This window comes from Anabaena sphaerica FACHB-251, from assembly GCF_014696825.1.
Taxonomy (GTDB): Bacteria; Cyanobacteriota; Cyanobacteriia; order Cyanobacteriales; family Nostocaceae; genus RDYJ01.
Genome location: NZ_JACJQU010000006.1, coordinates 1 through 115,343 on the forward strand (window position 1 = coordinate 1; position 115,343 = coordinate 115,343).

General features: G+C 38.8%; 116 protein-coding genes, 1 tRNA gene and 9 pseudogenes. 66 read left to right on the forward strand and 60 right to left on the reverse strand.

Annotated elements, in window-relative coordinates; all coding sequences use genetic code 11:
- Nucleotides 1–192: 192 nt before the first annotated feature.
- The 6 genes and pseudogenes from H6G06_RS12200 to H6G06_RS12220 all read right to left on the reverse strand — a co-directional run.
- Nucleotides 193–3,588: a phycobilisome rod-core linker polypeptide gene (locus H6G06_RS12200; RefSeq protein WP_190560446.1), complete on the reverse strand. Its 3,396-nt coding sequence runs from the start codon at nt 3,586–3,588 to the stop codon at nt 193–195.
- 670 nt (nt 3,589–4,258) lie between these two features.
- A complete protein-coding gene (locus H6G06_RS12205; protein ID WP_190560448.1) occupies nt 4,259–4,564 on the reverse strand; it encodes a barstar family protein in 306 nt (101 codons plus the stop codon).
- Between the two features lie 172 nt (nt 4,565–4,736).
- Nucleotides 4,737–5,018, reverse strand: coding sequence for a hypothetical protein (locus H6G06_RS12210; protein WP_190560450.1), 282 nt, complete (start codon nt 5,016–5,018; stop codon nt 4,737–4,739).
- A gap of 217 nt (nt 5,019–5,235) precedes the next feature.
- The gene (locus tag H6G06_RS27800) at nt 5,236–5,589 is read right to left on the reverse strand and encodes a protein phosphatase 2C domain-containing protein (protein WP_338422937.1); all 354 of its coding nucleotides are present in this window, start codon (nt 5,587–5,589) and stop codon (nt 5,236–5,238) included.
- 43 nt (nt 5,590–5,632) lie between these two features.
- Nucleotides 5,633–5,968, reverse strand: coding sequence for a protein phosphatase 2C domain-containing protein (locus H6G06_RS27805; protein ID WP_338422938.1), 336 nt, complete (start codon nt 5,966–5,968; stop codon nt 5,633–5,635).
- Nucleotides 5,969–6,080: 112 nt separating this feature from the next.
- A pseudogene (locus H6G06_RS12220) lies at nt 6,081–6,359 on the reverse strand (vWA domain-containing protein); the annotation flags it as partial.
- A 244-nt stretch (nt 6,360–6,603) separates the two neighbouring features.
- Between H6G06_RS12220 and H6G06_RS12225 the strand changes: the two are divergent.
- From H6G06_RS12225 to H6G06_RS12265, 9 genes are all read left to right on the forward strand, one after another.
- Nucleotides 6,604–7,791, forward strand: a complete 1,188-nt coding sequence (locus tag H6G06_RS12225) for a class I SAM-dependent methyltransferase (RefSeq protein ID WP_190560452.1) — start codon at nt 6,604–6,606, stop codon at nt 7,789–7,791.
- Nucleotides 7,792–7,954: 163 nt separating this feature from the next.
- A complete protein-coding gene (locus H6G06_RS12230) occupies nt 7,955–8,416 on the forward strand; it encodes an ATP synthase subunit I (RefSeq protein ID WP_190560455.1) in 462 nt (153 codons plus the stop codon).
- 51 nt (nt 8,417–8,467) lie between these two features.
- On the forward strand, nt 8,468–9,223 hold the full coding sequence (atpB, locus tag H6G06_RS12235; protein ID WP_190560457.1) for a F0F1 ATP synthase subunit A: 756 nt from the start codon (nt 8,468–8,470) through the stop codon (nt 9,221–9,223).
- A 186-nt stretch (nt 9,224–9,409) separates the two neighbouring features.
- A complete protein-coding gene (atpE, locus tag H6G06_RS12240) occupies nt 9,410–9,655 on the forward strand; it encodes an ATP synthase F0 subunit C (protein WP_010994186.1) in 246 nt (81 codons plus the stop codon).
- A 147-nt stretch (nt 9,656–9,802) separates the two neighbouring features.
- Nucleotides 9,803–10,294 (forward strand): F0F1 ATP synthase subunit B', encoded by a 492-nt coding sequence (locus H6G06_RS12245; protein ID WP_190560459.1) that lies wholly within the window; start codon nt 9,803–9,805, stop codon nt 10,292–10,294.
- Between the two features lie 152 nt (nt 10,295–10,446).
- A complete protein-coding gene (locus H6G06_RS12250; protein WP_190560464.1) occupies nt 10,447–11,004 on the forward strand; it encodes a F0F1 ATP synthase subunit B in 558 nt (185 codons plus the stop codon).
- A gap of 2 nt (nt 11,005–11,006) precedes the next feature.
- The gene (gene atpH, locus H6G06_RS12255; RefSeq protein ID WP_190560465.1) at nt 11,007–11,561 is read left to right on the forward strand and encodes an ATP synthase F1 subunit delta; all 555 of its coding nucleotides are present in this window, start codon (nt 11,007–11,009) and stop codon (nt 11,559–11,561) included.
- Nucleotides 11,562–11,699: 138 nt separating this feature from the next.
- Nucleotides 11,700–13,220 carry a F0F1 ATP synthase subunit alpha gene (atpA, locus tag H6G06_RS12260; RefSeq protein ID WP_190560466.1) on the forward strand — a complete coding sequence of 507 codons (1,521 nt, stop codon included), beginning with the start codon at nt 11,700–11,702 and terminating at the stop codon, nt 13,218–13,220.
- Nucleotides 13,221–13,385: 165 nt separating this feature from the next.
- Complete coding sequence (locus H6G06_RS12265; RefSeq protein ID WP_190560467.1) at nt 13,386–14,333, forward strand: F0F1 ATP synthase subunit gamma; 948 nt, start codon at nt 13,386–13,388, stop codon at nt 14,331–14,333.
- Nucleotides 14,334–14,739: 406 nt separating this feature from the next.
- Here H6G06_RS12265 and H6G06_RS27390 read toward each other — a convergent pair whose 3' ends face one another.
- On the reverse strand, nt 14,740–15,231 hold the full coding sequence (locus tag H6G06_RS27390; protein ID WP_242039677.1) for an HNH endonuclease: 492 nt from the start codon (nt 15,229–15,231) through the stop codon (nt 14,740–14,742).
- Between the two features lie 128 nt (nt 15,232–15,359).
- Nucleotides 15,360–15,611, reverse strand: a complete 252-nt coding sequence (locus tag H6G06_RS12280) for a hypothetical protein (RefSeq protein WP_190560468.1) — start codon at nt 15,609–15,611, stop codon at nt 15,360–15,362.
- Nucleotides 15,612–15,777: 166 nt separating this feature from the next.
- On the opposite strand from H6G06_RS12280, the gene H6G06_RS12285 reads away from it, so the two are divergent.
- From H6G06_RS12285 to H6G06_RS12295, 3 genes are all read left to right on the forward strand, one after another.
- A complete protein-coding gene (locus tag H6G06_RS12285) occupies nt 15,778–16,482 on the forward strand; it encodes an SDR family oxidoreductase (RefSeq protein WP_190560469.1) in 705 nt (234 codons plus the stop codon).
- Between the two features lie 92 nt (nt 16,483–16,574).
- On the forward strand, nt 16,575–17,636 hold the full coding sequence (gene hppD / locus H6G06_RS12290) for a 4-hydroxyphenylpyruvate dioxygenase (protein WP_190560470.1): 1,062 nt from the start codon (nt 16,575–16,577) through the stop codon (nt 17,634–17,636).
- Between the two features lie 88 nt (nt 17,637–17,724).
- On the forward strand, nt 17,725–18,414 hold the full coding sequence (locus H6G06_RS12295) for an HAD family hydrolase (protein ID WP_190560471.1): 690 nt from the start codon (nt 17,725–17,727) through the stop codon (nt 18,412–18,414).
- A 278-nt stretch (nt 18,415–18,692) separates the two neighbouring features.
- On the opposite strand, the gene H6G06_RS12300 is transcribed toward H6G06_RS12295, so the two are convergent.
- Entirely contained in the window at nt 18,693–19,028 is a 336-nt protein-coding gene (locus tag H6G06_RS12300; RefSeq protein ID WP_190560472.1) for a hypothetical protein, read from the reverse strand.
- A gap of 177 nt (nt 19,029–19,205) precedes the next feature.
- Complete coding sequence (locus tag H6G06_RS12305) at nt 19,206–19,610, reverse strand: fasciclin domain-containing protein (RefSeq protein ID WP_190560473.1); 405 nt, start codon at nt 19,608–19,610, stop codon at nt 19,206–19,208.
- A gap of 121 nt (nt 19,611–19,731) precedes the next feature.
- Between H6G06_RS12305 and H6G06_RS12310 the strand changes: the two genes are divergently transcribed.
- Nucleotides 19,732–20,742 carry a putative 2-dehydropantoate 2-reductase gene (locus H6G06_RS12310; protein ID WP_190560475.1) on the forward strand — a complete coding sequence of 337 codons (1,011 nt, stop codon included), beginning with the start codon at nt 19,732–19,734 and terminating at the stop codon, nt 20,740–20,742.
- A gap of 242 nt (nt 20,743–20,984) precedes the next feature.
- Here the strand turns inward: H6G06_RS12310 and H6G06_RS27395 are convergent.
- The 5 genes and pseudogenes from H6G06_RS27395 to nagA form a co-directional block, all read right to left on the reverse strand.
- A pseudogene (locus H6G06_RS27395) lies at nt 20,985–21,173 on the reverse strand (actin-binding WH2 domain-containing protein); the annotation flags it as partial.
- A gap of 13 nt (nt 21,174–21,186) precedes the next feature.
- A complete protein-coding gene (locus tag H6G06_RS12315) occupies nt 21,187–22,728 on the reverse strand; it encodes an NAD(P)/FAD-dependent oxidoreductase (protein ID WP_190560477.1) in 1,542 nt (513 codons plus the stop codon).
- A gap of 312 nt (nt 22,729–23,040) precedes the next feature.
- Nucleotides 23,041–24,207, reverse strand: coding sequence for a zinc-dependent alcohol dehydrogenase (locus H6G06_RS12320; RefSeq protein WP_190560478.1), 1,167 nt, complete (start codon nt 24,205–24,207; stop codon nt 23,041–23,043).
- Between the two features lie 86 nt (nt 24,208–24,293).
- A pseudogene (locus tag H6G06_RS12325) lies at nt 24,294–24,815 on the reverse strand (SRPBCC family protein); the annotation flags it as partial.
- A gap of 639 nt (nt 24,816–25,454) precedes the next feature.
- Complete coding sequence (gene nagA / locus H6G06_RS12330; protein ID WP_190560481.1) at nt 25,455–26,624, reverse strand: N-acetylglucosamine-6-phosphate deacetylase; 1,170 nt, start codon at nt 26,622–26,624, stop codon at nt 25,455–25,457.
- 70 nt (nt 26,625–26,694) lie between these two features.
- Between nagA and purE the strand changes: the two genes are divergently transcribed.
- From purE to H6G06_RS27810, 4 genes are all read left to right on the forward strand, one after another.
- Nucleotides 26,695–27,213: a 5-(carboxyamino)imidazole ribonucleotide mutase gene (gene purE / locus H6G06_RS12335; RefSeq protein ID WP_190560485.1), complete on the forward strand. Its 519-nt coding sequence runs from the start codon at nt 26,695–26,697 to the stop codon at nt 27,211–27,213.
- A 763-nt stretch (nt 27,214–27,976) separates the two neighbouring features.
- Nucleotides 27,977–29,443 (forward strand): ammonium transporter, encoded by a 1,467-nt coding sequence (locus H6G06_RS12340; RefSeq protein ID WP_190560488.1) that lies wholly within the window; start codon nt 27,977–27,979, stop codon nt 29,441–29,443.
- Nucleotides 29,444–29,631: 188 nt separating this feature from the next.
- Nucleotides 29,632–29,922, forward strand: coding sequence for a DUF2281 domain-containing protein (locus tag H6G06_RS12345; RefSeq protein ID WP_190560489.1), 291 nt, complete (start codon nt 29,632–29,634; stop codon nt 29,920–29,922).
- Between the two features lie 117 nt (nt 29,923–30,039).
- On the forward strand, nt 30,040–30,162 hold the full coding sequence (locus tag H6G06_RS27810) for a hypothetical protein (protein ID WP_277875198.1): 123 nt from the start codon (nt 30,040–30,042) through the stop codon (nt 30,160–30,162).
- A gap of 50 nt (nt 30,163–30,212) precedes the next feature.
- Here the strand turns inward: H6G06_RS27810 and H6G06_RS12355 are convergent, their stop codons facing one another.
- Nucleotides 30,213–30,581, reverse strand: coding sequence for an SET domain-containing protein (locus tag H6G06_RS12355; protein ID WP_190560491.1), 369 nt, complete (start codon nt 30,579–30,581; stop codon nt 30,213–30,215).
- A gap of 197 nt (nt 30,582–30,778) precedes the next feature.
- Between H6G06_RS12355 and H6G06_RS12360 the strand changes: the two genes are divergently transcribed.
- The gene (locus H6G06_RS12360; protein ID WP_190560493.1) at nt 30,779–31,252 is read left to right on the forward strand and encodes a hydrogenase maturation protease; all 474 of its coding nucleotides are present in this window, start codon (nt 30,779–30,781) and stop codon (nt 31,250–31,252) included.
- Nucleotides 31,253–31,299: 47 nt separating this feature from the next.
- Here H6G06_RS12360 and H6G06_RS12365 read toward each other — a convergent pair whose 3' ends face one another.
- The 4 genes from H6G06_RS12365 to H6G06_RS12380 form a co-directional block, all read right to left on the reverse strand.
- Nucleotides 31,300–31,674, reverse strand: coding sequence for a hypothetical protein (locus tag H6G06_RS12365; protein ID WP_190560495.1), 375 nt, complete (start codon nt 31,672–31,674; stop codon nt 31,300–31,302).
- A 19-nt stretch (nt 31,675–31,693) separates the two neighbouring features.
- The gene (locus H6G06_RS12370) at nt 31,694–32,980 is read right to left on the reverse strand and encodes a nitroreductase family protein (RefSeq protein WP_190560497.1); all 1,287 of its coding nucleotides are present in this window, start codon (nt 32,978–32,980) and stop codon (nt 31,694–31,696) included.
- Entirely contained in the window at nt 32,967–33,431 is a 465-nt protein-coding gene (locus H6G06_RS12375; protein WP_190560499.1) for an ankyrin repeat domain-containing protein, read from the reverse strand. Before H6G06_RS12375 ends, H6G06_RS12370 begins: the two co-directional genes overlap by 14 nt.
- 475 nt (nt 33,432–33,906) lie before the next feature.
- Nucleotides 33,907–34,503, reverse strand: a complete 597-nt coding sequence (locus H6G06_RS12380) for a CBS domain-containing protein (protein WP_190560501.1) — start codon at nt 34,501–34,503, stop codon at nt 33,907–33,909.
- Nucleotides 34,504–35,276: 773 nt separating this feature from the next.
- On the opposite strand from H6G06_RS12380, the gene H6G06_RS12385 reads away from it, so the two are divergent.
- From H6G06_RS12385 to H6G06_RS12395, 3 genes are all read left to right on the forward strand, one after another.
- On the forward strand, nt 35,277–35,741 hold the full coding sequence (locus H6G06_RS12385) for a DUF29 domain-containing protein (RefSeq protein ID WP_190560502.1): 465 nt from the start codon (nt 35,277–35,279) through the stop codon (nt 35,739–35,741).
- A 211-nt stretch (nt 35,742–35,952) separates the two neighbouring features.
- Entirely contained in the window at nt 35,953–37,791 is a 1,839-nt protein-coding gene (locus H6G06_RS12390) for a DNA methyltransferase (protein WP_190560503.1), read from the forward strand.
- Nucleotides 37,792–38,772 (forward strand): hypothetical protein, encoded by a 981-nt coding sequence (locus H6G06_RS12395; RefSeq protein ID WP_199306680.1) that lies wholly within the window; start codon nt 37,792–37,794, stop codon nt 38,770–38,772. It abuts the gene before it with no gap.
- A gap of 79 nt (nt 38,773–38,851) precedes the next feature.
- On the opposite strand, the gene H6G06_RS12400 is transcribed toward H6G06_RS12395, so the two are convergent.
- The 12 genes from H6G06_RS12400 to nifK all read right to left on the reverse strand — a co-directional run bounded on the left by H6G06_RS12400 (nt 38,852) and on the right by nifK (nt 47,842).
- The gene (locus H6G06_RS12400; RefSeq protein ID WP_190560504.1) at nt 38,852–39,103 is read right to left on the reverse strand and encodes a FeoA family protein; all 252 of its coding nucleotides are present in this window, start codon (nt 39,101–39,103) and stop codon (nt 38,852–38,854) included.
- A 108-nt stretch (nt 39,104–39,211) separates the two neighbouring features.
- Nucleotides 39,212–39,511: a 2Fe-2S iron-sulfur cluster-binding protein gene (locus tag H6G06_RS12405; RefSeq protein WP_190560506.1), complete on the reverse strand. Its 300-nt coding sequence runs from the start codon at nt 39,509–39,511 to the stop codon at nt 39,212–39,214.
- A 197-nt stretch (nt 39,512–39,708) separates the two neighbouring features.
- A complete protein-coding gene (locus H6G06_RS12410) occupies nt 39,709–40,083 on the reverse strand; it encodes a HesB/IscA family protein (protein WP_190560507.1) in 375 nt (124 codons plus the stop codon).
- A 71-nt stretch (nt 40,084–40,154) separates the two neighbouring features.
- Nucleotides 40,155–40,937, reverse strand: a complete 783-nt coding sequence (locus H6G06_RS12415; protein ID WP_190560509.1) for a HesA/MoeB/ThiF family protein — start codon at nt 40,935–40,937, stop codon at nt 40,155–40,157.
- Nucleotides 40,938–40,947: 10 nt separating this feature from the next.
- Entirely contained in the window at nt 40,948–41,265 is a 318-nt protein-coding gene (gene nifW / locus H6G06_RS12420) for a nitrogenase-stabilizing/protective protein NifW (protein WP_190560511.1), read from the reverse strand.
- On the reverse strand, nt 41,262–41,462 hold the full coding sequence (locus tag H6G06_RS12425) for a CCE_0567 family metalloprotein (protein ID WP_190560513.1): 201 nt from the start codon (nt 41,460–41,462) through the stop codon (nt 41,262–41,264). Before H6G06_RS12425 ends, nifW begins: the two co-directional genes overlap by 4 nt.
- 170 nt (nt 41,463–41,632) lie before the next feature.
- Nucleotides 41,633–42,109: a NifX-associated nitrogen fixation protein gene (locus tag H6G06_RS12430; protein WP_190560515.1), complete on the reverse strand. Its 477-nt coding sequence runs from the start codon at nt 42,107–42,109 to the stop codon at nt 41,633–41,635.
- Complete coding sequence (nifX, locus tag H6G06_RS12435) at nt 42,106–42,525, reverse strand: nitrogen fixation protein NifX (protein WP_190560517.1); 420 nt, start codon at nt 42,523–42,525, stop codon at nt 42,106–42,108. Before nifX ends, H6G06_RS12430 begins: the two co-directional genes overlap by 4 nt.
- 171 nt (nt 42,526–42,696) lie before the next feature.
- On the reverse strand, nt 42,697–44,028 hold the full coding sequence (gene nifN / locus H6G06_RS12440) for a nitrogenase iron-molybdenum cofactor biosynthesis protein NifN (RefSeq protein ID WP_190560520.1): 1,332 nt from the start codon (nt 44,026–44,028) through the stop codon (nt 42,697–42,699).
- Between the two features lie 170 nt (nt 44,029–44,198).
- The gene (nifE, locus tag H6G06_RS12445; RefSeq protein ID WP_190560522.1) at nt 44,199–45,566 is read right to left on the reverse strand and encodes a nitrogenase iron-molybdenum cofactor biosynthesis protein NifE; all 1,368 of its coding nucleotides are present in this window, start codon (nt 45,564–45,566) and stop codon (nt 44,199–44,201) included.
- A gap of 253 nt (nt 45,567–45,819) precedes the next feature.
- A complete protein-coding gene (locus H6G06_RS12450; RefSeq protein ID WP_190560524.1) occupies nt 45,820–46,146 on the reverse strand; it encodes a Mo-dependent nitrogenase C-terminal domain-containing protein in 327 nt (108 codons plus the stop codon).
- A 160-nt stretch (nt 46,147–46,306) separates the two neighbouring features.
- Entirely contained in the window at nt 46,307–47,842 is a 1,536-nt protein-coding gene (gene nifK / locus H6G06_RS12455) for a nitrogenase molybdenum-iron protein subunit beta (protein ID WP_190560526.1), read from the reverse strand.
- A 641-nt stretch (nt 47,843–48,483) separates the two neighbouring features.
- Between nifK and H6G06_RS12465 the strand changes: the two genes are divergently transcribed.
- Nucleotides 48,484–49,785 (forward strand): site-specific integrase, encoded by a 1,302-nt coding sequence (locus H6G06_RS12465; protein WP_190560528.1) that lies wholly within the window; start codon nt 48,484–48,486, stop codon nt 49,783–49,785.
- A gap of 16 nt (nt 49,786–49,801) precedes the next feature.
- Here H6G06_RS12465 and H6G06_RS12470 read toward each other — a convergent pair whose 3' ends face one another.
- Together H6G06_RS12470 and H6G06_RS12475 are read right to left on the reverse strand one after the other, a co-directional pair.
- Nucleotides 49,802–50,143 carry a DUF5615 family PIN-like protein gene (locus tag H6G06_RS12470; RefSeq protein WP_190560530.1) on the reverse strand — a complete coding sequence of 114 codons (342 nt, stop codon included), beginning with the start codon at nt 50,141–50,143 and terminating at the stop codon, nt 49,802–49,804.
- Complete coding sequence (locus H6G06_RS12475) at nt 50,140–50,364, reverse strand: DUF433 domain-containing protein (protein ID WP_168498131.1); 225 nt, start codon at nt 50,362–50,364, stop codon at nt 50,140–50,142. The genes H6G06_RS12470 and H6G06_RS12475 overlap by 4 nt, the downstream gene beginning before the upstream one ends.
- 318 nt (nt 50,365–50,682) lie before the next feature.
- Here H6G06_RS12475 and H6G06_RS27400 point away from each other — a divergent pair, with 318 nt between their 5' ends.
- From H6G06_RS27400 to H6G06_RS12495, 4 genes are all read left to right on the forward strand, one after another.
- Entirely contained in the window at nt 50,683–50,868 is a 186-nt protein-coding gene (locus H6G06_RS27400) for a DUF433 domain-containing protein (RefSeq protein WP_242039678.1), read from the forward strand.
- 207 nt (nt 50,869–51,075) lie between these two features.
- The gene (locus tag H6G06_RS12485; RefSeq protein WP_190560532.1) at nt 51,076–51,594 is read left to right on the forward strand and encodes a GNAT family N-acetyltransferase; all 519 of its coding nucleotides are present in this window, start codon (nt 51,076–51,078) and stop codon (nt 51,592–51,594) included.
- A gap of 104 nt (nt 51,595–51,698) precedes the next feature.
- Entirely contained in the window at nt 51,699–52,832 is a 1,134-nt protein-coding gene (locus H6G06_RS12490) for an AAA family ATPase (protein ID WP_190560534.1), read from the forward strand.
- Nucleotides 52,825–53,601: a hypothetical protein gene (locus H6G06_RS12495; RefSeq protein ID WP_190560536.1), complete on the forward strand. Its 777-nt coding sequence runs from the start codon at nt 52,825–52,827 to the stop codon at nt 53,599–53,601. Before H6G06_RS12490 ends, H6G06_RS12495 begins: the two co-directional genes overlap by 8 nt.
- 87 nt (nt 53,602–53,688) lie before the next feature.
- On the opposite strand, the gene H6G06_RS12500 is transcribed toward H6G06_RS12495, so the two are convergent.
- Complete coding sequence (locus H6G06_RS12500; protein ID WP_190560538.1) at nt 53,689–54,093, reverse strand: PIN domain-containing protein; 405 nt, start codon at nt 54,091–54,093, stop codon at nt 53,689–53,691.
- Nucleotides 54,090–54,335, reverse strand: a complete 246-nt coding sequence (locus H6G06_RS12505; RefSeq protein WP_190560540.1) for a type II toxin-antitoxin system prevent-host-death family antitoxin — start codon at nt 54,333–54,335, stop codon at nt 54,090–54,092. Before H6G06_RS12505 ends, H6G06_RS12500 begins: the two co-directional genes overlap by 4 nt.
- Nucleotides 54,336–54,638: 303 nt before the next feature.
- Between H6G06_RS12505 and H6G06_RS12510 the strand changes: the two genes are divergently transcribed.
- From H6G06_RS12510 to H6G06_RS12565, 12 genes and pseudogenes are all read left to right on the forward strand, one after another.
- Nucleotides 54,639–55,037 carry a tellurite resistance TerB family protein gene (locus H6G06_RS12510; RefSeq protein WP_190560542.1) on the forward strand — a complete coding sequence of 133 codons (399 nt, stop codon included), beginning with the start codon at nt 54,639–54,641 and terminating at the stop codon, nt 55,035–55,037.
- Between the two features lie 149 nt (nt 55,038–55,186).
- A pseudogene (locus H6G06_RS12515) lies at nt 55,187–55,266 on the forward strand.
- Nucleotides 55,266–55,341, forward strand: a tRNA-Asn gene (locus H6G06_RS12520). The pseudogene H6G06_RS12515 and the gene H6G06_RS12520 overlap by 1 nt, the downstream one beginning before the upstream one ends.
- Nucleotides 55,342–55,817: 476 nt before the next feature.
- Complete coding sequence (locus tag H6G06_RS12525; protein ID WP_190560932.1) at nt 55,818–57,344, forward strand: slipin family protein; 1,527 nt, start codon at nt 55,818–55,820, stop codon at nt 57,342–57,344.
- Between the two features lie 134 nt (nt 57,345–57,478).
- Complete coding sequence (locus H6G06_RS12530; protein WP_190560544.1) at nt 57,479–58,279, forward strand: hypothetical protein; 801 nt, start codon at nt 57,479–57,481, stop codon at nt 58,277–58,279.
- A gap of 8 nt (nt 58,280–58,287) precedes the next feature.
- Nucleotides 58,288–59,040 carry a hypothetical protein gene (locus H6G06_RS12535; RefSeq protein WP_190560546.1) on the forward strand — a complete coding sequence of 251 codons (753 nt, stop codon included), beginning with the start codon at nt 58,288–58,290 and terminating at the stop codon, nt 59,038–59,040.
- Nucleotides 59,041–59,138: 98 nt separating this feature from the next.
- Nucleotides 59,139–59,721 (forward strand): annotated as a pseudogene (locus H6G06_RS12540) (Uma2 family endonuclease).
- A gap of 68 nt (nt 59,722–59,789) precedes the next feature.
- The gene (locus H6G06_RS12545; protein WP_190560548.1) at nt 59,790–60,368 is read left to right on the forward strand and encodes a hypothetical protein; all 579 of its coding nucleotides are present in this window, start codon (nt 59,790–59,792) and stop codon (nt 60,366–60,368) included.
- A gap of 86 nt (nt 60,369–60,454) precedes the next feature.
- Nucleotides 60,455–61,039 (forward strand): peptidylprolyl isomerase, encoded by a 585-nt coding sequence (locus H6G06_RS12550; protein WP_242039679.1) that lies wholly within the window; start codon nt 60,455–60,457, stop codon nt 61,037–61,039.
- Nucleotides 61,040–61,208: 169 nt separating this feature from the next.
- Nucleotides 61,209–61,409 (forward strand): annotated as a pseudogene (locus H6G06_RS12555) (GrpB family protein); the annotation flags it as partial.
- Nucleotides 61,391–62,173, forward strand: coding sequence for an ADP-ribosylglycohydrolase family protein (locus tag H6G06_RS12560; RefSeq protein ID WP_338422939.1), 783 nt, complete (start codon nt 61,391–61,393; stop codon nt 62,171–62,173). The pseudogene H6G06_RS12555 and the gene H6G06_RS12560, both read left to right, overlap by 19 nt.
- 4 nt (nt 62,174–62,177) lie before the next feature.
- Nucleotides 62,178–62,543, forward strand: coding sequence for a hypothetical protein (locus H6G06_RS12565; RefSeq protein WP_190560550.1), 366 nt, complete (start codon nt 62,178–62,180; stop codon nt 62,541–62,543).
- A gap of 467 nt (nt 62,544–63,010) precedes the next feature.
- On the opposite strand, the gene nifD is transcribed toward H6G06_RS12565, so the two are convergent.
- Together nifD and nifH are read right to left on the reverse strand one after the other, a co-directional pair.
- Nucleotides 63,011–64,393 carry a nitrogenase molybdenum-iron protein alpha chain gene (gene nifD, locus H6G06_RS12570; protein ID WP_190560552.1) on the reverse strand — a complete coding sequence of 461 codons (1,383 nt, stop codon included), beginning with the start codon at nt 64,391–64,393 and terminating at the stop codon, nt 63,011–63,013.
- A 145-nt stretch (nt 64,394–64,538) separates the two neighbouring features.
- A pseudogene (gene nifH, locus H6G06_RS12575) lies at nt 64,539–65,006 on the reverse strand (nitrogenase reductase); the annotation flags it as partial.
- Between the two features lie 169 nt (nt 65,007–65,175).
- Between nifH and H6G06_RS12580 the strand changes: the two are divergent.
- Nucleotides 65,176–66,531, forward strand: a complete 1,356-nt coding sequence (locus H6G06_RS12580) for an integrase (protein WP_242039680.1) — start codon at nt 65,176–65,178, stop codon at nt 66,529–66,531.
- A 60-nt stretch (nt 66,532–66,591) separates the two neighbouring features.
- On the opposite strand, the gene H6G06_RS12585 is transcribed toward H6G06_RS12580, so the two are convergent.
- From H6G06_RS12585 to nifB, 10 genes and pseudogenes are all read right to left on the reverse strand, one after another.
- Entirely contained in the window at nt 66,592–68,319 is a 1,728-nt protein-coding gene (locus tag H6G06_RS12585; RefSeq protein WP_190560554.1) for a glycosyltransferase family 39 protein, read from the reverse strand.
- A 342-nt stretch (nt 68,320–68,661) separates the two neighbouring features.
- Complete coding sequence (locus H6G06_RS12590; protein ID WP_190560556.1) at nt 68,662–68,817, reverse strand: hypothetical protein; 156 nt, start codon at nt 68,815–68,817, stop codon at nt 68,662–68,664.
- Nucleotides 68,818–68,964: 147 nt separating this feature from the next.
- Nucleotides 68,965–69,393 (reverse strand): annotated as a pseudogene (locus H6G06_RS12595) (pepsin/retropepsin-like aspartic protease family protein).
- Nucleotides 69,386–69,646 (reverse strand): hypothetical protein, encoded by a 261-nt coding sequence (locus H6G06_RS12600; RefSeq protein WP_190560558.1) that lies wholly within the window; start codon nt 69,644–69,646, stop codon nt 69,386–69,388. Before H6G06_RS12600 ends, H6G06_RS12595 begins: the two are co-directional and overlap by 8 nt.
- Nucleotides 69,647–69,852: 206 nt before the next feature.
- Complete coding sequence (locus H6G06_RS12605; RefSeq protein ID WP_190560560.1) at nt 69,853–72,963, reverse strand: type ISP restriction/modification enzyme; 3,111 nt, start codon at nt 72,961–72,963, stop codon at nt 69,853–69,855.
- A 303-nt stretch (nt 72,964–73,266) separates the two neighbouring features.
- Nucleotides 73,267–73,704 (reverse strand): annotated as a pseudogene (locus H6G06_RS12610) (AAA family ATPase); the annotation flags it as partial.
- 232 nt (nt 73,705–73,936) lie between these two features.
- Nucleotides 73,937–74,851, reverse strand: a complete 915-nt coding sequence (gene nifU, locus H6G06_RS12615) for a Fe-S cluster assembly protein NifU (protein ID WP_190560564.1) — start codon at nt 74,849–74,851, stop codon at nt 73,937–73,939.
- A gap of 138 nt (nt 74,852–74,989) precedes the next feature.
- Nucleotides 74,990–76,198, reverse strand: coding sequence for a cysteine desulfurase NifS (gene nifS, locus H6G06_RS12620; RefSeq protein ID WP_190560938.1), 1,209 nt, complete (start codon nt 76,196–76,198; stop codon nt 74,990–74,992).
- A 124-nt stretch (nt 76,199–76,322) separates the two neighbouring features.
- Nucleotides 76,323–76,661, reverse strand: a complete 339-nt coding sequence (locus H6G06_RS12625; protein ID WP_190560566.1) for a 4Fe-4S binding protein — start codon at nt 76,659–76,661, stop codon at nt 76,323–76,325.
- Between the two features lie 117 nt (nt 76,662–76,778).
- Nucleotides 76,779–78,218 (reverse strand): nitrogenase cofactor biosynthesis protein NifB, encoded by a 1,440-nt coding sequence (gene nifB, locus H6G06_RS12630; RefSeq protein ID WP_190560568.1) that lies wholly within the window; start codon nt 78,216–78,218, stop codon nt 76,779–76,781.
- Nucleotides 78,219–79,372: 1,154 nt separating this feature from the next.
- Between nifB and H6G06_RS12635 the strand changes: the two genes are divergently transcribed.
- From H6G06_RS12635 to H6G06_RS12645, 3 genes are all read left to right on the forward strand, one after another.
- Nucleotides 79,373–80,317, forward strand: a complete 945-nt coding sequence (locus H6G06_RS12635; RefSeq protein ID WP_190560570.1) for an NAD(P)-dependent alcohol dehydrogenase — start codon at nt 79,373–79,375, stop codon at nt 80,315–80,317.
- A 600-nt stretch (nt 80,318–80,917) separates the two neighbouring features.
- Entirely contained in the window at nt 80,918–81,202 is a 285-nt protein-coding gene (locus H6G06_RS12640) for a hypothetical protein (protein ID WP_190560572.1), read from the forward strand.
- Entirely contained in the window at nt 81,202–81,552 is a 351-nt protein-coding gene (locus H6G06_RS12645) for a hypothetical protein (RefSeq protein WP_242039681.1), read from the forward strand. The genes H6G06_RS12640 and H6G06_RS12645 overlap by 1 nt, the downstream gene beginning before the upstream one ends.
- Nucleotides 81,553–81,728: 176 nt before the next feature.
- On the opposite strand, the gene H6G06_RS12650 is transcribed toward H6G06_RS12645, so the two are convergent.
- A complete protein-coding gene (locus H6G06_RS12650) occupies nt 81,729–82,265 on the reverse strand; it encodes a Uma2 family endonuclease (protein WP_190560574.1) in 537 nt (178 codons plus the stop codon).
- A 630-nt stretch (nt 82,266–82,895) separates the two neighbouring features.
- Between H6G06_RS12650 and cysE the strand changes: the two genes are divergently transcribed.
- From cysE to H6G06_RS12695, 9 genes are all read left to right on the forward strand, one after another.
- Entirely contained in the window at nt 82,896–83,627 is a 732-nt protein-coding gene (cysE, locus tag H6G06_RS12655) for a serine O-acetyltransferase (protein WP_190560577.1), read from the forward strand.
- Between the two features lie 3 nt (nt 83,628–83,630).
- On the forward strand, nt 83,631–83,867 hold the full coding sequence (locus H6G06_RS12660; RefSeq protein WP_190560579.1) for an Asr1405/Asl0597 family protein: 237 nt from the start codon (nt 83,631–83,633) through the stop codon (nt 83,865–83,867).
- A gap of 300 nt (nt 83,868–84,167) precedes the next feature.
- Nucleotides 84,168–84,365 carry a DUF2949 domain-containing protein gene (locus H6G06_RS12665; RefSeq protein WP_190560581.1) on the forward strand — a complete coding sequence of 66 codons (198 nt, stop codon included), beginning with the start codon at nt 84,168–84,170 and terminating at the stop codon, nt 84,363–84,365.
- 452 nt (nt 84,366–84,817) lie between these two features.
- Nucleotides 84,818–85,951, forward strand: a complete 1,134-nt coding sequence (nifV, locus tag H6G06_RS12670; protein ID WP_190560583.1) for a homocitrate synthase — start codon at nt 84,818–84,820, stop codon at nt 85,949–85,951.
- Complete coding sequence (locus H6G06_RS12675) at nt 85,938–86,225, forward strand: nitrogen fixation protein NifZ (RefSeq protein ID WP_190560585.1); 288 nt, start codon at nt 85,938–85,940, stop codon at nt 86,223–86,225. Before nifV ends, H6G06_RS12675 begins: the two co-directional genes overlap by 14 nt.
- Complete coding sequence (gene nifT, locus H6G06_RS12680) at nt 86,200–86,403, forward strand: putative nitrogen fixation protein NifT (protein WP_190560586.1); 204 nt, start codon at nt 86,200–86,202, stop codon at nt 86,401–86,403. Before H6G06_RS12675 ends, nifT begins: the two co-directional genes overlap by 26 nt.
- Nucleotides 86,404–86,624: 221 nt before the next feature.
- On the forward strand, nt 86,625–87,191 hold the full coding sequence (locus H6G06_RS12685; RefSeq protein WP_190560940.1) for a (2Fe-2S) ferredoxin domain-containing protein: 567 nt from the start codon (nt 86,625–86,627) through the stop codon (nt 87,189–87,191).
- A 283-nt stretch (nt 87,192–87,474) separates the two neighbouring features.
- Nucleotides 87,475–88,665: a cupin domain-containing protein gene (locus tag H6G06_RS12690; RefSeq protein WP_190560588.1), complete on the forward strand. Its 1,191-nt coding sequence runs from the start codon at nt 87,475–87,477 to the stop codon at nt 88,663–88,665.
- Between the two features lie 228 nt (nt 88,666–88,893).
- A complete protein-coding gene (locus tag H6G06_RS12695; RefSeq protein ID WP_190560590.1) occupies nt 88,894–89,922 on the forward strand; it encodes a hypothetical protein in 1,029 nt (342 codons plus the stop codon).
- Nucleotides 89,923–90,616: 694 nt separating this feature from the next.
- Here H6G06_RS12695 and H6G06_RS12700 read toward each other — a convergent pair.
- Nucleotides 90,617–91,993: a 1-acyl-sn-glycerol-3-phosphate acyltransferase gene (locus H6G06_RS12700; protein ID WP_190560592.1), complete on the reverse strand. Its 1,377-nt coding sequence runs from the start codon at nt 91,991–91,993 to the stop codon at nt 90,617–90,619.
- Between the two features lie 287 nt (nt 91,994–92,280).
- Here H6G06_RS12700 and H6G06_RS12705 point away from each other — a divergent pair, with 287 nt between their 5' ends.
- From H6G06_RS12705 to H6G06_RS12720, 4 genes are all read left to right on the forward strand, one after another.
- The gene (locus tag H6G06_RS12705) at nt 92,281–92,634 is read left to right on the forward strand and encodes a Rieske (2Fe-2S) protein (protein WP_190560594.1); all 354 of its coding nucleotides are present in this window, start codon (nt 92,281–92,283) and stop codon (nt 92,632–92,634) included.
- 87 nt (nt 92,635–92,721) lie between these two features.
- Nucleotides 92,722–93,138, forward strand: coding sequence for a thiol-disulfide oxidoreductase DCC family protein (locus tag H6G06_RS12710; protein WP_190560596.1), 417 nt, complete (start codon nt 92,722–92,724; stop codon nt 93,136–93,138).
- Between the two features lie 628 nt (nt 93,139–93,766).
- Nucleotides 93,767–94,114: a hypothetical protein gene (locus H6G06_RS12715; protein WP_190560598.1), complete on the forward strand. Its 348-nt coding sequence runs from the start codon at nt 93,767–93,769 to the stop codon at nt 94,112–94,114.
- Between the two features lie 150 nt (nt 94,115–94,264).
- The gene (locus tag H6G06_RS12720; protein ID WP_190560977.1) at nt 94,265–94,450 is read left to right on the forward strand and encodes a hypothetical protein; all 186 of its coding nucleotides are present in this window, start codon (nt 94,265–94,267) and stop codon (nt 94,448–94,450) included.
- A gap of 69 nt (nt 94,451–94,519) precedes the next feature.
- Here the strand turns inward: H6G06_RS12720 and H6G06_RS12725 are convergent, their stop codons facing one another.
- A complete protein-coding gene (locus tag H6G06_RS12725; protein WP_190560600.1) occupies nt 94,520–95,218 on the reverse strand; it encodes a rhomboid family intramembrane serine protease in 699 nt (232 codons plus the stop codon).
- A 438-nt stretch (nt 95,219–95,656) separates the two neighbouring features.
- Here H6G06_RS12725 and H6G06_RS12730 point away from each other — a divergent pair, with 438 nt between their 5' ends.
- The 5 genes from H6G06_RS12730 (at nt 95,657) to H6G06_RS12750 (ending at nt 101,229) form a co-directional block, all read left to right on the forward strand.
- The gene (locus H6G06_RS12730; protein WP_190560602.1) at nt 95,657–96,352 is read left to right on the forward strand and encodes a Uma2 family endonuclease; all 696 of its coding nucleotides are present in this window, start codon (nt 95,657–95,659) and stop codon (nt 96,350–96,352) included.
- 266 nt (nt 96,353–96,618) lie between these two features.
- On the forward strand, nt 96,619–97,209 hold the full coding sequence (locus H6G06_RS12735; RefSeq protein ID WP_190560605.1) for an acyl carrier protein phosphodiesterase: 591 nt from the start codon (nt 96,619–96,621) through the stop codon (nt 97,207–97,209).
- 41 nt (nt 97,210–97,250) lie between these two features.
- Nucleotides 97,251–99,446, forward strand: a complete 2,196-nt coding sequence (locus tag H6G06_RS12740; RefSeq protein WP_190560607.1) for a GTPase family protein — start codon at nt 97,251–97,253, stop codon at nt 99,444–99,446.
- 22 nt (nt 99,447–99,468) lie between these two features.
- Nucleotides 99,469–100,431 (forward strand): TRAFAC clade GTPase domain-containing protein, encoded by a 963-nt coding sequence (locus H6G06_RS12745; protein WP_190560609.1) that lies wholly within the window; start codon nt 99,469–99,471, stop codon nt 100,429–100,431.
- Between the two features lie 9 nt (nt 100,432–100,440).
- A complete protein-coding gene (locus H6G06_RS12750) occupies nt 100,441–101,229 on the forward strand; it encodes a hypothetical protein (RefSeq protein ID WP_190560611.1) in 789 nt (262 codons plus the stop codon).
- Here the strand turns inward: H6G06_RS12750 and H6G06_RS12755 are convergent.
- Nucleotides 101,222–101,695, reverse strand: coding sequence for an MEKHLA domain-containing protein (locus H6G06_RS12755; RefSeq protein ID WP_190560613.1), 474 nt, complete (start codon nt 101,693–101,695; stop codon nt 101,222–101,224). The two genes, H6G06_RS12750 and H6G06_RS12755, sit on opposite strands and share 8 nt — an antisense overlap.
- A gap of 158 nt (nt 101,696–101,853) precedes the next feature.
- Here H6G06_RS12755 and H6G06_RS12760 point away from each other — a divergent pair, with 158 nt between their 5' ends.
- Nucleotides 101,854–103,905: a bifunctional serine/threonine-protein kinase/formylglycine-generating enzyme family protein gene (locus H6G06_RS12760; RefSeq protein WP_190560621.1), complete on the forward strand. Its 2,052-nt coding sequence runs from the start codon at nt 101,854–101,856 to the stop codon at nt 103,903–103,905.
- A gap of 50 nt (nt 103,906–103,955) precedes the next feature.
- Nucleotides 103,956–104,576 carry a tetratricopeptide repeat protein gene (locus H6G06_RS12765; protein WP_190560624.1) on the forward strand — a complete coding sequence of 207 codons (621 nt, stop codon included), beginning with the start codon at nt 103,956–103,958 and terminating at the stop codon, nt 104,574–104,576.
- Between the two features lie 163 nt (nt 104,577–104,739).
- Here the strand turns inward: H6G06_RS12765 and H6G06_RS12770 are convergent, their stop codons facing one another.
- Nucleotides 104,740–104,997 (reverse strand): AAA family ATPase, encoded by a 258-nt coding sequence (locus tag H6G06_RS12770; RefSeq protein WP_190560626.1) that lies wholly within the window; start codon nt 104,995–104,997, stop codon nt 104,740–104,742.
- Nucleotides 104,998–105,097: 100 nt separating this feature from the next.
- Entirely contained in the window at nt 105,098–107,095 is a 1,998-nt protein-coding gene (uvrB, locus tag H6G06_RS12775) for an excinuclease ABC subunit UvrB (RefSeq protein WP_190560627.1), read from the reverse strand.
- Between the two features lie 274 nt (nt 107,096–107,369).
- Between uvrB and H6G06_RS12780 the strand changes: the two genes are divergently transcribed.
- From H6G06_RS12780 to H6G06_RS12795, 4 genes are all read left to right on the forward strand, one after another.
- A complete protein-coding gene (locus H6G06_RS12780) occupies nt 107,370–107,720 on the forward strand; it encodes a hypothetical protein (protein WP_190560629.1) in 351 nt (116 codons plus the stop codon).
- Between the two features lie 280 nt (nt 107,721–108,000).
- Nucleotides 108,001–108,183, forward strand: a complete 183-nt coding sequence (locus H6G06_RS12785) for a CsbD family protein (protein ID WP_190560942.1) — start codon at nt 108,001–108,003, stop codon at nt 108,181–108,183.
- Nucleotides 108,184–108,348: 165 nt separating this feature from the next.
- A complete protein-coding gene (locus H6G06_RS12790; protein WP_190560631.1) occupies nt 108,349–108,789 on the forward strand; it encodes a hypothetical protein in 441 nt (146 codons plus the stop codon).
- Between the two features lie 53 nt (nt 108,790–108,842).
- Entirely contained in the window at nt 108,843–109,364 is a 522-nt protein-coding gene (locus tag H6G06_RS12795; protein WP_190560633.1) for a hypothetical protein, read from the forward strand.
- Nucleotides 109,365–109,609: 245 nt separating this feature from the next.
- Here the strand turns inward: H6G06_RS12795 and H6G06_RS12800 are convergent, their stop codons facing one another.
- The 6 genes from H6G06_RS12800 to H6G06_RS12820 form a co-directional block, all read right to left on the reverse strand.
- Entirely contained in the window at nt 109,610–110,545 is a 936-nt protein-coding gene (locus tag H6G06_RS12800) for a response regulator (RefSeq protein ID WP_190560635.1), read from the reverse strand.
- A 224-nt stretch (nt 110,546–110,769) separates the two neighbouring features.
- Nucleotides 110,770–111,237: a response regulator gene (locus H6G06_RS12805; RefSeq protein WP_190560637.1), complete on the reverse strand. Its 468-nt coding sequence runs from the start codon at nt 111,235–111,237 to the stop codon at nt 110,770–110,772.
- 457 nt (nt 111,238–111,694) lie between these two features.
- On the reverse strand, nt 111,695–112,336 hold the full coding sequence (locus tag H6G06_RS27405) for an NACHT C-terminal helical domain 2-containing protein (RefSeq protein ID WP_242039682.1): 642 nt from the start codon (nt 112,334–112,336) through the stop codon (nt 111,695–111,697).
- Nucleotides 112,337–112,370: 34 nt separating this feature from the next.
- Nucleotides 112,371–113,300: an NACHT domain-containing protein gene (locus tag H6G06_RS27410; protein ID WP_242039683.1), complete on the reverse strand. Its 930-nt coding sequence runs from the start codon at nt 113,298–113,300 to the stop codon at nt 112,371–112,373.
- A 748-nt stretch (nt 113,301–114,048) separates the two neighbouring features.
- Entirely contained in the window at nt 114,049–114,297 is a 249-nt protein-coding gene (locus H6G06_RS12815; protein ID WP_190560639.1) for a DUF1816 domain-containing protein, read from the reverse strand.
- 84 nt (nt 114,298–114,381) lie between these two features.
- Nucleotides 114,382–114,573 (reverse strand): hypothetical protein, encoded by a 192-nt coding sequence (locus H6G06_RS12820; RefSeq protein ID WP_199306682.1) that lies wholly within the window; start codon nt 114,571–114,573, stop codon nt 114,382–114,384.
- Between the last annotated feature and the right edge of the window lie 770 nt (nt 114,574–115,343).

Consider the following 115,343-nt stretch of genomic DNA (forward strand, 5'->3'; position numbering starts at 1 on the left):
CAGGGAACAGGGAACAGGGAACAGGGAACAGGGAACAGGGAACAGGGAACAGGGAACAGGGAACAGGGAACAGGGAACAGGGAACAGGGAACAGGGAACAGAAAGCAAGAGGCAAAAGTTAATATTCTCCCCCTGCTTCCCCAACTTCCCCTGCCTCCCCTGCTTTCTTCACTGTCACCTGTCACCTGTCACCTACTTGTTACCACCGCGACCAGTGAGAACAGAAGGAGATAAGCTAGACCATGATTGTTTTACTAGGTCAGCATCAGCCTTGACGCTACCCAAGTAGTTACCCGCTGGTAAAGAGGGGAAGCGGTTGTAAGGAACAACATCTTCACCGAAGTAGCGAGCATATTCTGGACTATTTACCATCGCTTCTACAGCAGCCCTTAAACCGCTATCAGCCAATATTTTGTTATATTGACGGATTTCGCCTTGTGTAGCGGGTGCGCGTCCCAATAAGTGACGGAATAAGAACTCAATCACTTTGGTATTGGGATAAGGAGTGTAGAACCGCTTGCGATAGATTTCTGAACTAGCCAGTTCTAGAACAAACTCACGCACAGTAATTTCACCATTACGCAGTTTGCTATCTAAGTCACTGCGGCGGAAGTATTCAGGAACTTGACCGCTAAATACGTCCATTACCTGACAGTAGATAGCATTTATTACCTGATTAGTTTCTGGTGAATTTGTACCAGTAGTAGCGCGGTAAATACGGGCAGGTTTGCGGCGGCTTGTACCTACACCAACTTCCACAGACTGACCACGGCCATCGTTGAAAGAACGACCCAATTCAATAAACAAGGGTTTAGTCTTGTCCATTTGCTTGGATTTAGCCGCCAAATCTGCGATCGCATTCGCTAACATTGGCGTATTCTCAGTTTTAATCCGAGGCTTAACTGTTTCAAAGCTAGGTACAACCAAATCATCATTTTGCTTGGTTAGTTGGTTGTAAAGCTTCTCGGTATTGGGGAAGTTAGCAGCGGGTAAAGTGGGGAAGCGACGGTAAGGAACAGTATCTTCACCAAACACCTGACGATATTCCGCACTATCTACCATCTCGCTAATAAAGGCACGAATACCTTGAGTAGCTAGAATTTGGTTATACTTGCGGATTTCTGCTTGGTCAATAGGTGCGCGACCTAAGAAATGCTTAGTACCCAACTCAATGACTTTCGTGTTGGGATAAGGTGTATAGAATTCCTTCAGATACAGGCTAGAGTAACCCAAACCTTGAATAAATTCCTTAACGCTAATTTCACCGTTCACCAATTTGCTTTCTAAAGCCGTGAACTCGTTTTTAACAATGTAAGGTGCAATATCGCGCTCGAAAATCTGCCGATAAGCGCCGCTAATTAGAGTTTCAATTGCAACTTTGTCATTGCTACTTGCTGTCAGCTTGAAGACCTTGGTTTGCTCACGCTGCTTAGTAACACCTTGGTTAATGCGGAACTCAATATCTGGTTGGGTTCGCATTTCTGTAACTTCACCCAACTCCACAAAGCGGGGGGTGACTTCCTTCTCAACCTTGTTGACATCTTCACGGATAGTACCAACACGCAGTTGACGCAAGGACACACCAGCAGGAGTTAGATAGCGTTCGTAAGGAACTGTATCTTCATTGAATGCTTGGCTGTATTCTTCACTGTCAATGATGGCATCAACAACAGCATAGAAGCCCTTCTTAGAAGCAATGTCAAAATACTTATTGTTCTCTTGACGACCGTAAGTAGGACGACCCAACAAGCGACGGTGAATATACTCAATCGCTTTACAGACATACAGAGAAGTCCAGTACATCTTGCGGAATAAATCCGACTTCGCCAACATCCGCACAAACTCACGGACAGTGATTTCGCCGTTTTCCAGCTTAATTTCTGCAACCTTCAGGCGTTGACCTTCATAAACATCACGACCGAACACTTGCAGGTAAGTAGCCTTAATTACCGCTTGGGTAGAGCTTTCCGAGAATTTAACACTCGCACCCTTCGCCGCTTTTTTGCCGATAGTACCGGGTAATTGGTCTAATTTGAACACCTTAGCGCCCAAAGTACCAGGAGCTACACTCCGTGCGTTGGGGTTGCTGAGTTGGTTATTGATACCAGGCCCTTGGTGAATCAAAATCCGGCGGGTATCCTTACCAAAAGGTGCAGGGCTGCTGCTGGGGTTGCGGGTTTCTTTCGGGAAAATTGCGCCAAATTGAATTTCTAGGGGGTCATTACCAGAACCATAGGGATGTTGGTCGGGTAATGGCTGTTCGTAAGCAGCAAAGGTGGTAATAAACTGAGGTACTTTCCGGAAAGGCGCACTGTAGTTAAACAGGTCTTGCTGTGGTCCCCAGTTGCGACATTCTTGAGCTTCTTGACCCAGACCCCGGATGTAGGGAACTGTTTCTTCACCAAAGTAATCGCTGTATTCGTTAGAATCTACCAAAGCATCAACTAAAGCTGGTAGACCACCGTTGGAAACTATGGAGAAGTATTTTTGGACTTCTTCCCGGCTGCTTGGTCCACGTCCCAAAATGTGACGGAATGCTAATTCAATGACCCGACTGTTAATAAAAGGCTGGTAAAACTGTTTTTGGTAAAGGGGAGATTTAGCAAGACGACGAATAAACTCCTTCATGGAGATATCGCCATTTTTGACTTTGGATTCCAAGTCAGAGAGTGACAAACTATAAGCACGGGTAATGTCGCGCTCAAATACTTGCCGATAAGCAGCTTTGACAACTTCAGTTTTTTCAGAAGCAGACAACCCAGGTTTCATGACGAACTTGGGACGACGTTCTGCGGCGTTAGAGTAAATTTGCGGCAGTTGTAAACCTTGTTGGTCGCTGGAAGGACGTTGGCGAACTTTTGTAGATGGTGTGGGTGCTTTGAACTCAGTCAGCAACACATCCATATACTGAGTGACAATTTCTGTGGCTACAGGGTCTTTGCGGAAATATGACAAAGATGCTGATTTGATTTCTTGTAAAGCCACGATGGTAGCTTCACCAGAACAAGCATTTTCAATAATTTCCCGCAAACCTCTGGTATTCACAGAGATGATGTTGGGGTCGCCAGCGACAATGGCATAAGTAGCATAGCGCAAGAACCAAGATAAGTCCCGTAAGCTCTTGGCCATGTTGCTAGGACCGTAACGAGCAACGTTGATGGGTCTAAAACCTGGGGGTGTTGGTCCACCAGCGGAGGTGTTGAAGATAGAACGCAGGTTTTCAAAGAAGCCACCACGACTTTCAACGTAGGTGACTGTTCCTAGCATCATGCCTTCTTGAACACTAGCAGAACCTGCACCAACGGTTGCTAGTTCCCGTTCTCTGGGCTTTTCTAAGAAAGACATTGGTGAACCACCAACGAAAATCCGGTTAGCCGCACGAGAAACAATGATCTCAGAATTTTCTGTAAGAATCTGGGCGATTTCTAACCGTTTTGCACCAGATGCAAAATAGCTTCCCAGTTCACTTAGCTCACCTGTTCCCAAAAAGCGGTCTTGTTGTTCCGCTTGGGAAATGGTCGCTACGGGTAAGGTTTGATATAGTTGCGGACGCGCAACTGAGCTTCCACCACTTGCCTTAACACTCATTGGATTTCTAAAACTCCTATAAATAAGTTTATGTGTTAAGTCTGGGTTGCTTTGCGGCTTGACATATTGGTGTATTTATGTATAGTACGCCAGCAAAACTGCCAGTAAATTAACCCAGTTCAGTTTTTAGATTAGAACGTTTTGCGGTGACGCTGCTAATTTATTAAGAAGTATGTCGAATCTGTAATCTAAATCTGTCTGTCGGAATAAGTACATACTCTGGTTAGGCTGTGGGATGTTGATTTTTTGTATCTTTTCGTTACATTCTCTATCAACACATTTTGTAGCTAATTTATCTCTATTTTAGAATTTTTTAATATTTTATCAAGTTTAATCGTGTACATATATGATTATATGCTTTTAATTAAGAGAATATTTGTTTGCTGTTGTCAGGAAGCCAGGGAATTAATTCCCTGTCTAAAAGCTAAAGTCGGTTGAAACCGACTATTGGGAATGATGGGATATTCTCATAAGTTTGTTATTTTGTCTGAATCAGGATATCCAGGATTAAAGGATTTTCAGGATGTTTTTGATAACTTATGGTTTGCTTTGAATGATAGGAAATATATTTTTTATCTGAATCAGAATTTATAATTATTCAATCTTCACAGACAATCTATAAATAACAATCCTGTACATCCTAAAATCCTGGTTATCCTGATTCAGACAATCACAATAAACAATCTATAAACTTGAAAGAAATATTATTACTTTCCCAGTATTCCTTAGCTGAATTGAAAATATCTAATGCTATTTGGTATTCCGTCGGTTCAGCTTGAGCAAAGATATCAGCATGATTATATAATATGACATATCTTTGAGCCGGACACCATGTTAAATCGGTGATACATTCATCAATAGCATCCCAGTTATGGCCGAAGTATGCAGAAAATTCCATTGCTTCAGCAGCTTGGGTTAAAAATGTTTGTTTGTTATTGATTTTTTTACCGTTAAGATGGAAAACTTTTTGATTCATAGATTTATGGTGAGGAAATAGGTGAGTAAAATTGTCTGAATTAGGATGTCCAGGATGAAAGGATTAACAGGATGATAAAATAGATTATTTTGAATAACATCCTGTAAATGTTAAAATCATGTAAATCCTGATGCTGACTAATTTGCTTAGAAAATACTCCTGAATAAAAAAGTTATTTTTCTGGAAGTTGAAACTCTCTCCTATACAAATCTATATGTGGATTGTTATCAGTAAAAGATGCAGGAAGTTTATCCAGAATTGCATTAACCATTTCTGAAACTGTATTGCAAGCCCAGAAAGCAGCTTTAGCAGTGCTAACTTTCACTATTATTGATTCCGATGGTGTATCTAGATATATACCTTTGCTGCGCCAAACTTTAGCTTCTCCACTATCAGGTATTTCACTTAATAGAGTAATTCTTTCACTTGTACTACCACAAATTAAAAAAGTCATATAATTTTCAGTAAATTGGATGAAATAAATATCAAATAGTATTGTTGACTAGGACGGGCTAGAAGCCCATCCCACAATAAATAGATAACTCTTGTGGGGTGGGCATACTTCGACAAGCTCAGTACAAGTCCTGCCCGCCCATCATTTAATTATGTTTACTCAATCTCTTTTTCCCAGAGACACAAAAGCAAAGTTTTATCATCATCAGTCCGCGCATTTAATCTTTCTGAATTGAGAAAATCAATAATATACTGATCATTATTTGCTGGCTGTTTAGTTTCTCGTAAATATGCCTCCAAAGGTTTAAAAAATGGCGGGAAAGGTTGCCAGTCACTAAATCTAATTGTACTTTTTCTAATCCATCAGTAGAAGCACAAATAAACCCTTGTTTTCCTGGAAATACCTCTACCTGCATTTCTTCCAGCGCATTAACTGAAGTTACAAAAGTTGTTTCATTAAAAAATTCTCCCTTATCAGGTTTAAACAAAATTTGATATTCTGCATCTTGACAACGCATGACAATAAAACCGTCACCAATTTGCATAGCGGCAACCCATTCAGGAGTTGCCACAAAAACCAACAATTTACAAGCTAAATCATTAATAGAATAATCTTTATTTGCTGCTTGTTTTTTTTAACTCTGCGATTACATGATTAACGGTTTTAGTAAACAGTTTTTTCGCTTCTGGTTCTGAAAGTGGTTGAGAAAACCTTTCCCAAAATCGTTTTCTATTCTGGAGATATTCACTAATTTTAGACAGATATTTAATAGCAGTTCCTACCGCCACTGTAGAACCAATATGAGAATATTTAGCACTTCCAGCAACATCAGCAACCGCGCCAACAATTACATTATGAAAAATGCGATAATTTCCGCAGTCTTGACAAGGTATTTTTTGTTCTTGATGACTTGTTCCCACAGCAGAACGCGCTATAGCTTTCCAACCCACAATTAATAAATCCTCAAAATGTAATTTAATGGTTAAGATCCCCGACTTCTTCTTTAATCATGTCAATAAATTATCAACTTATGTTAGAAGTCGGGGATCTAGTTTCTACAAATTAAGTTGTAATTTGACTCCATCCCACCAGCGGTAATGCTACAGCTTCCCCTACTTTTCCACTAGAAACCCGCTTCATAGAAGTGGAAAACCAAACAAATAAAGCACGAAAATCTAAGCCATTTAACATCGCTGGAGGCCGTCCAGGTGGTGCAATTTGTTTAAGTTTATTCATATCCGCATTTTGAACAGCGACAGTAAAAAACAACATTCTTCGCTGTTCTTCTTCTTTCCTCACCCTTTGCGCTGCATTTTGCCAATAATCTGTAGGCGCACCGTCAATTTTGGAGAACTTTAAATTACCATAACATCATATTGATTTATTTATTTTTACAACAAATATTGAAATATCTATAAACCAAACTTACCCTAAATTAATCTTTATCTTTCTTTGCTCCTTTGCGTCTTTGCGCGAAACCAAACACTTAAATTATTCACCCCAAAACCTCCATCATCCCCTTTGCCCAAAATCCCCCCATCCGCTAAACTCAGAAATGCTGCGTTAATCCCCTTAATTTGCGATCATGTCCGACTCCCAAGTAAGTGCTGCTGTTGCGAAACTCTACGACACCTACCCCTTCCCCCCCGAACCCATCCTGGATGAACCACCACCAGGATATAATTGGCGTTGGAATTGGTTAGCTGCTTACAACTTCTGCACAGGTAGAAAACCACAAAAACAAGATATCCGCATCTTAGACGCTGGTTGTGGTTCAGGAGTCGGAACAGAATATTTAGTACATCTCAACCCCCACGCGCAGGTAGTAGGAATAGATTTAAGTGCTGGTACATTAGAAGTAGCAAAAAAACGCTGTCAAAGTTCTGGTGCTGACCGTGTAGAATTTCATCACCTGAGTATTTATGATGTGGAACAAATACCAGGACAATTCGATTTAATTAATTGCGTTGGTGTGCTTCACCATCTACCAGATCCCATTCGTGGTATTCAATCATTAGCGAAAAAACTCGCCCCTGGTGGATTAATGCACATTTTTGTGTATGGAGAATTGGGAAGATGGGAAATACAACTAATGCAAAAAGCGATCGCACTTCTTCAAGGTAACAAACGCGGTGACTATCGTGATGGTGTGCAAGTTGGTAGAAAAATATTTGCTTCTCTACCAGAAAATAACCGTCTTGTCAAGAGAGAAAAAGAACGTTGGGCAATGGAAAACCAGCGGGATGAATGTTTTGCGGATATGTACGTCCATCCCCAGGAATTTGATTACAATATTGATACATTGTTTGACTTAATAGATGCTTCTGAGTTAAATTTTATTGGATTTTCCAATCCTGGATTTTGGCAGTTAGAAAGACTTTTGGGCAAAGCACCGGAGCTAATTGAACGAGCAGAAGAATTGAGTCCCAAAGAACGTTACCGCCTGATAGAATTACTAAATCCAGAAGTAACTCATTACGAATTTTTCCTTGGTCGTCCCCCCATCACCAAAACCGACTGGTTAGACGATAACAGCTTATTAGCAGCAATACCCGAACTCAACCCCTGCATAGATGGGTTTCCCAGTCAATGTTTATTTAATTACGATTATCAAATTGTTAACTTATCAACAGCCGAATTTGAGTTTATGCAAAAATGTGATGGTTCTGCCACATTGTCCAGCATTTTAGCCCAAGTCGAGCTAGACTTAAACGGAGTAAAAAACCTCCTCAAACAACAACTACTCTTATTAACACCCAGCGAGAGAGTGTAGAAGATGGGGAGAATAAATAATTATCTGTTCCCTGTTAAGAGTTCCCTGTTCCCTAAAAAATAAAGTTAATTGTTTTTTCCTAAAGTATTGTTACCAGAACGTGATATGATTCAGCTGACTGAATGTGCAGTCACCATATTTAGCTGTACTGGTTTCAAGTCCCGTGAGCTTGTCAGACGAACAAATTGCACCCACTCCGACAACACTACAAGATGCTCAATCTGGTTCTGAAGATACAGAACCGGTAGACTCTTCTATGCAGGAGTTCTATCAACTCTATCAGGAGTTGTTAGTAATCACGCTTGCCTTGACAGGAGTTATTTTCATCTCTGTATGGATTGCTTACTCCCCAAACATTGCCCTAAATTATTTATTAGGGGCGTGTGCAGGTGTGCTTTACTTGAGGATGTTGGCAAAAGATGTAGAGCGTTTGGGCAGAGAGAAACAATCACTGAGCAAAACTCGGTTAGCCTTATTAGTAGGACTGATTTTACTCGCATCGCGGTTGAATCAACTACAAATACTGCCCATATTTTTGGGATTTCTCACCTACAAAGCCACGCTCATCATCTACGTAGTTAGAGTGGCGTTTATCTCTGATTCCACAAAGCTCCGGCAACCTTAAAAGACTCCTATTCTCCACTAAGATTGGAGAAGCGATTGATTTGGAAAGAAAATGCTCAATTTTCTGAACTTCTACTCCCTTCCACTTGCCGAATTGGAAGTGGGCAAACATCTGTACTGGCAAATAGGCAACTTAAAGCTACATGGACAGGTGTTTCTCACCTCCTGGTTTGTTATTGGCGTGTTGACATTAGCTTCCGTCTTGGCAAGCAGTAACATCAAGCGCATCCCTAGTGGCATTCAAAACCTGATGGAGTTTGCCCTAGAATTTATCCGGGATTTGGCAAAAAACCAGATCGGCGAGAAAGAATATCGCCCCTGGGTGCCTTTTATTGGCACTTTGTTTTTGTTCATTTTCGTGTCAAATTGGTCAGGTGCATTGGTTCCTTTCAAGCTAATTCATCTGCCAGAAGGTGAACTAACAGCACCCACAAGCGACATCAATACAACTGTTGCCTTAGCATTGTTGACATCGTTAGCATATTTTTATGCAGGATTCAGCAAAAAGGGTTTAGGGTACTTTGGCAACTACGTGCAACCAGTTTCATTCATGTTGCCATTCAAGATTATTGAAGATTTCACCAAACCCCTTTCCCTAAGCTTCCGTTTATTCGGTAACATCTTAGCTGATGAACTGGTCGTAGGCGTGCTAGTCTTACTAGTGCCTCTGTTCGTACCATTGCCAGTGATGGCATTAGGTTTATTTACCAGCGCCATTCAAGCTTTAATTTTTGCCACCCTTGCAGCAGCCTACATTGGCGAAGCGATGGAAGATCATCATGGCGAAGAGCATGAGGGACACCACTAAACCCCTCAGATGAAAAAAGTCAGGAATCAGGGAACAGGGAACAGGGAACAGGGAACAGAGTAGATATTAATTAAACATTAAACACTCTTGCCTTTTGCCTCTTACCTTTTGCCTTCTAGAACTGACTAAAAACAACTCTACAAGTTCAACAATCAACCGTATCTGTAAAAGTAAGGAAAGAATATCATGGATCCATTAGTTTCTGCTGCTTCCGTTTTAGCTGCTGCTCTCGCTGTTGGTTTGGCTGCAATTGGACCTGGTATTGGTCAAGGTAACGCAGCAGGACAAGCTGTAGAAGGTATTGCTCGTCAACCTGAAGCTGAAGGCAAAATTCGCGGTACATTGTTGCTCAGTTTGGCGTTCATGGAAGCGTTAACCATCTACGGTCTAGTAGTTGCTCTCGTACTGTTGTTTGCTAACCCCTTCGCATAATTTCAGTACAAAATCTGAGTGCTGAGTGACAAAACTTAGGAGTTAGGAGTTAAGAGTTAGGAGTTTAATTCATAACTCACTAACTCATAACTCATAACATAAGGAATCATAACTCAGAACTACAATCATAGATAGGAACAAGCAACCATGACACACTGGATCACCTTATTGGCAGTAGAAAAAGTTGCCAAAGAAGGGGGCTTGTTTGACTTAGATGCGACTTTGCCTTTGATGGCAATCCAGTTTCTAGTTTTAGCCCTGATATTGAATGCAACTCTCTATAAGCCACTGGGTAACGCCATTGATGGACGCAATGACTACGTCCGCAACAATCAATTGGAAGCCCAAGAACGCTTGTCAAAGGCTGAGAAATTAGCCCAGCAGTATGAGCAAGAACTAGCAGGCGCAAGAAGACAAGCTCAAACAATTATTGTCCAAGCTCAGGCAGAAGCGCAAAAAACGGCAGGACAGAAGATCGCCGCAGCGCAACAAGAAGCTCAGGCGAAAAGAGAGCAAGCCGCTGGTGAAATTGAGCAGCAAAAACAACAAGCTTTGGCTTCATTAGAAGCACAAGTAGATGCCCTCAGTCGCCAAATACTAGAGAAGCTGTTAGGTGCTGACTTAGTAGGCCAACGCTAACTCACAGAATTGTCATGAGGAATAGGGAACAGGGAACAGGGAACAGGGAACAGTGAAGGAAGTAATCACTGATAACTGATCACTGAATAACTGAAAACTGACCACTGACAGGAAATTTTTGAATTTGGCAGCGCAGTTGTGGATGGAAAATCATGGGGACTTTTTTACTGTTGATGGCGGAAGCCGCCGCCGTCGGAGGTGAACTGGCAGAGGGAGCAGAACATAGTGGTTTTGGTCTAAATACTAATATTTTAGAGACCAACCTAATTAACCTTGCCATTATTATTACTGTGCTGTTTGTTTTCGGGCGGAAAGTGCTGGGTACTACCCTCAAATCTCGTCGAGAAAATATTGAAACAGCAATTAAGAGTGCAGAGCAAAGAGCAGCGGCAGCTGCAAAGCAATTGCAAGAGGCTCAACAAAAGTTGACACAAGCTCAAGCTGAAGCAACCAGAATTAAAGCTGAAGCTGAAGAAAGTGCTAAGGCTGCTCAAAAAGTAATCTTAGACCAAGCAGCGGCTGATATTCAGCGAATGCAAGAAACTGGCGCGGCTGACTTGAATGCAGAACTCGATAAAGCGATCGCTCAACTCCGTCAAAGAGTGGTAAATCAAGCACTGCAAAAAGCTGAGGCGCAACTGAAAGCTGGCATTTCCGAGGATGCTCAAACAACTATTATTGACCGCAGCATCGCTCAATTGGGAGGTTAAGCATGAAAAGTAATGCAGCAACAGCTGAAATAGCCCAGCCTTATGCACAGGCTTTATTATCCATCGCCCAATCACACAACTTAACAGAAGAGATTGGGACAGATGCACGGACTTTGATTAACTTGCTCTCAGGCTCTGGGGAACTCCAAAACTTTCTGGACAATCCCTTTATTCAGCCTGACAACAAGAAAAATCTCCTCAAGCAATTATTAGGGGAAGGTGTTAGCCCCTACCTACGCAACTTCTTACTGTTTTTGGTTGATAGACGACGCATTGCCTTCTTGGAAGCAATTTTACAGCAGTATGTAGCTTTGTTACGGGAACTTAATCAAACCGTATTAGCAGAAGTTACTTCTGCTGTGCCTTTGACAGAAGCCCAATTGCAAGCAGTAAAAGAAAAGGCACTCGCTATCACCAAAGCGCGGGAAGTAGAAATAGCAACCAAGATAGACCGCGATTTAATTGGTGGTGTAATCATCAAAGTTGGTTCTCAAGTTATTGATGCAAGCTTACGAGGTCAACTACGTCGCCTTTCCTTACGCTTAACCAGTGGTTAAATCTTGGCAACTGGGGACTGGGGACTGGGTACTTGGGACTGGGTACTGGGTAGAGTTTGATCAGTTACCAATCACCAATCACCGATCACCAATCACCAATCACTTCTTCCGTCTCGAAAGAAAACTGAACATAGGCACATGAGTATTTCAATTAGACCAGACGAAATCAGCAGCATTATCCAACAACAAATCGAGCAATACGACCAAGAAGTCAAAGTTGCTAACGTTGGTACTGTATTACAAGTTGGTGACGGTATTGCCCGGATTTATGGCTTGGAAAAAGCTATGGCTGGGGAACTCCTAGAATTTGAAGATGGTACCATTGGGATCGCCCAAAACTTAGAAGAAGATAACGTCGGTGCGGTACTGATGGGTGAAGGCCGCAACATCCAAGAAGGCAGCACCGTTACCGCTACTGGCAGAATTGCCCAAGTAGCTGTAGGTGAAGCTCTAATTGGTCGGGTTGTCGATGCTTTGGGTCGCCCCATTGATGGTAAAGGTGAACCAAAAACCACCGAAAGCCGTTTGATTGAATCCCCAGCCCCCGGTATTATTGCTCGTCGTTCCGTACACGAACCAATGCAAACCGGTATCACCGCTATCGACTCCATGATTCCCGTTGGTCGGGGTCAGCGTGAGTTGATTATCGGCGACCGTCAAACTGGTAAAACAGCGATCGCTATTGACACCATCATCAACCAAAAAGGTGAAGATGTCGTTTGCGTTTACGTTGCGATCGGTCAAAAAGCTTCCACGGTTGCTAACGTAGTCCAAACCTTACAACAAAAAGGCGCTATGGACTACACCGTAGTTGTAGCCGCTAACGCCAGTGACCCTGCAACCTTACAATTCCTCGCTCCCTACACAGGCGCTAGTATTGCTGAGTATTTCATGTACAAAGGCAAAGCGACCTTAATAATTTACGATGACCTTTCTAAGCAAGCTCAGGCTTATCGCCAAATGTCCTTGCTGCTACGTCGTCCACCCGGACGGGAAGCTTATCCTGGTGATGTATTCTACATTCACTCCCGCTTGTTGGAACGTGCTGCTAAACTCAGCGATGAACTAGGTAAAGGTAGTATGACTGCCCTACCTATCATTGAAACCCAAGCTGGTGACGTATCCGCATACATTCCTACCAACGTAATTTCCATTACTGACGGTCAGATTTTCTTGTCTTCTGACTTGTTCAACTCTGGTATCCGTCCCGCTGTAAACCCCGGTATCTCCGTATCCCGTGTAGGTTCTGCGGCACAAACCAAGGCAATGAAAAAAGTTGCCGGTAAGATTAAACTGGAATTAGCACAGTTTGACGACTTACAAGCCTTCGCGCAATTTGCTTCTGACTTAGATAAAGCCACTCAAGACCAGTTAGCACGTGGTGTACGTCTACGGGAACTGTTGAAACAGCCCCAAAACGACCCTTTGTCCGTAGCTGAACAAGTAGCAGTTCTTTACGCAGGTATTAACGGTTATTTAGATGACATTGCTGTGAACCAAGTCACCAGCTTTGTTAAAGGCTTCCGTGATTACTTGAAGACCGGCAAGAACTCCTACTACCAAGCAGTACAAGGCAGCAAAGTCCTGGGAGATGCAGAAGAAGCAGCCCTCAAGGAAGCTTTAGCTGATTACAAGAAGAACTTTCTAGCTACAGCGTAATCAAGGAATCAGGAGTAGGGGCGAAGCATTCGGAAAATAGCCTTGGAAAAAAATTGATAATTGAAAGCCCGAATGCTTCGCCCGTACAGGAGTCAGGAGTAAAAATATTCCCGACTTCTGACTTCTGACTTATGTATTCTGAATTCTGAATTCTTGTGAAATATTATGGCTAATCTCAAATCAATACGCGATCGCATTCAGTCGGTCAAAAACACCAAAAAAATCACCGAAGCTATGCGGCTGGTGGCTGCGGCGAGAGTACGTCGCGCTCAAGAGCAAGTAATTGCCACCCGTCCCTTTGCTGACCGCTTGGCACAAGTATTGTATGGTCTGCAAACTCGTCTCCGGTTTGAAGATGTAGACCTACCACTACTGAAAAAACGTGAAGTTAAATCAGTAGGTTTGTTGGTTATTTCTGGTGATAGAGGTCTGTGTGGTGGTTACAACTCTAACGTGATCCGTCGCGCAGAAACCCGCGCCAAAGAACTCCAAGCAGAAGGTTTAGATACTACCTTTGTCATTGTCGGCCGCAAAGCTACCCAATACTTCCAACGTCGCAACTATAAAATTGATGCGAGTTACACCGGCTTAGAACAAATCCCCACAGCAGCGGAAGCTACTAATATCGCTGACGAGCTACTTTCTTTGTTCCTCTCAGAAAAAGTAGACCGCATTGAGTTAGTTTATACCAAATTTGTGTCTTTGGTTAGCTCTCGTCCAGTTGTACAAACCTTGCTTCCTCTCGATACCCAAGGTTTAGAAGCAGCAGATGATGAAGTCTTCCGCTTAACAACTCGTGGTGGTCAGTTCCAAGTCGAACGGGAAAAGGTAACTAGCACAGTTCGTGCTTTACCCCGCGACATGATTTTTGAACAAGACCCCGTACAAATTCTTGATTCTTTGTTGCCTTTGTACCTGAGTAACCAGTTATTAAGAGCATTACAAGAATCAGCAGCTAGTGAACTAGCAGCACGGATGACAGCGATGAGTAACGCCAGCGAAAACGCCGGTGAATTGATTAAAACTCTATCTTTGTCATACAACAAAGCCCGTCAAGCCGCAATTACTCAGGAACTCCTGGAAGTTGTTGGTGGTGCGGAAGCTCTTACATAATTTGGTAATTGGTGATTGGGGTAGTTGTGACATTAACTATGTCCAATCATCAGTTATTATTAATAATTAAATTTCAATTTATCATCTATCTGTAGCAACAAATTTAATGATTAAGGATACAAATTTTGATCAATTAATGATTTACGCGATTGCACTCTGCTTGAACTATTAAACATCAATAAACGTGATGTAGCTTGACCAATATCTGTACTACCAATAATCTCTGCATTTTTTAAAGTAAAATAGACATCTCCGGTAATTAAATGTGCGTGGTTTGAAACCCTTGTAGAGACGTTCCGCCGGAACGTCTCTACCATATTTCCAGAGAGGTCTAATGTTTATCCCATAGTTGTAACCGGGGATTAAATAAGCGAATAATAAGCGAATAATTTCTCCATTATTGGCATCAAGAGTAGCGATTACAAGGTAAACAAGATAAAGCCAGATTTTCTGCTAAAGTTTGACCTCCATGTTTAACAGCAATAATATGATCAATTTCGTGGGTGTAAATAGAAAAGTCTTGATGAATTAAACAATATTCACAACGTCCTTGAGCGCGTTCAATGACTAATTGACGTAGACTAAAAGAAATGGCATTATTTGTCATTTTGGCTCTTGCGTCTCTTTCCTGTGCGTGCCATTTTGCAGCTTTGATATCATAATCAAACACAGGCAATTTTAGCACAGAATCTTGAATGTATTTCCATAAAGAATCCTTTCGTTTAGATGCTGGTAAACGCCAACAGCCATAAAGGATTTCATGAACAACAACACTCGCTACTGCTACCTCTGAACGATAGCGATTTAATTGATCTAAAACCTGAGTATTGGGAATTGTCCGACTCGGTTCTGAGATAATAAGTAACTTGGCACAATTAAATATAAAACCTCTCTCCAAACCTCTCCCCTACCAGGAGAGAGGCTTTGACTCCCCCTTCCCTAGCAGGGAAGGGGGTTGGGGGGTTAGGTTTATATTATATTTTTTAACGCCCACTTACTTATTAGAGTCTAATAAAAAGCGAACTGTCATAAATCAACTTCTCTTCCTGGACTACTATCTCTAAGATTTGCAAAATCTTCATCTGTAAATTCAATTCCTTCTCTTTTAATTGTTTCTCTAAACTTTAAAACCCCTTGCCAAAAACTATCTCCTCTATTCTGTAACTGTTTTTCTTGTTCTTTGATTTGGGATAATTGAGACTCAAGGATTTTCAATAAAGAAGTTTTATCTTCTATAGATAAATTATCCAGAGATTTAATTATTTCTTGTAACGTCATGGTCAAACCTCCTAAATAATTATAAATGGTTAATTATTACTGCCAAACGTCTATTTATAGTATGACAAAATTTGCAGTCAGTTTTTGATCATCTTAGCTTGCCCCAGTGACCTCTGACTCCTGCTATAGTATGTAAAGAAATGTAAAGTAAATTATAAAAAGTGTCATGCAGGATAAGGTTATTGTCGTCGTTGGTGCTACCGGTGGGATTGGTTCAGCCTTAGCTCGGAAACTGGCCACCAATGGGGCTAAGTTGGTACTAGCAGCTAGAGATAAGGTAAAGTTAACAACATTGGCAAATGAGTTACCAGGGAAAGTTTTGACAGTACCCACGGATATTACTCAACCCCAACAGGTAGACGCATTAATACAAGCAACTTTGGCGCACTTCGGTCAAATTGATGTTTTGGTAAATGCTGCTGGTTTAGGTATCCTCAAACCCTACAACAACATAGAACCGGCAGAGTTAGATAGAATTTTGGATCTAAATTTAAAAGGCTGTTTTTACACCACTCAAGCTGCTGCCCAGGAAATGCAAAAACGTAGAGCTGGTCATATTTGTAATTTGGTAGGGATTTTAGGTAAGCATTCAATGGCCATGGCTGCGGCTTATTCCGCTTCTAAGTTTGGTGTTGTGGGTTTTAGCAAGTGCATGGCTGAAGAACTCAAACGCTTTGGTATTAAGTTCACCCTGTTCTATTTTGGTGGGGTAGATTCTCCTTTTTGGGACAACGTGAGTTTGAAGGTAGACAGGAAAAGAATGCTGAGTTGTGAAACTGCGGCTAATGCTATTTTCTACGCCGTATCTGCTGAACCTCAAGCTGTACCAATGGAAATTAACATTCAACCTGATAATCATCTGTTTTTCTAAATTCAGAATTCTTACTGAGGAAAGACACGTAAATTTAGCAGAAAAGGCAAAATTTACTGATAATAAGCTGTTGCTCTGGATTTTCAGAAATTATGCTCCAAATTGATCACGTTCACTTCTATGTAGAAGATGCCCAAGCGTGGCGCGATTGGTTTGTCAAATATCTGGGGTTTCAAGCAGTAGTTAGTCCGATTTTCCCTACCCCTGTGCATCAGGGAAAATCGTTTCACACTTACACAGAAGTTGTGAAAAATGGCAATGTCCACTTTTTACTATCTTCAGCATTGTTGCCCACCAGCCCTGTAGCGGAATTTTTACGTCTTCACCCCCCCGGTGTTGCAGATGTGGCTTTCGCTGTGGCAGATGTGGCAGCAGTGACGGCAAAAGCAGCCGCCAACGGTGCTAAAATACTGCAACCTGTCCAAGATGGTGTATCTTGCAAATACTCAAAAATTGCAGCTTGGGGTAGATTGACTCATACATTAGTTGAAAGGACTATTATTGGTAGTCAGTTACAATTAGGAATTGATGATAGTTTTACAGCTATAGATCATGTCGTTTTAAATGTGGCTGTTGGTGATTTAGCTGGTGCTGTCAGTTGGTATCAAAGCATCCTCGATTTTCAACCCCAACAAAGTTTTAAGATTCAAACTGATCGTTCTGGTTTGCACAGTCAGGTGATGATTTCGCCCAACGGTAAGGTACAATTACCGATTAATGAGCCGGCTTCAGCTAATTCTCAAATTCAGGAGTTTTTAGAGGTGAATCGGGGTCCTGGTGTTCAACATATCGCTTTACGTACCCCAAATCTGATCAGTGCGATCGCTCGTTTTCGTACTGCTGGTTTATCTTTTCTCTCTGTTCCTAACAGCTACTATACACAATTACAACAGCGTTTAGAACTGCCTTTATCATCCCCAGAACTGCAAGCGATCGCTCAACAACAAATTTTGGTTGATTGTCAAAAAGATGCACCTTTAGGGGCTTTGCTATTGCAGATTTTTACTCAGCCGATTTTTAATGAACCTACCTTTTTCTTTGAATTTATTGAACGTCGTTCCCAAGCTGCTGGTTTCGGTGAAGGTAACTTTCGCGCTTTATTTGAAGCTATTGAAAGCGAACAAGTTAAACGCGGGTTTGTCAGTGGTCATTAGTCATTAGTTATTCCCCCCTGTTCCCTGTTCCCTGTTCCCTGTTCCCTCTTACCTGAGATAATGTGAAAAAAATTAACATTATCAACTAATGCTGAGATTAATTACAGATTTTGATGGACCGATTATGGATGTTTCCGAACGCTACTATCGTGTTTATCAATTGTGTTTGCAGAAAACCAGATATCCTGATCAAGCAGTGACAGAACTTTCTAAAGCGGAATTTTGGCAACTCAAGCGATCGCACACTCCCGAAAAAGAAATTGCTTTCAAATCTGGTTTAAATGCCGAACAGGCACAGGAATTTACCAAAATTCGCAAGCAAACGGTACATACACAACCTTATTTTCAGTATGATAGCCTTGTTCCCGGTGCGTTAGATGCCTTAGCCAAAGTTCAACAAGCTGGGATTGATTTAGTTGTGATGACAATGCGCCGAGTGCGAGAACTAGACTATGCTGTTAATAAATGCGATTTAGGGGGCTTTTTCCCAGAAAATCGCCGTTATTGTTTGAGTAACGACTATGTGAAAACCCGTGACATTGATGATAAACCTCTGTTGATGGCCAGGGCTTTAGCAGAACTTCCCCCTGCATCTGATACCTGGATGGTGGGAGATACAGAAGCCGATATCACAGCAGCAAAAAAACACGGTGTGAAGATGATCGCTGTAGAAAGTGGTATCCGCGATCGCACTCAATTAGAACTTTATCAACCTGACTTAATTGTTCAGGATTTAAGATCCACTGTAGATTTAATTCTCTCTGGTGTAAAGTTTTGAACCTAAAAAGGCTACTGAGCGGAAATTAATAATAACTTGAAGTTATTGATGATAGCGTTTCCTCATCACATGAGGTATATCATAGTCCCCTGCACGAAACAGCGGGGAGGGGGTTGGGGATGGGGTTCTTGTACCTAACTTAACCGAGAAACGCTATAACTCGTGAAAAAGGCGAGAGCAAATTATAGGGGAGAGAAATTAGAATTACTCCCCCCTGGTTTATATAGATTTAATCTGGAAAAATCGGCATAGGTTGCCCAATATTGGCAAAATTTTTATTATCTATTATACTTCCAGAAATAAACCTGTAGAGAATTGCTCCGCCAGAGAATAGCAGCTAAATTAGTCAACAAACAAGTAATTGCTAAACCCAGCAAAATATAAGTCGGTAACATCACCACACCAATGCTAAACCAAGTATAAACGTGCAGTATCATTACAAAAGCGAATATACTAGCAAATCCAGCAGCTTGCCATATTTGAACTGTGGGGCGGTTTATGAATGTGAGGATAATTGTCAACAATGTGGACAGGATGTTTGCGGGTATGAGAAAAGCACAAATACCTGCACAGTTGGCGCGAGAAAATTCAGATAAAGTGTTGAAATCGAGCATTAATTTATGGTAATAAGATTAGCTTATGATTACAAGTTTAACATTTATTTACCTCAATTAACCTTAGCGTAAGAGTGAGTAATCACCTAATTATTTTACATATTTTAAAGAATTCAGCAAACTAAGATCTTAAAATAGATAATCACCAGATGGTGGACAATGCCCACCATTGCTGAATTAACCCATCAAAATCACAGTATCGATAACGTGAATGACACCATTATCAGCATTAATATCTGCTGCTAAAACCGTGGCATTTTTCACCTCGAAACAACCATCATCACAATTAATCTGAATGGGAGAACCTTCCACAGAAGTCACCGTACCCAGTTTTCCTAAATCAGCTTGGGTCAGCCTTCCCGGAACGACATGATAGGTTAAAATTCTACTTAGCTGAGGAATATTCTGTAATAAAGTTGTAATTGTGCCAGGGGGTAACTTAGCAAAAGCATCATCCGTAGGGGCAAATACAGTGAATGGACCAGGACTTTTTAAAGTTTCCACTAAACCAGCAGCTTGCACAGCTGCCACCAGCGTTTTAAACGAATCATTACTAACTGCAATATCAACAATATCAGCCATTAATGTCACCTCATATCCGGCGAAAGTTCTAAAGAATAGTAAATCATGTTTAAGTTTTATTGATTTAAAATCCTGCTAAAATATCCCCTTATGATTTTCCTAAGATTCCTTGATAGATAAAATGGGCAATCTAAGTTATGCAATTCTGGGAACTGGTGCATTAGGCGGCTTCTATGGCGCTAAACTGGAAAAAGCTGGTAATAAAGTCCACTTTTTGGTCAAAAGTGATTATCCAGAGGTAAGTCAACATGGTTTAGTCGTCGAATCTAAAGACGGTAACTTTAACCTCCCCCAAGTTCAAGCATACAACGATGTAAAAAAAATGCCCCGCTGCGATGTGGTAGTAGTGGCATTGAAAACAACGCAAAACCATTTACTACCGCAGATATTACCACCAGTCATAAAGGATGATGGAGTGGTATTAGTATTGCAAAATGGCCTGGGTATAGAAGCCGAAGTTGCCCAAATAGTTGGTAATGTCAAAGTTATGGGTGGTTTATGTTTTCTCTGTTCCAACAAAGTGGGGCCAGGACATATCCGCCATCTAGACTATGGACAAATTACCCTGGGTGAATATGCCTCTAATTATCATCCTACCGGCATTACAGATAGAATCAAAGAAATTGCTGAAGATTTTCAAAATGCTGGAATTGCAATCGAATTAACAGAAGATTTATTATTAGGACGTTGGCAAAAACTGGTTTGGAATATTCCCTACAATGGTTTATCTGTAATTCTTAATGCCACAACTGATGAATTAATGGCAGATATTTCCACTCGTAATTTAGTAGAAAGTTTAATGTATGAAGTCACATTAGGGGCAAAAAGTACAGGGCGCATTATTCCGGAAAGTTTCATTCAAACCATGCTGGATTACACTATGAAAATGAAGCCATATCGCACTAGCATGAAAATTGATTTTGATGAATATCGTCCTTTAGAAGTAGAAGCAATTATTGGCAACCCATTAAGAACAGCAGCAGCACATGATGTAAGTTTACCGCAGATTCGTTGTTTATATCAACAGTTGAAATTTTTGGATGCAAGACTCAGAAATTCAAGCAGGAGTCAGGGTTCAGGAGTAAAACTGAACAATCAGAACCCCGACTCGTTCAAGAAATCGGGGATCTAAACCCGTACTGAAGTTAAACTTTCAAATCATGATCATTAGCTACTTCTGAAACAAGGGATTTGATTCTATCCAAAGCGGCGGGAATTGGTTGGTTTGTTGCTACTAACAGGGGAAAAAATATATGGAATAACACATCTCTCTTCTTGAAATTATTTAGAGGTTACAGGTGATAGGTGACAGGTAAGAGTTGTTTCTAATTACGTATCCCTATCCCTTACCAGAGCCTACGGCTCAATTACGAATTATCTTGTCCCCAATATTTCTGATAAAGGTTGGACAATATCAAAATGAAAGTTCCCTTTTACTGCTCGAAATAACTCAAATGTAGAACCTGGCGCACCAAAAAATGGACGCAGAAAACATCCTAATTGTACACCTACAAAACCGTAAAGAAATAAGCAGAATTTTAAAATTGTAGTCCGGGTTTTTTGCCTACTTCATCTATTATTCAGAATAATCACCACCAGAACCAAACTTCCAACTATCTACCCAACGATGCCAATAATATTGTTGATTTCTGGGGAGATTGTTAACTAAAAACTCTATCATTATACTTAGAGAAAATATTCCAGTAAAAACCCCCAGATTTACATAATGTAATATCCAATCCATTAAACTAAATAAACCGACTTGGGGAATAATCTTTGCAACTAATATGGGATGAGAAAAACCTGTTTTTAACAAAGTTTGTGTTAAAGCCGTAAACTGCACGACATCTTGTAAAAATGGTTTTAAAACAGGTGTTCCTAGCTGTTGCATTTCCGCAAACACAGCCGAGAGAAGTTGGTTAATTTGATTGGGGTGAATTTGTTGATTTATACCCACACTCATGGCTTTTTGAAATAACCACGTTACACTTAAACTAGGTTGATATGGCTGAAGTATAGTTAAAGCAGAAACTGATAGTTGATTTGTTTTTAATGCGTCCTCAATTCCCAAAGTTAATCTTTGTAAATGACGTACCATTGAACCAAAACCGCCAAAACTCAAAGGTGATTGATTTCCGCTACTATCACCCACTGGTAAAATGCGATTCCAAGGAGTTTGTAAAGGACTTTGACGATAACTAGGAAAGAAACCAAACAACGCCCGTTTAAAGTTTAATTGACTAATTTCTACACCTTGATAATCTGGTAAAAGGCGGAGATATTCCTCAAATAAATTTTCTAAACTCAAGCGTTGGGGTTCTGCATCCATATAGGTAAATAAATAAGTTGTTCTTCCATCTTTAGCTGGGAAAGCTTCCCAAAAGTATTGACATTGATTTTGTAAAGGCGTGAAAGATAACAACAAATCCCCTGAGTGATTTTCCGAAAAACCTGAGGCACAACTGCCGACAACTAAACAAAGTGCATCTGGTTTTTTTCCTTGACGCGCTTGTTTACTAATAGGTGAAAGATGTCCCATTCCATCAAGTAATAATCTGGCTTTAAACTCATTATTTACCATTACCCCATCGGGGTGAACCACTGCTTCGCTAAAGGGTGTATTTTCAAATAACTTTCCTCCAGCAGCGAGAAAGCGGGTTTTTAAAGTTGCGAGTAGATAAACAGGGTCTACACCAATATTGAGGACATCTTCTACCCAAACTTCTGTACCACCCTGAAAGCTGACTCGTGCGGGGTTATATTCGGTGACTATGGTTGTTTGTAATTCTGCTTCTGTCAGTAAGTCTAATTCTCGAAACACTGACAACTCTTTACGGGAAATATTCCATTCCTGTTCTCTCCCCTGCAAAATTCCCCTTTCTAGCAACGCTACCCGCACACCGCGCACAGCTAAAGCACAACCTATTAAAATTCCTAATGTTCCACCGCAGATTATTACATCCCAGTCTACAGAATTTAAAGGTTCTGGGTTTTTTTTGACTACTTCTGTGATGGTTTGGTTGTCAGTTCGCAGAGATGTTAAAATTTGGTCGGTGCGACGTAAATTGTTTAATACATTTCCGGGAAGTTGGGAGAGAATTTCTTCGGTTAAGGACATAATAGTTAATTTCAACAAATTAGATAAAGGATGCTTGGATACTTATCATATCTGTTTGGGCTGCTCATTGGTAATTCATAATTCATAATTGCTTGATACTAGAGGAATTGCGTCGTACTCAAGCTCTACTCGTAGAAACAGAACAAAATGCTAAAAAAATCTTGTCCTACGCCTGGGTATTGTAAAACTTCGCCAAATCAATAGACAAATATGTAGAAACCCAGCCCTATGTGCGATAGCGTAGGGCTGGGTAGTTCATTGGTAGATCATATTCAATTTGTCTGTCTATTGAATGACAATGTTCGATAATGCTTATGGTTTTAGTACAACCTTGATACAGCTATCCTGCTTGTGCTTAAAAATTTCATAGGCGTGGGGTGCTTGCTCCAGCGGTAGACTATGAGTGATGACGAAAGAAGGGTCGATATCGCCATTTTGGACACGCTCCAGTAGCAGATGCAGATATCTATGAACGTGAGTTTGTCCCATTTTGAATGTCAAACCTTTGTTCATGGCAGCACCCATTGGCATCTTGTCTATAAAGCCGCCATACACACCGGGAATTGATACAGTACCACCTTTGCGACAAGCCACAATTGCTTGCCGCAGCACATGGGGGCGATCGCTTTCTAAACGCACCGCTTGTTTGGCTTTATCATACAGACCTTCTAGACCCATACCGTGGGCTTCCATTCCCACCGCATCCATCACTGCATCAGGACCGCGCCCCCCTGTCATTTCTTTGAGAGCTTCACCAACATCAATTTCTTCAAAGTTGAGGACTTCTGCCTTGCCATCTTTAGCCATTTGTAGACGTTCAGGAACACGATCAATCGCAATTACCCGTTCAGCACCGAGCATATAAGCACTGCGAATAGCGAATTGTCCAACTGGTCCACAGCCCCAAATAGCAACAATATCACCCGGCTGAATATCACAGTTTTCCGCTGCCATATAGCCAGTGGGGAAGATATCTGTCAAAAATACGACTTGTTCATCCGTCAGTCCATCAGGAATCTTCAACAAACCGACATCAGCAAAGGGAACACGAGCATATTCAGCTTGACCGCCAGCATAGCCACCCAGCATATGAGAATAGCCGAAAATACCAGATGGGGAATGACCCATGATTTTTTCTGCCATCCAGGCATTCGGGTTAGAGTTATCGCAAAGTGACCATAAATCTCTTTTACAGAAGAAACAACCACCGCAGGAAATCGGAAATGGTACAACCACGCGATCGCCTACCTTGATATTTTTGACCGCCTTGCCTAGCTCAACAACCTCCCCCATAAATTCATGTCCCAGGATGTCGCCCTTTTCCATGGTGGGGATGTAGCCGTCATAAATATGCAGATCAGAGCCGCAAATTGCCGTTGTCGTGATTTTAACAATAGCATCACGTGGATTAAGGATTTTTGGATCGGGTACACTTTCTAAGCGCACATCGTTATTACCATACCAACAAACTGCTTTCATAATAATTTTTGGTGATTGATGATTAGTGATTGGTGATTGATGATTGGGAAAAGGCAATAGGGAAGATCATCTCTCCTTGCTCTCTATTACCCATTGCCTTTTGGTTGACCTTCTATGGTGGCAATTTCCCCAGCTTCCGCCATCATTTTGAAGCGGTGCAAATCGTCTGCCAGTTGCTGTTTTGGTTCCTTACCAAAGAGTTTGGCTACAGCATCTCCAATTGCTCCACCAGGAGGATTATATTCAGTCACGACTTTTACCTCAGTACCGCGATTGCCGGGTGCTGGCTGGAAGCTGACAGAACCAGAGTTATCAACGTCTGCGCCTTGAACCGAAGCCCAAGAAATCAATTCGTTTTCCCGATCTTCGATGATGACTGCATCCCACTCAATGCTGCTGTCTAATGGACCACGGGTGATCCAGTGTGAACGCCTATCGTTGTATACTTTCACTTCTTTGAGATGCTTCATGAAGAGCGGCAAGTTCTCAAAGTTATGCCAAAAGCGGTAGAGTTCGTCTGCCCCTTTGTTAATCGTCACTACCTTTTCAACTTTATTAGCATGGTTCATGACCAGTGCCTCCGGTACTTGCTGTATATTTTTTTCTTGGAGTTTAGTGGGTCATGAACTATGGATTCAGCACCACCAATGGAAATTCCTTTTCAGATTAGACAAATTTGAGAGTTCAAACTCCAATATCATTTATAGGTAAAAATGAATTATTTATACCCTTTCAATAGTCTTAGTTTTCAACTATTTTGATAGTCCAAAAGTAGTAATTGCCTATTTAGAGGTTTGTAGACAGGACTTCAGATCTATAAATTGTGTAGTTTCTGATTCAGGATGATAGCAACCTAGAAACCCCTTTTTACTATAGGGATTCTCGGCTCTACAATCTTTGGCGGAGATGTCTAATATCAATACTGACTATTAGATATAGGACTCCTATTTGATTATTGAACAAGACTCAGTACACACGGAAAATCTTCTTACCTGTTCCCTGTTCTCTGTTGCCTGTTCCCTGCCTCTACGAAATATTCATAAATCAAATCGGATCAATATATGATATGTCCTAAAATTAAACTTCGCAAAAAAAAGTGGTAGAAGAATAAATTGAGTATCTACCACTTTCAGCTAAATAGGTTATTCGGTTGAGCCTCACTTACAGGGTAAGTTGTCATCAATAAAGGAATAAACTACTCAATTTGTTCGGGCTTGAGTATTTGCGTCTTGGGGCGGAACAAAATCTTAATTACTAATTCTTTTCCAAGTCAGTTCTCTTGTATTTTCATCCCAATACCAACGTAATAAACTAGCAGATTGATGGGGGGTAAGTGTGGGTAAATTCAGGGATTTTCTAGGTGCATCTGTAGCTAAGAAAATGGCTGTTTCAACATCACAAATCCCCCATTTTACCAAATTTTGTACTCCCGTCAATAAAGGTAAAGTTGTACCCGATAAAGTCCCATCTGCTAATCTAGCTGTACCATTTTTAACTGTAATTTTCCGATCATCCCAAGGATACACACCATCTGGTAATCCTAACGGTGCTAAAGCATCACTGACTAGAAATAAACCTTTACTAGCACGCAAGAGAATTTCTAACATGATGGGGACAACGTGCTGTCCATCAGCGATAAAACTAGACATCACATGGGGATGGTTCATAGCTGCACCTAATAATCCCGGTTCGCGGTGATGTAACGGTGGCATAGCATTGAAGGCATGAGTTACCATTGTTGCACCGGCATCAAATGCTTGTTGTGCTTGTGCTGCTGTGGCTTGGGAATGTCCTAAACTAACAGTGATACCCAAGGAACACAAATAGGGGATCACCTCCCCGGTGGGATCTAATTCTGGTGCTAGGGTGATGATTTTGACAACTGAGGCGTAGTTACCTAATACCCGCTTGACTTCGTTCATCGTCAAGGGTAATAAATATTCTGCTGGATGTGCGCCTCGTTTACCATAATTCAAAAATGGTCCTTCGAGATGGACTCCGAGAATTTTTGCGCCGGATTTTTGATTATAGTTGGAGATGAGAGAGAGCGATCGCTGGATATTTTCTACAGAAGTCGTCACCAGAGTTGGTAAATAACCATCAACTCCTGCATCCCATAAAAACTGGGATATTTGATCTAACTGCTGGATATCTTTTTGCGTCAACTCAGGAAAAGCTAAACCTAGTCCCCCATTAATTTGTAAATCAACACCACCTAAAGATATCCAATCACCACCGACATCCAAAATTTGTAAATCTTTTGGTGAAACTCGTTGACAAACTCTGCCCATGGGCAAAATTTGCTCAATTATACCATCTTCATTTACCCAAATCATCTGCAAATCTTGATAACCGGGTACTCTTGCATTGATAATATCTACGTTTGACAGGATGGGATTTGGTGTTGCTTTGGTCATTACCCTAGCCAGAAACAGCTACATCTCAACCGATTGTAGATGGAAAAACTAGCAATTCAACTAAAATTGTATGAGTCTTGAAATTGGTATTATCATGGGCAGTGATTCCGATTTGCCCACAATGAAAGATGCGATCGCTGTTTGTGAGGAATTTGGAATTGAATACGAAGTAGCCATAGTATCTGCCCATCGTACCCCAGAACGCATGGTGGAATATGCCCAAACCGCACACCAACGAGGTATCAAAGTAATTATCGCTGGTGCTGGTGGTGCTGCCCATCTGCCTGGTATGGTAGCATCTTTAACCCCATTACCTGTAATTGGTGTTCCCGTAGCTACTCGCAATTTACAAGGTGTAGATTCTTTATATTCTATTGTGCAGATGCCAGCAGGTATTCCCGTTGCTACAGTGGCTATTGGTAATGCTAAAAATGCCGGACTCTTAGCAGTGCAGATCCTCGCTACTCACCAACCAGAACTGCTGCAACAAGTCCAGGCATATCGTCAAAGCTTATGTGATATGGTAATGAATAAACAAAGCAAATTGCAAGAGTTGGGCTATCAACAATATTTACAGCAGATGTTTTAGCTTTTAGCGATCGCCCTACCAATAGAAAACGAATAGCAAAAAATGTAACTTCAGCTTACTTTTTTGCTAAAATTCTCCTACACTATTAGTTACCTTATAATGGCTGTTGAATTGCTTGCATAATAACTTTTTAATATATTAAATGATTAAATGATTAATAATTTATATACTTAAGAAATATATGCTTTGAAGGTACACTGCTAATAGCGGCAAATGCTGATATTGCCAGGGTGATACAGGATATATCGACCTTCCCTTATTTTATCTATCTAGAAGCATAATTTATATCAAAATCCAAAAAATTGTATTTTACGATACAGAACATTTAACTGTATTAAATAAAATTTAACTTTATTAAATACACAATCAATCAAATTTATTTCCTTGTTGTTTCACCAACTCAAAGCAGGAGTTAATCTAACTAATTCCTGTATATTCTCGTTCTCAATCATTCATTATTCAATTAACTGCATTGTGCCAGATTAAAAACTGCACCTTGACGAGTGATCATCCTTCATGAGAAATAGGGAATTGTTAATAAAAACAAACTTCTCAGCCCTTTTAGCATAAGGGCTAATGCCTCTTATGCTATTCAAACTAAATGTGTTTTAGCAAAGATAAAAAACATCTAGAAACTAAAACATCAAAACCATGAGTTTTCAGATTTATTAGCAAAAATCTTGTGCAATTACCCCAATTAAACTAATTTATTTGGGTAAGCCAAAGAAAATCAATTGAAGCTTTTCTAGCCATACAAACAGCAATGAATAAACGCATTAGTCCCTTACACCGCCTACTAGCACTAGCTATAGGCTCAATGGTCTTTGCAATTTTCGCTCCCACAGTTGTACAAGCAGCAGATCCGCCAACAGTACAATCTTTAGCGGACACAACAACAAAATTACAAATTTCCATTGATACCACCTGGGTACTACTCACTGGCTTTTTAGTCTTCTTCATGCAAACCGGTTTCTCGATGTTAGAAGCAGGTTTACTGCGACAAAGAGGAGTAGTTAACGCCTTACTAGAGAACTTCGTTGATGCAGCCGTAACTATTTTGGTTTGGTGGGGTATTGGCTTTGGTATCGCTTTCGGTACAAGTGCGGGGGGTTTCATTGGCACAGATACCTTTTTTCTGAGTCAATTACCCGGTGCAGATGGTAGCTACCCGATGGGCGCACCTGGTTCCACTGCTGCAATTAATACCTATACCTTATTCTTCTTCCAATTTGCCTTTGCTGCTACCGCTAGTACCATCACTACCGGTTCAATGGCGGGAAGAACAGACTTTATCGGTGACTTAATTTACAGCGCCATCATGGGTGCATTTAGTTACCCACTTATTGTTCACTGGGTCTGGAACTCCAACGGCTGGTTATTTAAAATGGGTTTCCTCGACTTTGCTGGTAGTACAGTAGTTCACACCGTTGGCGGTTGGACAGCGATAGTTGGGGCTTATTTACTTGGTCCTCGTCCTGGACGTACACCTTGGGGAACACTCCCACCTGCACACAATTTAGGTTTAGCAGCCTTGGGAACCATGATTTTGTGGTTTGGTTGGTACGGTTTCAACCCTGGTTCTACCCTCAGCACTGGTAATACTGGTTTAATTGGGTTAGTCATCCTCAATACTACTTTAGGTGCTGGTGGTGGCGCTTTATCAGCCATGTTTTACCAGTTTTTCCGTTCCGGTAAATGGGACCTAGTTTATTGTTTGAATGGTTCTTTAGCTGGTTTAGTAGGAGTTACCGCCGGTTGTGCTTTTATTCTCCCTTGGGCTGCGGTTTTAATTGGCTTAACCGGGGGAATTTTAGTAGTGCTGGGAATTGACTTAATTGAAGCAATGCACATTGATGACCCTGTAAGTGCCTTTGCAGTTCACGGTATCAATGGCATGATGGGTACTTTAGCGATCGGTTTTTTAGGTCAAAAAGAACTCACTGGTGGTAAAGCTGGTCTACTTTTAGGTGGTGGTTTTGACTTACTGGGTGTGCAAATTTTGGGTCTAGTTGCTGTCAGTGCATTTACTATAGCTTTTGCCTTTGCAATGTTCTTGGGATTAAAAGCTATTGGTAAATTCCGTGTTGATCCTGAAGCTGATAAAATCGGGATTGATGCTTACGAACACGGCGCTACTGTTTGGCCTGATGTTTACGCAGTGGAAGAGTTTGTTGAAGAACAACAAAATCATTCTAAAAAGCCTCGCATTGGTGCTTTTGAGGGTGAATAAATCTGATCTTGATTTAGTCATCATTGATAAATAATTAGATCCCCGATTTTTTGGAGAAGTCGGGGATTTTTATATTTCACGTAATCTCCGTTAGGATATCCCGCAGGGTAGGCGCTAAGGAGCGAAGGAAGAAAGGAAGAGTTCGGTTACAATGAGAATAGGGAAACACGGAACCTAGATTTATTCTTATGAATTTACGAGATAAAATTATTGCTCAAATTCGGGAAATACCAGACTCTTTAGTTCAGGAAGTTAGTGATTTTATCGACTTTCTATTAATTAAGCATAGCGGTAATCAATGGGAATTGTGGCTAGAGTTTAAAGAATCTCTGGATATTGAGGAATATGATTTTGCTGACTATTTATCTGATTTAGAAGATGATGAAATTAAACAGAAGAAACTGATTGATGAACAAGCCGCACGAGATGATTTTTGGGCTAAAAGAGATGCAGAAATAAAACAAAAAAATAATACATAATTTGAGTAGGTTGGGTTAAGTGAAGCGCAACCCAACACCAAATTACTAAAAATTGGGTTTCCTTACGTCAACCCAACCTACTTTACTGTAGTTCTTTCCGTCTCAGAATATCAAAGATTGACTAGATTGCTAAAAGATGAATTTCAACAATTTTGTGATCAAATTGGTGAAAATGCTGAAGCCAAAGGTATGACAGAAGAAAAACTTAAAGAAATTCTTGAGAGTGATGATAAAAGTTAAACAATAACCTACTCTTTTCGTCTCTGCGCCTCTGCGTCTTTGCGTGAGCATTATTCCATCACATCAAACCACACAGGGGATAAATCATCAACCTGCCCATTGTAATTAATAGTAATTTCTTCACCTTTCCTGATATCTTTATAAGCAATAATCTCAATTATATTTTTAGCAAAATTCTTCACATACAAAGCATTAGGATGATAGGAATGATTAAAAAGTGACGCAAAGCCTAAAGCTATAGCGCCACTTTCTCCATGCCAACCAAAATAATAATTAAGTAAAACAGTTTTAGTAATTAACTTAACTTGTTGTTTAGGGATAACAATCACTGGGGCTGTTTCAATTAATTCGCCTTTAGCAAAATCTTGATGAGCAAATATACCTCTACCTTTAACTTCTGTATCACGAAATACTAGCATATTGCAATTCTATCTGATTACTCATTACTACAGATAGACGCAGAGAAAACGAAGACAAATTTTTGTCACTGACTTACGGCTGCTATAGTCACTATAAAGTCAAGGATTAGAGATGTTATCAAAATTTCCGTAAAATTTAATTTTTTGGGGAATATTATGTGCAGAATGGAGAATATTCATGTTATTATAAATATCCCATGCTAACTATCATTGGTTGTGGCAATCTCAATCGTAATGACGATGCTGTAGGCGTAATCATCGCCCAACGTTTACAGCAATATCTCGCCCAAAATACTCACCCCCAAGTCCGCGTTTTTGATTGTGGTACTGCGGGAATGGAAGTGATGTTTCAAGCGAGAGGAAGTGAAAAATTAATTATTCTTGATGCTAGTTGCACAGATTCCGAAGCAGGTGCTATATTTAAAGTCCCAGGGAAAGAACTAGAAGCTCTACCAGAACCTAGTTATAACCTGCATGATTTTCGTTGGGATCATGCTTTAGCTGCGGGGAGAAAAATCTTTAAAGATGATTTCCCCCAAGATGTGACTGTTTATTTAATTGAAGCTGCAAATCTTGGTTTTGGACTAGATTTAAGTCCTGCTGTTCAACATTCTGTTGATTTAGTTTTGGCAGAACTAATCACAATTATAAACCAGAATGTGACGGCATAATTAACAATCTCAAATCCAAAATCCAAAATCCAAAATCCAAAATCTAGTTATGCCCAGTCACGGTAAACTGATAGTTCATCTACCCTCATTTCAAACGGTACAGCGTTAGCTTCTGGGGGACAGACGCGAATTTTTGCACTGCTGACAATGCTATAAAGTAAACTGGCCATTGGCACGATTTTCTGCAAAATTCGCCAGTTGGTAACTTGGTCTGGGCATTCAATTACTAAAGTCATAGCACTAGCATGAGTTGTCATATACCAACGACAATGAGACAACAGATTTTGAAGTGTGCGATCGCATCCTTGATAAAAGTAACGGCTAATAGAATACTCTAGCTGTTGTCTCAGGATAATATCGGCTGATGTTGCTTGCATAGGGTGCTTATCATCAGCATTGAATTCTGATTCTCTTCTGGCCATTTCTCTTGATTTTCCTATTTTACTTACCAATTGCCATTACATAAAGAACATCCTTATTGGTTCCTAGAAACGCTTGGGCTTCATCATCATAAAAAGCACCAATACCACTACAATCTATTCCCCAATAATTGCTGGATAGATATACTCTCTGTCCGATCAAACCAGCTAATTGCACAGCAGTTTGATAACTCAAATAATCGGACACAAAAAACAAAGTTACAGCGCAGTCTTTAGCCAGCGCCTGATTAATGCACAAGTAACCTGTTTTTTCGCTAAATTCACCCGACTCAATGAGATTCCTACCGTTATATAAACCGGGTGTCATGCCTTCAACACGATGCACCGCCGAGTAAATTTCTATTTTCTCAAAATTTTCTGTTGGGATTGGTTGCTGTATATCTTGCCAAATTTGCCAATAGATTTTTTGATCAATAGACTGCCTTTGAAAACGTCGAATAGAACGCCTATTCCAAACGTTCTCAAAAAACCGTTCTCGGTGAAAATTAAATTGAGGATGTTCTAGCTTTTGCTGGTGACTAGGTTGCATTGATGTTGCTTGATAGGCATCTTCAATGAATTGATTAGCTTGAAAATAGTCAGTACCACAAACAAAAGGAACTGATAACCTCAAGCGTCTGACTGGATTTTCGTGTGTCTCTCCCGATATCACACAACTACTAATAAACTCCTTATTCTCAAATCCTAAATCAGCATTGAGAGAGAGTTTATCAAAGTCAAAGATTAAGTTGATGTTTTTTTCATGAAGATATGCTGAAGCTGCAATAGCACCCAAATGGTGTCCGCTATCCAATAAGCAATATCTAATGCTCCTGTCTTGATATTTCCAGCTAGACCTATGATAAACACAACTAACTAAAAAAATGAAGCCATTGATACGTTTATTGGGTATAATATAACTTTCTAAACCATCATCAATTAATTCATAAATCAACGTCAGACAATTATTCTCAACTTCGAGATGGTAGATGCCGTCTATAAATCCTTCAACACCACGAATCTGGATATAAACTTCCGTCGGATATAACGCCCCCGCTGAGGGATTTACCCGTAATTGATAGGGTTCGTTTTTGTAAATCTTCTCAAAAGTAATGGCGCTTGTTAACCTGATAAAAGCATGAATGGGATTATCGGGAATTAATTTCACTCGCCGATAAAATTTGGGATAAACTTTAAAGGCGCGGGGTTGAGTTGAGGCATCCACATAATTTGGATTCATCTGCACCGATAGGTAAGAATGCTTGGTAGCCTGGTGAAAGGCTGTTCCAGAAAGCTTACTGTGTGGCATTTTTAAGTAACCTTAAAACTTCTATATTGCTGGCAAAGTCAATTGCTTTATAGTCATCCAAATTTTGCAAATTCATGTTAGGATTATGTTGTAATAGCAATCTCACTACTTCTGTCTTTCCAGCCGATGCACCATACATCAGGACAGTTGCGCCATTATCATTTTGATTGTTAATATCGATGTTGGCATCTAGCAGCAAATTGATTAAATCGTAGCGATCGCCAAAACAAGCAAACCACAGAGCATTATTGTGATCATTGTTTGTGGCGTTGATATCCACACCCGCATCTATCAGTTGTTTCACAATCGCGTATAATCCCTCCCTGGTAGCTTTCATTAAAGGTGTATCACCATTTTCACCACGCTGATTTAAATCCTCAGCGTTGTAACCTTTTGTGTTTAGCCATTGGCTAGTTGCTGCACTCAAATTTGGTTGATTTGTTTGACTCATAATTAGTTTTAGAAAAACAACTAAAGTAAGAATTCAGGAGTCAGGAGTCAGGAGTCAAAATATTTGCTTGCATCAGGAATATAGAGGAGCAAGTTATTAAAGAAATTATCAAGCTCGACTTAAAAGCCCTGATTCCTACTGAATTTTGTATTCTGAATCCTTAACAACTAAAAACATAATGGTGAGCAAAGCCCACCATATTTAAAAATCCTATTAGAGTTCTGAAAAACCAGCAGTAGCTGTTGAACAATTGCAATACCAATTCTCTGTGAAGTTGCCACAAATTAGATCCCCCCAACCCCCCTTAAAAAGGGGGGCTAAGAGAAATTTTATTTATCACCCTGGAAGAGAAAAGGTTTGAGGGAGCGACAAGGTATGTACAACATTAACTGATAGTGCAGCGTGGCGTGAGCCACTGACAGAACTAAGATACAAACAGACCTTTCACTCTGTCACTTATCACCTACTAAGTCTGTTATCCTACAGCTACTGGTTGTGCTTCTTCAGAAAACATCTTTCTAGCAGTTTTGCCTGGTTTTGGTACACCATAAAAAGTGGCTTCTGCTTCGAGTTCGTCTACTATATCCCAAGCTTCAATTGCGCGTTTAGAATCTGCACCATAGTTAGCAGCAATTGAGCGAGCTTCAGAGATAGCTTTTTGAATCTCTTTGCGTAAGAATTTTAATTTTGGTTTATCGACAAAGTTACCCTTGGTGAGTATATCGGTAACAGAAATAATGCCTAATAATTCACCTTGGATAACCGGCGCACGCCACACACCAGTATTAGCAAATAACCGCGCTACATATTCAATATCTAGATCAGGATTGACAACAACGCAGGGTTTAGTCATCACCTCGTAAACATGAACCCGTTCGGGATCTCTGCCAAAAGCAGCAACTTTGCCTACAATATCCATTTCTGTCACCATACCGTAAGCATCGCCACTGTGACGAGGTTCAACAACTAAAGCCCGCAGTTCTTTGAGCCTCATTAGTTTGACTGCTTCTGCTACGGTTGCGGAACCGCGAATAGTAGCAACATCTTGAGTCATAATTTGTTTGGCTCTCATAATTCCTGCTCCTTAAGTTCGGTTTAGCGAATCAGTGAATTACTTCTAAACTGCTGCGGTTTTTCCTAAACTTTATCTCGGTAGCCTGCACCTTAATCAATAGAAATTGAATTGTGAGGCGTTATATTTACTGGCTAAAAAAGCAATTACTTTAATTAGATATTCCTGAGCCGGAGTGTTAAAAATCCTAGAGATTTTAATGAATCCGGTGATTTTGGGAATAAGGTTTACGCAGTTTCTCTATATTTTTATCTAGCTTTCTTACTCTTTACCTTTGTTGTAGGTTAACCAGGAATCAAGTAAGAATGTTTGTGCTAACTCTGTAACCGCTTTTTGTTGAGGTTTAGGTTCACTGCCAACAATTTAGCTTACTTATATATTATCACTCTGATAAGCTGGAATTATGAATGATTTATAAAGATCCACCCATTTTTGACCATAAATCTGATTAAAAAATTGTTAAATGGACTACAGAAGCAGGAAATTATAGTCCATGTTTTAGATATTGGATATTACGATTTGTTATATGATTTATTGGTTATACAATATAGAAATTGCCATTAAAATAATATGAAATTTAGCTGATCAAAATAATATCCTCGATTTCTTTAATAAGTGGAGGATATAAATTTTTGCCAAATATAGTTATAACTTGTAGTCAAGTGATACCGTTTTTGGTTATTCTACTTGTAGATTAGGTATTAATAATCTGGGCTAACTGATCAATATATTAAATACTGACCACGTATACCTGCAATTGCAACTGTGAGTCTATGCTGTTACCAATAGAAGTAGCAAATCAAACTTTATATGACCAAGATTATTATCTTTGGTTGCGGACAACTATTAATCAGCTTCGTGCTGGGCAATTTTCATCTGTGGATTTAGAGAATTTGATTGAAGAATTAGAAACTATGGGGAGAAGTCAAAAGCGAGCTATAGAAAGTTTATTAATTAGATTACTCGAACATCTGCTCAAACTTAAATATTTGGATAGTGAAAGAGAGCGTAAGGAAGGACATTGGAAAGGGGAAATCAGGACTTTTCGGAGACAGATAAAAAAAGAACTTAAAGATAGTCCTAGTCTGAAACCTTACATTTTAGAAATCTTTGATGAATGTTATGAAGAAGCAAGAAAAGAAGGCAGCGATAGGTCACAACTTCCCCTGGATACATTTCCGATCAATCCTATTGGTTCTTTAGAGCAGGTTTTAGATGATAACTGGTTTGCTGGATAGGAATAATACTAAAATTTTTGCTAATTGGTATAAAGACACTATACAATAGACATCTCCGGTAATTAAATGTGCGTGGTTTGAAACCCTTGTAGAGACGTTCCGGCGGAACGTCTCTACCATATTTCCGGAGAGACGTTCCGGCGGAACGTCTCTACCATATTTCCGGAGAGGTCTAATAAATTATTCTATAACTCTGATCTTAAGAATATATATGGATAGCTATCAGATAAAGCTAGAGCTTACTAAAACTCATCATGATGCCTGTTTTAGCTTTGACCTAAACCCTCGCTTTGGAGATATTATTAATGGTAATATATCTTCTAAACAGGTAAAATCACCGTTTGCAAAGGATATTAGTGCTGGCAAAAATACCTATGTTTATGATGCTCATACATACCATACCAAAGTTCCACCACAAGGAATTAAACCATTGATTGAGTATTATACCAATCCTGGTGATGTTGTTTTAGATCCATTTTGCGGTTCAGGGATGACAGGAGTAGCAGCAACAGAGTTAGGACGTAAAGCCCTACTATCAGATTTGTCTCCCGCAGCAGCATTTATAACTTATAACTTAAACACACCGATAGATGCTGATCTATATCTAAATGCAATTAATGAAATTTTAAATCGAGCAGCTTCTCTTGAAAAAAAACTTTATACAACCTACTGTCGAGATTGTGGTTCACCAGCCAAAGTTTTATATACAGTTTGGAGCTACGGCTTAATATGTCAAAATTGTCAGCAAGAGTTTATATTTTGGGATGTCGGACGTGATGAAAAAGCGTCAGTGAGAGAAAGCAAAATAAAAAAAGAAGTGAACTGTCCTCACTGTAATGTATTGTTAAAGAGACGTAACCTCAAACGCACGCAACGTTATCCTGTAGCGGTCGGTTATAAATGTTGTGGTAGCCGACTAAAAGAAAGTTGTGTACCTTTAAATAATTTCGATTGTGAATTAATCAACTCAATAGAACAATCGCCAATGCCTAAAAATTTGTGGTATCCACAAAATACTATTCCTGAAGGAGTAAATACACGGCAACCAATTCTGGCGGGAATTAAAACTATTGACCAATGTTATACTCGTCGCGCTTTATATGCAATGTCATTTCTCTGGCAAGAAGCATCAAGCTGGCCTGATATAAAAGTCAGAGATAAACTTTTGTTCACACTTACATCCCTATACCAAAGGATAACCGTATTCAGTGAATTTCGTTTTTGGGGGGGCAGTGGTAATACTGCTAATTTTCATGTACCAACCGTAATGAATGAGCAAAATGTTTTTCAGGTCTTTAAAAGAAAAGCTCAAACCATTAGTTGGTATTTTCGTGAGTCTGCTCATATTCCTCGTACAGTTCGAGTCAGTACACAATCTGCGTGCAATTTAAAGCAAATACCAGATAAATCAGTCGATTATGTTTTCACTGATCCGCCTTTTGGAGCTAATATCAATTACTCAGAAATGAATTTGCTTTGGGAAAGCTGGCTTCAGCATTGGACTGATAATAAAGAAGAAGCAATAGTCAATCCAGTTCAAGGTAAAAGCTATCAAGAATATAAGAATTTACTTCTCAAAGCATTTTCTGAAATTAAACGAGTCTTGAAAGATGGTAGTTGGTTAACAGTTGCCTTTCATAACTCGTCTGAAAAAGCATGGGTTGTGATTCAAGAAGCTTTAGCTGATGCTGGGTTTCAAATTAAAGGAACTCAGATTTTTGATAAGAAACATGGTACTTTTAAGATGTTTGTTTCTGATAATGCGGTTGGCTATGATTTAATTATTAATTGCCAAAAATCACATTCATTAAAAGTTATTTCTCAACCTATGCTAGAAGTCAGGGAGCAGGCGAGGGAGTTTATTAAGGAATATTTAGCTAATGGGAATATTTTGACAAAAGACTTTCTGCACGTTGCCCGTCAGTCTGAATTTGATTACCGACGCTTATATTCTGCTTGGCTGGCTAAAACTGTAAAAGAAAGTTTAGTTTCTATAGATTTTGAAACTTTTAGAGAAATAGTTGATCAAGTACAAGTGGAAAAAAAATAGATGCGCCGACCTTTAACAATGCCAGCTTTTACCATAGAAGAATATGAGCAAGCACATAAATTTCTAGCCATTAAAGTAGCTTACATGATGGGTCGCAAATTTGAAGAAGGAGATTGGTCTGATGTTTACTGTCGAGCGAAGGGAATTCCGAAAGTTGGTTGGTCAAATTTAAATATTGATGTCATGTATGGTTTGTTAGGAGTAGAACATAAAATGCTTTGCTATCGTTCAAAACCTGACTTAAGAGATGCTTGTGGTACAACATTGATGCATCCCGCAGCTACAAGATCAATCCGCATACCCGCCAATGATACAGACCCTAATGAAGTAATGCGTGATGTTCTGGGACAATATGCCGAACTTATTAACCGACGAAGAGAGAGAGTGCGTCAACAAGCAAATTCTATAGGAGAGCCTGATATGCGAGTTGGATGGTTACTTTGGCAAGAAAGTTTACAACAGTTCTTATATTTTGAAGAGGAAATGCTCATTCCTAATCCAGAAGATTACTATGCTGTATGGAAACCATCTGGTGGAGGTTCAAGAAAAGAGAGCAAAAATTTGTGGATTTATGAAGCAGAAACAGATAAAAAGAGATATTCTGTGACAACTTCAGCAGGCGCTAAAATTCAACCATATTTTGATATTCCATCTCCAACAGATCCCAATATTTATATATTCACTGTAATTGGGGAAGTTGTAGATACTGGTTTGATTAGAGTGTGGTTAACAGAAGCGACTAAGAAAGAATTAGAGAGACTAATTAGTTCACTTGACACGACAGTTATGAGTGAAACAATTTTGGATGTAGTTGCTGAACTTTCTGAAATACCATCTGCTGAATTTGAGAATTTTGAAACTGGTTACTCCTTAGTTATAACCAGAGAAGCTTATGCTGCATTACAAGAAAAATTACCGGGAGTTAATGATGATCACTGCTTTAGGTTGTTAGGTCAATATTTGCAGCATCATAATGACTGAAATGTTCCTTGTTGCTCTTGCTAAGTATTAACTATCTAGGTAAATAAATGTTAATAATGGTGCAATAAGTTTGGATAATTTAACCCTCAATCACACGCACATAAATAGCCCGTGCTGTTTCCCTATCTATAGTCATAGGTATATTACCAGCTTTAATCACAAAAGCCGGAAAGTGTTGGTCTACAATAATTGAAGTTCCTGTTTTTATGCCCATTGATATAAGCTTTTTTCTAATGAGTTCATCCTGAGTTTTACAGACGGTAACAATTCCCTGTTCACCAGGTTTCAGCAATTCTAAAGAACAACCCATCACACTAAAACGAGTAAACATAGCACGATAATAATTAAAAGTGAAAATTGAAATGATGAAAGATGATAAACATCCTCCATCATGATTAAAGTAGCGGTTTAGGAATCCTAAAAATCTACTAACTTGAGATTAAGCAAGGTAAGGTTCTTGGTGGGTTTTGATTGTGCAGTTAGAGCGGGGGTAGGTAACACACAACAGAGCGAATCCTTTGCCCATTTGTTCATCATCTAGGAAGGATTGATCATCTTGATTGATTTCACCTTCAACTACTTTACCTACACAGCTAGAGCAAGCACCAGAGTGACAAGAAAAAGGTAATTCAATACCAGCTTCTTCTGCACCATCGAGAATTGTGGTTTCTTCATCGATTTCAATTGTGGTGTCGATGTTTTCTTTTTTGCTGATTAATCTTACTTGATATGCAGCCATTTTCTGGTTCTCCTCAAACGTGAATAGAATTACTTTGGTAAATTGGTTAAGTCTCCCCTTTTTAGGGCGGGGAAATGCTCCCTTCCGTACACAAAAAAGATGTAGAGTATGTCTACGGAAAACTTGTAAACTTGTAGGTGATTGAATGGAACTTAGGAAAGTTTCTATATTTATTTTTCCCTAAGTTCCAAATTTTTTTAGCTGCAAGGTACACCGTTAGGTGAACAATCGCCAGCTTTAAAAGACTTGCCACAACCGCAGGTGTCAGTTGCATTGGGATTGGAAAACTTAAAACCGCTGTCCATTACTCCCTCAACAAAATCCATTACCACACCTTCTAATAACGGCGCACTTTGAGCATCAACGTAAACCAACACATTTCCTTGTTGGCTGACAATATCACCTGGTTGGGGCTTACTTGTAATTTCAATTCCATACTCATAGCCACTGCAACCACCATCTTTAACGGAGATGCGGACACCTTTTGTAGAGCTATTAGATTCCTCAGTTGCGGAACCTCTTAAAAAAGCCCGCAGACGAAATTCTGCCTTTTCTGTTAAAGTAACAGTCATTTTGTTTCCTGTTCTGTAGCGATTATTCTGATTTTCAGATGTGGGTTATTTATTGTTTTTGTGGTGCAACTTCACACCGATATAGATTGAGATTGGGAATATCTCCAAGGTGCAGTATTACCGCAGACCGGACAATTGCGATCGCGTTGAGAACGACGTTTAGCAAACTCCATCCGCTGCAAATCAATTGTTAACAACTCTGACAAAAGTGGTTGACTAAAACCAGTAATCAGCTTGATAGCTTCCAACGCTGTTAGACAAGCCAAAGTCCCAGAAACAGCCCCTAGAACTGAAAAACCACGTCGATCCCAATCCGGCTTTTCTGGAAACAGACAGGACAAACAAGGAGTCACACCAGGAATAATCGTGGTTAGATAAGCCTCCATCCCATCCATAGCAGCCTCTACCATCGGCTTACGCCAACGCACACAAGCTTCATTTAGCAAATTGCGCTCGGCGAAATTGTGGGCGCAGTCCAGAGCCATATCAGCAGATTGCACTAACGAGTCTACATTTTCTGGGGTAATGTAATCATGAATTGCTTCAATCTGGACATTAGGATTAATCCCTTCCAGAGTTTCTTTGGCTTTGAATACTCTTGGTTTTCCCACCCAATCGTCAGTCATTAAAACTTGACGATTCATGTCATCCATCCGCAAATCACCACCCCGGACTAGGATGAGCCGCCCAACACCTGCTACTGCTAAGTAAAGCGCTGCTGTCCCACCTAATCCCCCCACACCAGTCACCAGAACCGTCGCTGACTTCAGGCGCTTTTGAGCCGCTTCGCCAAAATTAGGGAGCATCATTTGGCGACTATAACGCTCTAATTCGGTAGGCGTTAGGTTGATCAATTTATACCTCCTAATCAGAAGTGATTTCTGTCAACGTGACTACATTTTTCGGCTTATCATTAAACACCTTGAACAGCTTTTGTTCGTGGGGTGTTGATTCCATAAAAACCTGATAAGCTTTTTGCAAAGCTAAACAATATTGAGTTAATTTTTCTTCTGAACTCAAGTTAGGAAATTTATCATCAATTTCATACATATATTGAGAAAACTTTTTCAATATATGCAGACGATTGACATTTACAAATTTTTGGTCATAAGGCAGTTGAAAAAAGATAAAAAATTCTTCTGCATCTACGAGCTTCTTGAATTCTTCAATAGTTCCACTCATTGAGCATCCTCCATTTTTTTTAGCTGTTGCTTGAGTTCATCCAACTGTCGGTAGATTTCATAAGTCTCAGCCGCAACATCCATAAGTTTTTTGTAATCTGTTGGCAGCCCTTCAGCTAAATCATGCAGATCCATCTTCATTTGACCTGCTTTACTATTTAGCTTTCTAATTTTTACTGTAAGTTCCTCAATCGTCATTGGTTATTAGTGATTAGTCATTGGTCATTGGTCATTGGTCATTGGTCATTGGTAACTGGAGATTCAATTGTGTATTTTAGATTGGGATTGGGAATTGTATTTAATTAAATTAACTCCCATCTTAAATCTAAAACTTTCTTCCCTAGTCCCCAATCACCAATCCCCAAGTATTAAATATTTCCTACTTCGGGGAAACGTTTAGCTAGATCAATGCCTTTTTGGACAAAGTTTTCTCCCTCTTCATTTAATTTTTCTAGGGAGTCGAAACCGTAGCGATGAGCATCACGTAAGGTTTTTACAGCTAACAATAACCGACCAGAAAATACTAACGCCCAGCCAAATCCTTCATGACCTAAATCAACTACCACATTAGAAATGAGTCCGGTTTCTTTTTCAATGCTGGCAGCTACAGCACGGAAAAAGGCGTTGATCCGAGAAATAGTTGCTGGATCAACTTCACCTTCAACGGAAATTTCCCGTTTCTTTTGTTTAGTAACAACAAAAGGTTTTAGAATCAATTCATCAGACCAACTCCGGTAAAAACCATAGCTATCTTGCGCCCGGATTTGTTGGACTAAGCTCTTGAGAAAAGGTGAAGTTATTGGTGTGCTTGTAGTAGTTCCGTTGACGTTGTTATTTTCATTCATACTGTTGCTTCGTTTTCAATTTCATCTGCAAAGGTTGATGTTTTTGGTTGTAGAGCTTTACGCAACCAAGGTGGGGGATTTCCTTTGAGAGTTTGGACTAATTTAGTCAGGATTTCTTCAATCTTTTCTTCTTCTGATTTCGCCTTGACTGGAGTCACACCCTTCTTGATTAAACGAGCGGCTGCACTACCACCAATAGCGACAACATAAACAATTGTGCAATCATTTAAAGCCTCAAGTTTAGGGGTAATTTTATCTTCATTACCATCTTCTTTGAGGTCGCCTTCAAATTTCAGAGTTTCTAGGAATTGATATCCATGATCTGAAATTTCATAGACATCAATTTCTTTAGCCCAACCAAAGTGAGCATTAATATGAACTCGGTCAGTAGTCGTAAAGGCAATTTTCACTTTCATTTGTCCTTTATAAGTGGGAATGGGAAATAAGGAATAGGCAAGATTTGATTAATTTCTCGTTTCCATACTCTGTATGGGAATGAATGTTAAAAGGTTCTGCCTTTTGTGATGTCAGAGTCAGAGACTCTGTGATGGCATTCCTAGTCAGAGACTAGGAACGAGATCAATCATTTATTCTTTATTAATGATTGGTTGCCATTGCTTCATCATTAATGACTCTTCATGTGCTACAAACAGGTTTCCTATACCAAATAGAACTTCCATCGTGCCGCGATAGCCTACTTTAGTAAAGAGACCATTTCCTAAACGGTCATAGATAGGAATTCCTAAACGATAGAGAGGAATGGAAAGACGTTTAGATATGGTATTTACATTAGAATTACCAATCAACAAATCAGAACCTACCGCTAAATCTTCCAAATCTTCCAAATCGCCGATAGTGACATTTTTGATGGGAAGATGTTCTAATAAAGGCGATCGCGTCGTTGTTACAGCAGCATGAATAGAAGCCCCCATTGACTGTAAAAACTGCACAGTAGACCACATTAAATCCGGTTCCAAAGCCAAAGAAACTCTTTTAGCACCAAAATAAAAATGAGTATCCAACATCGCATCTTGCAACTGACGACGTTGACGGCGATATTTTTCTGGTACGGGATTACCACTCAAAACAGATAAAGCTTGAAGAAACTCATCTACAGCTTCTAAACCTGTCAAATCCCGAAAAACTTCGTAATCTGTATTAAAACGTTCTTGGAGAATTTTTGCTGCACTCCGCATACTTTCACCCAAAGCCAAAGTGAAAGCAGAACTACCTAAAGAACGCAGTTGTTTTAGAGTCGTACCGCTAACAGTTACTGCACTATAATCATCTTCCAAATGACCATCTAAAGAAGCACCCAAATCAGGAACAAAAATTGGTTCCAGTCCAAAAGATGTCACCATCTCCCGAACTTCCTGCACATCCCCAGGAGTGAAAGCTGAACCTGCCAAAATTGTAATTTGTTCAGGTTTAATTCCTCCAGCTTTGGGAACTTCCTTGACAATACTTTCTACAGCAACTGCAAAACCATCTTGCAATGCACCTTTAAAATCAGGAGTCGGAGCAAAAACAATTGCTAAATGATCTAACTCTGGATGACGTTTCCGAATATCTTTCAAGAAACGTTCAATATCATCTCCTCTGGTTTCTGTTAACCCAGTCGTACATAAACCAATAATTTCTGGTTTCGCTTTTTCTACTAAAGTTAAAATAGCTTGTTCAACATTTTCTTCACCACCCAAAATGGTAGTAACTTCCGTCATCGCGGTAGTAGCAAGAGGAATGGCTTCCCGAAAATGTCGAACTAAAACTACCTTAGCAAAAGCAGTACAACCTTGAGAACCATGAAATAAAGGCATAGTTCCCTTTAATCCCAAAAAAGCCAAAGATGCACCTAAAGCTTGACTTTGTTTGAGAGGATTAACAGTAACAGACTTATTGGGAACAGTGACAATTGCCATAAATTAATCTCAATAATCTCAAATAAAACGTAAGAAAGTAGGAGTTCAGGAGTCAGGAGTCAGAAGTCAGGATATCGCCACGTTCTACGATCAGAAAAAAGAAAAAAGAATTAATCTTTACCCTGCTCCTCTGCTCCTTGTCCTCTTCACTGTCACCTGTCACTTAAAATTTACTCCCAAGGAGCAGGCTTACGAATTTGTTCCCAAATGGGACTATATAAAGCCTCATACAATTCTCTGGCCATTTCCACCATTCCCATATAACCTGCATAGGGATGATGACGTTCTTGGTTAATATCTAAAAAGGGAATTCTTGCCTTTAAAGCCGTGTACTGATTTCGACCACCAGCTATTAACATATCGGCTTTAGTATCTCTTACCAACTTCAGCAATTCTTGGGCATTTCCTTTTTCTAACATAATGCCATCATTGCCCAACAAATTCTTGATTTTGGCTTTATCTTCTTCTGTACTTTTTCTGGTACTTGTGGCAACAACTTCAATTCCTAAATCCTTAGCAGCGGAAATAATTGACCAACTTTTCACACCGCCAGTATATAAAACCACTCGCTTACCCTTGAGGCGTTCTCGATAGGGAGCAAGAGCAATATCTAAAGCCGCAGTTTCATCGGCAATTAACTTTTCTGTCCGTGCTTGTAAATCAGGATCACCTAATTTAGCAGCAACAGTTCGCAGACAACGATTAATATCATCAATTCCGTAAAAAGACTCTTCAATGTAAGGAATGCCATAACGTTCCTGCATTTTCCGCGCCATGTTTAATAATGCCCGTGAGCAAATCATCACATTTAATTTAGCGCGGTGAGCATAAGTAATTTCTTGATAGCGAGCATCACCAGTGATTTTCGATAATACGCGAATGCCTAACTTTTCAAATAAAGGCAAAACGCCCCACATTTCGCCAGCAATATTGTACTCACCAATCAAATTAATATCATAAGGTGTAGTATATTCAGGTTCAGCAGTGCCAACTACATAATCTAGTAAAGCTTCACCACCAAAGCGATTACCTAGATTTTTACTGCCAATAAATCCCGGAGCAATTACTGGAACAACAGGAGTACCAATTTTCTCAGCCGCCACCTTACAAACTGCATCAATATCATCACCAATTAAAGCAGTTACGCAAGTAGCGTAAACAAAAACAGCCGCAGGTTTGTAGCGGTCATTAACTTCCAAAATTGCCTTATAAAGCTTTTTCTCACCACCGAAAATCACATCATTTTCACCAATATCAGTGGTAAAACCAGTCTTATAAAGCATTGGACCAGAGGAGAGACTACCACGACTACCCCAAGAGTTGCCAGCACAAGCAATAGGTCCATGTACTAAATGAGCAGCATCAGTAATAGGTACTAATGCAATCATCGCTCCATCAAAAGCACAACCCCCTTGAGCAGCACCTGGTTGAGCTTGTTGTGTACAAGATTTGTTTTTCTTTTCTCCTTGTTTATTTTGATTATGTTCGCATCCTGACTCACTAAGTAACTCGTTAATTTTGCTTTGGGTAATTTTCATCTCTCTTCTCGCGCTGGATGGCAGTTATTAATTGAAATGTGAGCAAACTTAAATAGACTTCCTGCAAAATTCCTCTTTACACAAGATTTACACAGATAAAGTTTCAGAAAAGATGTCTATTTATCTGTAACTGAATTTTCATAACATCAATCCTTGATAATTGTCATTTGGGTTTTTTGAATACTAATGACTAATGATCAATGATTAATAACCAAACAGTAAGGGGTAATGGGTAATGAGTAATAACTAATGTTTAGCAAATATATTTAGTCACATCTTCGCCACATTCATCAGCAAGATATGACAAAGCCCGAAATCGTAGAGCGACAACCTCGTTATACAAAGGATTGATTTTGCAAAGTGCTGGAATATGGAAAGTGCGCCCGAATAAATTAATATCTCGCTCGAAGGGACAGCAGCAGGGAATTACCCGACAAATTAGATGAGCGAGGCGAGAATTTTTGATTTGAATTCCATCTACCAATCGTCGTAGAGGGTTAAGGATATCGAAAGAGCCGGGTTTTTTATAGTTAGGTGGATGATAGTTAGGGTGAGGATGGGAGTGATGAATAGATGCCATAAGACAAACCTAAGATAACTACAATTAAGAAAACATTCAGGGAGGTAAAAATTGGGAATTATTGGGAATTGGGAATTGGGAAATAATACCCAATCCCCATATATTCTTGAATCTTGTTTGTGGGTGGGGAAACCCCAACCCTACATACTGAGTGAAGAAATTACCGAACTAAGTCGTAAGAAATATCGGTTTGACCAGGAATATTGGTGGTGCGATCTATTTCTTCAAAGAGAGTGTTAACAATCCAGCTAAGTAAGTTAATCACGCCTTTGTAACCAACGGTAGCGTAACGGTGGTAGTGGTGACGATCCATGATAGGATAACCAATTCTTACCAAAGGTACACCGCAATCACGCCACAGGTACTTACCGTAGGAGTTACCAATTAACAGGTCTACTGGTTCTGTGAACAACAATGATCTCATGTGCCACAAGTCTTTACCACCCCAGATTTTAGCGGACTTACCGAACACGCTAGAATCTAACAATGCTTGCAGTTCTTTCTCAAATACTTCATTGGTGTTGTGAACCAAGATATGTACTGGTTCAGCACCCATTTCCAACATGAAACCAACTACGCTGTAAACTAAGTCAGGATCACCGTAGATAGCGAAACGCTTACCATGCAACCAAGCATGAGAGTCGGTCATAGCGTCAACTGCACGACCACGTTCAATTTCCAATTCTTCAGGAATAGCCTTACCAGTCAATTCGCTGAGTTTCATCAAGAACTCGTCAGTTCCCTTGATACCCCAAGGACGAGAAACACAAACGTCTTGCTTCCATTCCTTAGCGATGTATTCACGGGTCTTGGAAGTGGAGTAAGCTTGGAGAGCAACAGTAGCCTTAGCGTTGATGGAATCTGCTGCATCTTCTAGCTTAGTACCACCTGGGTACATATTGAATTCACCATCGCAAGGTGAGTCAACATAATCGCTGTTATCAGACAACAAGGTGTAGTCAATACCCATCAAAGAAGCAATCCGCTTAACTTCGCGGTTGTTTTCTACGTAGGTATCAAAACCAGGGATGAAGTTGATTTTACCGTTGCTCTTAGCTGTCTTCTTACCTGCGGTCAGGGTAGAAAGAATTCCCTTCATCATGTTGTCGTAACCAGTGATGTGGGAACCAACGAAGCTAGGTGTGTGAGCAAAAGGTACTGGTAAATCTTGAGGAACTGAACCAGCTTCTTTAGCGTTACCGATGAAAGACTGTAAGTCATCACCGATAACTTCTGCCATACAGGTGGTGCAAACTGCAATCATCTTGGGATTGTATAGCTTGTAGGAGTTAGCCAAGCCATCAATCATGTTTTGCAGACCACCGAACACAGCAGCGTCTTCTGTCATGGAAGAAGAAACGCCGGAGAATGGTTCTTTATAGTGACGGGTTAAGTGGGTACGGAAGTAAGCCACACAACCTTGAGAACCTTGAACGAAGGGAAGAGTACCTTCAAAACCTACAGCCGCAAACATAGCGCCTAGAGGTTGACAACCTTTAGCGGGGTTAACGGTTAAAGCTGTACGTTCAAAGTTCTTTTCACGATATTCCCAGCTTTTTGTCCATTCGGCAACCCGTTGAACTTCTTCAGAAGGGTGAGCATTTTCAAACTGTTTCTTGTTTTCAAACAGTTGTTGGTATTCTGGCTGATGGAATAGCTCAACGTGGTCTTGAATCTTGTCTGGATTCTGAGGCATTTCTAGTTCTCCAAGCTTGCTGTGTGTTGTGTTTGCGGTCGGTGGGGTGTCCTTGCCCGTTTTTGGTGGAGAGTGGGGAATGTGGCTCAAAATTCAGAATGCAAAATCCAAAACTTAGAATTTTTAATTTTGAATCTTGAATTCCCAACTCCCCCCTGGGGACAAACCCCAGGCTTTCCCTGTACGGGCAGGGTTTGCCCCTACTATTTCTGTTCTCTAAACGGAAGCTTTAGCTTTAGCCTTAGCTTGAGCTTTTTTGTTCCAGGGAGCGCCGATTAATCCCCAGGTTGGGCTGTTGAGCGCCAAATCCATGTCACGAGCGAAGATTGCGAATCCGTCGTAACCGTGGTAAGGACCGGAGTATTTCTTTTGCTGGTTTAATAGCTTTTGACTTCGCTATGTTTGCAGTGAGCTATGTCAGCGATAAACTATGTTTGCAGCTAACACATTTATTTTTAGTCTAAATATAGTCTAATACCAAGCTCTCGTTCCCTGTCTGAGCCGGGGAATGCCTCAGTTAGAGACTCTGCCTCCGCTGACGACAGTCGAGGTAGAACCTCATCATTTGCATTCCCAGCCAGAGTCTGGGAACGAGAAAATTAAGTTTCGCGCAAAGGCGCAGAGGAGTAAAGGCGCAAAGGATGAAAGAACAGCTATTATGGGAATTAGAACAAGTAAATCTGCGTTTGAAGTCTGCAAAGACCAGAGTAACAATTCGAGAATCTAATGGATGTCTGCAATTACGGGCAACTTTACCCATTAAGCCAGGAGATGAGGATACAAGGGGAACTGGGAAAAAGCAATACAATCTCAGTTTGAATATTCCCGCAAATTTACCAGGATTGAAAACTGCGGAGGAGGAAGCTTATGAGTTAGGGAAGTTAATTGCTAGAAAAAGTTTTGTTTGGAATGATAAATATTTAGGAAATGAGGCAATTAAAAAGGATTTACGAACTATTGGTGAGTTATTGGTAAGGTTTGAGGAAGAATATTTTAAAACCCATAAACGCACGACTAAAAGTGAACATAGTTTTTTTTATTATTTTTCTCGAATTAAGCGTTATACAAATGCTGATGATTTGGCAAATGGGGAAGTTTTAATTCAAGCGATTGAGAAAATAGATAAGGAATGGGCTAGATATAATGCTGTGAGGGCTATTTCTGTTTTTTGTCAACTTTTTAAAATTGATATTAATTTAACTAGTTATTCTAAAGTTCCTGAAAGTAATTCTCGGAATGTTCCTACTGATAAGGAAATAGTTACTGGATTTTACAAGTTTGATGAATATCTAAATAATCGCGGTAAACAAGTTAATCAAGATGTGAAAGATAGTTGGCAACTTTGGCGATGGATTTATGGAATGTTAGCGGTTTTTGGTCTACGTCCCAGGGAACTTTTTGTTAATCCTCATATTGATTGGTGGTTGAGTAATGAAAATACAGATTTAACTTGGAAGGTTGATAAAGATTGTAAAACTGGTGAAAGGGAAGCTTTACCTTTATATAAGGAATGGATTGATGAATTTGATTTAAGGAATCCGAAGTATTTAGAAATGTTGGTAACAGCAATTAGTAAAAAAGACCAAAATAATCATGCAGAAATCACGGCTTTAATTCAAAGGGTGAGTTGGTGGTTTAGAAAAATTGGTTTAGATTTTAAACCCTATGATTTACGTCATGGTTGGGCAATTCGAGCGCATATTTTGGGAGTTCCTATTAAGGCTGCGGCGGATAATTTGGGTCATAGTGTCCAAATTCATACGAAAACTTATCAACGTTGGTTTTCTTTAGATATGCGGAAGTTAGCAATAAATCAGGCTTTGAGTAAGCGGAATGAAGTGGATTTGATTAAGGATGAAAATACTGGGTTGAAAATGGAGAATGAACGGTTGAAGATTGAGGTAGAGAAGTTGAGGATGGAAATGGTTTATAAACGGAGTTAAGTAATGCACCATAACACTATTTAAATGCTTCAATTTGATCCGAATAAACATTAATTAGCTTGTGATCAATAACTAACATTTCAATCTCTGGACAAACTCTAGCTAGAAATGAGTGAAATTCACGTTTTCGCATATTCCCAAAACGTAGATGCACTATTTTAGGTGGAGAAGAATCAACCATCAAGCGATCTGAAAAATCAGCATCTTTAGTAACAATCACCAATTCTTTTTCCTTTGCATACTCCCAGATTTGGGTATCACTTGGACTATTCCCTAAAATAGAAACATGAATGACGGGTAAAGATGGAGTAAATTGGACTTTAGTGGGAAGTTTTTCATCAAATAAAAACCCATTCATGCAATTTTTCTCACTTCGTAATGATTCCCCATCAATTTTGCCGCGAATTGGATGCAAGCATAAATATCTTCTCTTTCTAAAGATGGGTATTCTTCTAGAACTTCTTCGATAGAATCACCTGCACCTAAAAATTCTATAATTGTTTGTACAGAAATTCGAGTGTTTGTAATAACAGGTCTGCCATTGCAAATATCTGGATGAATAGTTATTCGCTTTTCCATAACGATTTTTCCTTTTTATAGACCTAGTGTTAAGTAGATAACAATAATATTATTTTACATCATTGTTAGCAAATTGTCATCATTTTTGAATAAAAGTTATTTTTTTCGGATTAAGTTTAGTTAGTGAACAAGAGAAGTTAAGTTGTATTAATAAAGATGGAAATACAGGGTTGGAAAATGGAGAATGAAAGGTTGAAGATTGAGGTAGAGAAGTTGAGGATGGAGATGGTTTATAAACGCAGTTAAGTTTGGGTAATCAAGAATTTCATTTTTGTGTGATGTGGTATAATTAGTTTATCAACAATAATCAAAATCTTTATGCAAGCTACTGATATTGGGACACTAATTATTAAATCATCAGACACTTTAGGGGGTCGTCCTCGGATTGCTGGTACTAGAGTTTCTGTGCAACGAATTACAGCTTGGTACAAAAGTCGAGATACTCCTTCTGGAAACATTTGTCTCCCCAGGTTTTGTAAATCTGGTATCTCTGGAGGACATTGAATAATGGGATGAGTCAAAGTTAGAATTTGACCTTCACTAAGACATCTCTCCCTGTCTACATGATAGAAAATTGGCATTTTTATCAATCTTTATCTAAATAATCTTATTAGTATAGCTTGCGTTGTTGCCTAGTACAATATACTATACTAACAAGACTTAGCTAAAATCTAGGAATATAATCTACTTTGTGAAATAATATCTTTTGTTATGAGTGATATCAAATCTGGTAGCATCGAATTTCATGATTACCCATCTTTAGAATCAGATGAAGAGTACAAATTTGAGGTTCTACATTCTGGTCAAGTAATTGGGATTGCTCACGTCAAATGTATGCAGGATCAACAGGGAAAGTTTTGGCATCTAGATAACTTGTTCGTTCAGATAAAACATCGTAATCATGGATATGGAACTAAATTGCTTAATCATCTTCGCCATTACCTTTGGAGCATGGATAGACTAAGAATTCGAGTTCACCCGGCTATTGGACAACAAGCAATGGAGGCGTTAGTCGAGAAATTACAACACAATAAGGAAATATACACTGAGGAAGAACTAGACGCTATGGATAAAGAACTGTATCTGGCAATGCAGCAACCTGATTTTTGGCAAAAGCAAGCAGAGATAAGCGAGACTCAAGATAGTAAAGAACTTGTTGAATGGTATCGTAAGCGCGAATTTACACATGATGACCCGGATGGAAAGCATCTATGGTGTTATTCTGAATAAAATGTGATCGCATTTCTTCTATATGGGAGTGCGATCAGACTTTCCTAAATCCCAATACCAAAAAACTGCTTAAATAAAATAAGCTAACCGTTATATGTCAGGATATGCTAGAAAAAGTAATACTTCATAATTTCAAAAGTCATAAATCTACAGAACTTAATTTCGATAGTTCTCGATTACATGGACTCGTAGGAAAAAACAGTGCTGGTAAAACAACTGTTCTACAAGCATTGCATAATCTAAGTAGGCTTGCTGCTTCACAATTTAAAAATATTTTTCAGTATGATAAATCACCTGAATTTCTCACAACAATGGGGAAAAAAAATATGTCTGTCACTGCTAGTGGTTTTTGGGGATCTACCAATCGGCAGAATTGGCAAGCTTCTTATAGTTGGAAGCAGCAAAATATTGATTATTGGCATCCAACAGCATCATGGAACATAGATAAAAAAGAATATAGTTTGGAAGGATGGAAAAAATCATTAAGTGAAGCTCCATATCCAATTCCGCAATCTTTGAAATATGCTGTTTACCTCAAATTAGTTGCAAGTAATCTTGCCAAAGCAGCTTACAGTGAAGAAATTACGCCAAGAGTTGAGTTTGATGGTTCGTTATTAGCACCAACTTTAGATTTTTTGCGTAATGAAGCTCCAGATAAATTTCAATTAATAGAAGAAAAATTGAGTCGGATTGTCCCAAATGTACGCAGAATTGGCATCAAGCGAGCAAAAGTTTCAGTCATTCGTAAACGTTTAATCGAAGTTGATGGTAAGTCTATTTCTTATGATGAAACTCAGGAAATGGCAGGTCAAGAAGTTATATTAGATATGAATACAGGTGAACGTATTCCAGCCCATGCAATTAGCGAAGGAACAATGTTAACTTTAGGATTATTAACTGTATTAATGAATCCTAATCAACCTAATTTAGTTTTATTAGATGATGTAGAACAGGGACTTCATCCTAAAGCACAACGTGAGTTAATGACTGTTTTTAAAGAAATCATTGCTGAAAATCCCAACTTGCAAATTATTTTCTCTACTCATTCTCCTTATATTATTGATGAACTTGTTCCTTCTCAAGTCCATATATTAAATAACAGTAATTCAGGTTTCACAATTGCCAAACGTTTGGATGAACATCCTGATGTAGAATGGGCAAAAGAAACATTAACAACTGGTGAATTTTGGGATGCTGAAGGTGAAGATTGGGTGGTAGAAGGAGAAGTCAGTGATTGAGTTTATTGTCATAGTTGAAAGTGGTGCAGATGCCAGAACAGCGACTAAATTAGCCGAGCGCGTTTTAAAGGAAAAATTCGATTGGTTAGATGATGATATTCTGCAACATTGTTTTCAGTGGACTGGTTTAGAGGAAGGGACAGAATTTTCTTGCTGGAGAGACATTATAAAAATAATTGATGATGCAAAATCACAAATAAAATATAAACCTTCCAGATTTTTAGGACATGATAGTAAGGGTGTACCCTTGAAAGCTGATGGAGCAGCATCTATCAAGATTCTTAATTTGGTAAGGTTTCTGCAAAAAACTCGACAGATTAAAGCTGTTATATTTATCCGTGATTTAGATAATCAACCGGAACGTAAAGAAGGAATTGAACAAGCACGTTCAGAACATATTAATAAAACCTCGAAATTAGAAATTGTCATTGGTGCGGCTGATCCAAAACGTGAAGCATGGGTTTTAAATGGCTTTATTCCCTTTAATCAACAAGAGGAACAAATTCTAGAAGAAATCAAAAATAAATTGAGTTTTGATCCTTGCATAGAGTCTCACAGATTACGTGCTACTTCAGAGAAAGAACCTGAACGAATGAGAAATGTAAAAGTAGTAGTTGAACAGCTAACAGGAAACGATATGGAACGGGAAAAGCAGTGTTGGGAAGATACAGATTTAAAACATCTACGAGAAAGGGGAGTTGATACGGGTTTAACAGATTATATTCAAGAAGTTGAGGAACGATTAGCTGCAATTATTTTGTCTGATTAAACTGAGTAAAAGCTATTATAAAATGATACAACATATCAAAATTATCAAATCTCTAGGAAATAGTAGGTTACTAATTTTTAATTGGTATTAACCTTTATTCCCAGCCCAAAGAATAGCAGTATCTTGATACTCTTTAAACATTGAATCCGCTGTCACCAGAATCATACTTTCCATCTGTGCTTGTGCAATGAGCATTCTGTCAAAAGGATCTCCATGATGCAAAGGTAAAGCCACCGTTCTGAGTGCATGGGAAGCTGTAATTTCCAAAGATTTCGCCCCCAATTTCATCATGCGGCTAGAAATGTAACTATCCAGTGGTTCTGGTAATGGTAACTTACCAATTGCAACTTTTATCCCCATTTCCCACACACTAGCAACAGAAAACCATAGTTCATTGCTTTCATCAGCAATATGTGCGATCGCCTCTTCATGCAAACGCTCAGGTTCAGCAAACCACCATAAAAAACACTGTGTATCCAGTAAAAGCTTCACTCCTCATTCCCCTCAAACGCTGCTAAAATGTCCTCTGCTAAAGGTGCATTAAAGTCTTCTGGAATTACAAATTTTCCTCGATCTTGTCCTAAACTATCCCGTCGTTGAGACGAGACACTAAACGGAACTAATTTAGCGATGGGAATACCCCGGTTACAAATAATGATTTCTTCCCCATGTTCTACACGGGATAATAGACGTGAAAGATTCGTTTTAGCTTGATGGATATTTACGGTTTCCACAGGTTTTTAGCTAAGTCTACAAACTTAGTTTACTTTGATTCTCAGATTTTGGCAAGAATTAAAAAGTTACGATCAACACTAACTTATCTTAACTCTGTAGCGATCGCCTATTACTGGTAAATTTCTGTAAATGTTACACTGTAGGCGATCGCATTTTAATCGAAATCATGGCAGACATATCTTTTACTGACAAAAGCAACATCTCTGAAATCATTAATTACTTTAACGTTGTTTCCGAAATCATCTCATTTATCAGTGTATATATAGTGTATCCAGTAATTATCAACCATTTAACAGGAAACTATGCAAAATTTTTTTCAAAAGTTACTCCAATTGCCATCTGGTGAATGGAATCAAATACAAAAAGAAGCACTAATTGATTTGTGTCTTTTGGGAATGTACTCAGATGACAGGATTTCACTAGCTGAACAAGATTTTATTGAAGATGAATATACACAACTAAAGTGGGAATCTGGAATCTCATTTAGTGGATATTTGCAGAGAACAATTCCCAAAATTAGAAGTGTGAAAAATAATTCTCAAAAAACAAACGAGTTACTTCAGGATATCGCTAACCGCTTGCAAGATGATAAATTAAAATCCCAGGCTGTTGCTGAACTAGAAAAGCTTTTATCTACTGATGGAATTATAAATTTAGAAGAAAAATTTCTCAGTAAAGTCAAAACAGTTATGGGTATTTAACCCTGTGCTACATCTACACATTTGACAATATGCTACATTTAGAATGGGATAGTAAAAAAGTCACAAAGCTACAGTTTAGGTTCTATCTACCTAACTGGTGCGCCAAACCATAGTATGAGCGTATACCGCCGAGTGCTTTAAACTATATCGTTTGATTAGCTCAGTTGGTAGAGCAGTTGACTCTTAATTGATCAATGCGTCACAGGTTCGACTCCTGTATCAAACCCCAGGAAGTTAGCTCAATTGGTAGAGCAGTTGACTATTAATCAACCTGTAGCAGGTTCGATTCCTGCACTTTCAACCAACCCTGTCCGGGTTACAGGACACTACTTATGGGAAGTAGCAAGTGGCAAAGGAGAAATCCTGCGGTTCAACTCCGCAATTATCACCAACTCTGCGGTGCAAGTATTTTGCTTGTCTTCATTACTCGCAAGAGTAACGTTTGCAAGCAGCAGTTAATGAGTTCGCGCAACTGCATTCCTCCCTAACTTGAGTATATCCTTCAACTTGCCAATGGCAAAACAAAGTTTATTTGCCAAAAGCAAAATGAACGGTATATTTGATGGTTGTTCTTTAATTGAGTAGCTACGGAGCAGCTTAGTTAAAATTACATCTATCTTCATCCAGTTTTTGAGTAGCTTTTGCCCACCCAACGACTGTAACACTTACTTGCATTTGCAGAGTTTCTAAAAATTTTGTATTATGGCATATTACAAAAAGCTAGAATCAATATCAAAATTAGTCACTAACTTACTAAAAAATATCCTCCAAAATACTATTATGTGGAAAAACTTTTACATTAAACCTAACGAAATTGGCATTTTATATCACCGCAGCGACTTTAAGAAAGTTTTACAACCTGGTGAATATACTTATTTTGGTCGTCATTGGCTAGTTAAAACTTATGACCTCAATGAAGCAGAAGCGGATATTGAAAACCTAGAATTATTGTTGCGAAATCATGGAACAGAACTAGAACAATATCTACTAATTGTTAAAACTACATTTAACGAAGCTGCTTTAGTCCGTTTGGGTCAGAATTGGATAAGTATTGCTCCTAATCAATTACGGGCTTTTTGGCGAGGTTTTATAGAAGTAGAATTCCATCTTTTCAACTTAGAAGAAAACTGGGAATTGCCTAATTCTTTTGTCCAGCAATTGCGATCATTTGCGTTAAATGGACTGAAGAAATTCCAAATCTTTGAGTATGAGATTGGTTTACTATATGTACAAAATAATTTTACCCGACCTCTAGAACCAGGAGAGTATGCCTTTTGGTCAATAGATAAGACAGTAGCGGTGCGGAGTATTAGCCGGATTGTCCCTAACCCCGATTTTCCTCTAGAAGATATACTAATTGAAAAACATCCTGATTTTGTTGCTGCTTACTGTGAAATTGTGGAATTACTGCCTTCGCAAGTTGCAATTGTGCGCTATCGAGGTAAGGTAATTTCTATTTTACCACCCACAAGCCGCAAACTATTTTGGCAAGGTGTGGCAGTGGAAATTATTGATATTAGCACAGATGCAAAATTATCACCTGCATTAATTTCTGAATTGGTGGAAGGAACAGCAGAAGTAAAAACACTGAGTCGAAACTATTTACATATTTGTCAAGTTCCTCCCCAACATATTGGACTATTATATATTAATCAGGAATTTCAAACACAATTACAACCAGGATTAAATGCTTGGTGGTCATTTGGACGTTCTTGGCAAACGGAAACTATTGATTTGCGATTGCAAAACATGGAAGTTTCCGGTCAAGAAATCCTCTCTAAAGACAAAGTACCTTTGCGGTTAAATTTAACTGCTGGTTTTCGCATTCAAGACCCATTAAAAGCAAAAAATGGGTTATCAGATATTACTGGATTCTTGTACAAAGAGTTGCAATTTGCTTTGCGTGGTGCAGTGGGTGAACGGACTTTAGATGCTTTGTTAGAAGATAAAGGCGCAATTGATAGCAGTATCTCTGAATATATTCGTCAAAAAGCCGCAGACTATGGAATTGAAGTTGATTCTGTAGGTGTGAAAGATATTATTTTACCTGGAGAAATTAAGGCAATTTTGAGTAAGGTTGTTGAAGCTGAAAAAGCTGCTCAAGCAAATGTTGTCAGACGTAGAGAAGAGACTGCTGCCACTCGGAGTATGTTAAATACTGCGAAGGTGATGGAAGATAATCCGGTGGCGTTGCGGTTGAAGGAATTGGAAGTTTTAGAACGTATTGCGGAGAAGATTGATCGGATTCAGGTAAATGGTAGTTTGGATAGTATTTTGACAGATTTGATTCGCATGAATCCGCAGTGATAATATCAATCTTGTAGAGTGCGTCAGACAAATAACCTAGTAATAAGATGATTAACTTCTAATCTGACGCACCCTACTTGATTTACTTACACAATTTCTGTATAATAATATAGTTTGCATTGGAAAATATAGCTTTGGATATTACCACAGAATTAAGAAATACAGAAAATTCTTTAAGAGATCTATACACTTACATCCTCTCTAACAAATTTGGTGAGGAATGGCATTTAAAGTGTGGAGTTAGTAGTGACCGAATAGATAAATGGAAAGCTCGAAAAGATTTAGAACATAAAAATTTCGGTTATAGCGATCCACGATTGATTTATTACGCTGATTTTTATGATCTAAAAACAATTCTTAAACACAATTGGCAACACGACTTATCCAAAGTATTTGGCAAATTGAAGGAACTAGAGGTTTTATTAGATATCCTAGAGGAATTAAGAAACCCTGATGCTCATAGAAGAAACTTACTCCCATACCAAAAATATTTAGCTATGGGTATTAGCGGTAAAATTAGAACAGAAATTACAGGATATTTTAGTAAAATGGAAACTGGCGAATCATATTATCCAAGAATTGAATGTGTACAAGATAGCCTTGGAAATTCATGGGCAATAGGTGAGCAAAATACCCTATTTACAAATGAAGTGCTTAGACCAGGCAATGAAATTCAGTTTAATGTATCTGCTACAGATCCTCTTGGTGAAACAATAGAGTTTACTGTTATGCCTGTATCATCCCCATGGGAATTTGAATGGAAAGAAAATGGCGATTTTTCACTTGTAATAAAAAAACAATACGTGGGAAAAATTTTCTGGATTTGTATAGCAGTGCGATCCAAAAGGGAGTTTCATGCAATGTCTGAAGTTGGCCTAGGTTCAGTAGATGATACCGTTAAATTTGGATATGAAGTTCTCCCTCCTAAAAGATAATACTAACAATGCTAGAAGATTATTTTGTTAAATTAGTAGTTCTTTTCTGCTGGCTAATATTTCCTATTTTATGGTATTGTTATAGGATTGATTTTTTTCTAAATATTTCAATTTGGTGGAAGAAAAAAGATGAAAAAGATGTTGTTCTACCTGCCTGCATTTTTTTTATACTTCCTTTTGCAATTCTAATAACTTATCAGAACTTTTATGAACTCATAACAAATTTCCACAAAGATGATGTTACCAGCAAAGTATTGGAAACTTCTTTCAAGCTAATTCCGATAGCAGCAATAGGAGCATATTTTGTGGATAAAATCAAGAAAAATGAAGAAATTCAACTATCAAGAGATATCTTATCTCATGAGTTATTTCAAAACTATCTTGCTACTCGAAATACTATATTTCTCTTGAAGATGTCTAAATCACCAGGCGGAAATGTCTCAGGAAATCCAATCAAAGATTTCCAGACTTTATGGTCTAACAGAGCATATGATAATAGTCGAAATTCAATTATTAGGATGAAAGGAAATATCTATGGAAGCTTAAGTGAACTTTACCAAAGTGCTAGTTTGATTATCAACAAATATACTGGTGATGATAGTTGTATTTCTTATTCTTCTGCATTTGAGAATCAAGAATTTGTATTTCGACTAGACTTGTTAATTAATGATATTTACAACAACTTGATTTTACTAGATAACAAGTCAGAAATTGGATTATTGACACGGCGAGAGGTAGAACAGATGAAAGTAGAAAAATAATGCAAAGTTTAAACATCAATCAAACCATAACCGATTGGTCATCAATATGGATATTTTTGGAAGTTGCTATAATCAAAACAAACCTGAAAAATCCTGATATGATAGCCATTCCCCAACAACCGCAAAAAATGACCATTGAGGAATATCTTACATGGGAACTTGACCAGGATATTCGCTATGAATACATCAACGGCGAAGTTTTCGCCATCACTGGTGGTACAATTCCCCACAATGATATTGCTCTAAATCTTTACAGACCTCTATATTCTCATCTCCGTCCTAGAGGTTGTCGAGTTAATGTGTCAGAGGTGAAAGTACAAGTTACCCCTAAAAGCCCATACTTCTATCCTGATCTTATCGTTAGTTGTCACCCTGATGACCTCAACGCCCGCAAATTTATTCAAAATCCTAAATTAATCGTTGAAGTTCTTTCCCCTGGTACAAGTGGTAAAGATAGAGGTGAAAAATTCAGATATTATTTATTTAACAATGCCCAGTTTGCAAGAATACATCTTGATTGATTCTGAAAAAATATCTGTTGAACGTTACTGTCGGGGAGAAGGACGAATGTGGCTTTATTATCCTTACACTACTGGAGACATCATCACTTTATCAAGTGTTGAATTTGAATTTCCGATTGAAATGCTTTATGATGGTGTTGGGTTGGAAACTGAAGAATAACACTACAATTAACATACTTTATCAAATAAATCTTACTGTAAAATAAAATTTAGTGACTTATTACGATTATGGCAAAACGTAAAAAAAGCAATTTTCAGTGGATTAAAGAAACTCTGGAATTAAAGCCAGATCATCATTGGGAATCTCCCCCAGAATATAATATTTTTGTAGCAGGTAGAGGGGCTGTGCGGTTTAATGTTCCTCGCGGTTGGATATCGGAACCACAGGAAAAATCATTTAAGTTCATGGATAAAAAACCACCTGATGATGATTGTTGTTTAGAGGTATCGTACAATCATTTACCACCTAATGATTGGACTTTATTTCCCCTCAAATCAACTTTGAAGAAAATCATGGAAGATGATAGCCGTGATGTAATTGAAAGGGGAGAAGTGATTACTGTCAAGCGGCAAACTGCGCGGATTATGTGGTGCGAAATTAAGTTTATTGACACTCAAGCCGAACCCAGGGAGGCTTTTTCACGGACTTGTGTTGGTTTAGGTTCTAATATTCAGTGTTTGATTACCTTTGATTATTGGGCAGATCAAGCAGAGCAATTAATACCTGTTTGGGATGAAGTTATGCGTAGTTTAACATTGGGATTATATATTCGTGATCCTAGAACTGGTTTAGCTTTCCCTGATTGAAATGCCGAGAAAACAACCTAAGCTTGAGTTTCTTCATCACAAGTGGAAATTGTTAGTTTGAAAAGTTGTGGATTTTAGTCAACATTATGTTCAAGATTTTGGGTAAACTGGAAGCGACAAAACAACCCATTGCACAGATTAGTAATTTAATATTCATGACAAATCCCACCGCAACTCTGGAAACGTCTCTTGGTACTATTACTCTTGAGCTATTCACCGACGTTATGCCCATAACGGCTGGAAACTTCATCAAATTGGCTAAAAGTGGCTTTTATGATGGTCTGCATTTCCACCGTGTGATTAAAAACTTCATGGTGCAGTTTGGTTGTCCTCACAGTAAAGATCCTAGCTCTCCTCGTGCAGGGACAGGTAATGGTCCTGATGGGTGCATTCAAGATGAGCATCCCGCAGATGGGAAAATTTCCAATGAACCAGGAACTCTATCTATGGCTAATACGGGGGCCCCTAATAGTGGGAGTTGCCAGTTTTTCATCAACACTGTTCACAACTCCTATTTAGATTGGTTTACACCCGGTCCATCCAAGCATCCTGTTTTTGGTCGAGTTACTGAAGGTATGGATGTATTGAAAGCCATTGAAACCACTCCAACGGGACAAGGCGATCGCCCAAAAACTCCAGTTAAAATGATCAAAGTTACCATTCACGAATAAACTAAAGGATTGGTGCGGAGAAACCCTCCGCACACCGCTATCTTCAGGCAACATCCCCTCTTTCTCATTAAAAGATAAAATTGGGTTAATCAAACCCAACACAATTTGATTTCAGATTTCATTAAATTGTGTATGGATCAATATTTAATTTCCTCAATATCTTCATGCTTTTGAAGTTGCTTCACCCCAGATAGAACGCCAGTTAGCATTTCGAGATTACATGATTGCTCATTCTGAAAACGCACAGAAATACAGTGATCTCAAACGTGAACTTGCAAAAAAGTATCCTGATAATATTGAGAGCTACATGGATGGAAAAGACTGGTTGATTATAGATAGAAAAGCAGCAGAGTGGAGAAAAATATGCTAGGAGCGATCGCAGGTGATATTATTGGCTCATTGTATGAAATTAATAATATTAAAACTAAGGATTTTCTTCTTTTAAACCCCGATAGTATTTTTACAGATGATACAGTTTTAACAGTAGCAGTAGCCGATAAACTTCTAGATCATAGCGACTATGAAGAAATATTTAAATCCTATTATCATCGCTATTCAGCTAGAGGCTATGGCAAAAGTTTTCATCGGTGGGCTAAAGGTGAAATTGTCGGAGCTTATAATAGTTATGGCAACGGTTCAGCCATGAGAGTAAGTCCTGTTGGCTATGCTTTTGATAATTTAGAACAAGTATTAGCAGAAGCAAAAATTAGTGCAGAAATAACTCATAACCATCCTGAAGGCATCAAAGGAGCGCAAGCAGTAGCAGCAATTATTTTTTTAGCACGAACAGGTACAAGCCGAGAAGAAATTAAATCATATACTGAAACTAATTTTGGTTATGAGTTGAATCAAAGTTTAGATGAAATTCGCCCTACTTATAAGTTTGATGTTAGTTGTCAGGGAAGTGTACCCCAAGCAATTATCGCTTTTTTAGAATCAACAGATTTTGAAGATGCAATTAGAAATGCTATTTCCATTGGTGGTGATAGTGATACAATTTCTTGTATCACAGGAGGAATTGCCGAAGCCTTTTATGGAAGTGTGCCGACATTTATAGCAGAATATGCTATTTCTAAAATCACAAAACATCTTTATGGAACCATAGAGAAATTTCAAAAAAAATACTGTAATTAAAGCAATGCAAAAATGGTTTCGCTATTCCCTATTAGCAACTGCAATTATGAACTTGGCCGGAGCAGTCATATTTGCACTACCGATTTATGGTAAGGGTGATGTCTTCGGGTTGCCGAATGCTCACCCACTGTATCTTTGGATTATATCTTCTTGGATTCTCATCTTTGGTGTAGCCTATTTTTGGTTGGCACTTACGGCAAAGCCAGAGCGTTTATACATTGCAGTAGTAGCAGCTTGTAAATTAGCGATCGCTTTTATTTTCTTTGCCTTTTGGATGACAGGTGATTTACCATTTATAACTGCATCTGCTGGAGGTGGAGATTTCTTTTTTGCAATCATCTTCATCTATTGGCTTTTTCAGAGGCGGTGAACTCTAGATTTTGTGGCGTTGCTGATTTTAGGGATGAAAATAATTTTGCATACGTTCAAGACCTTTGTAGAGACGTTCCATGGAACGTCTCTACCTCCAAAAATCATACCCTAATTCAGCAACGCCGATTTTGTTAGCTCCCTCTATATTAGACATAGTAGTGAAAATTAAATGTGCGTGGTTTGAAATCCTTGTAGAGACGTTCCTCATGTAGGGATTCTCGGCTCTACAATCTTTACCGGAGATGTCTATTTAGTCTAAGAACCAACCAGATAAAAAAGTTTTTCTATTTAACATTTTTGATTTAAGCCAAATTTAAGCCAAATCTCAAAACTAGACTCAATCTGAGTTATACTCTATGCAGTATCAAACAAACATTGTTACTCACAAACATAATCAATTTAATTTAGGCTAAAAATTAACTTCTCTTAATTCCACCACCAAAAAACCTGAAGTTAACGCACCTTTCAACCAACATTACTAGGTTCGGAGTAATCCCAAGAGTGCATTTGACGGAAAGGTAAGCCCATCTTTTGGAAGACATACTTCTCTTTCACACCAGAAGCAACTAAGTCTGGCTTCAATGCTTTGATGAATTCTTCAAATTCGTAAGCGGTAACGTCGTCATAAACGATAGTTCCGTTTTCGATGTAGTTGGTAGTACGTTTATAGTCGTCATTATGAGCGAACTCATAACCAGTACCAATCATCTTCATTCCCAAATCTTGGAACGCGGGAACAACGTGACGGGGACGTAGACCACCAACCATCATTGCTACAGTCTTACCTTCCAAGCGGGGGCGATACTTAGAAACGATCGCATCCATTGTGGGTTGGTACTTAGCAATTACTTTTTCAGCATTTGCTTGGATTTTTTCGTCAAACTTGGAAGCAATTTCGCGTAAAGATGCAGCAATCTTGGTAGGACCGAAGAAATTATACTCAAGCCAGGGTATACCATAAGCTTCTTCCATGTGACGGCTGATGTAGTTCATCGAGCGGTAACAGTGGATGAGGTTCATCTTCACGTTGGGGGTCATCAACATTTCGTTGATTGTACCGTCACCAGACCATTGAGCAACAACGCGCAAACCGATTTCTTCTAACAGAATACGGCTGGCCCAAGCATCACCACCGATGTTGTAGTCACCAATGATGGCTACATCATAAGGAGTTCCTTCAAACTTCAATGTACCGTCTTTCTTAGCCTTGTCTGCTCTGGGGAATACCCAGTCACGAATCATGTCGTTAGCAATGTGGTGTCCTAAAGACTGAGACACACCACGGAAACCTTCACAACGGACAGGAACAACAGGCTTACCAATTGCTTTAGCAGACTTCTTAGCTACTGCTTCAATGTCATCCCCAATTAGACCAATGGGACATTCAGATTGAATAGAAACCCCACGATTTAAGGGGAATAATACGTCTAATTCTTCAATTAACTTGGTCAGTTTCTTGTCTCCACCGAACACGATGTCGCGTTCTTGGAAGTCGGAGGTGAAGTGCATTGTACCGAAGGTATCGACACCAGTTACACCTAAGTAGTAGTTACGACGACCAGACCAAGACCAGTAACCGCAACCTACAGGACCGTGGCTGATGTGGATCATGTCCTTAATAGGACCCCAAACCACACCTTTAGAACCTGCGTAAGCACAACCACGAGCGGTCATTACACCAGGAAGGGATTTGATGTTAGACTTAACACCGCAATCAGCCTTACCTTCTTCGTATACGTTTAAGTGCTTCTCGCGCTTTTTAGCAGCTTTTTCGGGGTAAGCTTTCAGAACTTCTTTAACTAGTTCTTTTCTTTGTTCAACAATCTTCTTGTCATCGGTCGAAGCCATTTTCTGTCTCTCTTGCTCCTAAAGCAACGGGGATATGGATGGGATGGGTGGGATGGGGACTTAATGTCCCCTATGGGGAGGGAAAGGAAGGTAAAAAGGAAATTATGTAGAGTTTTCCTTTTTCCCTGACCTAACTTATAGATTTCTACTTGCTAGCAGTTGCTGGCTTACCAATGATTTCAGCGTGCTTGGAATCATCATCAAGAATACCGAATTCAACCAACAATGCTTCCAACTCATCCATTTCGATGGGGGTGGGGATGGTGAGGTTTTTGTTGTTGATGATCTTCTTAGCTAATGCGCGGTATTCATTACCCTGATCGCTATCAGGTGCATATTCGTTAACGGTCATACGACGCAATTCTGCGTGTTGAACGATGTTGTCGCGGGGTACGAAGTGAATCATTTGAGTGTTCAAACGTTCAGCCAAGGTTTCGATCAATTCGATTTCACGGTCAACCTTACGGCTGTTACAGATCAAACCACCTAAACGTACACCACCGGAGTGAGCATATTTCAAAATACCACGAGCGATGTTGTTTGCAGCGTACATCGCCATCATTTCACCTGATGTAACGATGTAGATTTCTTGTGCTTTACCTTCACGGGAAGGAGCAATAATATTATTTTAACAGCCGGAAAATGTTTATTTTCTACAATGTTTGCTGCAATCATTGTTTTGAGTAAACAGTTTTTTTATTAGGGTAAATCTAGGGTATTTATATTATTAAAAATCAAGGACGCATTTGCCAATTTTATATAAATAATTGGATTGAGGCAGAATGCAAGCAGTAGAAAATCAAGAAAATCATCTGACGGCAAAATTAGCAACAGAATTAAAGGCAATTAATGGTAGACTAAGAGCCGCTAGGGTGAGTGTTTCTGTCAGAAAATCTGGTAATTCATTACAGTTGAGAAGTACCCTTCCTATTAAACCAGGTGATATTGATAAAAACGGTATAGGCACAAAGCAATATGATATTTCTTTGGGGATACCATTCAGTTTTGATGGTTTAAATACTGCGGAAGAGGAAGCTAATGAGTTAGGAAAATTGATTGCTAGGAAACAATTTGTATGGAATGATAAATATTTAGGCAAAACAAGATTTAAAGCCAAATTTATAACAATTGGAGAGTTGATTTCTGAGTTTGAGCAAAACTATTTCCAAACTAGAAAACGCACGCTCAAAAGTAACAATACTTTTAATAGTTATTTCTATATTGCTAAAACACATTTGCCAAAGGATAAGTTAGCGATAGATGCTAATTTTATTGATGCTGTGAAATCTTGCCCTTCATCGGATAGTGTGAAAAATGAATTAATTAAGGTGATTAGGGTTTTGTGTAAATGTTCTGGTTTAGAGGTTCCAGAATTGAGTAATTTAAAAATTAAAGCTATTTCTCAACGTAAACGTGATATACCCACTGATGCAGAAATAGAACAAGAATATCTGAAGTTTGAAAATTATGCTATTAATCGTTCTAGTAAGTTGATAACTAGGGAAGATAGAAATAATTGGAAATTGTGGAGATGGATTTATGGAATGTTAGCGACTTATGGATTAAGACCAATTGAAATTTTTGTTAATCCTGATTTAAATTGGTGGTTATCTTCAGAAAATGTGATGAATACATGGCGTGTTAATGAAGAATGTAAAACGGGAGCAAGGGAAGCTTTACCATTATATCCGCGTTGGGTAGAAACTTTTAATTTAAAAACAGATACAGAAGCAATTAATTTATTAAAAGCGAAAATTAAAAATAAAGTTACGAGTAGAGAAATAAACTCTGCGCGACATGGTACAGATAGATGGTTTAGATTTGTGGGTGTGAATTTTCAACCTTATGATTTACGTCACGCTTGGGCAATTAGAGCGCATTTAATGGGTATTCCCATTAAAGCTGCTGCTGATAATTTGGGTCATTCTGTGAATATGCACACTTCGATTTATCAAAAGTGGTTTAGTTTGGAAAATCGTAAGGTTGCGATTGAGGAAGCGATTAAGAAAAAATCGAAGTCGGAAGATTTACAGGATATGGTGATTAGATTGGAACAGGAAAATGAGAAGTTGAAAATTGAGAATGAGAGATTGAGGTTAGAAATGGGAAATCAAAGTTTAATGAGAGTGATTAATTAAATAATACGTAATCGCTTACGAAGAGAGATTTCAGCCCCAAAAACGGGGCGATGCTGTAAGCTATGGACAGTGATAAATTTTGTAATCATAGCCATAAATCCCAGGTAAAGCTTGGGTATCAGCAATACATTTCTTAACCTCTTCAGCTACAGGTGCATGAAAATTAACTAACCATAAATCTAAAGGTCGTGGTAAAGATTTTAAAGTATTTTCTAGAGCTTTTGTAGAAGTCTTGGGATCTTTTGCTTGATGAGCTAAAAGAAATTGGGAAATAACTTGTGAACCAGAAAATTTTAATTTCCAGGCTATACCCATCATTTCACCAGTTTGGACTAAGCTTTTGTGGGTTGTGGCAATGAGAACTGGAACCTGCGAATTTTGCTCAATCAATGGAACTAACAAATCAGGACGGTAGTATTTACGATAACCAAGATTAGACGTAACAGTAATGGCGCTTATTAATCCCATCAACCAAATGAGAGTAACGGCTTTTTTTCCCGTGATTCCCCATTTACCGATATCTTGATTTTGATAACAAACTGCTAAACTAGCTCCTAATAAAATGATGACAGTGGGAAAGTAAACAAAGTTGTAACGAGCGCCCCGTGTGATGTCAATACCTAGAATATAGGTAAATATAAAGAATAAAGCGATCGCTCCCAATACTACCCCAGCTAACACCTGAGTCATTAAACTATTTTCAGGTTGTTGTAGCTGCAATTTAAACCCACTAACTAAAATCGGTGTTGCCCAAATAAAGAAAATCAACATTACTAACCCAGAGAAAATCACAATTGTGAGTTGTGGTGCTTCTACTGGCAGCAAAGATATCATTGTAATCCATGCTGCTAAAGCCTGAAAAATAGGGTTTACCCAATCTAGTCCAACGCGCGAAACTTGAATCCAATCAGTCATACTACTGCGATACGGATTCTGTAAAAAGCTGGGCAACCATACTAAACCTGCTACACCAGTACCAACTGCAACAGCATAAATACGCCACCACAGAGGTGAATAGGAAATGGGGAGGTGAGGAGAATTTATCTTTACCTTTGCCTGTGTTTGGTGATACCAAGGTAGCAGGATTAAAACCAAAGCTTCAGCGCAGAGGGTGAGGGTGAAGAAATAGTGAGTAGCAATTCCTAAAGCGTTAATTCCTAGCCAGGAAATTGCTACGGTGATAGGTAATTGTGTATGGTTTTGTAGGTGACGTATGGCAATTACTAAGCAAGCTAAGGAAGCCATCACCCACAAAATTGCCAATGTATAATGACGGGCTTCTTGTGCTATAAAAATACCGTAGGGTGAGACTGCCATCATAGCAGCGGCCATCTGTCCCACTAATCGAGAACGAAAGGCTAACCTACCTAATATATACGCGAAGGGAATTGAGGCTGCACCTAGTAAAGCCGGAAGTGAACGCGCTCCAAACAGGGATATTAAGCCTTCTGGATGGGGAAATAGCTTCATCCACAGATGAGCTAGGACAAAATACAGTGGTGGATGGTTATCTTGTGTGATTATGGTATGAATCACATCCCCAATACTAGCTGCTGGGTTTGGTTGGAGTGGTTGCAATAAAATATTAGGTGCGATCGCTTGATCAAGGGGTACTTGTAAAAAATTATTCCCCAGACTAAACACCAAGGTGGCAAATTCATCAGTCCAAGGAGGCTTTCCCGTCAAATTAGCTAAACGTAAGCTAAGACCAATAATAAACCAAATTAGTAATAGCAGCGGATGAAACCAGCCAGCATAGACAGTAGAGCGCCAATTAAACAATTGCATCTGTTCTCAATTATGATCTTCACCTGCTAACAATAACTCAATGCTAGGCTTATGAACTCTCTACCAAATTAGATAAAAATCATCAGATAGCAGGACTGTAAGAGGATGTTTGAAAAGTTTTGAATGTATAAATAAACCCCTCTCCAAACCTCTCCCCGACGCGGGGAGAGGCTTTGAAACCCCCATTCCCTCGTAGGGAAGGGGGGTTAGGTTGCTGAAGATTATTGGTTTCATCTAATACTTTTCAAACAACCTCTAAGCGTTAGGTAAGTTACCGCAGATATGGCTATCACTCCACAAATGTCAAAGGTACAAAGAAGAAAAGTTACTTTATTGTGGAACTTATTTCTTAAAGGTTACTCTAAATCTTCTCTCAGGAGGCGATTTTTGATCATCAATATAATCTTCAAACTGTATAAGTGATAAACCTGCATCTACAAATTTCATGACTTCATCTTTAGTCAATGGATAAGGTACTTTTTCTAGTGCATCTTCCACATTTCTACCCCGACAAATGACAAGTAATATTCCTCCAGGAGCAAGGAAATTTGCTATAATCCTAATTTTAGCATTAAATCACCTACTTTGACCCACTAAATGCGATCGCTCTGCCCAAAGCATCAAAAATGCGATCGCTTTATTTGATTATTGATGATTATTTTTTCTAGACCGCACCTCGAAAGCCAAATCTGCACGATAAAAGCACACATCAAACTCTGCAAAAAAATTCATGTGTCCAAGTATGACGGGTGCTTCTCTAGATTCTGTCCAAGCAAATGCAAGCAAAACAGGCGAAAATTCAGCAATGGTAGCTGATAAAACTAATCCCCGTGCTGGGAAATGGGCTAAATTCCCGATTAACTAAATTGGAACTTTTTGCTGTTCCCAAATTGCTCCTAGTTGCAGACCTATTTCATAGGGTAATACATTAACGCTTGCACCTGTATCTAGCAAAGCCATAACTTCAACAGAATTGTTTTTGTGAGTTAATGTTAATGGTAAATAAGGCATATTGCTGGAAACACCAGGAGTATTACTTCGCTCAATAAAGGGAAATCTTTTACTTTCAAGCATAGCCTTCTTCCTTTGCTGCTGTTAGCATATCAGATAATGCTTGAGCCGCTTCATGGGCATGATATGGAGACCAAACAACGGCTTCAGTAGATGCTAATTGTTCCAGCAGCAAGTTTTCCTGTTCTTTATGATCAGGTGATTCTAAATTGCATCCTTCTTCTTTTGCTACAGCTAATAATAGAAAATGAATAAGACGCAATTTATCTTGGTGGGATAGCTGACTAACAGTAGGTAGCAATTCATTTAGTGGCATAGCGCAAGTTATGACAGAATGAAATCATAATTCTAAGATAACAGCATTCTAATCGCACTCCACAAACCACAACATCGGAAATGCGTTAGCGAAGCTTACCGAAGGTATCGCACTCCATAACCTAAAACACCGGAAATGCGTTAGCGAAGCTTACCGAAGGTATCGCACCCATAACCCACAACACCGGAAAAGCCATCCTGTTAATATCAATCTTTTACTAATCCCAAATCTGGTAAATTATTAACAATTTCCACCGTTTCTAAACTCACAGTAATTACCTGTTTAATTAACCTAACAATATATTCTTCATCATCAAGACGATTTGGATCATTTGTAATTCCGCTACGTTTATCTGTGGTAACTTGATATTGGTCTATAATCCAATCTAAAGCGGAACGGTTGCCTAAGCGATATGCAAATACTTCTGGGGGTATACCTGTTAAGGTGAGAAAGTCGTTATATTTGATTTGGGTTTTATCTTTAGAAAGGCGCATTTTTTCTACACGCCAATCAATGGGTAAGTCTTTATTTTCTAAATGTTTAAGGCGATATTCTGGCTGTTTTTCATAGTTAACATGAATTTCTGCTAGTCGTTTTCCTGCTGTTGCAAAAGGATGAAATTCTGGTGCAAAGGGAATGCGGGGAAGTTCTCGTTTTAGGTTTGCTGCGTAGCGTTCCCGGTAGTGGGGATGATGCAGCACTGCATAGATATAATAGAATATATCCCATTTGGTGATTGTTTCATCCTGGTAATGGTTTTGATATTGTTTTAATACCCAATCTGTAATATTTTCTTGGCGGTTTGTTCCGTCTTCGTGGTAGGTGTAGAAAGAAAACCATTGAGGAACTGTACCAATACCTAAAAAATTAAGGTCAGGAATTTTATTACTGAAAAGAGTAGCAAATGATTGTTGCGCTCCAAGACCTGTAACACATATAAAACAATTTTCTTCTTCTATTTGGGAAGTTGGAGAAATAGATGGAAATTGATATCTTCTTTCATTAAGATGTCTATCAAAATATAAGAATGTATTAGTAAAAGGTCGATATAGAGAATGACGTAAATATCGCTCCTCGAAAGCGATACAAGTTTCTCTCTTAACATAAGTTCTTAAACCATCTGACCAACTTATTTGATGGTCATCTAAATTCACAAAATTATTAATGCTTATTTCTCTATCCTTCCGATTTTTCCATCGAAATATATGATCGTTATAAAAATCAATAGTTTTCTGCATATTTTTAGCAAGTTCATCAGCGTTAAAGTTATATGCCCAAGCATCACGGCTTGTTTTGACTCCTCCGCTATAAAGCTTAAAGATTGCATAAGCCGCTATACCGTCAGTTGCTTTTGCTTCCTTTGTTCCAAGGGGTGTAAAATCCTGATACTCATCTTTTAAATCGTCTGTTAACCAATTATTTTTATTGTCTGGCTGTAACTCTTTCCATTCTGTGCTGACTACTGTTTTCAGCTTTTCAATAATTTCAAATTTCTCTTTTCTAGTCGCTCTAAAATCAACCTCATGATAAAATATTTTATGCTCAGTTGAACCTGTTTTTCTGACAAGAAAAGTTATTGATACTCCCACCATCGCAGCTAATCCAAAAACTGTATGCTGCTCACCTAGAGGAATACCATCACGCATTGAATCTTTGCGTATATCTCCTTGTAAATTAAATATATAAATATTATCAAAATCATTTTGTAGATGCTTTCGCATTCCATCAAAAGCCAATTTATCTAAAAAACTGCTATTGGTTACAAAAGCAACAACGCCATCATTTTTAAGCCGATCAGATGCCCAACGAATTGCTTTAACATAAGGATCGGAAAGAGCATTTTTATTCGTTGCTTTTGAATCCTTAGAGTAGGTTTCACTTACGCGCTTATCCATTACTAGATACTTACGATTTCGATTGTTTATATCCTCTGATTGATAAGCATTATAGGGAGGGTTGCCAATAATTACGAAAATAGGAGATTGCTTTTGTCTCTCAACACGCTTTGTATTTTCTGTAGAAAAAAGTGCTAAACTTAGTTGTTTGGCTTCAGCTAAATCAAAAGTATCAACTAAACAAATTCCTTCAAAAGATTTATATTCCCCAGCTTGCTCAAAATACTCATGCTCAATATTCATCGAAGCAATATAATAAGGTAATAACATCACCTCATTACAATGTAACTCATGTTCATATTTATAAGGTAAAGCCGATTTTTGAATTTCGGCAATTTCTCGCATTATCCGAATAATAAAATTACCCGTTCCCACAAAAGGATCAAGAATATGTACACCCTTATCAACCAACGATTTACCAAACTCTCTCTGTAAAATATCCTCAACACTTTTCACCATAAAATTAACAATTGGTTGAGGAGTATAAACAATTCCGTGAGTATCTGCAACTTTCACAGAAAAACCTTGAAAAAATCGCTCATAAATTTTATTGAGAAAATCCTGTTTTTGGGAAAAATTATCAATAGTTGCGGCGGTTTCTTCAATTGCACCATAAAACCGATCTAAACTGCTTAAAAAATGACTGCGACTAAAAGATTTAGAAGTTAAAGCATTAATCACCTTTTCAATTTCTACAGCAATAATATTCCGTTGTGCAAAATCAGGATTATTAAACACACTTCTAAAAATGCGCTCAGTCAATAAATGCTGAATCAACATTTCCTCAACTGCTGCTTCTGAAAGATTGGGATTAATTGACTGACGACAAAGTTGTAAAAATTCTGCAAAAGCATCAATAAATTTTTTATTTTTCTTACTCTGTTCTCGAATTAATTCTAATAATGCCGTTGCGTTTTCCTTAACTCGAAAACCAAACTCATTAGATGCTTTTTCCCATTGTTCAATTGCTGGAGGACGATATTCAAAAAACTGCCGAACTACATCTACTAAATTTTGTGGGTTAGTAATATCTTCATCCATTACCAGTTTACCATCCTGGTAAAGAATAGCCCTTTCTGGTTGTTGAAAAATAATATTATCTTTAGGATAATCAACAGCCAATTTTTTCTGTACTTCTTTCTTTAAATTATCCTTACTATCCTTAGCTTCCCAATAAGCACGAGGCAAGTTAAAATCATCAACTAAAGCCCCATCAACACGAAGCGGTTGTTTTTTCGGTCTTTTAATAGCATACTCTTGTACAAGAGTCCATTTAAACTGTTGACAGCAAGACTCAAGCAACTTTTGAAAAGCAGCTTTTACCGCAGTTTCATGAACCACACCCAATTTTTTAAAATTTTCTAACTCTTCGTAATATTGCTTAATAGGTTTGTGGGTTGGTTTGAGATTAAGACTAGACATATAATTAAAAGTGACGTAATAATATTAGCATATTATACAGAATAATTTTGATATTATTACTTGGGTCGCGAAAGTATAAAAACTTAATATTTTCTCTCTGCGCCTCTGCGTCTCTGCGTGAGGTAACACATTTATCAAAAATCATGTATCCCCCTTGACACAAGGTAAAAAATAGGGTAAAAAAACCATAAACCCTGAACAAAAACCCCATTTACCCAAAAATTCCCAGGGCAAAAATAGGGAACAAAAAAAACAAAATCCTCAACCAATTGCATCAACAAAAACCCTAAATAATCCCCCTTAACCTTCACGGATAGGCATAGCAAAACCACCACATACAACGTCACCTAATACGTCGTAAGATACGAAATCTAAGTCTTGGTAAGCACCGTTTTCTTCCAAGAAGTTAATAGCGGTGATAATACCACGACCTGCACAACCTACACCGGGTTCTGGACCACCAGATTCAACGCACTTAACACCACGGAAACCGGTCAACATTACTTCGTGGAGTTCCAAATCTTCAACAGCACCTCTTTCAGCAGCCAAGTGAAGAACGGTTGTTTGAGCCTTAGAGTGAAGCATCAAACGGGTAGAGTCAGCTTTAGGGTCGCAACCTACGATCATGATGCGTTGACCCATTTCAGCCATAGCTGCGAGGGTGTTTTGAGAGGTGGTAGATTTACCGATACCGCCCTTGCCGTAGAAAGCTATCTGTCTAATATTTGCGTCAGTAGTCATTGTTCGTGTTTTCCTAGAATTGGTTGATTGGGTGTCTTTCGTCTTTTGGTTCTCACGGCCAAGTTCTACGGCGGTGAGCGTGTGTAGAACGTCGCTATGGTGGCGAACGCTCTACAGACAATTTGGTTGTGTTCATAGTGTTTATTGGGTTGTAAGAATTACTAGTTTGTCATTTATCAATTGTTCTTTATCATTTACTAATGACTAATGACCAATGACCAATGACTAATTTCTAAACTGCTTCAACGATGATATCTTTGCTGATGCGATCGCGTAACCTTGATTCAATCGCAATCTTTAAAGTTGCAGTGCTGCTAGAACATGAACCGCAAGCACCTTTGAGAATAACTTGTACTTTATCGCCTACTATATCGTAGAGTTCAACATCTCCCCCGTCGGCGATTAATACGGGTCGGACTTCTTCATCTAATACTTTTTGAATGAGGGCAATCTTTTGAACATTAGTTAATGGTCTTTGTTGCCCTTCATTAAACATTGAACTAGGAATTTCTGTAGTAGTTTTCGCGCCGTTGGTGTTGAGATTTTGTTTGGCGGTTTCCTGCTTTACTTCTCTTATTATATCATCGATTTTCGCTAAACAGGAACCGCATCCGCCACCAGCTTTTACATAATTTGTTACTTGTTCTGCACTGAGAAGATTATTTTGAGCAACTGCCTTTCTAATCTTAGTATCAGTAATACTAAAACAAGTACAAATTAGAGTTCCTTCATCGTCGTCATCATGGGCAGCTAAAGGAATGCCTCTATAATTAAATATAGCAGCTTCTAAAGCTTCTTGACCCATAACGGAACAGTGCATTTTTGCTTCAGGTAAACCACCTAAATATGCAGCGATTTCTTTATTGGTGACTTTCAAAGCTTCATCTAAAGTCAATCCTTTAACCATTTCAGTCAAAGCACTAGAAGAAGCGATCGCACTGGTACAACCAAAAGTTTGAAAACGAGCATCAAGAATTTTATCAGATGCAACTTCAACTTTCAAATGTAATCTTAAAGCATCACCGCAAGCAATACTTCCGACTTCACCAGTTGCAACCTTAATACCAGCTTCGCCAGTTTCTTCAATCGCGCCTTGATTCTTGGGATCGTAAAACAACTCTAATACTTTATCAGTGTAGTCCCACATAGTTGATTGTAGATTTTGGATTTTAGATTGTTGTTCTTAGATTTCTGTTTGGTAATTGATGATTGGGTAGGGATGATGAGGATATTAGGTAGCTTGAGATTTTTCCCAGTCCCCAGTCCCCAATCCCCAGTCCCCAATCTACCGATTTACTAAAGTGTGTTCCTGCTGTTGTAACCAACCCGCGTCATCATTTTTGAAGGGAGATAAAGCGCGGAGACGTTCAACAATTTCCGGCATTACTGCAATTACTTGGTCAATTTCAGCTTCTGTGGTGTAGCGACAAAGACTGAAGCGAATCGAACCATGTAACGTAGTGTAAGGTAAACCCATTGCTCGTAAAACGTGAGATGGTTCAAGAGAACCCGAAGTACAAGCAGAACCAGAAGAAGCACAAATACCATGCTTATTTAGAAGTAACAGAATTGCTTCACCTTCGATATATTTGAAACCGATATTTGTGGTGTTTGGCAATCTATTTTTCACATCACCATTCACTGCACAGTCGGGAATTTTAGCAAGTAAGGATTGTTCCAAGCGATCGCGCAACTTTCTTTCTCTCTTAGTTGCTTCTTCCAAGTGGAACATTTCCAATTCCGCAGCTTTACCTAAAGCGACAATTGCGGGAACATTCTCTGTACCTGCTCTGCGTCCTCTTTCTTGATGTCCACCAATTAATAAAGGACGGAATCTCACCCCACGTCTTACATACAAAGCACCAATACCTTTTGGAGCGTGAATTTTATGACCAGACATGGTTAACATATCTATGGTGCTGGTCTTCATATTCAAGGGTATTTTACCTACCGCTTGTACTGCATCGACGTGAAAGATTGCTCCATATTCTTTAACTCTAGCACCAATTTCTTCAATTGGAAAAATTGTGCCGGTTTCGTTATTGGCATACATCACTGTTACCAAAGCGGTGTTACCAGTGAGAGAAGCTTCTAACTCATTCAAGTCTATTTGTCCCTTTTCATTAACTGACAAATATGTAACTTGATAACCTTGAGTTTCTAATTGTTTGCAGACATTTAAAACTGCGGGATGTTCTACCTGAGTTGTGATGATGTGGCGTTTTTCTGGTTGAGCTAATAATGCAGCACGAATAGCAGCATTATCACCTTCAGTTCCACAACTGGTAAAAACGATTTCTGATTCATCTGCACCCAGCAAAGCTGCAACTTGTTCTCTAGCTACTTTCACACTTTTGCCAATTTGTCCGCCAAAGGTGTGCATACTAGAAGGATTAGCGTAGTAGTCCGTTAGATAAGGTAGCATTACCTCGACGACTTCAGGATCTACTTTAGTTGTTGCATTATTATCGAGATAGATGCAATTCTTTAACATTTCCGTCATTAGTTATTACTTATTAGTTATTACTTATTGGGTTTTGGTAATTGGTGATTGGTAATAGGTAATAGCTAAAAACTTCTTTACTGTCACCTGTTACCTGTTACCTGTCACCTGTCACCTAAACCACTACTTGTTGCTTTTTCAATTGTTCAGAGAACTTCTGGGAATAAGTGTTATACCAGCATTCCCAATAATCTTGTTTATTGGTTAACTTCGCTAAGACGCTGTTGTATTTAGAAAACCAACTTTCCCAATAATCACTTGGTTGTTTCACGCAACCATTCGCAGTGGGACAAACTGCTTTACATTGAGGTACAGTGTGAATACTACCAACGCAGTTTGTACAAAGTTCAGAGTCAATCAAATAATGATCATCTACTATCTTGACTGCACCAGTGGGACATACAGACAAACAGAGCTTGCAGGAAATACATTGGCTAGTAATAGTGTAAGCCATGACTATTCTCCTTATGGGGCGTTGGGCTGTAGTAATGGTGGCATAGAGAAGGCAAAAGTGAGAAGTGAAAAGAATAGAATTCTTCTGACTTTTGACTTTTGACTTCCTACATATTCATTACTGATTAGCCGTTACATACTGCTCGTAAAACTCTAAAGCAACTTTCTCGATTACGTCGTAAGCTTCTACAGTCTGGATGCCAGCTTCGTGCAGTTTCTCTTTAGGACAATTACCTATTTTAGAAACTAAAACTGCTTTACAATCTGCGATCGCTTTCATTATATTTTCTGCGGTCGCTTCTTCACCGTATCCACCTTGACAATATTGATCAATCTTGCGATGACTGACAAATTTTACCTCATTACCATCCACTTCGTAGACTTGGAATTCCTTCACATGACCGAAGTGTTGGTTAACTAATCCACCACCTTTAGTTGCTACTGCAACTAGGATTTTAGGACTATTAGCAGCTTTCTTGCCGGTTTGTACCTTGGCTTTTGCTAGTTTAATTTCTTCTCTAAATTTCTCAATTCCTTCATGAACTTCCTGGCGTGTTTCCAGATTGTATTCTGGAGACATTTCCAAGAATTTATCTTTAGTGAATTCTTGGCTGCGGTCTTCTCCTAATAATCCTACCGCATCTGCTCGACACTGGCGACAGTGACGCATCATTTTCATGTTACCAGAGCAGTTATCTTGAACTTCTTTGAGTTCTTTCCCTGTGGGTCCACGTTGACCGGTTAAACCGAAGTGTGTTCCATGTTCTGGTGCAGAAATTAGCGGCATGATGTTGTGCAGGAATGCACCTCTTTCACGAATTGCTTTGTTAACTTCTACCAAATGTTTGTCATTAATTCCGGGAATCATCACCGAATTAACTTTGCATAAGATATCAGCTTCTTTGAGAGCTTGCAATCCTTCCAACTGCTTTTCTAGGAGAATCTTCGCCCCTTCAATTCCTCTGTAACGCTTGCGTTTATAGTGAACCCAAGAATAGATTTGTGCGCCTATTTCTGGGTCGATGGTGTTAAGGGTGATAGTAACGTGATCTATATTTAATTGTTTGATGCGATCAACATATTCAGTCAACATCAAACCGTTAGTAGATAAGCACAGTTTAATATCTGGTGCTTTATCTGCAATCAACTCAAAAGTACGGAATGTTTTTTCTGGATTTGCTAAAGGATCACCAGGTCCAGCAACTCCCAAAACTGTCATTTGGGGAATTTTACCCGCTATCACCAATACTTTATGTGCGGCTTCTTCTGGTGTGAGTAATTCGCTTACTACTCCAGGACGGCTTTCATTAGCACAGTCATACTTGCGGTTACAATAGTTGCATTGAATGTTGCAAGCTGGGGCAACTGCAACGTGCATCCGTGCGTAATGGTGGTGAGCTTCTTCGCTATAACAGGGATGTTTGGCGATGCGTTCTATGAGCTTTTCGTCCATTTCTGGGGTTGTGCTGCTATCGCAACCGCAACCACCTGATTTAGCTTGGTTGATATTAGGTTCCTGTTCGGAGGAGGTGAGGAGTCCTGTAGCCGGTAGTGTCATTGAATTTCGCAAGGGTCGGTGGACTAGATGGCCACTGTGGGAGATGCCGTTGCTACTTCCAATGCCTATGAATTGAAAGTCGCGTCTGATACTCACGTTGCCCGCAGGTGTTAACAATAATACCAATTTTGGATAATTACTGTGATTAGCAATTTTGGTGAATTTTCATCCAAAATCCCAAATCTCAAATCTCAAATCCAAAATTGATACAATGGCAGGCAGAAAATGCTTGGGGTTCGGCTGGTGTGTGTCAACTGTGGGTCTTGGGTTGAGACGACCCAACGGGTCATCTCTACGTGTGTACAGCCGCGACTTCCATTCACTTCAGGCATGGTGCTATCTCATCCCTCCACTCACTTTTAGCTTCTAACTTTGTTAAGGAGCGTTAAGTGATTGGCGATAAATGATTTATAGCAGCACTTTCTAGATGGGTGAATGGTTGTATGAGGATAGGATTTATTGGATTTATTATGTATGTACTCAAATCTAGAAATCCCAATCTTTGTCAGGATTACAAAAATTAAATAATATTTTTTCGGGTAGGGGTGCTAGTATTTTTCGATTGGGGTACGAGTATTTATGATGTGGGGTTCAGGATTTGGTTGTACTCATTCAAAACCCAATACCTGTCAGGAATTGGGTGATATTTGGGTTGATTTTGCCTTACATTCATCATGTACTCAATTAACCCTCAAATCCTACTAAAAGCTTTAATTTGCAAGGGATTGGAGGTGAAAAACTGGAGTAGGATAAGCCTTACTAATCCAGTAACGTGCAAAATTCAATTCTGTATACAACATATCATTTTTTTTCAGATAAAAATGCAGTTTATATTCTTTTAACTTTTCGATAGTCAATGATGTTAATTGCATTTCTAAGATGATGCTGGTTCAACATTAGGGCTTTAATAAAATCATAACTCTTAATGCAGATAATTTGCAAGTAATATCATCTTGATTAGGGCAGGGAATAGGCAAGAAGGAATAGAGAATAAGGAATAGAGAACAGGGAATGAGAAATAATGTCAAATTAGGAAATGGACAATGGGGAAAGAAATTAATTGTGTTGAACTTTTAGCGATCACCTCCGGTGCTGCGCTCCGCGCAATCGCTACACTGTAATTATGGCGAACAAGTCAAAAGAGGGGAAAGTCCATGAAAGCTGTTGTTATCCGTCACTATGGTGATGCTGAGGTGTTGCAGTATGAAGAGGTGGAACAACCGAAAATCAAACCCGACCACTTACTTGTTAAGGTTCACGCTAGTAGTGTTAACCCCATTGACTGGAAAACCCGCAAGGGAATGCTGAGTATTTTAACTGGAAACAACTTTCCCCTAATTCTGGGTTTTGATGTCGCTGGGGAAGTGGTGGAAGTTGGTTCACAGGTGACGCGCTTCAAACCTGGAGATGCTATTTATGGCAGTACCAGCTTTCCTGGGGGCGCTTATGCAGAGTTCGCCGCTATCCCAGAAAATTTGGCGGCTCCCAAACCAAATAATTTGACTTATGAAGAAGCAGCCACCATACCATTAGCGGCGCTAACGGCTCTACAGGCATTGCGAGACTTGGGTAATATCAAATCAGGTCAAAATGTATTGATTAATGGCGCTTCGGGCGGTGTGGGCATTTTTGCGGTGCAAATTGCTAAGGCGTTGGATGCCGAGGTGACTGGTGTTTGCAGTACCAAAAATTTGGATTTGGTGAGGTCGTTGAATGCAGATTTAGTTATTGACTATACGCAACAGGATTTTACTGAAGGTAATGTGCAGTACAATATTATTTTTGATGCAGTTGCTAAACGAGCATTTTCTAATTGCAGAAAAGTTTTAAAGCCAAATGGAGTTTATATTTCAACTCTCCCCACACCGGAAGTAATTATACAGGGTGTTTTAACAGCGTTTCTTCCTGGACAAAAAGCTAAATTTGTGTTGGAGAAGCCTAATAGTAAAGATTTGGTTTATTTAAAAGATTTGATTGAAGCTGGTAAACTGCGGACGGTGATTGATCGCACATATCCTTTACAAGAATTAATAGAAGCACATCGGTATAGTGAAGGAGAGCGTGCGGTGGGAAAAATTGCAATTGTAATTACACATTGAGTTAAGTTTCGCGCAATCTCCGTCAGGAGATCCCGGAGGGTAGATGCTAAGGAGCAAAGGCGCAAAGTTATAGCAGTGTTCAAAGTAACAGGAAGATGTCAAATAGCTATAAGATCCCCGACTTCTTTTTTTATCTTGTAAATAAATTATCAATTGATGTTAGAAGTCGGGGATCTGGGGATGCTATAATATTGAACCAATAGGCATTTCTGAAATTTAAGAATTAGAATCAAAAGCGAGTTGATTTTCACAATCAGCTTCAGAACTGAAGGTAAAGTCAAGACGTAATCCCAAGTTTTGAGGATTTAATGAAATACCAACTAAGTCATCACTTTTTAAATCTTCAAGAAAATATAATAACATAAGATAATATCATTGTTGATTTATTCACAAATTGAAAAGATATGATAGAGCAAGAATTTCTGGTATTTTGGTTTAAGTGATGAACAAATTGCAGAGGCACTAGATTTACCTTTGGAGGTTGTAAAGCTGGTAGACTCGGAATAATAAAGCTTTTAATTTTTAAGGTGATTTTTCCTTGGTATTTTTCCACTGTACGCAATCAATGTTATAATTACATTAATTCTTAAGTATCCTATTATGAGCCAAATTCTAACTCTGGAACTAAGTGATAAAATAGCGATCGCTATTCAGCAACAAGCTAATAATATCGGTATTTCTCCAGAAAGTTTAGCAACAGCATTGCTAGAACAACATTTTAGTCGAGTTTTGGTAGTACCTACAGATGCACAAAAAGAATTAGCACGGGCAAAATTTGAACGTCATTTTGGCACACTCAATATTCATAATAGTACAAATATTGATAATGAAACCATTGATACAGACTTAGTTAAAGAGTATGCTAATAACCACGAGGAGGATTAATGCTAATTGATACCTCTGGGTTACTTTGTTTACATTATCCAACTGAGCCACTTCATAGTCTAGCTTGTAGTGCATACAAAAAGGCTACAGTTAGGGTAACTCACAGTTACATCATTGCTGAATATGTTGCTTTAGCAAATGCCAGACGCTTTCCTCGCTCATCCATACTTGCTTTTGTTGTTGACTTATTAGACCTCTCCGGAAATATGGTAGAGACGTTCCGGCGGAACGTCTCTACAAGGGTTTCAAACCACGCACATTTAATTACCGGAGATGTCTATTGGATAACCCAGATATTGAAACGGTTTGGATTAATGAATCATTGTACAGAAAAGCAATTGAGCTATTGATGATAAGGCAGGATAAAAGTTACTCTTTATGCGACTCCATCAGCTTTGTACTGATGCGTGAAAGAAGTATTAACGAAGCTTTAACAACAGATCGACACTTTGAGCAAGAAGGCTTTATTCGTTTACTGCATCCAGAATCATAATAAACATATTCATTATTTTAACTGATCAGAATATCATCGTTGCTGAGTCATTGCCATCACAGTTGCAACAGTCAATGCTGAAATGTTACCAAGGGTGGGAAGTGTATCATTATCGGCATAAATAAGTGGTAACTCTTGATTTTCCCACACCCAAATTTGCTTTCTTTGAATATCAATTAACCAAGCAAGCTGTGTCCCTTTACTCAAGCAGTGCAGGATTTTTTGTTGTATATCTAATGTACTTTGATCAGGAGAACGAATTTCAATTAACCAGTCAGGTGAACCTTGTAGCGGTCCATCTTCATTAGAAAGGCGCTCACTCTTAACAACTGAAATATCAGGTACAGGAGAAATGGGAGGTACAATACACCGCAGTTCTTGAATAGCTTCGTAGGCGGTAGTTTGGCTGTTAATGGCGTTAACAAGGTTACGTTGGAAGCGAGAATAAAACAGCGTTGGCATGGGTTTTTGCTGGGCTTTTCCCTGGATAAACTCCCAAGCAGGAGAAGCTTCAATATTAGGTTGCTGAAGAAAATTGTCTAATGGGTTGGTGAAAGTAGATAATTGCATAATTGCTGTTATTGATTATTCACATTTTTGGCAAGTTTCAGTAAATTCAATATTTCCTTCTCAATAGATTCAAAATGGAATATTCTCATCCTGTAAATCCTTTAATCCTGGACATCCTGATTCAGACAAAAATTATAACACAAGATAACTCAATAACATCCAGATCCCTATATTGCTATTTTGTATTCCCACATACAGCAAACAAAATCCTAAAACAAAATAAAGAAATCGGTTTTTTAACTACCAAAACTCTACACTAATAATAGTAACAGCAACTACATAAAAACTATATTTCCTGTCATTAACATAACTTCTCTGAGCATAAGAGTACAACTTAATATATCTCAAAAAATCTTGCCTAAATCGCTGCCAGTCTCACAGGCAAATAGATTTACTTGAGTACAAAAAAGCTAAAACCCTAACCCATAAATACCAGTACCCCTGTCATAAAACACTAGTACCCCTACCCCTACATAAAATGTTAACTTCTGTTAAATAGGGGTTTAAACCTATTGAGTACAATCGTAATAAATTCAATATATTCAATCGGTATCTGTGGTTTTGTCTGCTTTCGAGTCACCTGATATAAGCAGAAAAATACAACATGGCTCTTTTAACCAGACAGTACCGATGCAACAGTCTCTAGACAGTATTAAAACCCAAACTGCAAATACAGACTCGCAGAAAAATCAACGTTCTGGCGGTTTTTTTGAGCCATTAATGAGTGATTTTCGGATCATTTTTGAGCGTGATCCAGCCGCACGTAATTGGTTGGAGGTTATATTTTGTTATCCTGGATTTCATGCTCTTTGTTTCCATCGTCTCGCACACTGGTTACACATCCGTAAAGTGGGTTTTATCCCTCGTTTAATTTCTCACTTGGGACGATTTTTAACAGGTATTGAAATTCATCCAGGTGCAAAAATTGGTAAAGGTGTATTTATCGATCATGGTATGGGTGTTGTCATTGGTGAAACTGCCATAGTCGGAGATTATGCACTCATTTATCAAGGTGTAACTCTGGGTGGCACAGGGAAAGAAAGCGGTAAACGTCATCCTACCTTGGGTAATAACGTTGTTGTGGGTGCGGGTGCGAAAGTATTAGGAAATATTCAAATTAGCGATCGCGTGCGGATAGGTGCAGGTTCCATAGTCTTGCGTGATGTTCCCCCAGATTCTACCGTTGTTGGTATTCCTGGCCGCATTATTTCCCATAAACAAAGCAAACGTCTTTCTCCTTTAGAACATGGAAAACTACCTGATGTGGAAGCAGGTATAATTCGTTCCTTGCTTTCCCGAATCGAAAAACTTGAACAACAACTGCAAACCATGAATAGTCATCAGCAGAACGAGGAACATTAAATTATGTTCTCACTAGGTGAACAAGTTTTGCAGATTCCTTTAAGTGATAGATGGCAAATTTATCACCGTTTGCAAGAGTTGATGATTGCTTGTTCTTGCCCTCCAGATGGTTCTTTACGCGTGCAAGTAAAGAGTTTGCAAGAAGCAATTCTTGTCCGCAGTGCAGTCATGCAATTTCTAGCTTCGCGCTGTGAGTTAGTAACATGGTTAGAAACTTGTTGGAGTCACAGTATAGAGTAAAAAGTGCATAACTGACTACAATTTACATCTTCTCAAATGTCTAATCAATACTATTTCAGAGCAGAATTCATGATGCAAGCATAATTCATCCTCTACAAAAGTCGAAGTTATTGTTTACTCACAATTTAGCTTGCAGACTGAAAGAAATTAACCTAAGCTTAGGTTTCACTCTCTCTACTAAATCTGCTAAATCTCCAAATTCTCTGACATATTTCATTCTTGAACAAAGTGAAATTAGTAAGTAACCTTGGGGGTAGTATTTTGTTATCTTGTCTCGCTTGATATTTTCAAAGTCAAATTATGGTAGACCGTAACAGCGATAAGAAATTACTGCAATTTTTGCATAATGAACTGGAACTTTCCCAAGCGGATATTGCTGTTGCTTTGCGACACCGTGAGTTTGATAAAGGACCTATTCCTATGCTGCTTTGGCAGTATGGTTTTATCGATTTAGAACAGTTAGATAAGATTTTTGATTGGTTAGCAGAACACGCATAGGTTCAGTTATCAGTCATCAGTTCTCAGTTAAAATCTTTGCACTTAGATATGAAGCAAATATTTGTGAAACATCAATTGTCTATACTGCTTATCAATGATCACCAAACAACTAAGGAGGGAGGGAAATACTATGATTACTAGTTTAATTGCTGGACTGAGTATTTTATTACTGACAGGATTTACTAATAGCTATATTAGTTACTGGCTATTTATAGAACATCACAATCATGACAGGAAAAAATCCTCATAAATTATACCAAAATTTGGTTTCCTATCATACAGATGTGGTGTGAGTTATTAGGCAATAATTAAATATTATAAACTGTCTTTAATAACTCGTGTGATTTTTAGCAGTTATCTAGAAAATTTTAATATTTGTTTTATATCTATGATGGATAGGAATTGTAGCGTTAAAGGGTATTAGTAAAAACTCGGCTAGAGGGATATTTGAGATGAGTCAAATTAGTATTAATGATACTACGTTACGTGATGGTGAACAGGCGGCAGGTGTTGCTTTTAACTTAGAAGAAAAAGTAGCGATCGCAAAATTTCTTGATGCCATTGGTGTTCCCGAATTAGAAGTCGGTATACCAGCAATGGGAGAAGAAGAAATTCGCACAATTCAAGCAATTTCTGACTTAGATTTAGATGCAAAATTACTAGCTTGGAACCGCGCTGTTATCTCAGATATTAAAGCCTCTATTGCCTGTGGACTGGAAAGAGTACATATTGCTATTCCCGTTTCTGGTATACAAATTGCTGCTAAATTTCATGGTCAATGGAGAGTAAGTTTACAACGACTTAAAGACTGTATTAGCTTTGCGCTTGATCATGGTCTTTGGGTTGCAGTAGGGGGAGAAGATTCTTCTAGAGCAGATGAAAACTTCCTCGAAGATGTAGCTTTATATGCTCAAGAATGGGGTGCATCAAGATTTCGTTTTTGTGATACAGTTGGAGTGCTTGATCCCTTCGGAACTCACCTCAAAGTTAAACGATTAGTATCTACTTTATCAATTCCTGTAGAGATTCACACCCATAATGATTTTGGTCTAGCAACTGCTAATGCTATTGCTGGTATTAAAGCTGGAGCAGTTTCTGTGAATACCACCGTTAATGGTTTAGGTGAAAGAGCAGGAAATGCAGCTTTAGAAGAAGTTGTCATGGCCATAAAATGTATCTACGGTGTTAATTTAGGAATTGATACTCGACATTTATTAGGACTATCGCAATTAGTTGCTGCTGCTTCAGGTGCAAACGTCCCACCTTGGAAAGCAATTGTTGGAAAAAATACCTTTGCTCACGAGTCGGGAATTCATGCTGATGGTGTCCTGAAAAACCCAGAAACCTATGAACCATTTTCACCAGAAGAAGTAGGTTGGGAACGTAGTTTAGTATTAGGTAAACATTCTGGAAGGCATTTATTATCTAACTTGTTAGCACAGTATGGCATCTTTTTGAATTCAGAAGAAACCCAATCTGTTTTAGATGCAGTACGGCATGAATCAACACTGAAAAAACGCAGTATCACTACAGAAGAATTGTTGAATTTAGTACGTGAACAGAGGTATTCCCATGCAGCGCGATGAGGTAGAACTGAATTCTCAACCAATTTTTGAAATTGGTCAAAAAGTCCGAGTTAAGAAACTCATTAAAAATGATGGTACTTTTCCTGGTCGAGAAATTGGAGAAGTTTTAGCAAGAATTGGAGACGTTGGTTATGTATCCAGCATAGGAACTTTTTTACAAGCTTACTATATCTATGCTGTGCATTTTTTAGATACAGGGTACATCATCGGTTGTCGAAAAAGAGAACTAGAATCTGCTGAGGAAACACATGAAAGTAATGCTACGGATGAATGATGCTGGAACTTTGGTGGCCTACGTCGCTAAAAAAGATCTGGAAGAAGAAGTAGTCAAACAGACAGATAGTGATGCAGGTAAAGTTCTCACTTTAGCTAATGGTTGGGAATTAGAATTTAGTGAAATACCAGCTAAGGAAAAGCTACCCTTAACTGTTGAAGCTAAACGCCTTGCATAAAATTATTACAAGTAACCGATAGAAGGTAAAAGGTAAAAGCATACAGCAGAAGTCAGGAGTCAGGAGTAAAAACAGCTTCATACTTGGTTTTTGGTTGAAATTTTGTACTTCATTTACCTGTAATCTGCTGTATTTTTTCCTCTTCCTTATTCCTTTAGATGAGCAACATTACCCCAGTAACGCGGGGTTTATTATTTTTATGGCAAATTTGGGTTATCAATATGGGTGAAAAGTATCAGACTTTATCGGAATTGAATCTTGAAGGACAGTTTTTAGGTTTTGTTGGTGATAAGCCGCAAAAATCTAAACACTTGCATTTGGCAATTCCTTCAGGAAATGTGAAAATTAAAATACCTAAAGATTTGCGCTGTTCTCTGATTGCTTCTTTAGTACCTGGTGAACAAATTAGTATTGCTGCTATTAGTAAATTAAACCCACGGACACGTAAACTGAAACTCACAGCTTATCAAGTCCAAGCATCTGGTTTTTGTCCGATTCATAATCGACTACCGGAAACTACCGCTAAAATTATGGTCTGTCAAAAATCTGGTTGTATGAAACGGGGTGGGAAAGGTTTATTATCAGAATTAGAAAAAACTTTGTGCGATCGCGGTTTGTTAGATAAGGTAGAAATCGAACACACCGACTGTCAAAAACGTTGTAGTAGCGCACCCAACTGTGTTTTGATGTTGGGTAAAAAGCAATACAAAAAAGTGCATCCAGAAGCCATAGCTTCCTTGTTAGAGAATCATTTGAGAGGATGTTTTAAAAGTGAAGGAATAGTGTAACAAAGCTGACAATTTTAAGCTGATTCTTCAAAATTAGCTTAAAATTCTTTTCCGGATCTGTCTAATTCAGTCTTGGATAAATCTTATATTAGAGGATATTTTAAAAGGGTATTTTGCTATCAAATTTAGCACAGTCAAGCATCTCAGTACATTAGTAAAACATTGATTTTCCGTTATATTTAAACTCAGTAATAACGGCAAATTCTACCTTTTGGTACTTTACAAACATCCTCTTAGTTCAATATCAATAATTAAATTGTATAAGAGTGTGAGGACTAGAACTTTGACTAAATGCCAATTTGCTCATGTAATTTCCGCTAATTGGCTGCTGTTGACTGGAATAAATCTATTAGGTTGCCTTTTCCTATCTACATCTATTGCCATTAAAGCTGCATCTGCGGTTGATAGAGTTGATGAATTAGTTACTAATGCCACGACTAAGGAATTATCAACTCAGCAAAAAGTAGCGTCAACTAAAGACATTAGCCAAAAATCCCCACAGTTAGCTATTGAACTGAATCAACCTTTGATTTTGCTCAAACAACCACAGACTATCACCCAAAAGATAGATACTTTAACTAGCGTGGGTGATAACTTTGGTGAAGCCAAGAAACTTTATCCTACTCAGCCCCAGACCATCACCCAACAGATAGATGTCTCTGGTAGTAGAGGAGATAAATTAGGAGATGTTAATCAATTACGCCAGGATTTATTAGTTGAACCCCTGTTTCAAATAACTCCTCCACAAACTCCTCCACAAACTCCTCCACAAACTCCTCCACAAACTCCTTCACCCAAGCGAACCTACCAACCTGGGCTCAGTTTTGGCGCTCCAAGTGCTTTCGGGGCGGCATGGGGGGACTTATTTGTAGGAGCATCGGGCGCTACAGCAGGTAAAAGTAGGGACGGTAACCCAGACGCAAGTATGAGCGCAGGTTTTGGGTTGGGAGATGCTTACAAATTGGGTGCTTTGGAATTCACCTTCAACAACGGTAGTGTCAAAAACCTCGGTTATAACGGCACTTTTGACCTCAAAGCTCACCGCGTTGTCTATGTTAAAGGCAACAATCAAGTTGCTGTAGCTGCTGGCTGGAATACCTTTGCCCAGTATGGTAATGAAGGAATTAGACCTTCCGGTGCTTATGGTGTAGTCACAACATACTCTCTTTTACAGCCTAACAATCCTGTTAATCCAATGGCTATCTCCTTTTCTCTAGGAGCAGGCGGTGGCGACTTCCGACAAGGTAATGAGAGTACCGGTGTATTTGCTGGAGTGGGTGTGCAAGTTCATCCCCAGATCGGTATGGGTTTCGGTTGGAGTGGAGTAGGTTTAAATGCTGGGGTTTCCGTTGTCCCTGTGCCTACCATTCCCTTGATAATTACTGCCCAAGGTGCTGATCTCACAGATAACAGTTTCGGCGGTAGGATACTTGTTCTGACTGTGGGCTATGGTTTCAATTTTCTGCCTAGATAGGTTTGATAGCATCAAAACTCAAACAATACAAGAAGGTTTTCAATGATTCTGAAAACTTCCTAACTTCCCCTGCTGACTCCTGAAAGGCAGTTGCTCTTGGGAAACCTCAAGACCGCACTGCCTCCTCCTGACTCCTACTCTATAGCTTACGTCAAGCCACTCCTCACGACAAACTTTTTCAACCAACCCGAAATCACCACTTCAATATTTACTATCTAGAGAATCACCATGTTAAAAATCAGAACCTTCTTTCTTAGTCTCGCTTGTACGCCTTTAATTATATTTTCTTTACACTTAACGAATCAAGTCCAAGCTAATTCACCAAGCAAAGGTCAGGCGGGATCTGCAAGTGGAGGTGCAATCTCACCCTCCAATAATCACCCTGGTCAATCACCCAGTAGAGGTCAGGCGGGATCGGCAAGTGGAGGTGCAACCCCACCCTCAAATAATCACCCTGGTCAATCACCCAGTAAAGGTCAGGCGGGATCGGCAAGTGGAGGTGGAAACACAAATAACCCTGGTCAATCACCCAGTAAAGGTCAGGGAGGATCGGCAAGTGGAGGTGGAAACACAAATAACCCTGGTCAATCACCCAGTAAAGGTCAGGGAGGATCGGCAAGTGGAGGTGGAAACACAAATAACCCTGGTCAATCACCCAGTAAAGGTCAGGGAGGATCGGCAAGTGGAGGTGGAAACACAAATAACCCTGGTCAATCACCCAGTAAAGGTGAGGCGGGATCTGCAAGTGGATCTGAATCATCCGGTATCATTATTATACGAAAACCGGATGGGTCTATACTGATTAAGCTTTCACCTGCGGTTGTACACAAGCTTAATGCTGCCGCTAATCGTATACTTGCTAGTGGTGGTGGTCATAGATTCTCATCGGCTCAAGCTCATAAAGTTATGATCACCTTAACTTTAAGAGGTGTTTCTCCAAAATTATCACAAGCATTTTCACGTGCAGTAGTTAATATTTTCACATTTTCCCGTACTTCTACTACACCCAGTTTTCCTTCAGTTCAGTTACCGCAAGGACAGCTAGTAGCCAGCACTAAAGCTTTCAAACCTAGTTCAAGCATCGCTGAGGGTGATGCAGTACCAACTGTTAACATTGACAACCTGAACGAAGCTATTAATATCTACAACAAGATTGTACTAGAAAGCGATCCAGCAACTCTTCAGAAGCTTTCACAATACTCAGACTTTGTGGAAATTGGTAAAACTCTCACAGAATTAAGGGCTGCAATCAAGTAGTATTTATTCAAGTACGTAGGGTGCGTTGGGCGCATTAGTAAAAAATACCCATTCATCAATAACTGGAGCAAGCTCCGTAACCCACCATCAGGGCGCATCTCAAATGTGCAGAATCCCCAAGCCCATGGCACGCTTCGCTTTGGTTTAAGAAGATGCGCCTGCATAGGCAATTTCCACCTCCGTGGACTAATAAGAGACTTAAAACCCGCCTTCGCGGGTTTTGTTTGTATAGTCGCGAATTAAGTAGGTAGGCTTAAATAAACCTAACTAACTATGTAACGAAATTTAAAATGCTGGCTATAGCTTGCGTGACAACGTAGGATTAATACGCCTCCCGTCAGGGATACGTGAATGCTCAGTTCGCAATAACATAGTTATAAACTTTCCCACCCACCTACTTACAGCAGTTTTCACGTATTTGAACCACAATTATTAGACCTAACCCCCATGAAGGGAAGGGGAGGAAATCAAAGCATCTCTCCTACTAGGAGGACTGCTTGTGGACTATTTACCTGAAAATAGCTGTATATTCGCTTCCCTATGAATTGCAAATACAGAAATGGTATAAATAATATGAAAAATATGCGAGTCTACTTTAGTAGACTTTAGCTATTAGCCCGGAACTTAAGTTCCGGGCGGGCGTGGAAGCCAACAAATAAGCTATTGATTAGATATTCGGGGATCTATCTTCTTCCTAAGTAACTAACCCTTCCAAAACCTGCTGTAAATCACTTGTTAACTCAGCCACCGCTTGTCTGGCATCCACTCGACTAGCTTTATAAGTTAGATAACGTTCAGAAACAGATATTGGTTTGCCTACAGTAATTTTGACTTTTTGTTGACCCAACTCTGGACGATTTAAAGGATTATTACCTTTAATTTTATTGACCATATCCCATAAAAGTAAAGTCGTTTCTGCAAATCTTTCTACTGTTGGTTTTTCGCGGATATAAGTACCAGAAACGGCCACAAAACTTTCTACTAACCTCATGTGCCACATCCGAAAATATGCTTCTTCGGCGATTCTATCCCCTAAACTTTTCTCAATGGGTGCTAATGATTTAATATCTTTAAAATCTTCTCTAAATATATAATTCCATCCTGCTTGTTCTAATCGTCTACATCTATCATTCCAATTGCCCCTAGATGGTAAATCAAAATATTGTTCAGCAATGAATAACGCCACATTCATCACAGATTGTAACCGATAAGCTAAAGCTTCATTTCTGTCTGTAATTTCCCCATTGGTAATTTTTTCATCTGGCAGTGTTTGATGATAGAAACGAGTGTAGAATTTCTCCATTATCGATAATAAATGTTCTGATAAAGTCAATAAGCGGGAATAAAGCACATCAAAGGAAGTGGCATTATTGGCTGATTTGACATTTAAACCACTAGCAGCTTCTAATTCAGTTAATAAATTGGCGATCGCTCCCCAAGGTTCGTTAACATAACTATATTTCAGCCCAATAGGTACAATTAAAACCTCCTCATTTCTGCCTGCTTTCTGCAAATCTTCCGCACACCAAAAACCCATTTGTGCAATACCTGGTTCTAAAGGGCTAACAATTTCTGACAAACCATTAGTTGCACCTTCTGGAGCAGCAGCCATTGGGAACTTACCATTAATATACAAATCCCGTGCAGAACGCAACCCAGTCCAGTCAGCTTTACCCCGTTGAATAGGAGTACCACCTAAATTAGAAGCAAGCCAACCAATATGTTTACCCGCCCAAAGAGGAATCCCTCGATCATAGATAAAATGGGCATGAATTGGATGCTGTATGGTTATTTTTTCCTGTTTTGCTGCCTTTGGCACAAGTTGGGAAAACAAGTAAGTTAAACACAGAGGATCATCCGTTTTCGGATGCCGAAACGCCAACATAAAGCGGATATTACCTGTTTGAAACTGACTATAAAGCTCCGCTAAAACTTCCACATTTTCTGCTTCAATTTGGCTAATCTGAGTTTTCCAGCGTATCCAGTCCGGTAAGAACAGATGCACAAATTTCAACAACAACGGGTTAAACGCTGGGGGGATAAATTCTAGCGGTGGTTGTGCTTGATACATTAAATCTGAGAAGATAGAGGACAAATAAATTCAAAATCATCAAAATTCAAAATTTTGGCGCTGTTGATACCTTCCTCATGGAACCTTTACCTCACCAAATTACCGCAGTTGATGGAGAAATGCTACCACGTTAATCACTGCCTTTGCTCCTGATCTTCTTGCTTCTGATAGCATAGCGTGGTGTCAGCCATACTCCTGACTCTTGACTCCTGACTTCTCACAAGCGATCGCAAATGACACAATTGCGGGAAACTGAGAACAGGTATAAAGAAAGGAGAACTAACTCTATGGCCTGGACAAAAATTCTGGAAGCAAACGCCCTATCCTCTGGTGCGCGAGAAGTTGTAAAAGTAGGGAACAGAAATATTTTGGTGTTAAACCACGAAAATCAGCTTTATGCCGTGGAAAATACCTGCCCCCACCTAAAATTACCCATGAAATCCGGTAAAATCCAAAATGGAGCCATTGTTTGTTCTTTCCACCGCAGTGCTTTTGACCTGAACACTGGTGAAGTCAAAACCTGGTGTCCGTGGCCACCTGGAGTCGGTAAATTATTATCAATGGTTTCCGAAGCCAAAACCCTGCCAGTATTTCCTCTTCGTGTAGAAGATGGCAATATTTTGATTGACGTGCCAGAGTAATCATAGCGATCAGATCCCCAACTTATTTAAGGGGATCTTGGATCATAACTACACCCTATAGTCTCCCCCAATCTAGCTAGAATTTATATGAATTATTACGTAATTTATGATGGTCAATGTAATCTGTGTGTTACTTTAGTGCAGTTGCTAGAAAATCTAGACCAGGGAAAACTATTTCGCTACATCTCCATGCAAGATGAACAGATATTATCCGCATGGGGAATTACCACCCAAGATTGTGAACAGGGTATGATTTTAATAGATGCTAATAGTTCCTCAAGACGTTGGCAAGGCAGCGATGCGGCTGAAGAAATTGGGCGACTATTGCCACTAGGTAGTTTATTTGTAGAGGCTTATCGTGCCTTACCGGGGGTGAAATGGCTAGGAGATAGGTTTTATGAACAAATCCGGGATCATCGCTATACCCTGTTTGGTAAACGTGCTGATACCTATCAATCTGCATATTGCATAGATGGTAACTGCAAAATTGGGAATGATTCATAATTCGTAATTAATTGCTTCTTTCTTCTGACTCCTGCCTCTTAGCCTCCACGAAAAGACTTTTGGCGTTGCTGATTAAGAGTATGATTTTGTTTCACGCAGAGGCGCTCCAGTCACAGAGAGTAAGAGTTTGAAATCATTGATTTTTCAATTTCATACCCTATTTCAGCAACGCCGGATTAACGGAAATTTCTCGTTTTCCATTCTTAACATCTAACAGACCTGACATCAAGATTGAATATCAGCGGCTGTTGCCTACTTACTAAAGCTAAATAATGTTACATAAACGTTACTCAACATCTCAACTTGTGATTTTTAGGCGATAATAAAAACGTCGAAAAATAAAAAGACAAAGAAATCACTACCTAACTCTAACCTCAAATAGTTTGTTAGCTAATGGCAACTGGAGGTGAAAGAAAATGATATACAATAACATCGTCAGTGATAGTACTGCATACCTACTCATGAAAATAGGTGTGCTAATTCTGGCAGTTTTGCTGTGGTTTGTAGTCACAGCTACACCAGTGGTTTAGGTACTCCGCCCAATTCCTGACCCTGAACAGATAACTTTTATTGACACAACTCTATAATATTATAGGATGGACGGAGTGTTAGAAAGCGTGGGGCTATTATGGCTCGCTATACCTGTTCTTTTCTTGTTTCTGTTCCCATCGACCATCTGCAACCATTACTGATAGAACTACTACAGTATTGTGGTTTAGAAGTTCAATACTACACAGCAGACTACATTATGGCTCGTGAAATTCCTGGTAATGTATCCTTTTCTAAACTAGTCACAGTGGAAGTGCTGATTGATAAATCCAATGCTACGGAAACGGAAACGCGGATGAGTATTGTGATCAAAAATGAAGAATTACCACTGAAATTGGACAATCACTGCCGACAAGTCTTTGATTTTGTCCGCCAGGAAATTGAACATAGCCGAAATTGGCATTTAATTGAAAGTCTAGCCGGTTGACACTCTCCCGACTGTAAAAACAAGCAATAGCAAAATTTTTATAAAAAGTCGGGAGATTCTTGATTCTACAAGTCCACTTAAACCCAACTCCTTGCAGTATAAGCAAAGCATCCAAGCTGCCACATTACAGTAATAGCTCGACAACCAAGTATGCACAGTAATCTAAATCCCCTCGAATTTCTTAGTGTCAAGGTACAAGCAGCTATTCCCCTTGCAGTTGCAGGTATTGGTTTTATGGGAGTTCGCGCTTGGGAAATATTCTGTCATGCAGATAGCTTGTTTGCTATAACTGAACAAACACAAAAATTACTGGGAATAGGTGAAGCCACAAGTTAGAGCAGAATTCAGGAGACAGAAGGTTCTAAGGCAGTAGCAATATGTAGCTCAACTGTCAAAATATCCTTACTAGGACTTATCAGTGAACAAACCCAACAAAGGACCGAGAATCGCCCCAAAAATAAAACCACCTGCGTGCGCCCAGTAAGCAATACCGCCACCTTCCATACCAATGTTGGTAGGTGCTTCTAAACTAGCGATTCCGTAAAAAGCTTGTTGGATAAACCAAAATCCTAAAAAGAAATATGCAGGAACTCGAAAAGTTGGGAAGAAAATACCTAAAGGCAGTACAGCCAGAATTTCCGCTTTGGGAAAACGAATAATGTATGCACCCATTACACCTGCAATAGCTCCACTTGCTCCCAAAGAAGGAATATTAGAATTTTGAGCAAAGTACCATTGGGTTAATGATGCCAAAACACCGCAAGATAAATAGAAGACTAAATATTTAAAATGACCTAACTTATCTTCTACATTGTTGCCAAAAACCCAGAGAAACAACATATTTCCAGCCAAGTGCAAAAAACCACCGTGGAGAAATTGCGCCGTAATTAAAGTTACCCATTCTGGTACTGGTTGATTTACAGAATTACCTGCAAAGCTTAAAGAAAGTTCTCGTGGGACTACAGCCGCTAAATGCAAAAACCCATTTAATGCTTGAGGAGGAAGACTTGTTTCATAAAGAAAAGCGAGGACATTGGCAATAATTAGCCCATAAGTCACATAAGGCGTAATTTCCGCAGGATTGTTGTCTTTAAGGGGAACCACTGGATTTTTTCCTGATTTTTAAGCAACTAGCTTTAAAATAACGAATTTTCTCAGTAATTTCTTCTACCTAGTGGATGGATTAGGCTTTTACGGTTTGCAACAGTATTTATTTTGCAGCAACCATAGAATTTCAAGAGCAGCACCTGAGTGATATCATGTCCGGTTGAATACTTATCATTAAGACAGCAGGGGGCATACTTCGACTGCGCTCAGTAACCAGGGGAGCAGGGAGCAGGGGGAAAAGAATTTTTGGATTTCTGCACAACCAGTTATATCGCAAGTGATTAGGCGGACATGATATGAAATAGAGTGAGTGCGATCGCCTTGTGGATATGATAGGAGAGATTGCACTTTCCACTACTCCCAACCCTATTTTTTAACTTTCCCACCTCTACACTAAGACTATAAGCGCAACTCCCCAAAATTGGAGGCATAGCTATGGTACAGCAACTCACACCCCACACCGCACCAGAAATCATCTACCCTGACAGCGACGGACAACCAATGGCAGATAATACTAAACAATTTCGCTGGATTGTTACTATTAAAGAAAATTTAGAAATCTTATTTGCATCACGGGATGATGTCTTTGTCGCTGGAAATCTTTTATGGTATCCGGTAGAAGGCAGTGTTAAAACTCGCCAAGCACCCGATGTGATGGTTGTCTTTGGTAGACCAAAAGGTGATAGAGGTTCCTATAAGCAATGGCTAGAAAATAATATTCCCCCACAGGTAGTATTTGAAATTTTATCGCCTGGAAACCGCACTCAAGAAATGATTAATAAATCACTTTTTTATCAACGTTATGGAGTAGATGAATATTACGTTTATGACCCCGATACATTAGAATTATCCGGCTTTTTGCGTTCTCAAGATTCTTTTGCAGCTATTGAAGAAATCAATGGTTGGGTAAGTCCATCCTTGGGTATATCTTTTCAACTTACTCCAGATACTTTAGAAATTTATTATCCTGATGGACGGAAATTTCTGACATCTGTGGAACTTGATCAACGTGCTGAACGAGAATATGAACGTGCTGAACAAGAACGGCAAGAAAAAGAAGCAGCAGTTCAGCAGTATCAAGAATTATTAGCCAAATTGCAAGCCAAAGGAGTTGATATAGACAATTTGTAAGCTACCATCCAATTTAGATAATTTTTTCAGTAATTTATTGTGTATTGTAGCCAGTTTTTGCATAAAATAGTTTTGTTGCACTGCCTTAGAGGTTGTTTGAAAAGTATTAGATGAAACCAATAATCTTCAGTAACCTAACCCCCCTTCCCCCCTTCCCTACGAGGGAATGGGGGTTTCAAAGCCTCTTCCCGCGTCGGGGAGAGGTTTGGAGAGGGGTTTATTTATACATTCAAAACTTTTAAAACATCCTCTTAGCTAAATTGCTTATGAACTGGCTGGCTCACCTTCTATTATCGGAAGCAAACGTGGAAATGCAGTTAGGTAATATCCTAGCTGATATTGTTAAAGGGACGGCTCGCCAGGAATTAAACTCTAATATTCAGCGAGGAATCCAGTGTCATCAAATCATTGACAGATTTACAGATAGTCACATAATTGTCCAACGCAGTAAACAGCGTATTGACGCAAACTACCGACGCTTTGCTGGGGTAATTGTAGATATTTTTTATGACCACTTTTTAGCTAAGAATTGGTCAAATTATGCAACTATTTCTCTCGATGAATTTACATCTGAGATATACAGATCATTTCAAGCATATCCAGGTGAAATACCTGCAATAGTCCGTCAAGTAATTAGTCGCGTTGCTGCTGAAGATTGGTTAGGCTCTTATCGTTATATTGATGGTGTTGAAAATTCCCTGTTGAGAATATCCCAACGGTTATATAGGCGTTTCCATAGAGAATTTTTGTTAAACCATGCTATCAGCGAACTAAGAAACCACTATGATGAATTTGAGCAAGACTTTCAAGAGTTTTTTCCTGAATTACGTTTGTATGTGCAGAATTGGTGCCAATAAGCAATAATGTACAGAGGTTCACGGTTTTGATAAGCTACCCCATGTACGTAACTACCAATAGGACTGGGAAAATTGCCAGCATTATTGAAAAGCGCCGCCCGCTAATTGAGAAAATTGAAGTTGTAGAGGCGAATCTGCATTTACTATCGTCAAAACTACATCATTTGGAAAACTACCGTCATCATTTACTGACAGCAGTGAATGACCAAAATGTTTATGGACGTTTGCAAGAAATTGATTTAACAACAATTCAAAACAGCATTGCCGATGAACTCAATAAGTTGGCTAAACTGAAAATGCGGTTTTGCCGTGATACCCTCAACATTGGGGTAGTAGGACGCGCAAGACAAGGTAAGAGCAGATTATTACAAAGTTTAACAGGATTGACTGCCGCAGAAATTCCCGATGGGGACAGACAACACTGTACAGGGGTGCGGAGTACCATACATCATAACCCTAATGTTGATACTTACGGTGAAGTGTGGTTTCATTCTGAGCGATCTTTTCTTGATGAAGTTATCAGCCCTTATTATCAAAAACTGCATTTGGGTAATACTCCCATTACAATAGAAGAATTTGCTACAAATCCCCTGCCTAAGTTACCGCAAAACCTGCCCGGATACGCTGAACCGGGAGCAATGTATGAACATCTCACCAGGTATCACACACATTTAGATAAGTATCGTCACTTGCTACAAAATCTCTTACCCCGACGGATTTCTAGAGATGAAATTCGGGAATATGTAGCTCAAGATACCCCTGACGGTAAAAGGGTATTTTTTAACTATTTGGCAGTGCGAGAAGTGAAGATTGTTTGTAATTTCCCTAATGCTGATGTGGGACAAATTGCTTTAGTAGATATGCCTGGTTTGGGTGATACTGGTGTTGGTGATGAAGAAAGATTAATGAAGACTTTAGGACAAGATGTAGATGCTGTGCTATTTGTCAGGATGCCAAAGTCATCTGGTGATTATTGGGCAGATGTAGATGTGCGGCTTTATGATACATCTCGTGCAGCACTGGTTGATTTACCAATTAACCTATGGTCTTTTATGGTACTGAATCAAACTGCTGCTAATTCTAAAAATGGTGATAATTCTCATAATTGTCAAGATTTGGCGGAGACTCTGACAGATAAACACCTGCAAGTTGTTGATTGTTTAATTGCTAATTGTGCCGATAATTTAGCAGCAAATCAAGTTTTAGATCAAGTTCTTGATTATTTAGTTATCAATATTACGTCTTTAGATCAGCAATATGGATCATCTCGCCAGGAGCGATTAATTCAACTGCAAAATTCAGTTGAGGCTGAGTTAGAAAAAGCCAGAAATGCTTTAGGTCAATCTACTCCACAAGATAACTGGTTTCCTGTGTTTGAGCAGTTGTTTAATCAACTTTGGAATGATTTAACGAGTGGTTTAGAAAGATTGCTAAGACAGTTGAGACAGCAAAGAAACGCTGATGATATTGATTTTAAGCAACAGGTTGAGGCGGCTATTCAAGCTTGTCGCCATGATACTGGTATTCCTAGTTTAGAGCAGATTGAAAAAAGGCGCGATCGCATAGGTGGTTATCCTAACGCCTACTATCAATATCTCAATGAAATTCGCGCTCACTTATCGCAAAATTTCTTATTGCTGGATGAGGCTTTAAAGCGATCGCTCTCCCAACTTAAAGCCAATGTCGCTCAGGTATTGATAGAACAAGGACGTTTAGGAAAATTGACAAATGGGAAAAAAGATGAATTTTTTCCAGAAATTACTAATTTAATTCCTGAAAACCTCAGCAAACTCAAATTAGGATTTCATATACTCTCAGATTTTGATATTTCCTATCGCGGATTAATTCAGCACCGCATCCGCAAACATTTGGATGGACTCACACCAGATGATACCTCACTTCAACTTTCCAAATCTCCCTCAGCTAAAGAACTTTTAGCCAACTTAAAAGCACTACAAGCAGAAGCTATTTATGGTTGTGAAACGGCTTTAGAAGACTTGCTGTGTGAACCTAGTCAAGCTGCTTTTGCTATAGTTGAGGAATTTATTGATCGTGTACTTCGTGCCGAAGGTGCAAAAATAGAATGGCGCATCTTTTTAGAAGAAATGCGTGCAGAAATTTGGCAAGAAGAATTTGAGCAATTAGGAGAACGTACAAAACTGCGTCGAGAATGGTTAAACTCAATAGAGCAAGCAGCAACAGCTAACAAATCAGACTCTATCAAATTTTTGAACTAACAAACCAAGGTAACTCAGTTATATGCACGAATTGAAAATTACCATGCTAGGGCCTAGTGGTGTGGGTAAAACAAGCCTTTTAACTGCTATGTATGAGCAGTTTGAGAGCAATATAGGTAAAACTAATCTACAACTTACACCTGATTTAGATAGTTCAGCACTTCTGCAAGAACGTTTAGCAGAACTAAAAACTCTTCCTGACAGTTTTGAAACTAAAGGATGGATGCAGAATACAGAAGACTACAAATCTTTCTTTTTTGAACTTGGTAAAAAGGGTGCTAAACCTTCTTTAAAACTGCATTTTCAAGACTACCCTGGTGAATATCTCAATTCTAAAAGTCCTCGTGAAGAAAAAGAACGAGTTGAAAATTTTGTCAATCAATCTGCTGCGGTAATTATTGCTATTGACACTCCTGCTTTAATGGAAAAAAATGGGTATTGGCATGATTTAATTAATAAACCACAAATGATCACCAACATCTTTCAAAGAGCCTATAGAGATATTGATTCCCCCAGATTAGTGATATTTGCACCTGTGAGATGCGAAAAGTATTTGCAAAATGAACAAAGTATTTCTGAACTAATTAATCAGATAGAAATTGGATATGCTAAATTACTTGACGACTTAAAAACAGAATTACTGCTTGCTAAAGTAGCAGTGGTTGTTACACCTGTACAAACAGTTGGTAGTGTACTTTTTTCTCGAATTGAAATGAATGGTAATAATCCACTATTTATCTTTCGCAAAACTAGCCATGATGCTAAATATAATCCTAAAGATAGTGAACAACCGCTGAGATATCTTTTACGCTTCTTGCTAAAACTTCATCTGGAAAAGAAAAATTGGGGTTTCTTCAATGTTATCCGCGATTTATTTGGTGTAGACAATCATCTTAAAAATGCAGTGCGTGAATTTGCTAAGGGATGCAAAAATAATAACGGTTTTGCAGTGCTACAGGGTGATATTTGGCTAAATATTGATTAGGAGTTAAATATGAATATTTACATTCGCAGTCGGGGATTTTCTCAGGATCATGGCTATTCTTGGCTACCAGAAATGCCTAATATTATCAGAGATAATCAGGTTTATCAATTAATTCAAAGTGAAGTTTTTTCTCTGGTAATTGGGCGATATAGCAATAAATTATTGTTACTAATTACTGGAATTGAGGCAAGCGAAAGAGCAGACTTTCGTGATAGAAAAATCCGTAATTCTGTTGCTTGGATAGGTGACGACTCAGAAGATAATGAACAAAAAATTAGAGTTATTGCAGCGGCTGCTTTACGAGATGAACTAAGAGAAACCTTAAGATCAGAAATAGACCAAGCTGTGATCTTTGATGATGAGCAGGGATTTAAAGTTGAAGGAGATATTAGCAAATTATCTGTAGAGGAAGTTATCAATATACGTGATTTTCCGGGAAATATCAACTATAAAATAGGTAAAAACTGCAAAAAATTGAGAGATGAACTAGCTTATGAGTTGGAAGAAAAATCTTTACCCAAAGGACTTGGTTTCAATAACTTACCTTTGGTAATTGTTACAGGGATTCAAAATCAACAGACACTAACTAATTGTGGAGTTTGGCGGGGTTTATCAAATAGTATACAATCAGAGGTGTGGACAGAATATAAAAAAAGTCCCAACTCTTTGGAAACGCTGCCAGAAAAGGATCTGATAATTCCAACAAACAAGAATTTAAGATTATTCATTATATTTCTTGTTTTAAGTGCAATTTTTATCATTCTTCTGTTGTTCTTATTTCAGTCACAGCCTAAATGAATTCACATTTAGAGAACATACCAGCTTGACCACAATACTGATTTTGTTCATTCAAAATATTCCAGACAATACCATCTTCAATTTGAAAACGTTTACCTGTGCTGGTGATTCGCACACCAGAAAAATAGCTAAAGCCTTTAGTTGCTGCGTCCGCTAACAAGCGGTTTCTTTCTGGCTGTAGTACCGCTTCAGCTGTATTCCGTGAAGGTGTGCGGGTAAATTCCTCCCAAGACATTTCCCATTGTGCTAAAGCTTTGCGGTTCCCATAATTCAAAATTGGATTTACTTCTGTACCTTGAGATGCTAAAACAAAAGGTGCTGCAAACAGTGCTTGAGCTATTTCCAAAGGTGAACCACTGACATCCAACACAGAATATCCTAGCCAATACTGAAAACTGTTGAGGATGCGTTGGCTGTGAATGATTATAGCCTCTTGCTGCCAAGGAAATTCAATCATGCTAGTCATAATCAGGGTAAAGTATAATATTAAAAATTTATCAGATCGACAAAATTTAATATGCAAGTCAAATCTTCTATAGTTTAATACCGCATTCTACTTACCAGGGTTTATACTGGATTGATCTGGATATTTTCCCATATGGGGTTTTTAGGTGAAATTGAACTATGCTGCTAAGTGGACGTTACGAAATAATCGAAGTATTAGCAACTGGTGGTTTTGGCATTACCTATAAAGCCACAGATACCCAAAAACCCAGTCAACCTATATGTGTGGTGAAGGAACTCCTACCTCAACACCATAATACTTTCCGTGTGGATTTTTTTGATAAGGAAGCGAGAATTTTGGAAATCTTGGGTACACATTCCCAAATTCCTTGCTTATTCGCTTATTTTGAAGAAAAGCAAAAATTTTATATTGTGCAAGAATTTATTCAGGGACAGTGTTTAGACCAAGAAATTATTCCTGGTAAGCGACTAAGTGAAGGTTATGTCAGTAAATTATTGTACGATGTTTTAGAAGTTTTAGCTTTTGTTCACTGGCAACAGGTTATTCACCGTGATATCAAACCGCAAAACCTCATCCGCAGACAGCAAGATGGTAAAGTTTGTTTAATTGACTTCGGCATAGTCAAAGAAATAGCTTCCCAAGTAATAGACAGTCGTGGTAGTGTGCAGAGTTCACTTATGGCAGGGACTCTTGGTTATATGCCAGCAGAACAACTCAGGGGTAAAACAGTTTTTGCTAGTGATATTTATGCCTTGGGAATAACCGCTATTCAAGCTTTAACAGGGTTGCGTTCTCAAGACCTTGAAGAAGATCCACAAACAGCAGAGTTATTATGGGAAAAGGAAGCACAGGTCAGTGCTAATTTAGCTGCATTTTTAACAAAAATGGTGCGTCGTCATCATAGCTTACGTTATCAAAATGCTCAAGCAGCTTTAGAGGATTTCAAAAAACTAACTGCCTCTCTACCTACAGCCATTCTATCATCTCCCGTTACCGCCCTTCCTGCTAAAGATGTCTATTATCAAGAAGCAGCTACTCTAGCTTTAAAAGGTAACGGACAATTTTCTCCTGTAATGTTGAAAATATTGGAAACGAAAAGACTTGAATTAGGTTTATCTGAACAAGAAGCGCGGGAAATTAGGGAAGCAGTTTTACAACCCTACCGAAAGTATCAAGTTCGACAACAACAGGCAAAACAAATACCTCCAACTCAGCAATCAATTCACACAATAGCGCCGAAAAGCTATGTTAATAGAAAAATCTATAAAGCTGAATCTCAACAACTACCAGAAGTAGAAAATAAATCAGTTGCTAAACCACTAACTTCATCTATTGTTAAAACTCAATTATTTGAATTTGAAACAGCCCAATTGATTTTAAAGCATAGATTTTTTGGTTTAGGAACGACTTGGGAAATTCAACGCAGCAAGAAAACAGCAGAGTTATTTTTAGAAGACTTAGAAAATGGCATAGTTTTAGAATTAGTTGCTGTTCCTGGTGGTACTTTTTTGATGGGTTCACCCGAAAATGAAATAGAAAGTGCAGATAGAGGCAGTCCTCAACATCAAGTTACTATTAAACCTTTTTTACTAGGCAAATATCCTGTCACCCAAGCACAATGGCAAGCGGTTTCTAGTTTACCAAAGATTAAAACTGATTTGTACGCAAACCCATCTCATTTTAAAGGTGCTAACCGACCTGTGGAAAAGGTATCATGGCATGATGCACAGGAATTTTGTGCTAGATTATCACAGAAAACAGGTAAATTATATCGTTTACCAAGTGAATCTGAATGGGAATATGCTTGTCGTGCAGGAACAACTACACCTTTTTATTTTGGTGATACCATTAACACTGATTTAGTAAATTATAATGCTGAATATGTTTATGGTAATGGACAAAAAGGTATTTATCGCAAAGAAACAACAAATGTGGGAACTTTTCCTGCTAATGCTTTCGGTTTACACGATATGCACGGTAATGTCTGGGAATGGTGCGAAGATGGCTGGTATGATAATTACATAGGTGCGTCAACCGATGGAAGTGCGCGGTTGAGCAGCAGTGATAATCACCCTCGTCGTGTGTTGCGCGGTGGTTCTTGGTCTTATCGTCCAGTCTACTGCCGTTCTGCCTATCGCGTCAATTATCCAGCGATTAGTAGAGACTACAATCACGGCTTTCGTATTGCTTGTTCTGCTACATGGAGTTAATAATTTTTGTTTTGTAATTACTAAAAAAATTAAGGCGTTACACAATATTTATGTTTTTTACCAATTCTTTAGAAAATCAACTCCAACGCTGGAATGAAACTATTCGCAGTCAACCGAATAACCCTAATGCTTACATTCGTAGGGGAATGGTTTATTTTCAATTAGCTAAAATTGAGGAATCAATTCAAGATTTTGATACCGCAGAAAAGTTAGATTCTAGACTCACACCCTATCTATGGCAACGGGGTTTATCTTATTATTATGCAGCGCGATTTGCTGAGGGTGCTAAACAGTTTGAAATAGATTTAACTGTCAATGCACAAGATGTAGAAGAAACAGTTTGGAGATATCTTTGTACTGCTCGTTTATCTGGTGTAACAGAAGCGCGTAATTCTCTATTACCTGTGAAAAATGATCCTCGGAAAATCATGCGGTCTGTATATGATTTATTTGCGGGTAATTGTACAACTGATGATGTTTTGAATGTGGGTAAATTGGGAGGATTAAAAGGTAATTTTTACAATCATCTTTATTTAGGTTTGTATTTTGAATCTGAGGGTAATTTGGAGTTAGCTCAAGAGTATATTGTTAAAGCTGCTGATAATTACAAAATTGATGATTATATGTGGTATTTGGCGGTGGTTCATAAACAGGTGAGAGGATGGGTTTGATTTTTTTGAATTTTTAAAAACTGGCAAATATGCGTAAATATTCAGCTATAGCACTCGTTCATACCCAGATCCCCGACTTCACGAGATCAATTTATCATTTATGGACACAATAAATAAAAGAAGTCGGGGATCTTATCACCTTACCTGAATTCTTACAAATATGCTATTTATAAATAAAAACTTTCCAATGAGTTTCATTTTTGCCATTTTTCACGTCTTCTTCTGTAAACAATCTTCCTGAAGAGGTTGAGTATTGAATCGCACTAGAAAAGCGTGACAATAAAATAGCTAAACAATCAAAAATACTTGATTTACCCACACCATTAATACCAATAAATACTGTAGGTTCTATTTCATCAAAATCTATCGTTAAATCACCAATACCACGAAACGATTGTATTTTTAGCAGCTTAACTCTCATAATTTTTATGATGTCACCATTAAATTCTTAAAGTTTTATTATCCTGTAAACTCCCTCTTTCTCTGCGTCCTCTGCGCCTCTGCGGTTCGTATTCCTATAATCATCTACCCAACATTTTATCCCTGAGATGCTTAATGCGATCACGCAATTTTGCAGCTTCTTCAAATTCCATCTTTTTCGCTGCTTCCTTCATCTGTTTTTCTAACAGCGTTATTAACTCTGGAATATCTTCTAAAGATAATTCATCTAAATGTTCATCCACCACCTTTAAATCACCTGAATTTAACCGCCGCGAGACATCTAAAAATGATAAAATCGCATTACTTGATTTTTTGACAATCGGTTGTGGTGTAATTCCGTGCAGCTTATTATATGCTGTTTGAATTCCCCTTCTTCTATCAGTTTCATCAATAGCTTTAATCATGCTATCTGTTAACTTATCAGCATACATAATCGCCTTTCCGCGAATATGACGCGCAGCCCGGCCAATAGTTTGAATCAAAGAACGTTCAGCACGTAAGAAACCTTCTTTATCTGCATCCATAATTGCAACTAAAGAAACTTCCGGTAAATCCAAACCTTCCCGCAGTAAGTTTACACCCACTAAAACATCAAATTTACCAATTCTCAAATCTTGTAAAATCTCAATTCTCTGAATCGAATTAATTTCCGAATGCAAATATCTAACTTTAACTCCCTTATCTTCCAAATATTCCGTTAAATCTTCCGCCATGCGTTTGGTTAACGTGGTAATTAGGGTTCTTTCTTTCAGTTCAACTCTATCTTTAATTTCTCCTAATAAATCATCAACCTGTCCTTCTGTGGGACGAACAAAAATTTCTGGGTCTATTACTCCAGTTGGTCTAATTACTTGCTCAACTATATGATCTTCAGAAATTTCTATTTCCCAATTTCCCGGCGTAGCAGAAACGAAAATACATTGATTAGCCTTTTGCCAAAATTCTTCTACTTTCAAAGGACGATTATCAGCAGCACTGGGAAGGCGAAAACCATGATCAATTAAAACCTTTTTTCGTGCTTGATCACCGTTATACATCCCACGAATTTGGGGAACAGTAACATGAGATTCATCAATTACTAATAACCAATCTTTGGGAAAATAATCAATTAAACATTCTGGTGGTTCTCCCGCTTGTCTACCTGCTAAATGACGAGAATAATTTTCTACGCCGTTACAGTATCCTACCTCACGCAACATTTCCAAATCGTAGCGGGTGCGTTGATCTATGCGTTGGGCTTCGACTAATTTTCCTAATTCTTCTAATGTTAATTTTTGCTGTTTTAATTCTGCGGAAATATCTGCACAAGCGACTTCTAAACGTTCTTCTGGGGTGACAAAGTGACGCGCAGGATAAATATTTACTGCTTGCAAACTACTGATAATTTCTCCAGTTACCGGGTCAACATAACGTATTGCGTCAATTTCATCACCAAAAAATTCGACTCTAATAATTCTATCTTCGTAAGCAGGTCCAATTTCTAACACATCACCGCGAACGCGAAATTTTCCCCGACCCATTTCTACATCGTTGCGGCTATACTGCACAGATGTCAAATCTCGTAAAATCTGCCTTTGGTTAACTTCCATACCTATCTGTAGTGGAATTGCGGCTTTGAGGTATTCAGCCGGCATTCCTAAACCGTAAATGCAGCTAATGGAAGCAACAACAATGACATCACGACGTTCAAACAGAGAACGAGTGGCGGAATGTCGCAACATATCTATTTCATCATTAATCGCCGCTGTTTTTTCTATATATGTGTCTGTAACGGGAATATACGCTTCCGGTTGGTAATAGTCGTAATAACTGACAAAATACTCAACGGCGTTGTGAGGAAAAAATTCCCGCAACTCGTTACACAACTGAGCCGCTAGGGTTTTGTTGTGCGCTAAGACTAAGGTAGGTTTACCAACTTTTTCAATCACTGCGGCGATAGAAAACGTCTTACCGGTTCCCGTCGCACCCAGTAAAGTTTGGTAACGATTACCTGCTTGAATGCTGGCTACAAGTTGGGCGATCGCCTGTGGTTGATCACCAGTGGGAGTAAAAGGAGCCTGAAGACTAAATTCCGTCATAACCGTTTCGCTGAACGAACATACCCTTTCCTATAGTAGCGATAGTGGCGATGCAATTGCCTAACCGTGTCATCAGATATTGTTTACAAAAGTTCACTCTTTAAATTTACTTATCTATCCGTTTTGAAGAAACTTATATCTGTACGTGGTTTTTTAAGGTTACACTTTACATATATTAGGAAAAAATAAACCTTTCCTTAATTATTGTAAAATTCACGTAACAAGTTCGAGGTGTTAGTTTACAAAGCACCTCAGATGCAAAGGAGATAAAAAAGTGGAAGAAAATCAAGGTAATACAGAACAGGGTTCTCAGGGGACAATTATAGTTGCTGGAGAGCGTCCTATTGGTAGCACTGACTTAGAATTTGCAGGAACAGTATCAATCGCAGGGTTACGTCCCATTAGTACAAGTAGTATACAAGTCATTGAGACTTTCAATGCAATGGGAATTCGTCCGATTAGTGCTAACACTTTCCAAGTTGTGAATAGTATTAACCTATCTGGTATTCGTCCCATCGGTTCTAGTGCATTAGTAGTTTCTGAAAACTATTCAATATTTGGTAATCGTCCAATAGCATCAAATACTGTTGACGATTCTGATAGTTTGATGGGTTTTCTAGACTAATCGCAAATATTATTACCCTATTTTTAGTAACCCGGTTTTATCAATAAACTGGGTTTTTTTATTAGTTATAAGTAGTTGTGCAAAATAAATTATTTAGTGAAGACAGAGAACACAAATAAGAAAAAATTCTTACTTCTTTCTTCTGATAGCAGAACGTGGCATAAGTTATTTATTTCTTTTTGCATAGACATCTAATATAGAGTGTCTACCTTGTGGTGGAAGTAGTAAGCCCTTGTTCAAGCTACTATTAAATAGTAATAAATCACCAGAGGAAAAACAAATGAGCTTAGAAGAACGGGCCAAAGCCACAGCTAAAAATGTTGAAGGCAAAGCACAAGAAGCTTTAGGCAATATTACTGGCGATCCTCAAGATAAAACCGAAGGTAAAGCAAAGCAAGCAGAAAGTGAAGTACGTCACGCTGTTGAAGATGTAAAAGATAATGTGAAAAAAAAGCTTGACTAAAAGATTGACTCAATAATATACAGTTCGTAGTGAGCGATTTATCGTTCTCTTCTAAGGTTTTTCAGGGCTTTAGCCCTGACTACGAACTTTCGTTTTATTATTAAGTCTGTCCACTAAAAATCTGATTTTGTGGTTTAAATTTTAAATTGTCTGAGGAGAAAAACTATGATTCTAATTCAGCAGAGTCGTAAAATATTGGCGACTTGTGTTTTGATGCTAATTCTGACCTTAACCACGGCTTGCGGTGGAGGAACAGTTACACAAGTTGACCGCACAACTGCCCCATCAGCAGTGGGAAGAGATGTTACTTATGCAGAATTAGAACGTGGTAATACTCCAGCAGGGCAAAATTTTGGTAACTGGGTTGTACAAACTTCTAAAGGATTAGTTACAGATGCTTTTGTTAAAGACAATAACAAACTAGGGGTGGTTATTTCTCCTCAAGTTAGTCCTAATCAAGTGCGACCTTTAGCTAGTTCTTTGGTACAGGGTTTTAGAAAGAATTTTCCTAATCAAGATGTGAAAATCTTGGTATATGGTCCAGATAAAAAACTAATTTTGACTGCTGATTATCTTGCTCAAACGAATCAAATCAAGTATAGCTAGGAAAATCGGCAATAAACATTAAGACTCAATCATTAAAAAAGGAGATCATTAGAGTGAGAAGTAGTGAAGAATATAGACGCAACATTTTGCAAGATTTGGCTCAGGGAAATGTCGAATCTTTAGATAATGTGAGTACCGATTCTACCGAAGAATATCAAACTTTTGATGATTTCGCTCAACGAACCACAACGGATCAAAGACGGCATTTATTTAATCAATCTTTGCATCCAGAACGTATTCCTCCTAGTCAGATGGAGCCAGAATTACAAAAGGCAATCGCACAAATCAAACCCAATGAACGGGATGATGTAGCAAGGGCTTTTTTCAAACAATTAAAAGGACGAGGACTAGATGAAAAACATCTAGAACAACAGTTAAATCTTTCCACTCACAACTCTAACCGCATGACTGCTGATGATGTGAGTAAACTTGCATCTTTTACCTATCATAATCATCCTGATGTTTTCCGTGAGGTGTTAGCGGAACAACCAGGGATTATCAAGTTTCTTAGTAATCCTGTGGTCGCCGGAATTATTGGTATTGCAGCGGCTAAATGGTTGGGTGGTCGCAAGTAAAAATGTAGGGTGAGCATCAATACTCGTCGGGTTTTGCGGGGAAGGGGAAAAGGGAGAAGAAAAAACCTTTACCCTTTACCCTTTTCACTATTCTAAAACCTACGTCCCGAAGGGATACAGAATGACAATTGGCGATGTTTTTGCCAAATTGAGATGCTCCCGCATTTATTGCCCAATTGTTGATTGATTTCATTTACAAAAATATTATTAGTCCGTTTATATATTCTCATTACACAAAATATTTATCACTGTAGAAAGCGATCGCGTCCGGCTAACTTTGCTTGATACATAACTAAATCTGCCGCCGCAATGATTTCTTCACAACTAGAATCAGGTTCAGGAATTAATGTAGATAACCCAACACTCAGGGTAACATAAGAATTAACTTGTGAATTTTCATGGGGAATAGCCAAAGACCGAACAGCAAAGCAAATTTTCTCAGCCAGGTAAGTAGCTCCTTCTCGGTTGGTATGAGGCAAAATCACAGCAAATTCATCCCCACCATAACGGGCCACTAAATCCCCTGGACGCTGAACAACATTTTTGATGGCTTGAGCAATATCATAAAGACAGCGATCGCCTAAAATATGACCATAAGTATCGTTGTAGGACTTAAAAAAATCAACATCACAGAGAATGAAAGAAATAGGCTGTTGATCTCGTATTTGGCACTGCCATTCAAGGGATAGATACTCATCAAAACGTCGGCGATTAGCCACTTGAGTTAAGGCATCAACATTAACTAATTGTTGCAATTGTTGATTATCAATAAGGAGTTTTTGCTGTAGCTGAGATTGCTCAATCGACCGTTTTACCCGTTGTCTTAAAATTGGCCAATGAATGGGTTTGATCAAATAGTCTTCCGCACCTACTTGAAAGGCATAGTCAATTGATTGCTTATCCTCAAGAACTGTAATCATAAAAACTGGAGTGTACTTGTTAGAGTCAACAGACAATAACTTATGGCAGCACTCAAACCCATCCATCTGTGGCATTAGGGCATCCATAATTACAAGATCAGGGCGCGTTTGACGAAAAACATTTATTGCTTCTGCGCCATTTTTGGCTTCTGCTACTTGATACCCTTCCTGCTCTAGTGCAAGTCGCAATTCTTGACGGTTAAATGCTTCATCATCAACAATGAGAACTAAAGATTTGTTTCTTTCAAGAATAGCTTGCATTAGGGTAATTGCCAAATTACAGTGAACTACCGTGAATAGCTAATAACCATATATTTTTATGTATTTCAGGACTTACGCAAAACAGAAAGGAAGTAGGGGTAATTCATGTAGCTTGCTTGCCCGTTGCGGTATTACCCCTACGCAAGAATCAGGTTTTGAGTTCAATCTTGCGTAAGTCCTATATTTAATGAAACAGCCATTTTTATTACTGAGATATCTTTTATTTATATCTGATGACTACATTTCTGTTTGAGTCCGCAATCTGATAAATTATGTTCGCCAGTCCAGAATAACTTAGTAATCATTAAAATCAATTTGTCAAGGTCAACTGGTTTAAGTAAATATCTTTCAAGCTCTATCGCTGGAATCTCACTAATGATACCTGTGCTGGCGGTTGAAGTGACAATAACTGGAATATAATTCCTATTGTCTCCTTCCATAACACTTAATTTATTGAACAATTTGTAAACACTTTCACCTAAGAACCTAATTTCACAAATGATGATGTGGGGAACAAACCAATGCAGGATTTCTAAAGCTTCCTTGATAGAGCTAGATGTCTTTACAGTTGCACCAAAATTCGTTAAAAAAATGCTATATAGCACTCCACTATCAACATCGTTGTCTACAACGAGTATTTGTAAATCTTTGAGTATCCCAACTTTGGCAGGAGAGGCAACGCTTAAATTCATAACAAAACCTAAAATAAGGATTTCAAGTGCAAAGCGGGCTTGAAAAAATCGTAACTACAAGGCTGCTAAATAGGGTTTCCTGATAGCGTAGCGTGGCGTAAGCCATAAAAGTCTTGTCGTGGAGACAGGGAACTCTTAACAGGGAACAGTGTCAAGAGTTGGATGGGAGCAATTTTTACTGGGAATCAAACTGAAATGCAAGGTTTTCAAGTTCCCACGCCATAAAATCTTGCACTTTTGGAAAGTCAAAATGCCTCAAACGTTTTACCTGTAAAGTTTTCCAATTTATTCAGCAAGCCCTAAATAACCAGTTAGTCGAATCAAAACCGGAGAGAATTATCTGCAAGGTTCAAATAAAACTTTCTGCTCCTGTAGTATGATTTCGTGTTGTTTGATTTTGTGAATGAATTGATTAATTACAACATAAAACTTATTCAAGATTATTTTGAAAATACAGTTATTGCCATTCTCTGTCTTCCAGTTCCTTTTGAGGCAACAATAAGGTAGCTTCAATTTCCTGCCTGATAGCAGGCGTTACTTCACAATTGCTATGCAGACAATCAAGTAATAATTGATTGGCATCATAGTAGCGTTGTAGCATTTGCTCTTGTTCAGGACTAAACTGCCACTGATGATTAATATTGCGGTAGTTCGTCACCGTCATCCTCAACTGTTCAGCCCAGGTAGAATAGCTTGTTTCAAACCATAACCGAAACCGTTCTTGATTTTGACTATAATTGGGCAATTCTTGTGAGAGTTGTTGCAAGGATTTATAGAGTCCAAGATCCAGAACAATCCCCAGAATATTCGAGAGAGCATCTGCACAAACGTGAAAGTGGGCAAAGTCTTGGCTCTCAGCAATTGCAGACTCCACCAGCAGATTATCTAAAGCCGCATCGAGAAACATCCCCTGGTCAAGACTAGTGGCTAAAGAAAAGTGAGGAGCTATGCGCGGATTCCGACTTAAAGCCAGGTAAAATGCCCGAACGGCTGCATCTTTTGGTTGGGTGGTAATAGAGCTAGATTTTTGGCTAGCCCAGGTCAAAAACTCTTGTAAATAAGGATCTTTGGCAACCAGAGCATCAATTTTTTGCTTCATTAACTGCACTAGGGAGTCTGCACTCCGGAGCATACTAACTGTCAACAAGAAGATTTCGCGCCAGTGTGGTGGCTACCAAATGATTTTTGTGATATTTTTCTGAAAATCTGCGAATTTCGCTTAAGACACTAATGCTTTGTTGGTTAAGAACTTCATCCATGCCATCAAGCAGGAGTAAGACTCTACCTTCCCTCAGCAATGTTTCTATAACGGAGGGATCGGAAATTCCAGATGTGAGAAACTCCTGACGGATATAATTTAATAGGCTGAATTCGTTGGTGACTTTAGATTCTTCAGCAAAATTTCTCAGTGTGATGAAGATTGGCACTTGATTCGCTGCAAATGCACCTTGGTTACACTGAATAGCGAGATGTTGCAAAAAGGTGGTTTTACCTACTCCTGGTTTTCCTAATACTCTGAGCTTGGAGTATGTTTCAACTGCCTGCATACCAGATATCTGTCTCTGGTTACTCTCACCTAAGCCAAAACGGTCAAATTCCTTTGGATCAAGGTTTTGCAGTTCAGTGATGTCTAAATACTGTTGACTGGCAATTTCCTCCAAAATATTCAGATCTATATATATGTCATTGATGGCAACAGGACGACTGATGTCCAATAATTGCAAGATGCCGCACTGGTCTTGAATTTTGTCAAAACGTTGCGATCGCACTTGTTGCACTAATTTATCAATATCCGGGACAGAGGGCTGGGTAAATTCTTCTCGGTCAATAAATTCTGCTGGGGGTTCAACAGTAATCTCTTGCCAATCTAGTTCCAATACAGAACAAATTTCCATAAAGGTATGACGTTCAACAGGTTTTCCACTAAAAAATCGCCAAATGGGTTGTCGAGTTTTTAAGTTGACTTCAAAAGCTAGATTTTCTTGAGTCCAACCCTTGCGGGCAAACGCTTTTTTAGCCTGTTGAATCCCAATGGATGATGCCTGGAGCGATCGCTTAACCATAGGAAAAAAACCTGACCTTCAAATTTTTCAATCTAATTTTTAATAAAAATTTTCACTATTGCAGTTTTTTCTGTGCTATCACCATCCTACCCTATGAATCTTATACAAAATTCAATAATATCTCCTCAATTATTTAAAGTTTTGTGACAAAATCAAACACTATGCACTCATATTATACATATCAAGCTTTGGTAAGACTTGAACTCAAACATTGATATGTAATTATTAAAAAAAACAACTACAAGCCTAATTATGAATACTTACTTAATCAGAAATTATAGTTGTATTAATAGATGTCAACTACATATATCTTCTGCATTCATTACAAAACATTTGATACAAAAATTGGCGAATTTTCCACCAACAAACTTGTGCTTATTGATTCCAATTTTTATAAAAAAAATGAGTTTATTGTCAAGGCACAAAATATATCACATTATTCAAAATAATAAATTAGTTTATAGTTCAAGGGGTTCTGGGAGAATAAACTAACCAGAAAAATTTCTGATTGAATAAAAATTGAAAATTCAGTAGTCAGAATCAATTAGCGGGTGATCTTGATCCAGATTCTCCACTAATTTAAATCCGCCAAATCTATCTTTATATAGGACTTACGCAAGATTGAACTCAAAACCTGATTCTTGCGTAGGGGTAATACCGCAACGGGCAAGCAAGCTACATGAATTACCCCTATTTCCGCTCTGTTTTGCGTAAGTCCTGTTTTAGCGAAATATCTACAATACTGGCTTCAAAAACTAAATATTTTGACTTTTGCTTCTTCGTGAAAAATCGTGAGGACATCAGGCTGACATTGCTTGACCAGCGCAACAATACCTCTAGCTTCTTCGGAATACAAGTCTTCAACATAGCCAGTTCTATAAAGTTGTGCCTCTTTTTCACTATCAAAAGGACCAAAATAATAAGTACAGTGCGGAACAGCAGTGTTAATTTCTACCCACCAAGCTACCCCTGACTCTTGAGATGGAAATAAATTCATGAGAGATCCCTGTGATTAATTAAACTGGATTAAAGATAGTATTTGCTTCAGAAAAAATATTCTCATTTTTCTTAGTGTCGGTTTCTAAACGGGCATTTCCTGATAGCAAGAGCTACAACGCCAGTAAACTCCTCTTGAACAAACATGACGCAGTAAAGTATCGGAACAGCAAAGACAAGTATATTTATCCTCCATAAATTGATGGATTTGTATAGATAGATAATCGTGGCTATCACCAGTAACAAAATTAGTCGGCATCGCTAATAAATGTTTCATTTTTAACGCCTTAATTGTTAAATAGATTTAGCTAGAACCGAAAAAAGGTATTGATTTGACTGCAAACTCTCAGATTACTGAGAGATTGGATAACTCAATTATAAACTGGTCATCATTTACTACTTATTAGTATGACGTTTTAGTGTTAGAAATGATGTTTAAGAAGCTGTTAATTAGCGTATAAGTTGTATAATATCTTCTCAAAATCTTGAAATAGTTACAATAATTTACAAGGGTAGTGTTTGCATAAATAATTTTTTCAAGCACTTGAAGGAACGAGGACTGGATGAGAATAGGTTGGCTTAAACAAAAAGAAGCCCCACATCTCACTTTTAGGAGTGTGGGATGAATTTTTGGGCGATAACGAATTGACCGCAACTGTGATTTTGTGGAAATGGCTTTTTACAAAGACCCGGATGTAGAACGCATTTTTGGAGGACAAGGAAGCGTTCTTTGGGAAAAAGTTTTGGTTTAGGGGTGAAATGAGGATTGATTCCGAAAGTTACGATAAGGACTTCTTGATGACCCGCTTTCAACAAACTCAGGTTGAATAGACCTCTCCGGAAATATGCTAGAGACGTTCCGCCGGAACGTCTCTACAAGGGTTTCAAACCACGCACATTTAATTACCGGAGATGTCTAATAGAGAAATCGGCTATTGCAGTGCGGCATTATCCCACCTAAACCAAGATAGGCAGGCGATTGGTAAACTGCTGTTACTTTATAAATCTACTCTAGCTTAAGTAAGTGGGCGTTAAAAAATATAATAT

What these genes read in the sequence shown, in the direction of transcription:
- nifD (WP_190560552.1), bottom strand. Translation starts at nt 64,393, where the DNA reads ATGGCTTCGACCGATGACAAGAAGATTGTTGAACAAAGAAAAGAACTA.
- H6G06_RS12355 (WP_190560491.1), bottom strand. Translation starts at nt 30,581, where the DNA reads ATGCTAGTATTTCGTGATACAGAAGTTAAAGGTAGAGGTATATTTGCT.
- H6G06_RS12320 (WP_190560478.1), bottom strand. Translation starts at nt 24,207, where the DNA reads ATGAAAGCAGTTTGTTGGTATGGTAATAACGATGTGCGCTTAGAAAGT.
- H6G06_RS12710 (WP_190560596.1), top strand. Translation starts at nt 92,722, where the DNA reads ATGAATTATTACGTAATTTATGATGGTCAATGTAATCTGTGTGTTACT.
- H6G06_RS12225 (WP_190560452.1), top strand. Translation starts at nt 6,604, where the DNA reads ATGTCCGACTCCCAAGTAAGTGCTGCTGTTGCGAAACTCTACGACACC.
- H6G06_RS12310 (WP_190560475.1), top strand. Translation starts at nt 19,732, where the DNA reads ATGGGCAATCTAAGTTATGCAATTCTGGGAACTGGTGCATTAGGCGGC.
- H6G06_RS12545 (WP_190560548.1), top strand. Translation starts at nt 59,790, where the DNA reads ATGGCAAAACGTAAAAAAAGCAATTTTCAGTGGATTAAAGAAACTCTG.
- atpH (WP_190560465.1), top strand. Translation starts at nt 11,007, where the DNA reads ATGAAAAGTAATGCAGCAACAGCTGAAATAGCCCAGCCTTATGCACAG.
- H6G06_RS12470 (WP_190560530.1), bottom strand. Translation starts at nt 50,143, where the DNA reads ATGAATGGGTTTTTATTTGATGAAAAACTTCCCACTAAAGTCCAATTT.
- H6G06_RS12210 (WP_190560450.1), bottom strand. Translation starts at nt 5,018, where the DNA reads ATGACTTTTTTAATTTGTGGTAGTACAAGTGAAAGAATTACTCTATTA.
- H6G06_RS12265 (WP_190560467.1), top strand. Translation starts at nt 13,386, where the DNA reads ATGGCTAATCTCAAATCAATACGCGATCGCATTCAGTCGGTCAAAAAC.
- purE (WP_190560485.1), top strand. Translation starts at nt 26,695, where the DNA reads ATGAGTCTTGAAATTGGTATTATCATGGGCAGTGATTCCGATTTGCCC.
- H6G06_RS12565 (WP_190560550.1), top strand. Translation starts at nt 62,178, where the DNA reads ATGCAAAAATGGTTTCGCTATTCCCTATTAGCAACTGCAATTATGAAC.
- H6G06_RS12375 (WP_190560499.1), bottom strand. Translation starts at nt 33,431, where the DNA reads ATGAGTCAAACAAATCAACCAAATTTGAGTGCAGCAACTAGCCAATGG.
- H6G06_RS12625 (WP_190560566.1), bottom strand. Translation starts at nt 76,661, where the DNA reads ATGGCTTACACTATTACTAGCCAATGTATTTCCTGCAAGCTCTGTTTG.
- H6G06_RS12815 (WP_190560639.1), bottom strand. Translation starts at nt 114,297, where the DNA reads ATGAATTTATTTCCATCTCAAGAGTCAGGGGTAGCTTGGTGGGTAGAA.
- nifV (WP_190560583.1), top strand. Translation starts at nt 84,818, where the DNA reads ATGAGTCAAATTAGTATTAATGATACTACGTTACGTGATGGTGAACAG.
- H6G06_RS12280 (WP_190560468.1), bottom strand. Translation starts at nt 15,611, where the DNA reads ATGACGTTACAAGAAATAATTAAATCTCTGGATAATTTATCTATAGAA.
- H6G06_RS12535 (WP_190560546.1), top strand. Translation starts at nt 58,288, where the DNA reads ATGCTAGAAGATTATTTTGTTAAATTAGTAGTTCTTTTCTGCTGGCTA.
- H6G06_RS12770 (WP_190560626.1), bottom strand. Translation starts at nt 104,997, where the DNA reads ATGAGAGTTAAGCTGCTAAAAATACAATCGTTTCGTGGTATTGGTGAT.
- cysE (WP_190560577.1), top strand. Translation starts at nt 82,896, where the DNA reads ATGCAACAGTCTCTAGACAGTATTAAAACCCAAACTGCAAATACAGAC.
- H6G06_RS12585 (WP_190560554.1), bottom strand. Translation starts at nt 68,319, where the DNA reads ATGCAATTGTTTAATTGGCGCTCTACTGTCTATGCTGGCTGGTTTCAT.
- H6G06_RS12370 (WP_190560497.1), bottom strand. Translation starts at nt 32,980, where the DNA reads ATGCCACACAGTAAGCTTTCTGGAACAGCCTTTCACCAGGCTACCAAG.
- H6G06_RS12405 (WP_190560506.1), bottom strand. Translation starts at nt 39,511, where the DNA reads ATGGCTGCATATCAAGTAAGATTAATCAGCAAAAAAGAAAACATCGAC.
- H6G06_RS12715 (WP_190560598.1), top strand. Translation starts at nt 93,767, where the DNA reads ATGGCTCGCTATACCTGTTCTTTTCTTGTTTCTGTTCCCATCGACCAT.
- H6G06_RS12430 (WP_190560515.1), bottom strand. Translation starts at nt 42,109, where the DNA reads ATGAATGAAAATAACAACGTCAACGGAACTACTACAAGCACACCAATA.
- H6G06_RS12475 (WP_168498131.1), bottom strand. Translation starts at nt 50,364, where the DNA reads ATGGAAAAGCGAATAACTATTCATCCAGATATTTGCAATGGCAGACCT.
- H6G06_RS12700 (WP_190560592.1), bottom strand. Translation starts at nt 91,993, where the DNA reads ATGTATCAAGCACAACCACCGCTAGAATTTATCCCCCCAGCGTTTAAC.
- H6G06_RS12525 (WP_190560932.1), top strand. Translation starts at nt 55,818, where the DNA reads ATGTGGAAAAACTTTTACATTAAACCTAACGAAATTGGCATTTTATAT.
- H6G06_RS12385 (WP_190560502.1), top strand. Translation starts at nt 35,277, where the DNA reads ATGCTGTTACCAATAGAAGTAGCAAATCAAACTTTATATGACCAAGAT.
- H6G06_RS12410 (WP_190560507.1), bottom strand. Translation starts at nt 40,083, where the DNA reads ATGACTGTTACTTTAACAGAAAAGGCAGAATTTCGTCTGCGGGCTTTT.
- H6G06_RS12360 (WP_190560493.1), top strand. Translation starts at nt 30,779, where the DNA reads ATGCTAACTATCATTGGTTGTGGCAATCTCAATCGTAATGACGATGCT.
- H6G06_RS12730 (WP_190560602.1), top strand. Translation starts at nt 95,657, where the DNA reads ATGGTACAGCAACTCACACCCCACACCGCACCAGAAATCATCTACCCT.
- H6G06_RS12805 (WP_190560637.1), bottom strand. Translation starts at nt 111,237, where the DNA reads ATGAATTTAAGCGTTGCCTCTCCTGCCAAAGTTGGGATACTCAAAGAT.
- H6G06_RS12755 (WP_190560613.1), bottom strand. Translation starts at nt 101,695, where the DNA reads ATGACTAGCATGATTGAATTTCCTTGGCAGCAAGAGGCTATAATCATT.
- H6G06_RS27410 (WP_242039683.1), bottom strand. Translation starts at nt 113,300, where the DNA reads ATGGTTAAGCGATCGCTCCAGGCATCATCCATTGGGATTCAACAGGCT.
- H6G06_RS27405 (WP_242039682.1), bottom strand. Translation starts at nt 112,336, where the DNA reads ATGAAGCAAAAAATTGATGCTCTGGTTGCCAAAGATCCTTATTTACAA.
- H6G06_RS12200 (WP_190560446.1), bottom strand. Translation starts at nt 3,588, where the DNA reads ATGAGTGTTAAGGCAAGTGGTGGAAGCTCAGTTGCGCGTCCGCAACTA.
- H6G06_RS12395 (WP_199306680.1), top strand. Translation starts at nt 37,792, where the DNA reads ATGCGCCGACCTTTAACAATGCCAGCTTTTACCATAGAAGAATATGAG.
- nifT (WP_190560586.1), top strand. Translation starts at nt 86,200, where the DNA reads ATGAAAGTAATGCTACGGATGAATGATGCTGGAACTTTGGTGGCCTAC.
- H6G06_RS12285 (WP_190560469.1), top strand. Translation starts at nt 15,778, where the DNA reads ATGCAGGATAAGGTTATTGTCGTCGTTGGTGCTACCGGTGGGATTGGT.
- H6G06_RS12600 (WP_190560558.1), bottom strand. Translation starts at nt 69,646, where the DNA reads ATGCCACTAAATGAATTGCTACCTACTGTTAGTCAGCTATCCCACCAA.
- nifW (WP_190560511.1), bottom strand. Translation starts at nt 41,265, where the DNA reads ATGAGTGGAACTATTGAAGAATTCAAGAAGCTCGTAGATGCAGAAGAA.
- nifS (WP_190560938.1), bottom strand. Translation starts at nt 76,198, where the DNA reads ATGTTAAAGAATTGCATCTATCTCGATAATAATGCAACAACTAAAGTA.
- H6G06_RS12695 (WP_190560590.1), top strand. Translation starts at nt 88,894, where the DNA reads ATGTTAAAAATCAGAACCTTCTTTCTTAGTCTCGCTTGTACGCCTTTA.
- H6G06_RS12490 (WP_190560534.1), top strand. Translation starts at nt 51,699, where the DNA reads ATGCTAGAAAAAGTAATACTTCATAATTTCAAAAGTCATAAATCTACA.
- H6G06_RS12510 (WP_190560542.1), top strand. Translation starts at nt 54,639, where the DNA reads ATGCAAAATTTTTTTCAAAAGTTACTCCAATTGCCATCTGGTGAATGG.
- H6G06_RS12640 (WP_190560572.1), top strand. Translation starts at nt 80,918, where the DNA reads ATGAGCCAAATTCTAACTCTGGAACTAAGTGATAAAATAGCGATCGCT.
- H6G06_RS27400 (WP_242039678.1), top strand. Translation starts at nt 50,683, where the DNA reads ATGCAAGCTACTGATATTGGGACACTAATTATTAAATCATCAGACACT.
- H6G06_RS12345 (WP_190560489.1), top strand. Translation starts at nt 29,632, where the DNA reads ATGAATTTACGAGATAAAATTATTGCTCAAATTCGGGAAATACCAGAC.
- atpE (WP_010994186.1), top strand. Translation starts at nt 9,410, where the DNA reads ATGGATCCATTAGTTTCTGCTGCTTCCGTTTTAGCTGCTGCTCTCGCT.
- H6G06_RS12380 (WP_190560501.1), bottom strand. Translation starts at nt 34,503, where the DNA reads ATGAGAGCCAAACAAATTATGACTCAAGATGTTGCTACTATTCGCGGT.
- H6G06_RS12785 (WP_190560942.1), top strand. Translation starts at nt 108,001, where the DNA reads ATGAGCTTAGAAGAACGGGCCAAAGCCACAGCTAAAAATGTTGAAGGC.
- atpB (WP_190560457.1), top strand. Translation starts at nt 8,468, where the DNA reads ATGCTCAATTTTCTGAACTTCTACTCCCTTCCACTTGCCGAATTGGAA.
- H6G06_RS12580 (WP_242039680.1), top strand. Translation starts at nt 65,176, where the DNA reads ATGCAAGCAGTAGAAAATCAAGAAAATCATCTGACGGCAAAATTAGCA.
- H6G06_RS12800 (WP_190560635.1), bottom strand. Translation starts at nt 110,545, where the DNA reads ATGCAAGCTATTCTTGAAAGAAACAAATCTTTAGTTCTCATTGTTGAT.
- nifB (WP_190560568.1), bottom strand. Translation starts at nt 78,218, where the DNA reads ATGACACTACCGGCTACAGGACTCCTCACCTCCTCCGAACAGGAACCT.
- H6G06_RS12425 (WP_190560513.1), bottom strand. Translation starts at nt 41,462, where the DNA reads ATGACGATTGAGGAACTTACAGTAAAAATTAGAAAGCTAAATAGTAAA.
- H6G06_RS12605 (WP_190560560.1), bottom strand. Translation starts at nt 72,963, where the DNA reads ATGTCTAGTCTTAATCTCAAACCAACCCACAAACCTATTAAGCAATAT.
- H6G06_RS12300 (WP_190560472.1), bottom strand. Translation starts at nt 19,028, where the DNA reads ATGCTCGATTTCAACACTTTATCTGAATTTTCTCGCGCCAACTGTGCA.
- H6G06_RS12660 (WP_190560579.1), top strand. Translation starts at nt 83,631, where the DNA reads ATGTTCTCACTAGGTGAACAAGTTTTGCAGATTCCTTTAAGTGATAGA.
- nifX (WP_190560517.1), bottom strand. Translation starts at nt 42,525, where the DNA reads ATGAAAGTGAAAATTGCCTTTACGACTACTGACCGAGTTCATATTAAT.
- H6G06_RS12250 (WP_190560464.1), top strand. Translation starts at nt 10,447, where the DNA reads ATGGGGACTTTTTTACTGTTGATGGCGGAAGCCGCCGCCGTCGGAGGT.
- H6G06_RS12675 (WP_190560585.1), top strand. Translation starts at nt 85,938, where the DNA reads ATGCAGCGCGATGAGGTAGAACTGAATTCTCAACCAATTTTTGAAATT.
- H6G06_RS12295 (WP_190560471.1), top strand. Translation starts at nt 17,725, where the DNA reads ATGCTGAGATTAATTACAGATTTTGATGGACCGATTATGGATGTTTCC.
- H6G06_RS12340 (WP_190560488.1), top strand. Translation starts at nt 27,977, where the DNA reads ATGAATAAACGCATTAGTCCCTTACACCGCCTACTAGCACTAGCTATA.
- H6G06_RS12450 (WP_190560524.1), bottom strand. Translation starts at nt 46,146, where the DNA reads ATGGCATCTATTCATCACTCCCATCCTCACCCTAACTATCATCCACCT.
- H6G06_RS12790 (WP_190560631.1), top strand. Translation starts at nt 108,349, where the DNA reads ATGATTCTAATTCAGCAGAGTCGTAAAATATTGGCGACTTGTGTTTTG.
- H6G06_RS12765 (WP_190560624.1), top strand. Translation starts at nt 103,956, where the DNA reads ATGTTTTTTACCAATTCTTTAGAAAATCAACTCCAACGCTGGAATGAA.
- H6G06_RS12550 (WP_242039679.1), top strand. Translation starts at nt 60,455, where the DNA reads ATGTTCAAGATTTTGGGTAAACTGGAAGCGACAAAACAACCCATTGCA.
- nifU (WP_190560564.1), bottom strand. Translation starts at nt 74,851, where the DNA reads ATGTGGGACTACACTGATAAAGTATTAGAGTTGTTTTACGATCCCAAG.
- H6G06_RS12485 (WP_190560532.1), top strand. Translation starts at nt 51,076, where the DNA reads ATGAGTGATATCAAATCTGGTAGCATCGAATTTCATGATTACCCATCT.
- H6G06_RS12400 (WP_190560504.1), bottom strand. Translation starts at nt 39,103, where the DNA reads ATGTTTACTCGTTTTAGTGTGATGGGTTGTTCTTTAGAATTGCTGAAA.
- H6G06_RS12745 (WP_190560609.1), top strand. Translation starts at nt 99,469, where the DNA reads ATGCACGAATTGAAAATTACCATGCTAGGGCCTAGTGGTGTGGGTAAA.
- nifE (WP_190560522.1), bottom strand. Translation starts at nt 45,566, where the DNA reads ATGAAAATTACCCAAAGCAAAATTAACGAGTTACTTAGTGAGTCAGGA.
- uvrB (WP_190560627.1), bottom strand. Translation starts at nt 107,095, where the DNA reads ATGACGGAATTTAGTCTTCAGGCTCCTTTTACTCCCACTGGTGATCAA.
- nagA (WP_190560481.1), bottom strand. Translation starts at nt 26,624, where the DNA reads ATGACCAAAGCAACACCAAATCCCATCCTGTCAAACGTAGATATTATC.
- hppD (WP_190560470.1), top strand. Translation starts at nt 16,575, where the DNA reads ATGCTCCAAATTGATCACGTTCACTTCTATGTAGAAGATGCCCAAGCG.
- H6G06_RS12635 (WP_190560570.1), top strand. Translation starts at nt 79,373, where the DNA reads ATGAAAGCTGTTGTTATCCGTCACTATGGTGATGCTGAGGTGTTGCAG.
- H6G06_RS12645 (WP_242039681.1), top strand. Translation starts at nt 81,202, where the DNA reads ATGCTAATTGATACCTCTGGGTTACTTTGTTTACATTATCCAACTGAG.
- H6G06_RS12750 (WP_190560611.1), top strand. Translation starts at nt 100,441, where the DNA reads ATGAATATTTACATTCGCAGTCGGGGATTTTCTCAGGATCATGGCTAT.
- H6G06_RS12315 (WP_190560477.1), bottom strand. Translation starts at nt 22,728, where the DNA reads ATGTCCTTAACCGAAGAAATTCTCTCCCAACTTCCCGGAAATGTATTA.
- H6G06_RS12305 (WP_190560473.1), bottom strand. Translation starts at nt 19,610, where the DNA reads ATGGCTGATATTGTTGATATTGCAGTTAGTAATGATTCGTTTAAAACG.
- nifK (WP_190560526.1), bottom strand. Translation starts at nt 47,842, where the DNA reads ATGCCTCAGAATCCAGACAAGATTCAAGACCACGTTGAGCTATTCCAT.
- H6G06_RS12665 (WP_190560581.1), top strand. Translation starts at nt 84,168, where the DNA reads ATGGTAGACCGTAACAGCGATAAGAAATTACTGCAATTTTTGCATAAT.
- H6G06_RS12650 (WP_190560574.1), bottom strand. Translation starts at nt 82,265, where the DNA reads ATGCAATTATCTACTTTCACCAACCCATTAGACAATTTTCTTCAGCAA.
- H6G06_RS12245 (WP_190560459.1), top strand. Translation starts at nt 9,803, where the DNA reads ATGACACACTGGATCACCTTATTGGCAGTAGAAAAAGTTGCCAAAGAA.
- H6G06_RS12720 (WP_190560977.1), top strand. Translation starts at nt 94,265, where the DNA reads ATGCACAGTAATCTAAATCCCCTCGAATTTCTTAGTGTCAAGGTACAA.
- nifN (WP_190560520.1), bottom strand. Translation starts at nt 44,028, where the DNA reads ATGGCAATTGTCACTGTTCCCAATAAGTCTGTTACTGTTAATCCTCTC.
- H6G06_RS12685 (WP_190560940.1), top strand. Translation starts at nt 86,625, where the DNA reads ATGGGTGAAAAGTATCAGACTTTATCGGAATTGAATCTTGAAGGACAG.
- atpA (WP_190560466.1), top strand. Translation starts at nt 11,700, where the DNA reads ATGAGTATTTCAATTAGACCAGACGAAATCAGCAGCATTATCCAACAA.
- H6G06_RS12205 (WP_190560448.1), bottom strand. Translation starts at nt 4,564, where the DNA reads ATGAATCAAAAAGTTTTCCATCTTAACGGTAAAAAAATCAATAACAAA.
- H6G06_RS12760 (WP_190560621.1), top strand. Translation starts at nt 101,854, where the DNA reads ATGCTGCTAAGTGGACGTTACGAAATAATCGAAGTATTAGCAACTGGT.
- H6G06_RS12365 (WP_190560495.1), bottom strand. Translation starts at nt 31,674, where the DNA reads ATGGCCAGAAGAGAATCAGAATTCAATGCTGATGATAAGCACCCTATG.
- H6G06_RS12705 (WP_190560594.1), top strand. Translation starts at nt 92,281, where the DNA reads ATGGCCTGGACAAAAATTCTGGAAGCAAACGCCCTATCCTCTGGTGCG.
- H6G06_RS12820 (WP_199306682.1), bottom strand. Translation starts at nt 114,573, where the DNA reads ATGAAACATTTATTAGCGATGCCGACTAATTTTGTTACTGGTGATAGC.
- H6G06_RS12390 (WP_190560503.1), top strand. Translation starts at nt 35,953, where the DNA reads ATGGATAGCTATCAGATAAAGCTAGAGCTTACTAAAACTCATCATGAT.
- H6G06_RS12735 (WP_190560605.1), top strand. Translation starts at nt 96,619, where the DNA reads ATGAACTGGCTGGCTCACCTTCTATTATCGGAAGCAAACGTGGAAATG.
- H6G06_RS12465 (WP_190560528.1), top strand. Translation starts at nt 48,484, where the DNA reads ATGAAAGAACAGCTATTATGGGAATTAGAACAAGTAAATCTGCGTTTG.
- H6G06_RS12740 (WP_190560607.1), top strand. Translation starts at nt 97,251, where the DNA reads ATGTACGTAACTACCAATAGGACTGGGAAAATTGCCAGCATTATTGAA.